Raw genomic sequence first — 114,340 nt, 5'->3', positions numbered from 1 at the left:
ATCTACCGGATCTGGCGCGGTTCTGACACTGGGATTGGTAACGTCCTGCTCCCTGCGCGATTTGTCGCGTTGAGAAAGTAAATGACATTCACTACTATTCAGCCGTCACTCAACCAATAAGAGGCTGATCCATGCAGGCAAGCAAAGGTTTACTCGCCGCTCTGGCGCTCGCGGCGCTGTCGAGTGCTGTACAAGCTGCCGATGAAGTAGTGGTTTACTCCTCCCGGATCGATGAGCTGATCAAGCCGGTTTTCGACGCCTATACGGCCAAGACCGGTGTCCAGGTCAAGTTCATTACCGACAAGGAAGCGCCTTTGATGGCCCGCATCAAGGCCGAAGGTGAAAACACGCCGGCGGATCTGCTCTTGACGGTGGATGGCGGCAACCTCTGGCAGGCCGAGCAGATGGGTATTCTCCAGCCGCTCAATTCCCAGGTAGTGAAAGACAATATCCCTGCCCAGTACCGCTCTTCTACCGATGCCTGGACGGGTCTATCCCTGCGCGCTCGGACCATCGTCTACTCGCCTGAGCGGGTCAAGGAAGGCGAGCTGACCACTTACGAAGCGCTGGCTGACAAGAACTGGGAAGGCCGTCTGTGCCTGCGCACCAGCAAGAAGGTTTATAACCAGTCACTGACCGCCACCATGATCGAAACCCACGGTGCCGAAAAGACTGAAGAGATCATCAAGGGCTGGGTGAACAACCTGGCAACCGATGTGTTTGCCGACGACACGGCGTTGGTTCAGGCGATCGATGCTGGCCAGTGCGACGTGGGTATCGTCAATACCTACTACTTCGGTCGTCTGCATGCGAAGAACCCTGAGCTGAAAGCCAAGCTGTTCTGGCCGAACCAGGACGGTCGCGGCGTTCACGTCAACCTGTCCGGCATCGGCCTGACCAAGCACGCACCGCATCCTGAGGCGGCGAAGAAGCTGGTGGAATGGATGACCACCCCCGAGGCACAGAGCGTCTTTGCCGACGTCAACATGGAGTTTCCGGCCAATCCGGAGGTGAAATCTTCGGAGGAAGTTGCGGCGTGGGGAGATTTCAAGGCCGACACCATTCCGGTAGAGGTGGCTGGCAAGCGTCAGGCTGAAGCCATCATGCTGATGGATCGTGCAGGCTGGAGATAAGCAGTCACTAAGCTTGAAGCGATAAGCTGGAATAAAGGGAAGGCTCGACAGTCCGGGCGAAACAGCTGGCTTCCAGCTTCCAGCCTCCCGCTGCGGTTATACTCAGCGCCCCCGAAGCCCCGGGGGCGTTGTCTTTTTTGCTTTTGAGGCTTGCGTGTCCCACCCCGTCGAGCGCCGCTGGTACCCCATCACTTTTGCAGTCGCCGCGCTGGTATTACTGCCGTTGAGTGTTCTGTTGTTCAGCTGGAACAACATCGACACCAGCATCTGGTCGCACCTCTGGCAAACCCAGATGCCGCGCTTGCTGGGCAATACGCTGACGCTGGTGCTAGGGGTTGGCGTCGGAGTGACGGTTCTCGGCGTCAGCCTGGCCTGGCTGACGTCATTATGTGAATTCCCAGGGCGGCGCTGGCTAGATTGGGCACTTATGCTGCCCTTCGCGATTCCTGCCTACGTACTGGCATTCGTCTTCATCGGCCTGCTGGACTTCGCCGGGCCTGTGCAAACGCTGGCCCGCGAGTGGTTCGGCAGCGGAGTGCGCTTTCCCGGGGTCCGCTCTACCGGCGGAGTGATCATCGTCCTGGTGCTGGTGTTCTATCCCTACGTTTATCTGCTCGCCCGCTCGGCGTTCATTGCTCAAGGCAAGGGCCTGATGGAAGCCGCACGAGTCCTCGGGCACTCTCCCTGGAAAGCGTTCTGGAGTGTCGCTCTGCCCATGGCGAGGCCGGCGATCGGCGCGGGCCTGGCTTTGGCGCTGATGGAAACGTTGGCTGATTTCGGTGCTGTCGCGGTATTCAACTTCGATACGTTCACTACCGCCATTTACAAAACCTGGTATGGCTTTTTCAGCCTCACCAGCGCGACTCAATTGGCCAGCCTGTTGTTGTTGGCAGTGATGCTGGTGCTATACGGCGAGCGGCGCGCGCGCGGTGCCGCCAGGCCTGCGAACGACCGGGCGCGGTCGGCTGTGCTTTATCGCCTTCGCGGCTTCAAGGCCCTAGCCGCCAGCGGTTGGTGTGGCCTGGTGTTTCTCTGTGCCTTCGTCATTCCGATGCTGCAGCTTCTGGTCTGGCTCTGGCAGCGTGGGCGCTTCGACCTCAATGAGCGTTATACCGGTCTGATTCTGCACACCCTCTATTTGGGCGGGCTGGCGGCATTCATTACGGTTGGGGTGGCGTTACTGCTCGCCTTCGCCCGGCGTCAGGCGCCGGTACGCCCGGTAAAAGCGGCGGTGGGGTTATCGAACCTCGGCTATGCGCTGCCGGGTTCGGTGTTGGCGGTGTCGATCATGCTCGCGTTCAGTTACCTGGACCGGCAACTGGTCATTCCGATGTCCGCGTGGCTTGGAGGCGCCGGCAAGCCGATTCTGCTCGGGAGCCTCGGGGCGTTGCTGCTGGCTTACCTGATTCGTTTCATGGCGGTTGCGTTCGGTCCGCTGGAAAGCGCGCTGGCGCGTATTCGGCCGTCGTTGCCGCAAGCTTCGCGCAGTCTTGGTGTCGGCGGGCCGGCACTTTTCTTCCGCGTCTATTTGCCGCTGTTGCTCCCCGGCACGCTGAGTGCCGCGTTGCTGGTATTCGTTGACGTATTGAAGGAGATGCCGGCTACGCTACTGATGCGACCGTTCGGTTGGGACACCTTGTCGGTACGGATCTTCGAGATGACGAGCGAAGGCGAATGGGCGCGTGCGGCGCTGCCGGCACTGACCCTGGTGCTGGTCGGGTTGTTGCCGGTCGTTCTGTTGATTCGCCGCTCGGCACGGCGGATCGGGTGAGCGCTCGCTCCATCGGCTCGCCGTGACCTGTCACAACCTTGGGGCTACAATGCGCGCCACCAAAATCGTCGGGCCATCCGCCCGGCTCTAAAGAAGCTTCACCCACGCCGCTTCGGCGACCTGCCCGGAAGGAGAAACCCATGGGTCAGCGTACTCCCCTCTACGATCAGCACCTCGCACTTGGCGCCAAGATGGTCGATTTCGGCGGCTGGGATATGCCGCTGCATTACGGCTCCCAGGTCGAAGAACACCATCAGGTGCGACGCGATTGTGGAGTGTTCGACGTCTCCCACATGACCGTCGTCGACGTCGCGGGCCCGGACGCCAAGCGCTATCTTCAGCACTTGCTGGCCAACGATGTGGATCGCCTCGGGCAGGTGGGCAAGGCGTTGTACTCGGCAATGCTCAATGAGCGTGGCGGCGTAATCGACGATCTGATCGTCTACCTCACCGACTGGGGTTATCGCTTGGTCGTCAATGCCAGCACCCGCGACAAGGATCTGGCCTGGATGCAGGCCCAGGCCGAAGGGTTCGCCGTCGAGGTGAACGAGCGCCCCGAGCTGGCGATGCTGGCCATCCAAGGGCCGCATGCGCGAGCCAAGACGGCCGAACTAGTCGATCAGCCTCGGGCCGCATTGATCCAAGAGCTCAAACCATTCCATGGTCGGGCTGCGGGCGACTGGTTCATCGGTCGCACCGGTTATACCGGCGAAGACGGTTTGGAAATTATCCTGCCAGCGGCGCAGGCGCCAGACTTTCTCAGCGAGCTGGTCGGCGCCGGTATATCGCCGATCGGGTTGGGCGCGCGTGACACGCTGCGTCTGGAGGCCGGTCTGAATCTATACGGGCAGGATATGAGCGAGGACATCTCACCGCTGCAGGCCAACATGGGCTGGACAGTGGCGTGGGAACCGGCCGAGCGCGACTTTATCGGCCGCCCGGCGCTTGAGCAGCAGAAGGCGCAGAGCGATCTGCAGAAACTGGTAGGCCTGGTGCTCGAAGAGCGCGGCGTGTTGCGCGCGCATCAGACCGTACGGGTCAATGGCATTGGTGAAGGCGAGATTACCAGCGGCAGTTTTTCGCCTACGCTTGGCAAAGCCATCGCGCTGGCGCGTGTGCCGGCCGGCGCAGGTGATCGTGCCGAGGTGGAAATCCGTGGTAAGTGGTATCCCGTACGCGTGGTGCAGCCGACTTTCGTGCGTCACGGCAAAGTACTGGTGTAAATTTGGCCGACTGCTTTTTTGCAGCGGGCCGCCTAGTCTGCTTCGTGCCCGCAAACCGACAGCTTTTTTGAGGACATACGAATGAGCGACATTCCCAGCGATCTGCGTTACGCCGCCAGCCACGAGTGGGCCCGCCTCGAAGCGGACGGCAGTGTAACCGTCGGCATCTCCGATCATGCCCAGGAAGCGCTGGGCGACGTGGTGTACGTAGAGCTGCCAGAGGTCGGCCAGCAACTCACCGCCGGCCAGCAGGCGGGCGTGGTGGAGTCGGTAAAAGCTGCTTCGGATATCTACGCACCGATTTCCGGGGAAGTGGTCGCCGTCAACGAGCAGCTCACCGATGCGCCCGAAGCGGTCAACAGCGAGCCCTATGGCAGCTGGTTCTTCCGGCTTCAGCCGAGCAATGTCTCGGAGCTGGACAAGCTGCTCGACGCAGAGGGTTACAAGGCCTCCTGCGACGCCGAAGCCTAAGCGTTCCCTATGAAAAAGCCCCGCGATGTCGGGGCTTTCCTTTTTCCGAGAGTAGCAGTCATGCCCCAAATGCCGCGCCTTTCCCAGCTTCAGCAATCTGACGCCTTTCTGCGTCGTCATCTCGGTCCCGATGCGGCTGAACAGCAGGCCATGCTCGATTCGCTCGGGCTGTCCAGCCGCGAAGAGCTGGTCGAGCAAACCGTGCCGCCGGCGATCCGCCTCAAGGGTGAGCTGGCATTGCCGCCGGCGCTGGATGAAGAGGGCGCACTGGCACGACTGCGCAGCTACGCCGAGCAGAACCAGCTCTGGACAAGCCTGATCGGCATGGGCTATCACGGCACCATCACACCGCCGGTGATCCTGCGCAACGTACTGGAGAATCCGGGCTGGTATACCGCCTACACCCCTTATCAGCCGGAGATAGCCCAGGGCCGCCTGGAGGCGTTGCTGAATTTCCAGCAGTTGACCATCGACCTTACCGGGCTGGATCTGGCCAACGCCTCGCTACTCGATGAGGCGACCGCGGCGGCCGAGGCCATGACCCTGGCGAGGCGCATGGCCAAGAGCAAGAGCAATCGCTTCTTCGTTGACGAGAATTGCCACCCGCAGACGCTCTCGGTGGTGCAGACCCGTGCTGAGGCCTTCGGCTTCGAACTGGTGGTCGGGGCGATCGAGGATATCGCGGCGCAGGAAGTGTTCGGGGCGCTGCTGCAATACCCCGACACCCATGGCGAGATTCGTGATCTTCGCCCGGCTATCGAGCAATTGCACGCGCAGCAGGCGCTGGCCTGTGTCGCCGCTGATCTGCTCAGCTTGTTGCTGCTGACCCCACCAGGTGAGCTCGGTGCCGACGTGGTGCTCGGCTCGACCCAGCGCTTCGGTGTGCCGATGGGTTACGGCGGTCCGCATGCGGCCTACTTCGCCACCCGTGATGCGTTCAAGCGGGCCATGCCGGGCCGCATCATCGGTGTCTCTAAAGACGCCCGCGGCAACACCGCGCTGCGCATGGCGCTGCAGACACGCGAGCAGCACATCCGTCGCGAGAAAGCCAATTCCAACATTTGCACCGCCCAGGTGCTGCTGGCCAATATTGCCAGCTGCTACGCCGTCTATCACGGTCCCGAGGGTCTCAAACGCATCGCTCAGCGCACCCACCGGCTGACCTCCATTCTGGCCGGCGCGCTGGAGCAGCACGGCATCAAGCGCGTCAACCGCCACTTCTTCGACACCCTCACGCTGGATGTGGGGGGCGCGCAAACCGCGATTGTCGAAAGCGCACAGGCCGCGCGGATCAATCTGCGTATTCTCGGCCGCGGCAAGTTGGGCGTCAGCCTTGACGAGACCTGCAGCGAAGAGACCGTAGAGCAGTTGCTGGCAGTGTTCCTCGGCGCGGATCACGGACTTGAAATAGCCAGGCTGGACGCGGGCGATGTCGCCAGCGGCATACCGGCCGAGCTGCAGCGTAGCAGCGGGTACTTGTCGCATCCGGTGTTCAATACCCATCACAGCGAAACCGAGATGCTGCGCTATCTCAAGCAGCTGGAAAACAAGGATCTGGCATTGAACCAGGCGATGATTCCGCTCGGTTCCTGCACCATGAAGCTGAACGCCACCAGCGAGATGATCCCCATCACCTGGCCGGAATTCGCCAACCTGCACCCCTTCGCGCCGCGCGAGCAGGCCCAGGGCTACAAACTGATGATCGAGGAACTGGAAGCCTGGCTCTGCGCCATCACCGGTTTTGATGCGATCTCGATGCAGCCGAACTCGGGCGCTCAGGGCGAGTACGCCGGGCTGGTGGCGATTCGCAAATATCACGAGAGCCGCGGCGAAGCGCAGCGTGACATCTGCCTGATTCCGTCATCTGCGCACGGCACCAACCCGGCGTCGGCGCAGATGGTCAGCATGCGAGTGGTCATCGTCGAGTGCGATAAGGCCGGCAATGTCGACCTGGAAGATCTCAAGCGCAAGGCCGCGGAGGCTGGTGACAAGCTGTCCTGCCTGATGATCACCTACCCGTCGACCCATGGTGTCTACGAGGAAGGGATTCGCGAGATCTGTGAGGCGATTCATGCCCAGGGCGGCCAGGTCTATATGGATGGTGCCAACCTCAACGCCCAGGTCGGCCTGGCGCGGCCGGCAGACATCGGTGCTGATGTCTCGCACATGAACCTGCACAAGACCTTCTGTATCCCTCACGGCGGTGGTGGTCCGGGCATGGGGCCGATCGGCATCAAGGCGCACCTGCAGCCCTTCGTTTCCAATCATCCGGTGATCGAGCTGCAAGGACCAAAACCAGAGAACGGCGCGGTCAGTGCGGCACCCTGGGGCAGCGCCAGCATTTTGCCGATCAGCTGGATGTACATCGCCATGATGGGACCGCAGTTGCGCGACGCCACCGAGGTGGCGATCCTCAGCGCGAATTATCTGGCGATGCGTCTGGGCGATGCTTTTCCGGTGCTCTACAGCGGCCGCAACGGGCGCGTGGCGCACGAATGCATCATCGACCTGCGGCCGCTCAAGGCACAGACCGGCATCACCGAAGAAGATGTCGCCAAGCGTCTGATCGACTACGGCTTCCATGCGCCCACCATGTCGTTCCCGGTACCAGGCACGCTGATGATCGAGCCTACCGAGAGCGAGTCGAAGGTGGAGTTGGATCGCTTCGTCGAGGCGATGCTGAGCATTCGCGCCGAGATCGCCAAGGTTCAGGATGGTGGCTGGCCGGCCGAGGACAACCCGCTGGTACGCGCGCCGCACACCCTGGCTGATGTGATCAACCCCTGGGATCGACCCTACAGTATCGCTGAGGGTGTGACGCCAAGCGCTCACACCCAGGCGCATAAGTATTGGCCGGCTGTGAATCGGGTCGATAACGTCTTCGGTGACCGCAACCTGTTCTGCGCATGCGTGCCGGTTGAAGATTATCGCGAGTAGTGGTGAGTGACTGCCCGCTCTGCGCTGATAGGCAGAGCGGGCGGTTTGGCGGTTATCGGCGGGTCAGGCTTTTGGCTGTTCGTCGTCGGTTTCGTCAGTGTATTCGTCAACCATCCCCAGCAGTTCGGCGAGCTTCAGCTGTGCCTCTTCCACACCCTGGCGTTTCGGCGCCGAAAACAACTGTACGCTGACACCGTCTCCCCAGCCCTTGCGAATGTCGCGCTGAATCGCCATCAGAGCGTTCTTCGCCGCACCGAAGGCGAGTTTGTCGGATTTGGTCAATAGGATGTGCAGCGGCATCTCACTGGCACTGGACCAGTCGAGCATCATCCGGTCGAACTCGGTCAGCGGGTGGCGGATATCCATCATCAGAAACACGCCGGCGAGGCTTTCTCGACTGCTCAGGTAGGCCTCGAGATGGCGCTGCCAGTGCTGCTTCAATGGGATCGGCACCTTCGCATAGCCGTAACCCGGAAGGTCGACCAGGCGATGATGATCGTCGAGACGGAAAAAATTGAGCAGCTGGGTACGCCCAGGCGTCTTCGACGTACGGGCGAGGCTGGCATGGGTGAGTGTGTTCAGCGCACTGGATTTGCCCGCATTCGAACGGCCGGCGAAAGCGACTTCAAGGCCCTCGTCAGCCGGGCATTGATCGACCTTGGCGGCGCTGGTCATGAACGTGGCTTGCTGGCAGAGGCCGAGAATCGGGTTTTTTGGGAGCATGGGTATTCCGGTGAGTGCGCAGGGGTGCGGCAATGGTTCATTTCCGTTTCAAGAGCGCCAGTATATAATGCCGCAGATTTTGTGTGCGCTTTGGTCTTAAACGAGCTGGTCAGCGGCTTGTCAGCTGCCGGCACCAAGCGGCCAATAGAGCCGTTCGATTGACGAACCAGACGCCACTTTTACGAGCAACGGCCATGGCCCGAGCGGCCCGTTGCCGAACAGGATTCTTTCTATAACCCCTTAGCCGTAGTTGGATGAGCTGATGAACAAAGTACTCGTGAGTCTGCTGTTGACCCTTGGCATCACCGGTATCGCCCATGCGGCTGGTAATGCCGAAGCCGGTCAGGAGAAGGTTGCAGTCTGTGGCGCCTGCCACGGTGCCGATGGCAACAGTGCCGCACCGAACTTCCCCAAACTTGCAGGTCAGGGCGAGAGCTATCTGTTCAAGCAGCTGCAGGATATCAAGGCCGGTAGCACGCCGGGCGCTCCGGAAGATGCCGGGCGCAAAGTGCTGGAAATGACCGGCATGCTCGATCCGTACAGCGACCAGGATCTCGCCGATATCGCAGCCTACTTCGCCAGCCAGGAGATGACGGTTGGCATGGCGGATCCGGCGCTGGTCGAGCAAGGTGAAAAGCTGTACCGCGGCGGCAAGCTGGATCTGGGAATGCCATCCTGCACTGGTTGCCATGCACCGGACGGCGTCGGCAATGACCTGGCGGGCTTCCCGCAGCTGGGTGGCCAACACGCCGCTTACACGGCCAAGCAGTTGACCGATTTCCGCGAAGGCAATCGCACCAATGATGGCGATACGGCGATTATGCGCACCATCGCGTCGAAGCTGAGCAACAAAGACATCGAAGCCCTGTCGAGCTACATTCAGGGTCTGCACTGACAGCATCGGCTGCGGCCGTCCGGGAAGGCGTTCAGGTTTCGAACCTGAACGCCTTTTTTGTTTTTTGTGCCGCTACAATGATTGTCAAGATATTGAAAAGTGGTGAAAAGCGCTGGCGAGTAAATATGATTTGCTGCAGCCTGACGCTATCGGTCAGCCGTTCAAAGCCAAGGGAGTCACCATGCGTAAACTCGTTCTCAGTGCCGTACTCGTCACCGCCAGCCTGTTCGGCTTGCCGGCTCACGCGGCGGAATTCCAGGCGGGCAAAGAGTATGTCGAACTCAAGAATCCGGTCCCGGTAGCCGAGCCGGCGAAGATCGAAGTCGTTGAGCTGTTCTGGTATGGCTGCCCGCACTGCTATCAGTTCGAGCCGATCATCAATCCTTGGGTCGAGCAGCTACCTGACGACGTGGATTTCAAGCGCATCCCGGCTATGTTCGGCGGCGTCTGGAATGTCCATGGTCAGATGTTCCTGGCGCTGGAGTCGATGAACGTCGACCAGAGCGTTCACGACGCGGTGTTCCACGCCTATCACCGCGATGGCAAGAAGCTGGACACGCCGGAAAAAATGGCCGAGTTCCTCGCCGAGCAGGGCGTCGATCATGAAGCATTCATCAAGGCCTACAACTCATTCGGAGTTAAGAGCCGTGCCGAGCAGGCCAAGAAACTGGCCATGGCCTACCAGATCACTGGCGTTCCGGTGATGATCGTCAACGGCAAGTACCGTTTTGACATCGGCTCTGCCGGTGGCCCGCAGCGCGCCCTTGAAGTGGCTGATTTCCTTATCGAAAAAGAACGCGCAGCTCGGTAAGCAGCCATGCTGCGCCGTTGGAGTTCACCGCGCCTGGCCGGCCCAGGCCAGGCGCGCGTCAATCCGCTCTGTCTGGACGCCATCGGACTACCCTGCGATGGCCGGTTGCGGCTGCTGAGCTTCAACATCCAAGTTGGCATCAGCACCGAGCGCTTCCATCATTATCTGACGCGTAGCTGGCAGCACCTGCTGCCGCATCCAGGGCGAGCCGGGAATTTGCAGCGCATTGGCGACTTGCTCGGTAACTACGATCTGGTTGCGCTGCAAGAAGCCGATGGCGGCAGCCTGCGCTCCGGCTATATCAATCAGGTAGAACATCTCGCGCAGCTTGGCGCCTTTCCGTATTGGTACCAACAGCTGAACCGAAATCTCGGCCGCTTCGCCCAGCACAGCAACGGCGTGCTCAGCCGTCTCGAACCACAGGGTCTGGAAGATCACCCACTGCCCGGTCCGTCCGGTCGCGGCGCCATCCTGCTGCGGTTTGGCGAGGGTGAGGACGCGTTGGTGGTGGTGGTGATGCACCTGGCGCTCGGCGGCGGCGCGAGAACGCGGCAACTGGCCTATATCCGCGATCTGATCGGCGGCTATCGTCATCAGGTCCTGATGGGCGACATGAACACCCATGCGAGTGATCTGCTGGAGTATTCACCGCTTCGCGACCTTGGACTGCAGGCTCCGCAGATCCAGGCGACCTTCCCCAGCTGGCGGCCGCAGCGCTGTCTCGATCACATCTTGTTGAGCCCCAGCCTGACGCTCGAACGGGTTGATGTACTGGCGCAGGCCAGTTCGGATCACCTACCGGTCGCTGTTGAAATCCGCTTGCCCGACTCGCTGCGAGGCGATGCCTTGCCAATACCGGCTGGCGCTGTGATATGAGCGACGAAGCGCAGCGCTGGAAGGAAAAGTATCTACACGCGCTGGAACAGCATGAGCAGCTCGAGGAGCGCTGGCGAGCGCATGTTGACCTGCTGCGGCGCAGTCTGGTGCGCAGCAGTTATGCCGCGGATGGTGCCGATCCGGCTGTCGAGCATTGCATGCGTGAGCTTCGCGAACTGCTACGCGACGACGTTCCTGATGACCGCTTGAGCGCGCTGGTCCCGCGGCTCGAGCGCGCCGTACTGGCTACCGAAAAGAGCAGGAAGGAACGTCTTGAGCGCTTGACTCGATCGCTGCACCGTTTCGTGGCGCAGCTGCAGGCCTTGCCGTTACCCAGCGAAGTCCGCAAGCCATTGAAAAAATTCTCCCGACAGCTCGACGAGCGCGCCGCTCAGCCGCTTGAATGGCCCGACCTGCTTGCGGAGCTGGGCGAGCTTCAGGATCGCGCATTGACCTTGCAGATGGCCGGCACGGGTAAATCGACGGGCTTGTTGAGCAAGCTGTTCGGACAGCGTGAACACAGTGTCGATGCGGCTTCTGAAGAAAGCGCGACGAGCCTGTCAGCGACTCTGGCGGAAACCGCGACGGATGGCGCGCGGGCGGAAGGTGAATGGCAAACGATGGTCGAGCAGCCAAGGCTTGTCGTCGCAGGCAGCGGTGAGTTGGCTGATGGTCAATGCGTGGAGGCAGGTACCGCATCCGTTACGTTTGCTGGCGAGGCCATGGGCAGCCACATTCTTCCCGTCTCGCCTGAGCACGCCTACAGCGTGATTGCCGAACGGGTGGAGGCTGCGCTGTATCATCTGCTCGATGGGCTGCAGCTGCCGGAGCATCAGCAGCCGAAGGTTCTGGCGCTTCGCGAGCGAATCGAGCGGGGCTTGAATTGGTATGAGCTGGTTCCGCTGCTGGATGATCTTGCGCAACTGATGGTCGCAGCGGCTGATCATGGGCAGAGCGAATTCGAGAGCTACCTGAAATTGCTCAACGAGCGTCTGGCGGCCATGCATGAAAGCCTGTGCGTCACACATCAAGGGCACGCCCAGAGTCAGGAAACCGCGCAAGCGCTGAATGAGGCGCTGCGTCATCAGTTCGATGGGCTGCAAAGCAGCATGCGTGATGTCACGGATCTGCCAGGCCTGAAACAGATCGTTCAGGCCCGCATCGATCGGCTGCTGGAAACCGTCGATAGCTATGAGCAGCAGCGCAGCGCACATGAGCTGCAGGTAAGCGAGCGGCTGAATACCCTGGTTGGGCGGGTCGCGAGCCTGGAGCAATCTGCTGCCGGGATGCGCGAGCATCTCGAGGAGCAGCGACAGAAGGCGCTGCGGGACCCGCTGACCGAACTCCCCAATCGCGCAGGCTGGGATGAACGCCTGACGCAGGAGGTAGCGCGCCAGCAACGCTACGGCGACCAGCTGCTTCTGGCCGTACTCGACGTGGACTATTTCAAGCAGATCAACGACCGGTTCGGTCATCTCGCCGGCGATCGCGTGCTGAAGATCATCGCCAGCGAGCTGCACAAGCGGCTGCGCAAGTCCGATTTCATTGCCCGTTTCGGTGGTGAAGAGTTCGCACTGCTGCTTCCTGAGACGCCTCTGGCGGCGGGCATGCAGCTGCTCGAAAGCCTGCGTTTGGGCATTCAGGACTGCCCGTTTCACTTCAAAGGGACACGCATCCAGGTCACGTTATCCGGCGGGCTCGCAAGCTTCGCCGATACCGACAGTGCTGCGCAGGTCTTCGAGCGCGCCGATCAGGCGCTCTATCGGGCCAAGGGCGCCGGGCGCAACCGTATCGAAGCGGGCTGACCAGTCGCGCTGGGAGCCTCCGGGTCACCTCGGTATAATCCCCTCCTTTGCTCCGGCGCCATTCTCTCGGCGCTATCTAGCGGGTGCCACATGCCCGACCCAATAGCCTAGTCTGCGTCATTTCGCTGTCGACCAGAGGTGCCGTATGAAAGCCTTGATCCTAGCTGCGTTCGCCCTGTTGCTTGTCGGCTGCGCCAGCGACCCGCGTATCGATACCAGTCATAGCTCGCTGGGCCACGATAGCCGAGTCCAGTTCATCGTCTTGCATTACACCTCCAGTGATCTGCAGCGCTCACTGGAAATCCTCAAGGGTGACGGCGTCAGCAGCCATTACCTGATCGGCGAGGCCCCCGCGACCATATACCGCCTAGTGGAGGAGGATCGCCGTGCCTGGCATGCCGGTGAGAGTCAATGGAACGGTCGGACCTGGCTCAATTCCAGTTCGATCGGCATTGAGCTAATCAACCGCGGCTATATCGAAAGCGAACGTGGGCGGCTCTGGTATCCCTATTCCGAGCAACAGATCGACGCGCTGATCGTGCTGCTCAAGGACATCATGCAGCGGCATGGCCTGAAACCGGGGGCCATTATCGGCCACAGTGACATCGCTCCGCAGCGCAAAGTCGACCCCGGTCCGCTGTTTCCCTGGAAACGCCTGGCCGACGCTGGCCTGGTGCCATGGCCCGACGCCGCCGTGGTGGCCCGCCAGCGTAGCCTGTTCACGCTGGAACTACCGGACGTGGCCTGGTTCCAGACGCAGCTCGTCAAGCAGGGCTACAACGTGCCGGAACACGGCCATCTGGATCTGGAAACCCGCAACGTGATCGCCGCCTTTCAGATGAAATACCGGCCCACACGCTTCGACGGCGAGCCGGATGCAGAAACCGCGGCGATTCTCGCGGCGCTTGCGATGGAGCCCTGATGCGCTCTCAGGCGCGAGGCGAACAGGCAACCAGTCGCGAGTCGGTCAGGGCGGCGCTGCGATGGAGCGTTGCTGCGCGATATTCCTCGTCCGCGAGCATCGCCAGAAAGGCTTCCGGTGAGGGGTATCGCACCAGTAGCATTTCGTCCCACTCTTCCTGCTCCGGTGCGATCAGCGCGACCTGAGCACTGGCCGCCACCTGCACATCGCCCCCGGCTTCTCGTACCTTGCGTAGCGCGGTGCGGCTATAGCGTGCGTACGCTTCCCTGCCGCTGCATGGCGCATGTCCGCTCTCGGTCGGATAGGCCGCTTGTTGATTGAAGCGCAGCAGATTGAGCATGAGGATCGGCTCGCCGGCCGGCATCTGCTCGGCGAAGTGTTCCAGTTGTTCGGCGCTCGGGTTGAGGCTGGGCATGACGGCTCCTTTCTTCTTGTTCGGCCCTGCCTGGGTCAGATCGGCAGGGCGATGTAGAAGATGGTGCCGTGCCCGATCCGTGAATGCACGCCGATCCGGCCACCATGCAGTTGCGCAATCTCCTTGCATAAGGCCAAGCCCAGTCCGGCGCCGCCTCGGCGACGGCCGATCTGCACGAACGGCTCGAAAATGCGCGCCTGCTGGCTGTAAGGAATGCCCTCGCCGTTGTCTTCGACGCTGAGGATGACCCGCTCGCCATGATGCCTGGCCAGCAGCCGAATCTCGCCGCCATCCGGCGTGTGTCGCAGCGCATTGCTGAGCAGATTGTCCAGCACTCGCTCCATCTGCTGCCGGTCCAGCAACAGGTTGGGCAGTGGTGTCTGCAGTTCCAGCTTGATCTCGATGTCGTTCTGCGCGGCGGCGGGCGCGAATCGCTGTTGTGCCTGCTGGAGAAGTTCGGCCGGGTCGCAAGGCACTCGTTCAAGCTTCTGCTGGCCGCTCTGGTAGCGCGAGAAATTAAGCAGATCGTTGATCAGCGTAACCAGTCGCTGCATTTCCTCGTACACCGTGCTGAACAGATCGGCCTCGCGGCTGCCGTCCGGGTAATGAGTCCGCTCACGCAGCAGGCTGAACGCCATCTGCATGCCGGTCACCGGGGTGCGCAGCTCATGCGACGCACGCAGGACGAACTCGTTGCGCACGCGTTCGAAGGTCCGCTGGTCGGTGACATCGTGTAGCACCATCACCGCTCCACTGATGCGCCCGTCGTGATGGTTCACCGGGCTCATGCGCCACGACAAGAGCCTGCGCTCGCCATCGGCCTCGATCACCAGATCTTCCGGCGGCCCAGACAATGGTTTGTCATCCAGGACTTGCTGGGCGGCCTCGTCCAGTTCCGGATAACCGAGGGCCTGGCCCAGGGTCGATCCGAGGTGTTCGCTCTCCCATGCCAGCTGTCGTTGCGCGACCGGGTTGGCATGCTCCAGCCGCCCCTGGCGGTCGACGATCAGCAGGCCGTCGTCGATGCTGTCCAGCAGTGCCTGCAGACGCTGCTGGCCATTGACCAGCGCTTCGATGTTGGTCTGCTTGAACTCATGCAGCGCCTGCGCCATCAAGCCGAAACGACGAATCAGCGAAGACAGCTCGGCGATGGGGGAGGCAGGCAGGCTGATATTGAAATCACCGCGGCCGATCTGGTCGGCGACGATGGACAATTGCTCGATGGGATCGCCGAAGCGCCGGGCGAAGCTATGTGCCGTGACAAACCCGATCAGCAGCACCGCAACGCCGGTCAGGCCGAGCAATCCGGCGAGCAGCTGCGCCCTTTCACGGCTGCGGATTTCGGTATCGCGGATCTGGTCGTAGGCGCTCTGCTGCATGTCGACCATCAGCTCGCGCACATGGTTGAAGGCCTGGCTGAGCGCGTTGTCTTCCAGCAGCGTCCAGTTCAGGCCTGAAGGGGCTTCGAGCTCATTGATGAAGTTGGCGTAGGCATCGCCGATGGCTTGGTAAGCCTGCTGGTCAGCCGGGCGCGACGCCTGGGACAGGCCGTGTGATAGCGCCGTCTGGAATACGCCACGCGATTCCGCCAGCGCGGCATTGTTGCGCTCTTCACGCACCAGCTGGAGCAGGTGATTGCCCAGTGCCTGACGTAACTGCTGGTTGACCTCGATGACGCCGAAATTGTCGCGGATGAGCTTTTCCTGGCTCTGGGCCATCTGCACCACGCTGACGAGGGCCAGCAGCAAGCCCAGCAATGCCACGGTCATCAGTGCCGAGAATCCCAGGAACAGCCGGGTTCTCAGCTTCATCTGGAGTTTCATAGGCCGTATTGCTTGCGCTTTCGGTAGAGTGTCGAGGCGTCGATGCCCAGGATTCGGGCGGCCTGCTCGAGGGTGTCGCTGGTGCTCAGTACCCCCGAAATATGCGCTTTCTCCAATTCTTCCAGGCTGAGTGCTTCACCGATACGCGGGGCGTTATTGATGCTCTGATCGGCCAGCCCGAGGTGGCTGACCTCGATCATCTCCTGCGGACAGATGATGCTGGCGCGCTCGACCACGTTGCGTAGCTCGCGCACGTTGCCGGGCCAGCGGTAGGACTTCAGCGCCGCGATGGCGCTGTCGCTGAAGCCTCGTGCTGGCCGGCCGTAGTTTTTCACGAACGACGCCAGGAAGCGTTCGGCAAGCGTCAGAACATCTTCCGGCCGCTCGCGCATCGGCGGCAGGTTCAGCGTGATGACGTTCAAGCGATAGAGCAGATCCTCGCGAAAACGGCCTTCGCGAACCATTTCCTCAAGGTTCAGGTTGGTTGCCGCGAGGATGCGCACGTCCGCGCGGCGAGTAACCGGATCACCGACGCGTTCGTATTCTTTGTCCTGGATGAATCGAAGCAGTTTTGGCTGCAACGCCAGCGGGAAGTCGCCGATCTCGTCGAGGAACAGCGTGCCGCCGTCCGCCTGATTGACGCGTCCCAGCGTACTCTCGGTGGCGCCGGTAAAGGCGCCACGGTTGTGTCCGAACAGCTCACTTTCCATCAGGTCCGCTGACAGGGACGGGCAGTTGATGGTGATGAAGGCCTTCTTGGCGCGCCGGCTCCAGTTGTGGATCGCGCGTGCCAGTTCGCCCTTGCCGGTGCCGGACTCACCAAGGATGAGAATGTTGGCATCGGTATCGGCTACCTGACGGGCTGTCTCCAGCACGCCCATCATCGCCGGGCTGTATGAACCCAGCGCGTCGCTGCGCTTCTGCACTTCACCTTCCAAGGCTTCCAGGCGCGCCGCCATCTGCCGGACTTCCAGCTGCTTGGCCGCCGATAGGCGCAGCTGTTCCGGGCTGCAGGGTTTGACCAGATAGTCCGCGGCGCCGGCCTGCATCGCATCGACTGCCGTGTCGACGGCTGAATGGGCGGTGACGATGACCACGCGCATCCAGGGTGCCAGCACGCGCATCTGTTGCAGCACATCAAGGCCGTTGTCTTCACCCAGGCGAAGATCGAGGAAGCACAGGTCGAACACCTGACGCTGAAGAACCGCTTCGGCCTGCGAAGCGCTGGCTGCCGTCACCACCGTGTAGCCGCGATCCTCCAGGCAGTAGCGGAAGGTCCGCAGAATCGCGGCCTCGTCATCCACGAGGAGAATGCGGCCACCGGCATCGGTCGTTTGGTCCATGAATGCTCCATCAGGCAAAGCTGTATGTGTCTGGCAAATCCGAGCGATAAGAGAAATCGGAATGCTCGAATTGCGCCGAGTAGGAATTGGCGCCTGCTTTAGTCTACGAAAAGTCTTGCAAGTTGCACGGTGCCATCGGGCCTTTCCTGCAGCATGCAATCAATGCCAAAGCGGAACGGTGTCGCAAGTGCCTGATTATAAAGGTACCGCGGTTGTCTTTGTGCTGGCACGAGGCTTGCGGCTATAGGCTGAACGCGCTCGCTCGGTCGCAGCCGACGGCGCCTCGCATCAGTGTCAGGAGGCCCCATGAACCAGAACATGACCCAACTCAACGAGCTGATCGAAATTACCCGTGACGGCCAGCATTTTTACCAGCACGCGCTCGAGGTGGTGAAAGACGTCGAACTGCAGCATCTGTTTCGCGACATGGCGCAGGCTAAGACCCACATCATTCAGGCGCTATCGGTGAAGGTGGCGGCCAACCAGGAGCAGCCGGCCCAAGGTGGCACCACGGCGGGCAAGCTACGCGAGAAGTACGCCGATACCAAGGCCCGGCTTGGGCATCCCGATGCCGTCTACATCGACCAGTTGGACCAGACGGAAGAACGCATCCTGGCGGCGTTCGAGGATGCGCTGAAGACGGCCGAGCCCGACGTTCGCGCTTTGCTGGCCATCGAACTTCCGAAACTTCGGGCTTGCCACGAGCGAATTCACGCACTCAACCACAGCGCAGCCAATTGAATCCGGACACAGGGATTAGCCCGTCGTGCAAATCGCACGGAGCCCGACGCGGGCATCGTGCAATTTAAGTTGACAGCTTGTTGATGAGACGAGTTAAGCCATTGAAGTTAAAAGAAAAATCGTATTTCTAAAGCCTGGCATGAGGTCTGCAACATTAACCGCAAAGACAGACATGCCCCGCATGCTTAGAAGGAGTTGAGGATGAATCGTCAAGCACGCTTCTCACTGGTAGGCAAAGGTTTCCTTACTGCTGCTGTGGTTACGCTGATCGTTGGTGCCGAGCGGCCGATGTCGCAACCGTTCAGCCAGGAGCAGCCCCAGTCAGCGGAACGAATCCGGATGTACGACGCTCAACCAGTAGGGATTGTGCAAACCGGCCCTGCACCGAAGACGATTGATTACATGCAGGTGCGGTCGGAGCAGCGCTGGGTTTTCTAGCCGCAGGCCCGCGGGTCCCGCTGAAGATGTCCTGAACCGAAGAGGAGTTACACCATGCTGAGTTGGGCTATTACCTTCCTGATCATCGCCATCATCGCTGCGGTCTTGGGCTTCGGTGGTATCGCTGGCACCGCAACAGGCATCGCCAAGATCCTGTTTGTGGTTTTCCTGGTGCTGTTCGTCGCTTCGCTGATCTTCGGTCGAGGCCGCGGACCGCGTGCATGATGATGCAATGACGCCGCCCGCAAGGGCGGCTGCAACACCGAGGGAGGCAGGACAGGCGGGACGCCGAGAATTGATACCTTCGTTGCCTGATTGCGAAGGCATGTAAAGAAGACGGGGTTAATCGTACAACGAACGCCCGCCAGCCCGTGTAACGGGGGAACCAAGGGGTCGGGACGCTCTGTTCGGAGCGACCTAGGGGTACACGGAGTGCCTCCTTTGAAGGGCCGGGTTCAGCGAAAGGCAACCGAAGGTGGCAATACCACCTTCGGCTTGCGATCTCTCCCTCCGTCCGGGCAATCGCCAGGGCCCTTGCGACGCCGTCGGGTCGGCATTTGACCCCACTACTTCCCCAGCTCACTGATCGTCTGAACAACGAGTCGCTGGTCTTTCCGACGCACCGGCTATTGCTGTTCATGGCCGTTCTCCAGCCGCACCGCTATCATCGCGCGCAGTCACTCGTTGGAGAATCACATGCTCAACGGCCTCTGGCTGGGCTTTTTTCTGATCGCCGCGATTGCCGCGCTTGGACGTTGGTTGCTGGGTGGCGATCCGGCCGTCTTTGCCGCGCTGGTCGAAAGCCTGTTCGCCATGGCCAAGCTGGCGGTGGAGATCATGATCGTGCTGTTTGGCACCTTGACGCTTTGGCTTGGCTTCCTGCGCATTGCCGAAAAGGCGGGCCTGATCGAGTTGCTGGCACGTCTGTTGGGGCCGCTGTTTCGCCGCCTGATGCCCGAGGTTCCGGCGGGCCATCCGGCGCTGGGGCTGATCACCCTCAACTTCGCTGCCAACGGTCTGGGGCTGGACAACGCTGCTACGCCCATCGGCCTGCGTGCCATGCGCGCGCTACAGGAGCTTAATCCCAGCAAAACGGTGGCGAGCAATGCGCAAATTCTGTTTCTCGTGCTCAACACGTCATCGCTGACGCTGCTGCCGGTATCGATCTTCATGTACCGCGTACAGCAGGGTGCCGAAGACCCGACCTTGGTTTTCCTGCCGATCCTGCTGGCGACTACCGCGTCGTCGCTGGCGGGGCTGTTGGCTGTAGCGCTGGTGCAGCGGCTGCGCATATGGGACCCGGTGGTGCTGGCCTATTTCATTCCCGGTGCGCTGCTACTCGGCGGATTCATGGCGCTGCTTGCCGGGTTATCGGCCACAGCCCTGGCTTCGCTGTCGTCGCTGCTTGGCAACCTGACCCTGTTCGGCTTGATCATCGCGTTCCTGATCGTTGGGGCGCTGCGCAAGGTGCCGGTCTATGAAAGCTTCGTCGAAGGTGCCCAGGAAGGCTTCGATGTCGCCAAGAGTCTGCTCCCTTATCTGATCGCCATGCTCTGTGCGATCGGAGTTCTGCGTGCTTCCGGCGCGTTGGATTTCGGGCTGGATGGCATTCGCTGGTTGGTCGAAGCGCTGGGCTGGGATACCCGCTTCGTCGACGCGTTGCCTACCGCGCTGGTCAAGCCATTCTCCGGCAGCGCCGCTCGCGCAATGTTGATCGAGACCATGCAAAGCCAAGGCGTGGACAGCTTCCCGGCACTGGTCGCGGCGACCGTGCAAGGCAGTACCGAGACGACCTTCTATGTGTTGGCGGTGTATTTCGGTGCAGTTGGCATCCAGCGAGCACGGCACGCGGTGGGATGCGCGCTGGCGGCGGATTTCGCCGGAATCGTGGCGGCGATTCTGGTTTGCTACTGGTTTTTTGGTTAAGCGTGCAACGATGCCGGATGATTAATCCGCGCATAGTCGCAGGCTAGTTCGCCATCCGTTGCCAAAGCCGAAACAGAGGCTCGGCGAGGAACATCACCAGGAACAATCGCAACACCTGCAGCGCGGTGACCAACGCCACTGACAGCTGCAGCGCCTCGGCCGTCAGGCACAGTTCCGTGATCCCCCCGGGCATCATGCCCAGCATCAGGGAGGTCCGGTTGAGGGTCGCCACCCACCCCAGCGCCTCGGCCAGCCCTGCCGCGGCGAGCATCGCCAGCACGGTGAACAGCAGGATGCGCAGCAGGAACGCCGGCGCGCTGCGGAAGAACGGTCGATCGAAATGACAGCCCAGCGAACAACCGATCAGCCATTGGCCGAGTTGGCCGACGCCTTCCGGCAGTCCCAGGTGCAGATCGAATGTCGCGCTCGCCACCGCGCAGACGGTCAGCGGGCCGAGCATCCAGGGGTTTGGCTGGCCGAGCTTCTTCCATAGCAGCGCCAGTACGGCGCCTGCCGGCAGCAAAATCGCCAGCCATGGCCAGCTGACCGGGGCGGGCAATGGCGCGTCGACGGGCGGTAGGCTCCAGGTAAACAGTGCGGGAACGACCAGCACCACCAGCAGCAACCGCAAGCTGTGAGCGGCCGCCACCATCGCCGGTTGCGCCGCGTGGCGCCCGGCCAGGTTAACCATCTCGCTGGCCCCGCCGGGCATGCTGGCGAAGAAAGCCGTGGCGCGGTCCGTACCGCTGCGCAGGAGGATGGAGATGCCGATCAGGCTCAGCAGCAGGGTGCACAGCGCACCGGCGAGAATCACGCCGAAATGCTCGATTACTTGCTGCATGACCTCATGGGTGAAATGCAGGCCGATGGCACTGGCAATCAACCATTGCCCGGTCTGTCGGCCGCGCGGCAGTTCCGTCAGCAGCCAGCCGCTGCAGCGTACGGCAATGACCGCCAGCAACGAGCCAACCATCCAGGGCAGCGGCCAGTTGGCCAGGCTGGCCAGCCAGCCACCGAGGGCGCCGACCAGCGGCGTCGCCCACCATCCCGGAAGCTGGCGCGGCATATCAGGCGTGCGCTGCGTTCAGCTTGGTGCGGCGGCGCTGACGCCACCAGCGCAGCCCCGGCATCGCCAGCATCAGCACGGCCATCAGCCAGAGGATGATCGTGATCGGGCTGCCCCAGAGAATGCCCAGATCGCCGGCTGAGATCGACAGCGCGCGGCGGAGATTGTCTTCCATCATCTCGCCAAGCACAAAGCCAAGGATCAGCGCGGACAACGGAAAGTCCAGCTTGCGCAACAGGTAGCCGAACACGCCCAGACCGATCATCAGCACCAGGTCAAACGTCGTGCTGTGGACCGAGTAGACGCCCACCACGCTGATCGCCGTAATGGCCGGGACCAGCACCCAGTTGGGCACGCTGAGCATTTTGGAGAACAGCCCGACCAGCGGGATGTTCATCACCAGCAGGATAACGTTACCGATGAACAGCGAGGCGATCAGGCCCCAAACCACGTCAGGCTGCTGTTCGAACAGCAATGGGCCGGGGGTGATGTTGTACAGCGTCAGCGCGCCGATCATCACCGCCGTGGTGCCAGAACCTGGAACGCCGAGGGTCAGCATCGGGATCAATGAGCCGCACGCGGAGGCGTTGTTGGCGGCTTCAGGTGCCGCCAGGCCCCGCAGGTCGCCCTCACCGAACTTGCCGCTGTCGCCCGCCATGCGCTTTTCGCTCATGTAAGTCATGGCGCTGGCAATGGTCGCGCCGGCGCCGGGCAGGGTGCCGATGACGAAGCCTGCCAGGGCGCTGCGGACCATGGTCCAGAAGGTGAAGCAGAACTCCTTGAAGTTGAACAGCAGGCGTCCGCTGGCCTTGACCGCCTTTTGCCCGCTATGGGTTTTTTCCAGCATGAGCAGCACCTCGCTGACGCTGAAGAAACCGATCACCACGATCACGAACTGGATGCCGTCCGACAGGCTGACGCTGCCAAAGGTGAAACGGTAAACGCCCGTAGTGGAGTCCACGCCCACGGTCGCCAGGCCCAGGCCGATCAAGGCCGCCATCAGGGTTTTCACCGGCTTGTCGCCAACCATGCCGCCGAGGCAGGCGATGGCGAAAATCATCAGCACGAAGTACTCGGCCGGACCGAAGGCCACCGCCCACTTCGCCAGCAGCGGAGCGAAGAGCACCACGCCGCAGGTGGCGATGATGCTGCCGATGAACGAGCTGACCGCCGACAGTGACAGCGCGATACCCGCCTTGCCCTGACGCGCCAGCGGGTAGCCGTCGAGCGTGGTCATCACCGCGGCGGCATCGCCCGGGACGTTGAGCAGAATCGCCGAAATGCGCCCGCCGTATTCACAGCCCAGATACACCGCAGCCAGCAGGATCAGCGCGGTTTCCGGCGGCAGACCCAAGGCGAATGCCAGCGGCAGCAGCAGCGCCACGCCGTTGATTGGGCCCAGCCCAGGCAGCAGGCCAACGATGGTGCCGACGAAGGCGCCGAACAGTGCCACGAGCAGGTTCGTCGGCCGCGTGGCGACATCGAAGCCCTGCATCAAAAAAATCAAGGTTTCCATTTTCAGCTCTCCAGCAAGCGCAGCACGCCGAGCGGCAGCGGCACATCAAGCAACAGATCGAACAGGCCGTAGAGCAGCACGCCCATCAGTACACCGCTGATCAGCGAGGACCACAGGCGGCCGTTGAACAGCAAGCCCAGGGCGAATGCGGCCAGAGCCGTGGTGATGACGAAACCGAGCTTCTCGAACAGCAGCGCGTAGGCCAGCAGCACCAGCACACAAAGCGCAGCGCGCCGGGCCATGGCCCAGTCGAATGGCGGCGTCGGCTCGCCATGGGGCTTGATCAGCAACCACAGCGCGCCGCAGCCCATCAGAAACAGCAACAACAGCGGATAGGCGCGCGGACCGACCGGGTCGTAGGCGAAGGGCGCCTCGAAACCCCAGGCGAGCAGCGCGAGACCGGCGCAGGCGAGTAGCCACACCGCGGCAAAGACACGAACGTACATGGTGGAATACCTCGGGAGGAGCGGTTAGCGGCTGCCTTGCAGAAGCCGCTAACCGCATGGGTGTTACTTGACCAGGCCGAACTCCGCGGCGAGCGCCTTGTAGTCGGCGACCTGCTTGTTGACGAAGGCCTTGAGTTCGTCGCCCGTCATCGACAGCGGGAAGAGGTCGCGCTGTTCACGCAGCTGGGCGAAATCTTCGTCGGCCAGCAGGGTGTCGAACTGCGTCTTCCACCAGTTGAAATCCTCGTCGCTGACTTCCGGGCCCATGTAAAAGCCGCGAATCACCGGCCAGCTGATGTCGTAGCCCTGCTCCTTGGCGGTCGGAATATCCGACATCTTGCCCGGCAGGCGTTCATCGGAAAGCACGGCGAGGATACGGATCTTGCCCGCATCGAGCTGTGGCGCGACTTCGCCCAGGCCGCTGCTGGTGACCTGCACGTGGCCGCCGAGCATGGCTGTCAGGGTCTCGCCGCCGCCTTCGAAGGCCACGTAGCGCAGCTTCTTCGGATCGACGCCGGCGGCGCGGGCGATCAGCGCGGTCTGCATCCAGTCCTGCCCCCCAATGGTGGCCCCGGCACCGAAGACGACGCTGCTGGGGTCTTTCTTCACGGCGGCGATGAGGTCGTCGAGGTCCTGGTAAGGCGCGTCCTCGCGGACCGAGATGGCGCCATAGTCGGTGCCGATACCGGCCAGCCAGCGCACGTCGGTTTCGTCGTAGCGGCCGAACTTGCCCTGCGCCAGATTCAGCAGCGAACCGCTGGAGAACGCAGTGATAGTTGCCGGATCGGCGGCGCGCTGGGCGATCACGGCGTTATAGGCCACCGCACCGACACCGCCGGGCATATAGGTGACACGCATGGGCGCCTCGAGCAGACCTTCGTCTTTCAGGCCGCTCTGGGCCAGTTTGCAGGTCAGGTCGAAGCCGCCGCCGGGCTTGGCCGGCGCAATGCATTCGGGACGTTTGGGCTCGGCCATCAGCTGGCTGGATAGCATCAGACAGGACGAGAGCAGGGCGAAACGGCGGATTGCGGTGTTCATGGTGTTCTCCTGGGTTCTTGTTATCGGCGGCTTACCAGATCGGCAGGCTGTAGCTGACGATCAAGCGGTTTTCATCGGCGTCACGGGCAAAATCGGAACGGAACATGGCGTTGCGCATGCGCACGGCGACGTTCTTCAGCGGGCCGGTCTGCACGACGTACTTGAGCTCGATGTCGCGCTCCCATTCGCTGCCATTGCTGCCGCCGTTGTATTCGGCGTTGTCGCCGGAAATGTAACGGGTCAGGAAGGTCAGTCCGGGTACCCCGATGGACGCGAAGTTATAGTCGTAACGGGCCTGCCAGGAGCGCTCGTCGGCGTTGGCGAAGTCATTGATCTGGACGAAGTTGACCAGGTAGGGGTCGCCACCGTCGATGTAGGCATAGCCGGTATCGCCGTTCATTTGCTGATAGGCCAGGCTGAGCTTGTGGCCGCCGAGGCTGTAACCCAGCATGCCATTCCAGGCCTGGTTGTCGATCTTGCCGGCATTCGCCGCGCCGGTGTCATCGCTGACCATCAGGCGCAGGTCGGCAGTCAGCGCCGAGTCTTCGCCCAGCGGCTGCACCGCCTGAAGGTTGAAGAAGTGCTGGCGATAGATGTCGTCGAGTTCGGCGGCGTAGTAGGTTCCGGTAAAGCGGTCGCTGAAATCGTACTTCGCGCCGACGAATGACAGGTGGTCGGCCTCGGCAGCGCTGGCGAAGCGGCCGTTCTTGTTGTTCAGCTGCAGGTCCTGGGAGTTGGTCGAGGCACGGTCGATGACCTTGTCCAGGCGGCCGCCGGTCAGGGTCAGACCGGTCAGGTCCTGGGACACCAGCATCGCGCCTTCGAACACCTGGGGCAGGGTGCGGCTGTCACTGGCTTTCACCACCGGGGTTTCCGGAATATGGCTGCCGTAGCGCAGTTCTGTCTCGGAAAACTTCGCCTTCGCCGTCAACCCGAGCCGGCTGAACTCATCTGGCGTGCTGCCATCGTCGCGTACCGGGAGCAGGTCGGTGCCGGTGCGGCCGCCGCCTGAGTCGAGCTTGATACCAAGCATGCCCATCGCATCCAGGCCAAAGCCGACCGTGCCTTCGGTGAAACCTGATTCGATATTGAGCAGAAAGCCCTGCGACCATTCTTCGCGTTTGGACTGGCCAGTGCCTTCGCGGAAATCGCGATTGAGATAAATGTTCTGGGTTTGCAGGGTCGCGCTGCTGTCTTCGATGAAATCGGCCTGAGCCAAGGGCGCCAGCGAGGCGGCTGCGATGGCGAGGGCAAGAGGAACGTGTGCGGGTTTGCTTCTGACGGCAGTCAGCATCCGGTATCTCCACTGTTGTTTTTGTTGTGACGGCGCTCGGCCGCTGTCGGTGGATCGAGCCACCTGAATGCGATCCTAGGCGGCGAAACTTTCGCCAGGCTTTCACCGGTGAAAGCAGCGTGTGGCGCGCCTTTATCGCTACACTGGCGGCTCGTTCCGTGGTGGCAGAGGACAGGCAATGCGGATTCTTCTGGTCGAGGATCATCCCCAGCTCGCTGAAAGCGTGGCGCAGGCGCTGCGCGCGGCAGGCTGGACGCTGGATCTGCTGGATGATGGGGTGGCGGCCGATCTGGCATTGGCTACCGAGGATTACGCGCTGGCGATCCTTGACGTCGGGCTGCCACGGCTCGACGGCTTTCAGGTGCTGGCGCGGCTGCGTGAACGCGGCAAGACCTTGCCGGTGCTGATGCTCACCGCGCGCGGCGAGGTGACCGATCGCGTGCATGGGCTTAATCTCGGCGCGGATGATTATCTGGCAAAGCCGTTCGAGCTGTCCGAGCTCGAAGCACGGGTCAAGGCGTTGCTGCGGCGCAGCGTGGCCGGCGGTGAGCGGCAGCAGAGTTGCGGGGCGCTGATCTACGACCTGGACGCCCGCCGCTTCAGCCTCGATGGGCAGCCGCTGAGCCTGACGTCTCGAGAGCAGGCGGTGCTCGAGGCGCTGATCGCCCGACCCGGGCGGGTCATGAGCAAGGATCAGTTGGCCGCGCAGGTGTTCGGCCTCGATGAAGATGCCAGCGCCGATGCCATCGAGATTTATATCCATCGCTTGCGCAAGAAACTCGAAGGCAATGCCGTGCGCATCGTCACCTTCCGCGGCCTGGGCTATCTGCTGGAGGCGGTAAGTGCCTGACGCGTCGCCAGCGCGCGTTGGAAGTTTGCGTGCCGGCCTGTTGCGCCGGCTAGCGGTGCTGCTGACCGTATTGCTGGTGTTCAGTGGCTGGAGCGCCTACTGGAACGGTCGTGCGGCGGCCGATTCCGCTTACGATCGTACCCTGCTGGCCTCGGCGCGCGCCATCGCCGAGGGGTTGGTGGCCAGCGACGGTAAGCTGCGCGCCAATGTGCCCTATATCGCCCTCGATACCTTTGCCTATGACAGCGCCGGGCGCATCTATTATCAGGTGCTGGATACGCAGGGACGCCTGGTCAGCGGCTACGAAGAGCTGCCGGCCCCGGGCGAGAACATCCGCCGCACCGATGACTATCCGGCCCTGGCGCGCTTCTACGATGGCGAGTTCAAGGGTGAGGGCGTGCGGCTGGTCAGCCTGCTACAGCCAGTCAGCGAACCGGAGCTCAACGGCATCGCTGAGATCCGCGTCGCTGAAACCCTCGGCGCGCGCGAGCGCATGGCGCGCAGCCTGTTGACTGACACCCTGTGGCGCGTCGGTGCGCTGGCGGTTACCGCGTTGCTGCTCGTCTGGCTGGCCGTAAGTGCTGCCCTGCGCCCGCTGGGCAAGCTCAGCGAGGCAGTCGAGTTGCGCCAGCCGGACGATTTGCGGCCGCTGCCGCTGGTCACCGTGCAGCGCGAGCTCAAGCCTCTGGTGGCGGCGCTCAATCACTTCACCGAGCGGCTGCGCGGACAGTTCGAACGCCAGGCGCAGTTCATCGCTGATGCCGCCCATGAGCTACGCACGCCGCTGGCCGCGCTCAAGGCGCGGATCGAGCTGGGTCTTCGTGAGCAGCAGCCGCAGCGCTGGCAGGAGACGCTGGAAGAAGCCGGGGCGCACACGGACCGGGTCATTCATCTGGCCAACCAGTTGCTCTCACTGGCGCGCATCGAAAGTGGCGCGCAGGCGATTGCCGAGGGCGGCGCACAGCAACTCGATCTTAGCCAGCTGGCCCGCGAACTGGGGCTGGCGATGGCCGCGCTGGCGCACAAACGTGGCGTTGCGATCGCCCTGGAGGCGGATCGCCCGGTGTGGATTCAGGGTGAGCCGACGCTGCTCAGTGAGTTGCTGAGCAACCTGCTGGACAACGCCCTGGCGCATACGCCGAGCGGCGGCAACGTGGTGCTGCGCGTGCGGGATGAGGGTGTGCTGGAGGTCGAGGATGATGGGCCGGGAATCGCCCCGGAAGAGCGCGAGAAGGTTTTCGCGCGCTTCTATCGGCTGCAGCAACAGGGACAAGGTGCCGGCCTCGGGCTGGCCATCGTCGGTGAGATCAGCCGCGCCCACCGCGCCACCATCGAACTGGGCCAGGGGGCTTTGGGTGGATTGCTGGTCAGGCTGCGCTTTCCACCGCAGATCGGCTGACTCAGGTCACCGCGCTCGTCTCGCTGACGGCCACCTGATTGCGGCCATTGCGCTTGGCCCGGTAAAGCGCGGCATCGGCGGCAGCGAGCAGTTGCGCTGCAGAGCGGGCCATGGGGGGCTGGAGCGTCGCCACGCCAATGCTGACAGACAGAGCCAGGTGAGTATCACCGCAGGCTGGGTGCAGTTTGGCGACGGCCGCGCGGATTCGTTCGGCCTGCTCATCGGCCTGGTGGCTGTCGATGCCCGGCAGCGCCATGACGAATTCCTCGCCGCCGTAGCGCGCCACTACATCGCCGGCACGCTGGCCGTGCTGCTTGAGCGTGGCGGCGACAAGCCGCAGACACTCATCGCCAAAGGCGTGCCCGTAGGTGTCATTGACCTGTTTGAAATGGTCGATATCAAGCAACAGCACCGAAAGGGGTTTCTCGATGCGCTGCGCGCGGCGAATCTCTTCGTCGATCATCAGATCGAAGTGACCCCGGTTGGACAGCTGCGTCAGGGCGTCGGTGATGCTCATGCGGGTCAGTTGTTCGTTGACCTGTTCCAGGCCGCGCTTGGCTTCCTCCAGCGCTTTGGTCCGTTCATGGACTCGTGCTTCCAGCATTTCGTTGGCGCGCTTCTGGACGTCCAGCGCCTGCTGCTGGGAGCGCAGGTGCGATTCACGCTCCTGGGCCAGCGCTTCGGAGGTTCGCAGCGCATTGTTCTGCGCCTGGATGCGAGACTCGCGCTCATGGTTGATGCGCTCGGCCAGCGCCATCGCCAGCAGAACGAACTCGCTGAACATGCCGACCAGCTGGCCGTTGAGGGTCCAGGCATTGAGCGGCAACAGCCCTTCCAAGGCCAGCAGGTGGGCAATCGTGAAGAACAGCAGGGTCGACCAGGCGATGGTGAACAGGCGGGCCGAGGGATTACCACGGACCCACAATGTAATGGTCACGGCCATCGTCAGCCCGCAGTGGACCAGCGCCATCGCCTCGATCGCCAGATAGCGCGTTAGCGTTGGCACGAACACTATCATCAGCACCACCACGCCCCAGTAGCACATGAGTGCCAGTGTCACCTGCCAGACCCAGCCGCCGTAGCGCCTGATGCCAAGGAAGCGACTGGCGAAGATCAGCGGGGTCAGGAAGCACAGCGCCGCCGACAGGCCGTAGAACCGATAGGAGAACCCCGGCATATCCGGCCACAGGAACAGCTGGCCGAAGCCGGTGATAGCCAGCACATAGAACAGCGCGCTGAGAAGATAGATGACATACAGCAGATAGCTGCTGTCGCGGGTGAACAGAAACAGGCTGAAGTTGTAGAGCAGAATGACCAGCATGCCGCCGAAGAACAGGCTGATCATCGCTACGTCGGCAATTTTCGTGGCGATGAAGCCCGTCTCGTCTGCGATCGTCAGGGGCAGGGCGAGCAGTTCACGTGACTGCACGTGCATGTAGACCACAGCCGTTTCTTCAGCGCGCAGTTCCAGCGGGTACACCAGATTATGGTCCGCCCGAGGCCGCTCGCGCATGGGGACGGTATCCCCGGCGCGCATCGGTGGGCCCCACTGGTTGCGAGCCGGATAGAACAAGCGCACGCGTACTTCATCCAGCACGGGCCATTTCAGACTGAGATGCCAGACGCCGGCTGGGGCAGTCGCATTGCGCAGCGTGAAACGCAGCCAGGCACCCTGCGTTTGCTTCTGCAGGTTGGGTCTTTCCAGTGGTTGCCACGCCCAGGCTGCAGCGTGAGCGGCTTCGAAGCTCGCCTCGCTGTGTCCAGGCACATACTCGATGGCGCCGGTTTGCAGGTCGCGGATGTTCTGGGCGGTGAGCGTCGGCTTCACGTCAGCCGCAGCCAATCCGCAGATACCAGCAAGCAGAACGAAAAGGGCAAAGACCGGCAAGGAATGACGCATTCGCTAGAGCCCTATGGCTGACGCCGGCGTGAGATCAAGCCGGGTCTGAAGGAGGTCATGAATCTGGCGTCAAAAACAATACGACCAATAATGGCCCGATGCCAGCAAAAAGGACGATATCAGACGAGCTGTCAGTCGGTGGATGGCAGTAGCGTTCGACTGCCATGCTGGCCTAACGGCGAAAGGCTGCAACGATAGGCGTGGCGGGGCGTGGCGGGGCGCGAGTCCATGCCGGAACATGCAAGGGGGCGATGAGTCAGATGCTCCGGTGCCGGCTGCCGGAAGATTCTTTTCGCACATGTCTGAGATGGCGTTCTCGCGAAATCCGATGGCCTGCTAGACTCCCACCTTCTCGCCGATGCTCACGAGGCAGCGCGAGACAATCCAAAACAAACCAATAAGGAGTGAATCCATGAAAGGCAAATCCTTGGCATGGATATTTTCCGCCGCGTTGGCGGGGACCGGTCTGAGCGGTGTGGCTCAGGCGCAAGAACAATTCGTGACCATCGGTACCGGTGGCCAGACGGGCGTCTACTACGTCGCCGGTCAGTCGATCTGCCGCTTCGTCAACCGTAACGCCGAAGACCTCAAGTGCAACGCACCTGCCAGTGGCGGTGGTGTGGCTAACGTCAACGGCCTGCGCAGCGGTGAATTCAATTTCGGCATCATGCAGTCGGACCATCAGTACAAGGCGATGGAAGGTCTGGAGCCGTTCAAGAACGAAGGCGCGATGGATGACATCCGTGCGGTCTTCTCGCTGCAGAGCGAAGTCTTCACCGTGCTGGCGCGTCGTGACGCCAACATCAAGGGTCTGGATGATCTCAAGGGCAAGCGCGTCAACATCGGCAACCCGGGTTCCGGTCAGCGCGACACCCTCGAAGAAATCATGAATGAGAAGGGCTGGGACAAGTCAGCCTTCAGCCTGGCCGCCGAACTCAAGCCGGCCGAGCAGGCCAGCGCTCTGGGCGACAACAACATCGATGCCATGACCTATTTCGTCGGTCACCCCAACGGCGCGATCCAGGAAGCGACTACCACTGTCGATGCCGTTCTGGTGCCGATCACTGGCCCGGAAATCGACAAGCTGCTGTCCGAGAAGTCCTACTACACCAAGGCCGAAATTCCGGGCGGCATGTACAAGGGTAACGACACTGCGACCCAGTCGATCGGTGGCAAGGCGGTCCTTTCGACCACCTCCAAGGTCGACGCGGATGTGGTCTACAAGCTGGTCAAGTCGGTGTTCGAGAACATCGAGCGCTTCCAGCGTCTGCACCCGGCATTCAAGGATCTCAAGCCGGAAGACATGATCAAGGTCGGCCTGTCCGCTCCGCTGCATGAAGGTGCCGAGCGCTACTACAAGGAACGTGGCTGGATGTAACGGCTGACAGACCTGCTGCGCCGTTGCGGCGGGTCTACCGTTCGCGGCTTTTGCCTGAAAACCCGTGTGCCTGGGCCGCGGGTTTTCGCGGTTTTCCGTTACCTGAAATAACAGGCCTCATTCATGCAAGACAAACAACTCTCCACCGAAGAGCTGATCGCCAAGGACGTCGGTGCGCGGCTGCCCGAAGGCGCCATGGCGAAACTGATCGCGGGCCTTGCGCTGCTCTGGTCGCTGTTTCAGCTGTGGATCGCTTCGCCGCTGCCGTTCATGCTGCGCGTCGGCGTTTTCAACAACACCGAAGCCCGGGCGATTCATCTGGCCTTTGCGCTGCTCCTGGCTTTTCTGGCCTACCCCGCTTTCAAACGGTCGCCGCGAGATCGCGTGCCATTGATCGATATCGCGCTTGCGCTGATTGCCGCCGCGAGTGCCGGATACCTCTTCGTTGCCTATGAGCAACTGGCACAGCGCCCCGGCAATCTCACCACCATGGATCTGGTTACCGCCTGTATCGGCATCCCCCTGCTGCTCGAGGCCACCCGCCGCGCGCTGGGCCCGGCACTGGCAATCATCGCGCTGATTTTTCTCGGCTACAGCCTGGCCGGGCCGTACATGCCAGGTCTACTGGCACACCGTGGCGTCAGCTTCACCGCCCTGGCCAACCACCAGTGGATCACCACCGAAGGCGTGTTCGGTATCGCGCTCGGCGTTTCCACCAGTTTCGTGTTCCTCTTCGTGCTGTTCGGTGCACTGCTCGAACGCGCTGGTGCGGGTCACTATTTCATCCAGCTGGCCTTCAGCATGCTCGGGCATTTCCGTGGTGGTCCGGCGAAGGCCGCGGTCGTAGCCTCAGGCATGACCGGCCTGATTTCCGGGTCCTCGATTGCCAACGTGGTCACCACCGGCACATTCACCATTCCGATGATGAAGCGCACCGGGTTTTCATCCGAGAAGGCCGGTGCCGTGGAAGTGGCTTCTTCGGTCAACGGCCAGATCATGCCGCCCGTCATGGGCGCGGCCGCCTTTCTGATGGTCGAGTATGTCGGGATCCCCTATGTCGAGGTGATCAAGCATGCCTTCCTGCCCGCGCTGATTTCCTACATTGCGCTGGTCTATATCGTTCATCTCGAGTCGCTCAAACTCGGCCTGACCGCCTTGCCGCGAGCAAATGTCGCCAAGCCGTGGATGCAGCGGTTGATCGGCTTCGTCTTTGGCGTTGCGCTGATTTCCGGTATCTCGCTGGGCGTCTATTACGGCCTCGGCTGGCTGAAGCCAGCGCTCGGTGACGCGGCGATCTGGGTCATTGGCGCCCTGCTGACGGTGGTCTACCTGGGGCTGTTGAAAATCGCTGCGAGCAATCCGCCGCTGCCGCCCGAGGACCCTGACGCGCCGCTGGAGAAGCTGCCACAGACTCGTCCGGTGCTGTTGTCCGGCCTGCATTTTCTGCTTCCGGTCGTGGTGCTGGTGTGGTGCCTGATGGTCGAACGGTTGTCGCCTGGCCTGTCGGCATTCTGGGGCTCGGTGATGCTGATCATTATCCTGCTGACCCAGCGGCCGCTGCTCAGCTGGATGCGTCGCGACGGTAGCCATCAGCACGGCACGTTCATGGATGGTCTGGTCGACCTGCGCGAAGGCCTGATTGCTGGCGCGCGCAACATGATCGGCATCGGTATCGCCACCGCGGCGGCAGGAATCATCGTCGGCGCGGTGTCCCAGACCGGTGTCGGTCTGGTGCTGGCCGACCTGGTCGAGCTGCTGTCGATGGGCAACCTGATGCTGATGTTATTGCTCACCGCCTTCCTCAGCCTGATCCTCGGTATGGGTCTGCCAACCACTGCCAACTACATCGTGGTATCGAGCCTGCTGGCACCCGTGGTCGTGGCGCTGGGGCAGCAGAGCGGACTGATCGTGCCGCTGATTGCCGTGCACCTGTTCGTCTTCTATTTCGGCATCATGGCGGACGTTACGCCACCCGTTGGCCTGGCCTCGTTCGCCGCGGCTGCGGTGTCCAAGGGCGATCCGATCAAGACCGGGGTGGTGGCGTTCTATTACAGCCTGCGCACGGCGGCGCTGCCCTTCCTGTTCATCTTCAATACCGACCTGTTGCTGATCGACGTGAATTTCTGGCACGGCGTCGTGATCTTCATCATCGCGACAGTGGCGATGCTGATTTTCGCGGCGGGTACCCAGGGTTACTTCCTGGTGCGTAGCCGCTGGTACGAAAACATCCTGCTGTTGTTGATCGCCTTCACGCTGTTCCGTCCCGGCTTCTGGATGGACATCGTGCACGATCCCTATCGCGACATTCCTCCGTCACAGCTGGTCCAGGCGATGGAAATGGTCGATGAGGACAGCCAGCTGCGCCTGCGCATCCGCGGCGAAGATGCGGTCGGTGATGTGCGTGAGTTCAGCCTGCTGGTCGCTATTCCGGACGGCGAAACGGGTGAAGAGAAGCTGGAAAAGCTCGGCCTGATGACTTACGAAGAAGACGGCAAGGTATTGATCGACAGCGTGACCTTCGGTAGCCAGGCTGCCGAACTGGGCTTGCAGTTCGACCAGGAGATCCTTGCGGTTCGTGCACCCACCGATCGCTGGGCCAAGGAATGGATGTGGCTGCCGGCGCTTTTGTTGTTTGGTCTGGTGGTGTGGATGCAACGGCGGCGCAAGCGGGACTGAGCCTCCCGCGCCGCTGAGCTAGCCCCGGCCATGCCAAGCATCGCCGGGGCTTTTTTCTGTGTGCTGATCGGTGCGGTCGGGTAATTGCGTGCGGTGGTGCGCACTGCGCGATCAGGCGGGCTTACCGGGAGGCAGTTGCTGCTTGGTAATTCGCTTATCGCGAGCATTCTGTGTGTCACCCGGTGCGCGGGCTTTACCGGTGCCAGGGCCTTCAAGCGCGGCATAAGCGGCGCTGCAGAACAATGAGTTCAGACGCTTCATATCGGCGATCAACTCCAGATGAGCAGCGCTGGTCTCGATGCTTTCGACTACCTGCTGATGCAGGCGGTGCACATGAGCATGAGCCAGCTCGCGCTCGCGCTTGCGGAACTGGCGCTTCTGCTGCAGCAACTGGCGCGCGCTGTGCGAGTCGCCGGACAGGAACACCGACAGGCCCAGCGCGAGGTTGGCGCTGAGCAATCCGTGCAGTTGGCTGAGCTCGTCCAGGCCGGTATCGGAAAAGGAGCGGCGCTTGGATGTCTTGATGTTCTGCACCTTGCCGAGCATGTGCTCGATGATGTCGCCGGCCTGCTCCAGATTGATCGCCAGTTCGATGATCTCCGCCCAGCGTCGGCTTTCCTGATCGGCCAGGTCTTCACGCGGCATGCGTGCCAGGTATAGCTTGACCCCGCTGTAGAGGGCATCGACATCGTCATCCAGGCGGCGGATCTCTTCGCCCGGTTCCGGCCGATCGTCGCGCAGCACCTCCAGCAACCGTGCCAGCATGGTTTCCACCAGATCGCCGATGCGCAGTGTCTCGCGTGTGGCATTGGCCAAGGCCAGCGTCGGCGTGTCTAGCGCAGTAGGATCGAGGTGGCGCGGTTGGGCGATGCCGTTATCGATCACACGCTCGGGCATCAGCCGCTCGCAGAGACGAGCCATCAGCCCGACGGTCGGCAACAGCAACAGGCAGCGCAGCGAGTTGTAGGCCAGGTGGAACGCGATTACCTGCGTCTGTGCGCTATAGCCAAGCGTGCCCATCCAGTTCACCAGCATCGGCAGGAAGGGCAATATCAGCAGCCCGGCGAGCTTGTAGAGCAGATTACCCAGCGCCACGCGCCGCGCCGACACGGGTTGCGCGGTGGCGTTGAGCCAGGCCAGCACGCCGCTGCCGACATTCGCGCCGATGACCACGCCCAGCGCCACCGGAAGGCTGATAAGGCCGGCGCTGGCCAGCGTCGCGATCAACAGCACGGCGGCCAGGCTGGAATAGGAGAGCACAGCGAAGACTGCTCCAACTACGACCGCCAGCAGGGTGTCGCCCGCGAGCGACGAGAACAGCACGCGCATGCCACGGGCTTCGGTGATCGGCTCGGCGGCCTGTACGATCAGCTGCAAGGCGAGAATGATCAGGCCCAGACCGATCAGCACGCGTCCGAGCTGGCCGGCGCGGGTCTGTTTGCGTGACAGGAACAGGCAGACGCCGAGCAGGGTGAGCAACGGCGAAAGCCAGGACAGATCCAGCGTCAGCACCCGTGCCATCAGCGCCGTGCCGACATCGGCACCCAGCATGATCGCCAGCGCGGTAGGCAGTGCCATCAGGCCCTGGGCGACGAAGGAAATCGCCAGCAATGCGGTCGCGTTGCTGCTTTGCACCAGGGCAGTCACACCGATACCGGCGCTGAATGCCAGCGGTGAATTGGCCATGCTGTGGCCCAGCAACCGCCGCAAGTGCGAGCCATAGACGCGCATGATGCCGGTTCGCACGATATGCGTGCCCCAGACCAGCAGGGCAATGGACGAAAGCAGGTGCAGCAGCGTCAACATCAGGCGGTTTTCTCCGGCGAGCGGCGAATGGCGAGCGCTTGCGCCGATCGGCGCGATACGGATCACGGGATATCCGGTTGACCTCCCCGCGGTTGCCCCGTTCACGATTCTGTCGCGAGCGGTCTGCGCGACACATCTTGTCGCGCGCTTGGCGCACGATGTCGCTGTCACTCGCTAGCCAGGCAGGTGGCCTGTAACCTATCCACTTCGTTTTTCAGCGGTCTGCCCATGCTCAGCCTTTACCACGCTCCCGACCTGGAAACCCTCGGCGAACTGGCCACGACGCTGCTCGCCCAGCCGCTCAGCGATCCTTTCGCCCCTGCGCGGGTGGTGGTGCCGAGTCAGGGCATGGGTCGCTGGTTGACGCTGGAGCTGGCGCGCAAGCAGGGCATTGCCATGCAGCTGGAAATGCAGTTGCCGGCCAAGTTCGTCTGGGATCTGAGCCGCGCGGTACTGGGCAGCCTGCCGGAGCAGTCGGCGTTTTCGCCGTCGACCCTGACCTGGCGCCTCTACGGCTGGCTATGTGACCCGCTCAACCTTGAACTGGCGCCTCGCCTGGCGCTGTATCTGGATGGTGGCGATGAGCGCAGGCGTCTGAGCCTGGCAGCGAAGATCGCTGACACCTTCGACCAATATTTGCTCTATCGAGACGACTGGCTGGCTGCCTGGGAACGCGGTGAGATGCTTGATCTCGGCCCCGACGAGGGCTGGCAGGCGCTGCTGTGGCGCGAGTTGACCAAGGACGGCCACCCGCACCGCGCGCGCCTGCTCGGCGATCTGCTTAAGCGTCTCTATGACGATCAGCCCCTGACCGACTTGCCCGAGCGTTTGCTGGTGTTCGGCATCAGCAGCCTGCCGCCGCATCATCTGCGCGTGCTCGAAGGGCTGGCGCGGCACATCGAGGTGGTGATCTGCGCGCTCAACCCCAGCCGCGAGGCCTGGGGTGAGATTCGTGATATCCGCGAGCTGGCCCGGCAGTCCTCCGGTCCGGCCATGCGGCCGGAGCGCGTTGCGAGCGAAGGGCAAGGTTCTAACGCAGCCCGTTCGAGCGCGGCAGCATTGCCCCAGCCGACCGGGCCGGATGACTGGTATCTCGATGTCGGCCACCCGCTGCTGGCCAGCCTCGGCAAGCAGGGTCGCGACTTCTTCGATTCGCTGTTCAGCCTCACCTCGAATGAAGGCAGCCAGGAGATCGGCCTGTATTCCGAAGACGAGGACCTGCGCGACGACAGCCTGCTGCATGCGCTGCAGAACGACATTCTGCGCCTGCGCACGCGACTTCCGGAGCAGCGTATGACACTGGCGCAGAGCGACCGCTCGCTGGAAGTGCACATCGCCCACTCGCCATTGCGTGAGGTGGAAATCCTTCACGACCAGCTGCTGGCGCGCTTCGCCGCCAACCCGACGCTGACCCCGGATCAGGTGGTGGTCCTGACCCCCGATATTGAGCGTTATGCACCCTTCATCGAAGCCGTATTCGCCAGCCGAGAAGGCGTCCCGCGGATTCCCTACAGCCTCGCTGACCGCAGTCTGCGCGCCGAAATGCCGCTGATCGAGGCGTTCCTCGAATTGCTGATGCTGGCCCAGAGCCGTTTCGCTGCCGAGGAGATTCTTGCCTGGCTGGAGCAGCCGGCCATCGCCCGTCGCGCCGGCATCGAAAACGAAGACCTGCCGCTGCTGCGCGACTGGCTGCGAGAGGCGGGAGTACGCTGGGGCCGCGACGGCAGCCAGCGCGTCCGTCTCGGCTTGCCGGACGAATCGGCCTTCACCTGGCGCCAGGGCCTGGATCGCCTGTTGCTTGGCTTTGCCGCACCGCCGCAGCTGGCCGGCGATTCTGCTCCGCTGCTCGGAGATCATTGGCCGCTGGATGCGCTGGAAGGCGCGCGCGGGCAACTGTTGGGACGGCTGGTCGAGTTCGTCGAGCGTCTCGGCAACCTCGCCGACCAGCTGGCGCGGCCTCGTCCGCTGGCCGAGTGGGCGGACGATCTGCAATCGCTGATTGATACCCTGTTCGATGAGCGCGAGGCCGGTGACACCCTGCTGTTGCTATCCCAGGCCAGTGCATCGCTGCGCGACCAGGCGCAGGCCGCGAACCTTGATCGGCCCATCGAGCTGGAACTGGTGCACCAGCAGCTCAGTGCTGCGCTGCAGCAGGGCGGCGGCGCCTCGGGATTTCTCACCGGCGCAGTGACCTTCTGCACCATGGTGCCGATGCGCAGTCTGCCGTTTCGCGTGGTTTGCCTGCTGGGCCTGGACGACGGCGCTTTTCCAAGACGCACGCCACCGTCCGGCTTCGACCTGATCGGACGCCACCCGCGGCGCGGTGATCGTGCGCGCCGGCTCGATGATCGCTATCTGCTATTGGAGACGTTGCTGTCTGCGCGGGAGGCGCTGTACCTGTCTTATGTCGGCCGCGACCCCCGCGACAATGCCGTGCTGCCGCCATCGGTGCTGCTCAGCGAAGTGCTCGAAGCCGTCGATATGACCGCCGTCTGCAGGAGCGAGCTTGCTCGCGATCCTGCCAGCACCGATGCCTTGCAGCCGAAAGAGCCAAAGGCTAGCGAGAAAATCCTCGTCGCCCACCCACTGCAGCCATTCGCGCCTGGCAACTTCGCCAATGCGACTTGTGCCGGTTTCTCGCTGCCCTGGTTTCGTGCCGCGCAGCGTCTGGCGCAGCCTCCGCAGCGGGAGCCGCAGCCCTTCTCCAGTCTGTTGGATGAGCCGGATGAAGCCTGGCTGACCATCGAACCGTCGCAGCTGCTGCAATGTTTCCGCCATCCGGCGCGCTTCCTGCTGGAGCAGCGCCTTGGTCTGCGCCTGGCCGATGCTCAGGAGGCGCTTGCCAGCGACGAGCCCTTCGATCTGGAAATGTCGGCCTGGAACGGCCTGCGGCGCCTCTCGCTGCAAGCTCTGGAACATGGCTGGAGCGACCTTGAGGAGCGCCGTATGGCCTGTGCGGCGGGCTGGCTGCCGGCCGGCGAGCTGGGCCAGGCGTTGTGGGGCAAGCTGCGCGGCCCGGTGCGTGCATTCGCGCCGCGCCTGTTCGAACTGCGCCCGGACGCAGTGCCCGAGCCGCTGCCGGTGGATATCACTCTGGCCGGCGTACGCGTGCACGGCTGGCTCGATGGCGTGACCCCGGCCGGGTTGTTCGGCTGGAAGCTCGGCCGTCTCGGCGAATGGGACCTGCCGCCGTTCTGGCTGCGCCACCTGTTACTCAATCTATCGGCCACGCCGGGCATTGAACGCAACAGCCTGATGCTTTCACCCGCGGGCGACTGGCAGCTGGGGCCGCTGCCGAATGCCGCCGCGCTGCTGGAGCCCTGGCTCGCGGCTTATCGCAGCGCCATCCGTGAGCCCTTGCCGCTGTTACCGCGCAGCAGTCATGCCTTCGCCAGGGGCTATCGCAATCCGACGCGCGGCAGCGAACCGCTGGAGTGCGCCCGCAGGCGCGCCCGCGAAGCCTGGCTCGGTGCCGAGTTCAGCCCCATCGCCGCCGAGGCGGAAGATCCCTGGAACGCGTTGGCGTTCCGTGATCGCGATCCGCTCGACGCGCGTTTCGAAACCCTGGCCGAACAGCTGATCGGTCCCGCATTGGATGCCCTGGCTGAAGAAGAGGAGCAAGCATGAAACTCGACCTGCTCGACTCGTCTTTCGACGGCCGCTCACTGATCGAGGCCAGTGCCGGCACCGGCAAGACCTGGACGCTCACGGCGCTCTACGCTCGCTTGCTGCTGGAGCGGCAACTGTCGGTGGGGCAGATTCTGGTGGTCACCTACACCACTGCCGCGACTGCCGAACTGCGTGAGCGCATTCGCGCGCGGCTGGCCGATCTGCTGGCGGTCTATGACGGCACGCCGAGCAGCGACGACTTTCTCAACCGCCTCCACGCCCGCTTTCCTGACGAGGCCGCGCGGCGCCGTTTGTTGCTCGCCGTGCATGGCTTCGATGAAGCAGCAATTTTCACTATTCACGGCTTCTGCCAGCGCGCGCTGCAGGACGCAGCCTTCGAAGCGGGCGGCGATTTCGACAGCGAGCTGACCGCCGACGACCGCGAGATCATCGATGCGCTGCTTGCCGACGCTTGGCGCGGCGAGCTGGCTGACGCCGATCCGGCCTGGGCACGCTTTCTCGCCAAGAGCCGCATCACCCCGGTGTGGCTGCGTCAACGGTTGCGCAGTCACCTGGGCAAGTCCTATTTGCGGGTCGAGCCGCAGGACGTGCCGGCCCCCGCCGATCTGAGAGCAACAGAAGCGGCCTGGCAACGCGCTGCGTCGCTCTGGACGACGGCGGGCACGGCTTGGGTGGCCGAGCTGTTCGCCCACGGCGGGCTCAGCCAGAGTACTCACAAGCGCATCAAGTTCGAGCCTTGGCGCAGCGAGCTCGATGCCTATTTCGCCGATCCGGCGGTCATGTTCGATCTGCCCGACGGCGTTACCAAATTCGGCGTGCGGGCGTTGAGCAAGGCCTGCAAGAAGGGCTTCGATGCACCGGTATGCGAACTGGCCCATGCGTTGGACGAGCTGGCCGACCGGGTGGCGGAGGCAGTGCCGGCGGGCAAGCGACGTTTGATTGCGCTGCAGGTGGCTTTGCTCGAACGACTCAACCGCGAGCTGCCCGAGCGCAAGGCGGCGCAGCGGCTGTTGGCCTTCGACGACCTGCTGAACCGTCTGGATCAGGCGCTGCAGGGGCCGGTCGGCGAGGGACTGGCGGCCTCGCTGCGAGCGACCTATCCGCTGGCGCTGATCGACGAATTCCAGGATACCGACCCGATCCAGTACGCCATCTTCAACCGCATCTACGCCAAGGGCGGTGATGCCTCGCTGTGCTTTGTCGGCGATCCCAAGCAGGCGATCTACGCCTTCCGTGGCGCGGACCTCGCGACCTACATGACGGCCAAGCAGCAGGCCGATCGTGAACCGTTCAACCTGCCGACCAACTACCGTTCCACGCCGGCGCTGATCGATGCGCTGAATCGCCTGTTCACGCACCCGCAGCCGTTTGCTCAAGGCGATCTTCAATACCCGCCGGTGGGCGCCGCCGAGAAGTCGCGCTCCAGCCTGCGCCTGGTGGAGGAGGACGAGGCGCGCCGCTGTCTCTGGTCTGGCTCGGTGACGATCCGCTGGGCAAGGGCGACGCCGCGCAACTGGCAGCGAGCGACACCGCACGACGCATCGCCCTGCAGTTGGCTGCAGCCGCCGAGGGTCAAGCCGGGTTCGATAGCGACGGCCAGTTCAGCGTGCTCAAAGGCGGCGATATCGCCGTGCTGGTGGCCAACCACCGGCAGGCCGGGATGATCGCCGACGAGCTGGCCGCGCGTGGCGTGCCCAGCGTGCGCCGTGGGCGCGACAGTGTCTGGCGCAGCGAGGAGGCCACCGAACTGGCCGCGGTGCTCGCCGCCTATGTCGAGCCAGGACGCGAAGGTCTGCTGCGCTACGCCTTGGCCACGCGATTGCTGGGCCGTAGCGCGGCCGATCTGGCGCGCTGCCAGAACGATCAACAGCAATGGGATGCCGAGCGTGAAGCGGCCGAACGCTATCACCAGCTCTGGCAGCAACAAGGCTTCATGCGTGTGTTCCGTGCCTGGCTCGACGAGCAGGCCGTGGCCGAGCGGTTGCTGGCACGCGTCGACGGCGAGCGCCGGCTGACCAACCTGTTGCACCTCAGCGAACTGCTGCAGGCCGAAAGCCTGCTGCGCCCTGGGCTCGAGCCCTTGCTCGCCTGGTTCAACGCCCAGCGTGGCAGCGAAGGTGCTGGTGAAGAGGCACTGCTGCGCCTGGAGAGCGATGCCGAACGGGTGCAAATCGTCACCATCCACACCAGCAAGGGCCTCGAATACCCGCTGGTGTTCTGTCCGTTTCTCTGGGACGGCAAGCTGCTGGGCAAGAATCGCGACAGCGCGCGCTGCCATGACGTTAATGGTCAACCGCTGCTGGATCTCGGCAGTGGGGAACTGGAGGAGAACCTCGAGCGCGCCCGTCAGGAGGTGTTCGCCGAGCAGCTGCGCCTGGCCTATGTCGCGCTGACTCGTGCCCGCGACCGCCTCTGGCTGCATTGGGGGCCGGTGAACCTGTGCAAGCCAAAGAAGGATGGCAGCCTGGCGGATGAAGGTCTGCACACCAGTGCGCTGGCCTGGCTGCTGCACGGCCGCGAGCTCACTGGAGCTCAGCCATTGACCGAGCTGGGTAACCACCTGGCCGATCTCAACGGCGGTAGCCTGCGCCTGGCTATCGAGCGGCTGGTCCAGCAGAGCGACGGCACCATGGCCTGCCTGCCGCTTGAGGCGCGCGAAGCCAACGCACAGGGCCCGGGCCGAGCGACCCCACCGCAGCAGTTGTCGCAGCTCAACCGCAACCTGCACAGTGCCTGGCGCATTGGCAGTTTCTCCGGTCTGGCGGCCGGCATGCATATGGAGGCGCCGGACCGCGATGCCCTGGCCATCCCCGATGCCGGCGAGCCGGGCAGCGGTTTCTTTGCTTTTCCCCGCGGCGCACGTGCGGGTACCTGCCTGCACGCGATTCTCGAAGACTGGGCGCGCGACAAGGGCGCATTGGCAGAGCTGATCGAGCCGGCGCTACAGGCGTTCGGCCTGCCGCTGGAGTGGAAAGAGATCGCCGGTCAGCATTTGCAACGGGTGCTGGATACCGATCTGAATGGCAACGGCCTGACGCTCACCGCGTTGCAATCCGCTAAACGCCTGCCGGAGCTGGGCTTCACCTTCCCGGTACAAGAGCTCGACGTGACGCGTCTGCGTGCTCTGCTGATGGACCCGGCCAGCGGCCTGGCCGCCCCGCTGCGTGAGGCGGCGGCGCGGTTGGAATTCGACAGCCTCAAGGGCTTTCTCAAAGGCTTTATCGACCTGACCTTCGAGCACGACGGGCGCTGGTATATCGCCGACTACAAATCCAACTGGCTCGGCCCGGATGTCGGTTACTACGGCGGCGAGCGGCTGCTGCAGGCTTTGGCGGGCGAACATTACTACCTTCAATACCTGATTTATCTCGTGGCGTTGCGTCGCTTCCTACGCCAGCGACTGGCCGATTTCCGCGACGAGCACCTAGGTGGTGCCTTCTACCTGTTTCTGCGCGGCATGCCGGAAGCGGGTGTGTATTTCGCGCGTCCGGACGATGCTTTGCTCGATGCGTTGGATCGATTGTTCGAGGAGGGACGATGATGCACTCCGCTTTCGCAGGGTGGGCCGGGTGGCGGTTCGCTTCGGTCCACCCGTTCTGCCGCGTCGCCATACTTGGTGGGCTGAAGCCCACCCTACGGTATGTGCGATCTCTGCTCCAGGGATGCGCTGCTCAGAGCGTAGAGCTGCCTGTTGAAAGAGGGCAATTGATTGCAACTGCCGCGGCGACTGTAGGGTGGGCTTCAGCCCACCGCTTTGGCTGCCCGACCCTGCCCGCGTGGAGGTATGCGCGATGAGAGTTCTGGCGGACCTGCCGCTCGGCCCGCTGGAACGTGCCTTTATCGCCAGCCTGCAACGCCTCGAACCCCAGGCGTCCGAGCCGGTCTTGATCGCCGCCGCGCTGTGCTGCGAGGCTCTGACCGCAGGTGACGTCTGTTTGCCGCTCGCGCGCATCGCCGGCAAGCGGCCATGGCCGGAACTTGATGTCAGTGTGCCGCCACTCGCCGCATGGCGTGCCCAACTTGAGGCATCGTCCCTGATCGGCACGCCCGGCGACTACACGCCGCTGATCCTCGACGGTGAGCGCCTTTATCTCGCCCGCTACCAGGCCTATGAACAGCAACTGGCTGAGCAGTTGCTCGCCCGCGCGGCGGACGCACCGGAGGTGGATGAGCGGCAGCTAAGCGAAAGCCTGACGCGACTGTTCGCGTTCAATCAGCAGAGCCCTGACTGGCAGCGTCTGGCGGCGGCGCAAGCGGTACGACGGCGGCTGACGGTGATCTCCGGTGGCCCCGGCACGGGCAAGACCACTACCGTCGTGCGCTTGCTGGCGGCGCTGCTGGAGCAGCCCGGGGGGGAACGTCTCGCCATCGGCCTGGCCGCCCCTACCGGCAAGGCCGCGGCACGCATGGCCGAGGCGATCCGTAATGCCAAGGCCGACCTGCCGGCCAGCGAAGCGGTCAAGGAAGCGCTGCCGGATGACGCTCGAACGCTGCATCGTCTGTTGGGTAGCCGCGGTGACAGTCCGAAGGTGCGTCACGATGCTGCCAATCCGCTGCCGCTGGACGTGCTGGTGGTGGACGAGGCGTCCATGGTCGACCTGGCACTGATGGCCAAACTGGTCGCCGCACTACCGCCCAAGGCGCGCTTGATCCTGCTCGGCGATAAGGATCAACTGGCTGCGGTCGAAGCCGGCGCGGTGTTCGCCGAGCTGTGCGAGGGGCGCGGTTTCGATGAGCAGGCGGCCAGCGATCTGCAGCGCATCACCGGCCAGAGCGTGCCGGTAGACAGGCCGCGTTCTCGCCTGGGTGACGCAGTGGTGTTGCTCACCCACAGTCATCGTTTTGCCGGTGACAGCGGCATCGGAGAGCTGGCGCGGAGGATCAATGGCGGCGACGCCAAGGGCACCGTGACGCTGCTGCAGGAGCAGCGCGCCGACCTCGCCTGGAACGCCACGCCGGCGCCGGCCGCGCTGATCGAGCGACTGGAACAGGGCTATGCGCCTTACCTGCAGGCCGCGCGGCAAGCGGATCCGGCGATGGCGTTCGACGCGTTCAACGGCTTCCGCGCGCTGACCGCGCAGCGCCAAGGCGCCTTCGGTGTCACTGGCATCAACGAGTCATTGGAAGCACGCCTCAAGCGTCGTCTCGGCGTGCCGGCTCGCGAACGCTGGTACCCAGGCCGCGCGGTTATGGTCCGGCAGAACGACTACGCCCTGGGCCTATTCAATGGCGATATCGGGTTGTGCCTGAAAACCGAGCAGGGCCTGCGGGTGTTTTTCGAGGGCGAAGAAGGTTTTCGCGGTTTCGCCCCGGCGCGGCTACCGAGCCATGACAGCGCCTTTGCCATGACCGTCCACAAGAGCCAGGGCTCGGAGTTCGCCGAGGTTCTGTTGGCGCTCCCTGAGCAGCCCAGCCCGCTGCTCACGCGCTCGCTGTTCTACACCGGCATCACCCGAGCCAAACAGAAGGTGGAAATCTGGGCGCTGCCGGCGCGGCTCGCCGAGGCGGTAAACACCCGTGCCGAGCGAGCGGCCGGCCTGGCCGAGCGGTTGGCGCTGAGAACCGATGATCTGTCCGATCTGGGCCAGGCGGCACCCGTCGCACAACCCAGCGATCAGCTCAGTCTGTTCTGACCTTCTGGCGGAACGCGGTCGTTCCGCGAAGCCCCGGCGGGCGTTCGTTTCCGTGAAGTCGTTGTGCGTATCGGCGGTTGAATTCTGTTCCGATGCACGGTCACCGCGAGGCAACGGATACGGGCATGAAAAAGACATTTTTTATCCTATGGGCACTGCTGAGCTCTTTGTGCGTCGTCGGCGCGCTCATCGCCTGCTGGCTGGAACCCTCCTGGATGGGCGCCGGGTTGGTGCTGCTGGCAGGCTATTACTCGCTCTGTTTCTTTCAGTTCATTCGCGCACTCTGCCAGCCCTGGGGGCTGCTCGGGCCCAGACGCCGGGCGGGTTACTGGTTCTGTCTGTTGCTGCTGCCACTGGCTCTACTGCCGCTTCACGCGGCGTTCGAAATCTGGCAGCAGGGGGGCTATAGCGCGGAGCGCATGGGCAACGTCGGCATCCTGATCGCCACGCCGCTGCTGGCCTGGCTACAGGACCTGATGGGTTACCTCGGGCCAATGTTGCTACTGGCCTCGCTCGGCCTGGCCTTTGCGGTGGGACTGCTGCGCCTGCTCAAAACCCAGGTGGTGCGCTGATCTGTCTTTGAACCCGTGACGTTTCGGCGCGGCTGCGAGCGAAACGTCAACAGGTCCTAGCCGTTCAGCAGGGTCAGCACCAGCGGCAGGCTGGCGGCGGCGAGCAAGGTCTGCAACGTGATGATGCCCGCCATGAGATGGCTGTCACCGCCGAGCTGGCGGGTCAGTACGTAGGCCGTCGGCGCCGTGGGCAATGCGAAGAACAGCACGAGGATGGTCGTCTCCATTGCCGGCAGGTCGAGCAGTCGAGCCACCGTGTACGCCAGCAGTGGCACGGCCAGCAGGCGGAGGCTGCTGTTCCAGCCGAGCGCGGGGATTTCACCGCCGAGTTCCCGCGGTTTTAGCGCGGCGCCGACGCATAGAAGACCTAGCGGCAGGCTTGCGGCGGCAAGCAGGCCCAGTAAGCGGTCGGTGCCACCAGGCAGGCCCAACCCCGATAGATTGATCAGCGCGCCAGCTACGCAGGCGAGGATCAGCGGGTTCTTCATGATCGGTAACAGCAGCGAACGCACGCTGACGCCACGCTCAGCGGTCAGCGCCCACACAGACATGACGTTCACCGTGGGCACCATCAGAGCCAGCATCAACGCCGCCAGCGCCAGGCCTTCCTTGCCGAACAGGCTGCCCACCGCCGCCAAGCCCAAGTAGGTGTTGAAGCGTAGCGCGCCCTGAGCAAATGCCCCGAACCGGGCGGCTGGCCAGCCGCGCATTCGTTTGAAAAGCAGCAATCCCGCCCACGCCATACCCAGCCCCAGCATGACTGCCCCGGCCAGACGCGGTAACTCGGGATTGTTCAGCGGCGCGGTAGCCAGACTGCTGAACAGTAGCGCCGGGAACAGCACGAAGTAGTTGATCCGTTCGGCACCGGGCCAGAAGGCCTCACTGGGAAATTCACGCAGTCGCAAGAAATAGCCGGCGACGATAAGGGCGAATAATGGCCAGAGAGCAAGCAGAAGGGCAGTCACGCGATACATCCATGAATGTAGGTCAACGGATAGTGGAGCGCCGCGCCAACGTCCGCAAGCCGGACGTTTATCTTGTTGCGATGTCGAAAGCAGGGTGTTCATCGGGAAAATGAGCGCAGTGATATCAAACTGATATTATCGCGGCGCCTGCATACGAGCCGCACCCATGCGAACGATAGAACAACAATCTGCCGAAGATTATCGGGACACACTCTACGGACAACAGCTGCTCAAGGGCTTCGGCCGCCTGCTGTTCGTTCCGGAGCTGGAGCGCGAGTTTCGCCGCTATCTCGATCGTCAGGCGCGACTGGCGCAACAGCTCGGCGCCTGCCTGCTGATTCTGGTTGTTGGTGGTTATCTCTATGTCGAACACAGGCTGTTCGGTCACCTTGACTCCGAGTGGCTGTACGAGCTGACTCTGCTGCGTCTGCTGCAAATCATTCCTGGGCTGGTGGTGCTGTCGATAACCCTGTTCTTCAAGCAGGTGCGGGACATTGCCAGCCGCATGCTTCCGCTGTTTGTCGTGATGATCGGAGTGATAGCGGCGCGGATCGATATGCACTATGAGGCCACCCAGCCGGAGATGGCATTTCGCTACGGTGCCGGCCTGCTGATCATCTGTTCGTTCTTCTTTCTCGGCGTGACCTTCTGGCGCGCGATGGCCAGCGCGGTGGCCATCGTTCTCTTGGATCTGCTCATTGCGTTCATGATCCTTTCCCCCAGCGAGCTGCAGGTCCACTGGTTCTCGGTCAGCTATTACCTGGTGCTGCTGGTGCTCGGTGCCATCAGCCGTTACGCCCATGAATACTCTGAGCGAGAGCAGTTCCTGATACGCAAGTTGCTCGGCTGGGTTGCCCAGCACGATGCCATGACCGGTCTGGCCAATCGCCGCAGTTTCGATACTTCGTTACAGCAAATGCTCCTGCAGGCACGGCGCGACCGCCAACCGCTGGCCCTGATGCTGTTCGATCTGGACAACTTCAAAAGTTACAACGACAGCCTTGGCCATCCCGCGGGCGACGTCTTGATCAAGGAATTCAGCATGCTGCTCGACCGCTTTGCGCGGCGCCCGCTGGACTTGGCGGCACGGGTAGGAGGCGAAGAGTTCGCGTTGTTGTTGTTTGACTGTGATGCGGATTCAGCCGAAGAGATTGCCGGGAAACTTCTCACGGCGCTTGCCGAGCGTGCATTGCCGCATCCGGCTGCCCGTGGCAGCCACGTTACTGTGAGCATCGGTGTGGCGATGCTGCAGCCGGAGCAGACCGCTGCACAGCTATACCAGGCTGCAGATGCCGCCTTGTATGAGGCCAAGCAGGCTGGCAAGAACCGCTACGAGCTGAGCCCGCGCAGTCAGCGAGGTGATGAGCGCTAAAGGATCAGCGCCGTGGCGTGACCGGGCGGGTGCGGCCACTGCCGTCGATGGCGACGAAGACGAACACGGCTTCGGTGACCTTGCGCCATTCGCTCGATAGCGGATCATCGCTCCAGACTTCTACCAGCATGCGGATCGAGCTGCGCCCGACATCCAGCGTCTGGGTATAGAAGGACAGTTGCGCGCCGACTGCCACAGGCACCATGAACGCCATGCGATCAATGGACACCGTCGCCACGCGCCCGCCAGCCGCCCGGCTTGCCATCGCGTGCCCGCCAGGTCCATCTGCGAGACCAGCCAGCCACCGAATATATCTCCGAAGCCGTTGGTGTCCCGTGGCAGGGCGGTTAGCTGCAGGGCAAGGTCGCCCTGCGGGATCGGGTCTTCCTGTTCGTACTCATTCATTGGGTCGGACTCACAGCGCGTTTGTTGTTCTGGCGCGAAACCCCACGGCAGTGCGGGCCGGGCCGAGTATAGCGGCTGTATGCGGCGGCAGCGACCGACACGCGAGAACTTCCCGGCCGTCACCAGATTGTCATATTCCCTTCATAGAGTATTCACACGGCCTGCAGACAATGGCCCCCGTTCCAACACCCTCGAGCACACCCCTGCTAGGAGCAAGGTATGACACTGAATCGTTTGATGGCGGCCCTAACCTTTGTTGCCGCTGGTGTAGGCGCTGCTAACGCAGTCGCCGCGGTTGATCCGGCACTGCCAAGCTATGAGAAGACTTCCGGCGTATCCGGCAACCTGTCCAGCGTCGGCTCCGACTCCCTGGCCAACCTGATGACCCTGTGGGCCGAAGACTTCAAGCGTAGCTACCCGAACGTCAACATTCAGATCCAGGCCGCCGGTTCTTCCACTGCACCGCCAGCCCTGACCGAAGGCACTTCCAACATGGGGCCGATGAGTCGCCCAATGAAGGACAACGAGATTCAGGCCTTCGAAGAGAAGTACGGCTACAAGCCGACTGCCGTACCGGTCGCCATCGACGCCCTGGCTGTGTTCGTACACAAGGACAACCCGATCGAGAGCCTGGACATCGAACAGGTCGACGCGATCTTCTCCAGCACCCGCCTGTGCGGTGGCGAGAAAGACATCACTACCTGGGGCGACGTGGGTCTGACCGGCGAGTGGGCGAACAAGCCGATTCAGCTGTTCGGTCGTAACTCGGTATCCGGCACCTACGGTTACTTCAAGGAAGAAGCGCTCTGCAAGGGTGACTTCAAGCCTAACGTGAACGAGCAGCCGGGTTCCGCCTCGGTCGTGCAGTCGATCTCCAGCACCCTGAGCGCCATCGGTTACTCGGGTATCGGCTACAAGACCTCCAGCGTCCGCGCCGTACCGCTGTCCAAGGGTGGCGAGGCCTTCGAAGCCAACGAAGAGAACGCTCTGGCTGGCAAGTTTCCGCTGGCTCGCTTCTTCTATGTCTACGTCAACAAGGCGCCGAACAAGCCGCTGAGCCCGATCGACGCCGAGTTCCTCAAGCTGGTGCTGTCGAAGCAGGGTCAGGAAGTCGTGGTCAAGGACGGCTACATCCCGCTGCCGAAGAAAGTCGTCGACAAGACGCTGAATGAGTTGGGTCTCAACTAAGACCTGATGCTGGCCTCGCGGCGCTCGCCGCGAGCTGAGCAGACGCCCGCCACGCCATGCGCGTTGGCGGGCGTTGTCGTGTCACGGTGATGTAATTTTTCTGTCACACAATTGCATTAAATTGGGCGCCCCACCGCCCCTCGCAGTCAGTGAAACGACTCGCGCCAGATGGCGCTGCAGTTTTGACGGCCTGAGTGGCCAGGATCCTTCGCATGAACGACATAGAGACCATGAGCGCGAATTCCGATGTGCAAAGGCTGGACTTCAATACCCCGGCTCTGCAACGCAAGCGCCGTATACGTGCGCTGAAAGACAACCTGGCGCGCTGGTACGTCTCCATTGGTGGCCTCGCTGTGCTTGGCGCGATCTGCCTGATCTTCTTTTACCTCGCCCAGGTCGTCACGCCCATGTTCCAGGGTGCCGAGCTGGAGGCGCGCGATGCGCAGCAGCCGGCTTGGCTGGCCGATGCTGGTGAGCCGCTGCTGCTGGCGATAGAAGAGCAGAACAAGGTCGCGATGCGCCTCGGGTCGGACGGCCAGGTGCGTTTCTTCAGTGTTCAGACCGGCGAGTCGCTGCGTAGCATCGCGCTGCCGTTGCCGGCCGACAGCCAGATTGTTTCGGTTGGCCAGGATACGCCTGGCAACCGCCGTATGGTGCTCGGTCTGAGCAACGGCCAGGTGCTGGTTGCCGAGCACAACTACAAGGTCAGTTATCCCGACGGCAAGAAGACCATCACACCCCAGCTTGACTATCCCTTCGGTGAAGAGCCGCTGGATTTGGATCCGCAGGGCCGCCCCATCGAGCACGCGGCGGTCAGCCTGAACGGCAAGACCTTGATGGTTGCCGGTGCCAGTGACGGCGCTCTGCATGCGTTGAGCATCTCGGCCACCGAGAACCTGCTGACCGGTGAGACCAGCCTGGAGCAGAGACGTCTGGACCTGCCGCAGCTCTCCGAACCGATCAAGGCGTTGCGGGTCGATCCTCGCCATATGTGGTTGTTCGCGGTGAGTGGTCGGGCCAGTGTCGACGTCTTCGACCTGCGCCGCAAACAACTCAACGGCCGCTACAAGCTGCTCGATGACAATGGCGAAATCACCACTGTCGCGTCGCTGCTTGGGGGCATTTCGCTGATGGTTGGCGATTCGACTGGCGGCATTGGTCAATGGTTCATGGTTCGGGGCAACGACGGCCAGGCCGAGCTGAAGAACGTGCGCAACTTCCAGCTGGACGATCAACCGGTCGCTCAGATCATTCCAGAGGAGCGCCGCAAAGGGTTCCTCGCCCTGGATACCGCCGGTACGCTGGGCATCTTCCACAGCACCGCGCACCGTACCCTGTTGACCGAACAGGTTGCCGAGGGCGTCGCCGTGGCGACCATGTCCCCGCGGGCCAGTCGCCTGCTGGTGGAATCCGGCGACCAGCTGCAGCGCTTCGTCATCGACAACCCGCACCCGGAGATTTCCTGGAGCGCGCTGTGGGGCAAGGTCTGGTATGAGAGCTATCCAGAGCCCGATTACGTCTGGCAGTCGACCTCGGCAACCGGCGACTTCGAACCCAAGCTGAGCCTCTCGCCACTGGCCTTCGGTACGCTCAAGGCGGCGTTCTACGCCATGCTGCTGGCGGCCCCGCTGGCTATCTGCGCAGCGTTCTATACCGCGTACTTCATGGCGCCCGCGCTACGTCGCAAGGTCAAGCCGGTGATCGAGCTGATGGAAGCGTTGCCGACGGTGATTCTCGGGTTTTTTGCCGGCCTGTTCCTCGCGCCCTATTTGGAAAATCACCTGCCCGGCATCTTCAGCCTGCTGCTGCTGATGCCTGTGGGCATTCTGCTAGCCGGTTGGTTCTGGAGCCGGTTGCCGGAAAATATCCGCCTGAGCGTGCCCGATGGCTGGGAAGCGGTGCTGCTGATTCCCGTGATTGTGGCCGTAGGCTGGGGCTCGCTGGCGGTCAGCGGTTATCTGGAGAACTGGTTCTTCGGCGGCGACATGCGTCTGTGGCTGTCGAACGAAATGGGCATTCCCTTCGACCAGCGCAACGCCCTGGTGATCGGTCTGGCAATGGGCTTCGCCGTGATCCCGACCATCTATTCGATCGCCGAAGATGCCGTGTTCAGTGTGCCGAAAAGCCTCACCCTGGGTTCCCTGGCGCTGGGTGCGACGCCCTGGCAGACGCTGACCCGCGTGGTTCTGCTGACCGCCAGCCCAGGCATCTTCTCGGCACTGATGATCGGAATGGGGCGTGCAGTCGGCGAAACCATGATCGTACTGATGGCCACCGGCAATACGCCGATCATGGAGGCCAACATCTTCGAAGGCATGCGCACCCTGGCGGCCAACGTCGCGGTGGAAATGCCCGAGTCGGAAGTAGGCAGTACCCATTATCGCGTGCTGTTCCTCGCCGCGATGGTGCTACTGATGTTCACCTTCGTGATGAACACCCTGGCCGAGCTGATTCGCCAGCGCCTGCGCCGCAAGTACGCCAGCCTGTAACAGAAACGACGCCTCTGGGCGCGCAAGGACGCAGCCGGTGACGGCTGCGACAAGATTTCGACAAAGGTATCGATCCGTGAAAAAGGATTCGCTGAAAACCTGGATCAAGAGCGGCACCCCTTGGGTCTGGATGAACGCTGGCGCCGTATCCATCGCCGTGATCATGACCCTCGGGCTGCTGGCGGTGATCGCCGTGCGCGGCCTGGAGCACTTCTGGCCGGCTGACGTTATCGTTGCCGACTACCAGATCCCCGGTGCCGAGCCGCGGGTGATGGCCGGCGAAGTAGTACAGGCCGAGGAAGTACCGCGTGCTCGTCTGGCGGCCAGTGGCCTGCCGGTGGACGTTGAGGGCGGCGAGTTCATGACCCGCGAACTGCTCAAGGTCGGCAACCGCGAGATATATGGCGCGGACTTCTCCTGGGTCGTTGGCGAGTGGCTGAGCAACCCGCGCACGCCCGCCAATCTGGTTGCGCTGGAACGCCGCGAGTGGGGCAACTTCTACGGCGAGCTGCTGAACGTCAAGGAGAGCGGCAACCTGGTGGCCGAGGGTGACGCCGCCTGGGACGAGTTGCAGCGTCGCATCGAGCGCATCGATGAGTTGCATGGTCAGATCTCGCGCCTGGAAAAGGTCGATATCGGCCGTATCAACCACGGCCTCGAACGCCTGCGCCTGAAGACCCGCAAGCTCGAACTCGACGGACAGCTCGACGAGGCCGCACAAGCGCAGCTCGATGCCGAGCGTGCCCAGTGGGACACCGAGTACAAGGCGCTCGAGGGCGAGCTGGTGGCGCTCTATCAGGGCTTCAACCGCGACAGCATCACCATGCGCACCATGGACGGTCAGGAGAAGGAGATCAGCCTGGGCAAGATAGTGCGCGCCTATCGTCCGAACGCCATGTCGACCCTCGACAAGCTGGGCTTCTACTTCGCCAAGCTCTGGGAGTTCGTCAGCGAAGAGCCCCGTGAAGCGAATACCGAAGGCGGCATCTTCCCGGCGATCTTCGGCACCGTGCTGATGACCATCATCATGGCCGTGATCGTGACACCGTTCGGCGTGATCGCCGCGGTATATCTGCGCGAATACGCCAAACAGGGCGTGTTGACCCGCATCATCCGCATCGCCGTGAACAACCTCGCGGGTGTTCCCTCGATCGTCTACGGGGTGTTCGGCCTGGGCTTCTTCGTTTATGTGCTGGGCGGCTCGCTCGACCGCATCTTCTACCCGGAAGCGGCGCCGCGCCGGTATTCGGTACGCCAGGCTTGATGTGGGCATCGTTGACCCTGGCGATCCTGACCTTGCCAGTGGTGATCGTCGCCACCGAGGAAGGCCTGGCGCGTATTCCGCGAATCCTTCGCGAAGGTTCGCTGGCACTGGGGGCAACCAAGTCCGAGACGCTGTGGAAAGTGGTACTGCCGATGGCCAGCCCGGCGATGATGACCGGCCTGATCCTCGCCGTGGCCCGTGCCGCCGGTGAAGTGGCGCCACTGATGCTGGTCGGTGTGGTCAAGCTGGCACCAAGCCTGCCGCTCAACGGCAACTATCCCTATTTGCACCTCGATCAGAAGATCATGCACCTGGGCTTCCACATCTACGACGTCGGTTTCCAAAGCCCCAACGTCGAGGCCGCACGGCCGCTGGTCTACGCGACGGCGCTGCTGCTGGTGCTGGTGATCGCGGTCCTGAACCTCTCTGCCGTCGTGATTCGTAACCATCTGCGCGAAAAATACAAAGCGCTCGACCACTAATAGCCGACAGACCCGCTGGAGGCCCGGCGCTGCAACGATCGCAGCCCGCGCTTCTAGCCTCCAGCGATACGGAGACATCCCATGTCACAAGCAAAGACGCATTCCATCGACATTTCGGCGCTGGGTCGTGACAAGCGCGCACTGGACCTGGCCAACGAAACCGTGGCCATCGAAGTGCCCGACCTGAGCCTCTACTACGGCGAAAAGCAGGCGCTGTACAACGTCAGCATGAACATTCCGCGCCAGCGCGTGACTGCCTTCATCGGCCCGTCCGGCTGCGGCAAGTCGACCCTGCTGCGCTGCTTCAATCGGATGAACGATCTGGTCGATGGCTGCCGCATCGACGGCGCGATCAATCTCGATGGGCACAACATCTACCGCAAGGGCGAGGACGTCGCCGACCTGCGCCGTCGCGTCGGCATGGTGTTCCAGAAGCCCAACCCGTTCCCCAAGAGCATCTACGAGAACGTGGTCTACGGCCTGCGCATCCAGGGCATCAAGCAGAAGCGTGTGCTCGACGAGACCGTCGAATGGGCGCTCAAGGGCGCGGCGCTCTGGGATGAAGTCAAGGATCGCCTGCACGAATCGGCACTGGGCCTTTCCGGCGGCCAGCAGCAGCGCCTGGTGATCGCACGGACCATCGCCGTGCAGCCCGAAGTGCTGCTTCTCGACGAACCCAGCTCGGCGCTCGACCCGATCTCCTCGCTGAAGGTCGAGGAACTGATCTACGAGCTCAAGGCCAAGTACACCATCGTCATCGTCACCCACAACATGCAGCAGGCCGCGCGCGTGTCGGATTACACCGCGTTCATGTATATGGGCAAGCTGATCGAGTATGGCGATACCGATACGCTGTTCACCAATCCGGCCAAGAAGCAGACAGAAGATTACATCACCGGCCGCTACGGTTGAGGCTATGGGCAATCTCCTCTGGCTTTGTCGGGCGCGCTTGCCGTACTACTCGTACTGTCAGCGCGCGCCCTCCGCGCCAGTGAAGATTTCCCAAGGGCCTCAACGTTAACTCGACTATTTCCAGGTGCGCTGCGCACCAGAGCCGCCTAGCGGTAGCCTCCTCGGAGCGAGAGCAATGATCAGCAAAGACAGCCACACCCAACACATCTCCCAGCAATTCAACGCCGAGTTGGAGGAGGTGCGCAGCCATCTCCTGGCCATGGGCGGCCTGGTGGAAAAGCAGGTCAATGACGCGGTCACCGCGCTGATCGAGGCCGATTCCGGGCTGGCACAGCAGGTGCGTGACGTGGATGATCAGATCAACCACATGGAGCGCGACATCGATGAAGAGTGCATTCGTATTCTTGCCCGTCGTCAGCCGGCGGCCTCCGACCTGCGCTTGATCATCAGCATCTCCAAGTCGGTGATCGACCTAGAGCGTATCGGTGACGAGGCGACCAAGATCGCTCGTCGCGCTATTGAGCTGTGCGAAGACGGCGAGGCTCCGCGCGGCTATGTCGAGGTTCGCCACATCGGTGACCAGGTGCGCCGAATGGTGCAGGAGGCGCTGGATGCCTTCGCGCGTTTTGATGCGGATCTGGCCCTGTCGGTGGCGCAGTACGACAAGACCGTCGACCGCGAGTACAAGACTGCACTGCGCGAACTCGTCACCTACATGATGGAAGACCCGCGTTCGATCTCGCGTGTGTTGAGCGTGATCTGGGTGCTGCGCTCGCTGGAGCGGATCGGCGACCACGCGCGCAACATCGCCGAGATGGTGATCTATCTGGTGCGTGGTACCGATGTCCGCCACCTAGGGCTGACGCGGATGGCCGAGGAAGTCGCCAACAAGCGCGACTGATTCGATTGCTCGACGGCCCTGGCCGGTGGGCTGAAGCCCACCCTACAGGGAGTTCGAGCCAGTGATGGTTGCGTATCGACTGCAGAAAGAAAGGTGGGGCGCGGCGCTCGGCTTCATCCGGTCCGTTAGTCGCCTCGCCGGTAGGGTGGGCTTCAGCCCACCAGAACCCATCGGAAACGGCGTCGCTCAGGCAGTTCGTCGGGCGGACCGGCGCGCACCAATGGTCAGGCGAAAGGGCTCAGCGCTGGTGCAGTTCGGCTCGTAGGGCTTCGAGTACTGTTTGGCGCTCGCCGTCTTGCAGCCTGGCATCGGGATTGAGCGACGACCATTCTGGATGCGCGCGGCAACGGTGCAGTGCCTCGGGTAGTTTGCCCTCGCGCCAGACTTTGTCATCTGGCGTATCGAGGCGAATGACGTCCACCGCGGCGTGTCCTCGGGCTGCGAGGGCGGCCAACAGCTGGCGCTGGCGCAGCGCGAGCAGGCGCAGCACGGCGTCGTCGACGGTCAGTTCGCGCTGGCCCTTGAGCTTGCCCAGCAGGCGGTTGCCATAGTGCCGTGCCGTCTGCGCGCTACCGCCGGCGATCGCGCCGAGCAGCGCCGCCGCACCCAGCGTGATACCACCAACCATCAGATCGACGCCGGCACCGGCTGCCGCCCCGGCGGCCATCCCGCCACCGATCTTCACGCCAAGCTCCTTGAGCGTTTCCGGGTTGAATAGATCGTCGCCCCAGCGGCCGTCGAGCAAGGGCAAATCGGCCGCCGCGGCATCCTGTGGGCGGAAACCGTAGAGGCGCAGCAGGGATTCGACGCAGCGCTGTTCGCGGGCGCGCACGGCGTCGTGCAGTTCACGAATGGCGCCGCGCTCCAGCTCCGGCTGGGCGGCGACGCTACGCCGACAGGCGGCGACATCCACCAGTAGCTCGGCGATCAACCGATTGCCCTCGCTCAGCCGCGCGGCGGCCTGGGCTTCATGGTCGTCGATCAGGCGCTGCAGCTTGGGGCGCGACTGTTCCAGTAGTAATGCGAGGCTTTCATAGAGTCGCCGCTCGCCGTCAATCGGCGGCGCCACGCTGTCGTAGCGCACCAGGGCGTGCAGCCCCAGCCGCGCCAGCGCCTCGCGCCATTCAGCTTCGCGATGGCCGGGTTGCGCGACGAAATTGAGCACCGGCAGCAGCGGCTTGCCGCAGCCGGCGAGTACCGCCAGCTCATCCTTGTACTTGGCCAGTACCGGCTCGCGGGCGTCGATGATGTAGAGGCCGGCATCGCTGGCCAGCAGCTGGCGCAGCACCTTGGCCTCCTGCTCGAAACGCTGGCGTGCCTCGCTGCCTTCGAGAAACCGGGCGGTGCGCGCCGGACCATCAAGGCGCTCGCCAGGGCGTTCGACGCGCTCCAGATGGTCGAGCAGCGCGATGGCATCTTCCAGCCCCGGCGTGTCGTACAGCTCCAGCAGCGGCTCGCCATCGACCGACAGCCGCGCGCCCTCGACGTGACGAGTGGTGCTCGGCCTATGCGACACCTCGCCGAAGCCGATATCGCGGGTGAGGGTGCGCATCAGCGAGGTTTTGCCAACGTTGGTGTGGCCGACCAGGGCGAGTTTCAGCGGCGCGCTCATGGCTTATGGCCCCGCTGCGTTCGCCGTTTTAGGAGCCAGCTTGCTGGCGATCCTTCGTACGAAGGTACCGTTTTGATCGCCAGCAAACTGGCTTCCAGTGAAATCATGCTGCGCTCATCAATCATGGCCGCTCTCCAGCCAGGTCAGTGGTGCGCTGGTGGAATGAGGCAAGGCGAGGCTGTCCAGCGCCTGTTTCCAGTCCTGCAAGCGGTCGCTGTCCAGCGCCTCGCCGGCCTGAGGCTGCAACAGCCAGACGCGGCTCTGCGCAGCGCAACGGCTGAGTTCGCCGATCAGCGCCAGGGTGCCACGATCCGGTGATCGACGCGGATCGCAGGCGATGGCGAGACGTTGCGGTGGGAAGCGTGTCAGCTGCTCCAGCAAGCGACGCCGCTGCTCGCGATCGTCCAGTACGCCTGCAGCAGCAACGGACTTGGGCAGTTTCGGGGGCCAGGGATGGCTCGGGTCCAGCTCGATGGCCACCAGCACCGCGCCCTCACTGCCGTCCAATTGTGCGCCGGTGCCTGGCGCGTGTAGTTGTTCCGGCGCGGCGTCGCTGACACCGAGGCGCTCGCTGGAGGGCTGCAGACGCTCACGGAGCAGGCGGTAGGCGGGCAACTGCAGATCGAGCTGTAGCTGTGCCTGCCCACGTCGCCAGCGCCACAGGCAGAACACCGCAAGTAGCAGGCGCGGCAGTAGACCGTAGATCAGCACCACGCCAACCAGCCAGCCGGCCCAGCTTTGACGGGCGGCTTCGGCGCCGCCGGCCAGGGCTCCGCTGGCGCGGATCTGGTCGATATCCGGCACGCTGAAGCCGAGCAGCGAAGGCAAGGTCCCGAGCGCCTGGGTCAGGCTGATGAATGCGCCTTCGCCAAGAATTGTGGTTTCCCAGACAAAGCCGTAGCGCCGCGTGGCCAACAGCGCGAGGAGGGCCAGCAGGGCGCTGCTCATCGCAACCAGCCATAAACCGTGCACCCCGAGCCCTAACAGCCAGCGCCCGAGGCGACGCTGTTCCAGTACGGCCAGCAGCGCTGGAGCCAGCTGCACGGCACGGGCATCCCGGGCCAGCTTTTCGCTGAGCCAGAGCCATAGCCGACCCAATGCGCCGCCCGTATCGCCAGCGAAAACGAAACCCAGCAGCCAACCCAGCAGCGTCAACAGATTCAGCCCGAGCAGGCTGCCCAACGCCCAGAAAACATTGACCGGCCGTACCCCATCACCAAGCGCCGCGAGTGCCAGCCCAGCGCCGGTGAAAAGCGCGAGTAGAACGAGTGCGAAACCGGCCAGCCGCGCGCCCTGGCGCCAGTGACGGAGTGCATCGATCAGACCGTCACGGCGTGCTAGCCACAGCGCACGATATTCGATCAGTTCCGGTAGTTGTCCGCCCTGCGCATGGGCTTGGCGATTGGCTTCGGCATCATCGAGCGGACCGGCATGCTCTTCGCGCAGGCGAACGGCTTCGGTCAGCCAGAGGCGGTCGAGTGTGTTCAAAGGCGGCAGGGGAGGTGGGGACACGCGGCTTCTCGTAGATGGGCTCGGTCCTGAGAATACCCGTTGCTAGTTGAAAGAGTGAAATCAGTCATGCCCTGCGGCCTAGGCATCATGTACGATCCGCCGCCGATCACTGATCGACCTGCGGCTTCGCCGCATCAACTGCCACGGATAGGCCGGTTCGCAAAGCACTGCTTGCATGCCTGCTTGTACAAAAGGACTTTGTTATGAAAGACATCTTTTTCTTCGACTCCATGCTGACGCCCAAGATCATCACGCTGCTCTACTGGGCAGGCCTGATCGGCGTGATCGTATGTGGAGTCGCCGCCATGTTCGGCGCATTCGGTATGGGCCTTTGGTCTGGCCTCGCTATTTTGATCGGCGGCTCGATCGGTATCCGGCTCTGGTGCGAACTACTGATCGTCATGTTCAAGATCAACGAAAATCTGAGAACTGTCGCCGCTCGACAGTGACTCGCCAGGGGCGACGTCCCAGTCGCCCCTGTTCCTGCCTAGACTATTCAGCCGACACACTTCACGTCCCCCCGTCCCGCCCTTTGTCGAAGCCCACGCCTAGCCCACCTTTATCCGCTCCTGCCAGTAGCGGCGAACCGCGAAGAACAGCGAAAGCGCGGTGAGGGTAAGGAAAATCCAGGTAATCGGGCCGCGGAAAAAGATCATCGGATCGCCGCGGCCGATCAGCAGTGTGCGCCGCAGGTTGTCCTCGAACATCGGCCCGAGGATGAAGCCGAGCAGGAAAGGTGCGGTGGCGAACCCGGTGCGGTTGAACACGTAGCCGACCACGCCGAACACCAGCATCAGGCCGATATCGAACACGCTGTTGTTTACCGCGAAGGCACCGTAGACGCAGAACATCAGCACGATCGGCAGCAGGATTTCCTTGGGGATGTCGGCGACCAGAGAGAAATACTTGATGACGCCCTGACCGACGAACAGCAGCACCGCCGAGCTCAGCATAATGCCGCAGAACAGTGCGTAAATCAGCGTGAGGTTTTCCTGGAACAGCACCGGGCCGGGCGTCAGCCCGTGGATCATGAAGGCGCCGAGAATGATTGCGGTGATCACATCGCCCGGAATACCCAGCGACAGCAGCGGGATCAGGGTTGCGCCGGCCACACCATTGTTGCCTGACTCCGCCGCAGCCACGCCTTCGAGCTCACCTTTGCCGAAATTCGCCGGATTCTTCGAGCGCCGCTTGGCCTCGCTGTAGGAGATGAAAGACGCCGCGGTGGCACCAGCGCCGGGAATGGTACCGATGATCACGCCGATTACCGAACCGCGGAAGATGGTTTTCAGGCTGCCCTTGAGCTCCCCGAGGGTAAGGCCTACGCCGCTGCTGGCGGCGCGGATGTGGGGGCCGGCCTTCTTCAGGTAGAAGTCGATCACCTCCGGCACGGCGAACAGCCCGATCAGCAACGGCACGAAGGAGACGCGATCCATCAGGTTGTAGTTGTCGAACGTCAGGCGCTGGCTGCCGTAGACCATATCCATGCCGATCGACGAGACGATGACCCCGAGGCACGCGGCAATCAGCCCCTTTACTGGCGATTCGCCGGCGATGGAGATGATGATGGTCAGCGAAAAGCAGATCAGCCAGAAGAATTCCGGAGGGCCGAAATTCAGCGCGACCTTGGCCAGGTAGGAGGCGAAGAGGATCAGCGCCAGATTCGACAGCACGTCGGCGATACACGACGAATAGAGTGCCATCTGCAGCGCCTTCTTGGCCTTGCCCTGCTGCGTCAGCGGATAGCCGTCGAGCAGTGTGCAGGCCGCCGCGGGCGAGCCGGGGGTGTGGATCAATATGGCAGTGATCGAACCGCCGTACATGCCACCCTTGTAGATGCCCACCAGCAGCAGGATCGCGGTCACCGGCTCGAGGCTGAAGGTGAAGGGCAACGCCAGCGCCACCGCCATGGTTGCCGTCAGCCCAGGTATCGCGCCGATGACCACGCCGATCAGCACACCGATGCCAATCGCGATGAAGTTGTCGACGCTCAGGAACAGGTCCAATACTTCGGAAAAGCCTTCCATTCGGTCACTCGCGGATGAGGGGCAGAGTCAATCCCAGAGCGTGCCGGAGGGCAGCGGGACGTTCAGTACATGGATGAATAAAAGGCTCACCAGCCATGGCAAGGCGACAGCCAGCAGGTACAGCCAGGGCTTGCGCACCGGATGCGCAGCAAACAGCAGGAGCGTTCCGAGAACGCCGGCAGCGATGGCGCCCAGCGGCTCGAACAGCAGCCAGTAAACGCCCAATCCGCTGAGCATGACCAGCCAGCGCCATGGCGGTGCGGCGCCTTCTTCGGTATCCGCCGCGGTGTGCTTCGGCGGGCGCAGGCAGCCTTCGATGATCAGCGCCAATGACAGCACGGCCACCAGCCAGCCGGCCGCGCTCGGGAGCCAACGTGGCGACTGCATCGGGTTCTCGACCATGGGCGCCTCGTCGATGTAGTTCGGCACCAGGTAGAACAGAAACACCAGCGCGGCCACCAGCCAGATCGCACCCAGCAGCGTGTTGATGTTGGCCCAGCGCGGCAGGCCGGCAGCGAGCGTCATGGTGAATCTCCTTACTGGAGTTCGGCCTGGCCGGCGACGTCCTGCCAACGCTCGACATCCTGGGCGACATAGTCGCGGAACTCGTCGCCTTCATGGCTCGCCGTCTCGCCGCCGATCTGCGCTACGAAGTCCCTGAAACTCTGGTCCTCCATGACGTTCTCCAACGCGCCTTGCAGGGTTTGCACGGCTTCATCGGGGAAGCTTTCATCGGCGATCAGGCCGAACCAGGCGGTGGTGACGAAATCGCCAAGGCCCAGGTCGCGCCGAGCTTGGACAGCGGCTCGACGCCCGGCAGGTACGGCGAAGGCTCTGCGGAGGTCACCGCCAGCGCCCTGAGCTTGCCGGACTTGATGTGCGACAGCACGGTCGGCATGTTCTCGAACGACACATCTACGTCACCGCCGAGCAGGGCGGGCAGGGCCTCGCCGCTCCCGCGAAAGGGTACGTGGGTCATCTTGGTGCCGGTCATGGTCTTGAACAGCTCGCCGGACATATGGATCGAGCTGCCGATGCCGGAAGAGCTGAAGGTCATTTCCTTGGTCTTGGCCGCCTCGACGAAGTCTTCCACGCTTTCGTAGGGGCTGTCGGCCGGGACCACCATGACGTTGGGAATTTCGATGACGTTGCGGATGAAGCGGAAGTCCTTCACCGGCTCGTAAGGCAGTTTCTTGTAGATCACCGGGCCGATGGTGTGGCCGGGCGAGGCCATCAGGATTGTGTGGTCGCTGCCGCGGCCGCCACGGGCCAGCTGCCCTGTTGCCATGGTGGAACCGGCGCCGGGACGGTTCTCGACGACCACGGTGCCGATTTCCTTCTGCAGCAGGTCGGCCACCTTGCGTGACAGCACGTCGGTGGTGCCGCCCGGAGCGTAAGGCACGACGAGACGAACGGTGTCGGTCGGCCAATCGGCGGCCTGCGCGGAGAGGGAGACAAGTGGCAACGCGGTGCTCAGCAGGAGCAGGCGCAGGGCGCGCGGGAGAGTCAGTGACATGGAGCTTCCTTTGTTCTAGTTGTTGTTGGTGTCCAATCAGCGAACGAAAGCGCAAACGATGGCTCAGTCAACTATGGCGCCGATACAAGACATCGCTACCTTATAGGATGATTTTTCTGACGAGCCTATGGGTATCCGGAAAGTGTTCGATAATCGCACGTTTGTGCTGTAGGCACTGCTTGTGGTTTCGGCACGCTTGGGTCAACTTCGATCCCCTTGGGCATCGATTGAAAGGAGGTGCGGGTGAGCGCTCTGCAAGGCATCAAAGTATTGGATCTGACCCGCATACTCGCCGGGCCCTGGTCGACCATGGCACTGGCCGATCTCGGGGCAGAGGTGTGGAAGATCGAGAGTCTGGCAGGCGGCGACGACACCCGCAGCTGGATGCCGCCAGCCACGGCGGGCATTTCGACCTATTACCTCAGCGCCAATCGCAACAAACAGAGCGTGGCCGTGGACCTGCGCAAACCGGAAGGCCGTCAACTGATCCTCGATCTGGCTGCGCAGGCCGACGTGGTGGTGGAGAATTTCCTGCCGGCGAGCCTCAAGCGCCTTGGCTTGGATTACCCGGCGTTGTCTGCGGTCAATCCGCGACTCATCCACTGCTCGATCACCGGCTATGGTCGCGACAATCCGCTGGAGAACCGTCCGGGCTACGATTTCATCATCCAGGCCGAGAGCGGCTTCATGTCGATCACCGGCGAGAAGGACGGCGAGCCGATGCGCCTGGGTGTCGCCTTCATTGATCTGGTCACCGGCATGAACGCCGTTCAAGGCATTCTCGCCGCGCTGTACGAGCGCGAGAAGTCCGGCCTCGGCCAGTCGGTGGACATCGCCTTGTCCGACAGCGCGCTGCACTTTCTTGCCAACATCGCCTCCGGCTACCTCAACACCGGCAAGGTGCCGCAGCGCTATGGCAATGCGCACGCCAGCATCGTCCCCTACCAGTTGTTCGACACCGCCGACGGTAGCATCGCCCTGGCCGTGGGCAACGACGAGCAGTACCGGCGACTGTGCCTGGATGTACTGAAGCGACCGGAGCTGCACAACGATTCGCGCTTCACCCAGAACAAGAGCCGCACCGAGAACCGCGAGCTGCTGATTCCGATGCTGCAGGAGGCGTTCGCGGACTGGAACAACGAGGGGCTGATCGCCGCGCTGCGTGCCCAGGGCATTCCGGTCGGTGAAGTGAAGGATGTGGCCCAGGCGTTCGAGTCGGAGACCGCTCGCCACCGTGAGCTGGTGATCAGCGCCGAGCATCCGGTTGCCGGAGAGGTGCGCATGGTCCGTAGCCCGTTGCGCCTGTCGCGGACGCCGACCGTCCCACCCGAGGCGCCGCCGTTGCACGGACAGCACACCGACAGCGTGCTCAGCCAGGTGCTCGGCAAGAGCGAAGCCGAGCTGGCAGCGTTGCGCGAGGCCGGTGTGATCGGTTGAGCGTAAGTGGCGCATTGGATGGGTAGCTCCACCGTAGACGGCACGATCGCTGGGCTGAAGCCCAGCCTACAGATTTGCCGTCGCGACGATGCCGCCGATTGCGCGCCGGATTGGTAGGGTGGGCTTCAGCCCACCAACGGCTACTTCAAGCGGCGGGCCGAAGTGGAGCGCAGCCCGGCCCACCCTAGGCTGACTGACGTTGCGACCTGCTATTGGCCGAGTTCTGCCTGACCAGCGACGCGCTGCCAGCGCTTGACATCGTCGGCGACGTAATCCCGGAAAGCATCGCCCTCTTCGGTCGCCAGCTCACCACCTAGCTGAGCGACGAAGTCCTTGAAGCTCTGATTGTCGAGCTGCTTGTCCAGCGCGTCCTGCAGTGCCTGCACGCCCTCGTCCGGCATGCTGTCGTCGGCGACCAGGCCGAACCAGGCGGTGGTGACGAAGTCTCCGAGACCCAGATCGGCGCCAAGCTTGGACAGCGGCTCGACGCCCGGCAGATGCGGCGAAGGCTCGGCGGAGGTCACCGCGAGCGCGCGGAGCTTGCCGGATTTGATATGCGAAAGCACCGCCGGCATGTTTTCGAACGACACGTCCACGTCGCCACTGAGCAGCGCCGGCAGGGCCTCGCCGCTGCCGCGGAACGGCACATGGGTCATGTTCGAGTTGGTCATGGCTTTGAATAGCTCGCCGGACATGTGGATGGAGCTGCCGACGCCTGCCGAGCTGAAGGTCATCTCCTTTTCCTTCGCGGCCTTGATGAATTCCTCGACGCTGTTGTAGGGGCTGCTAGCCGGAACCACCATGACATTGGGGATCTCGATGACGTTGCGGATGAATTTGAAATCCTTCACCGGATCGTAGGGCAGGTTCTTGTAGATCACCGGGCCGATGGTGTGGCCGGGCGAAGCCATGGCAATGGTGTGGTCGGCGCCTCGGCCTCCCCGGGCCAGCTGCCCTGTGGCCATGGTCGAGCCGGCGCCGGGGCGGTTTTCCACCACCACGGTGCCGATTTCCTTCTGCAGCAGGTCGGCGACCTTGCGCGAAAGCACATCGGTGGTGCCGCCCGGTGCGTAGGGCACCACCAGGCGAACGGTGTCGGTTGGCCATTCGGCGGCCTGTACTGCGAATGATGCGAGTGGGAGCGTAGCGCCCAGCAGGATGGGTATGAAACGTTTGGCGATGGGCTTCATGTTCGTTCCTTCTTGTGGTTGTTGTAGGAATCACCGCCGTCTGCATGACGAGCGGTCGCGGCCAGGCCACAAAGCTGATACCTAGCCAAGTGTAGGTGGGTTCCCCATCCCCGAAACCCTGAATACCGAACGATCACTCGATTCGAGGCCCGGCCGCACTGCACCGGGCTTCGACTGCCTTAATCGGCGCGCACGCGCACGGCGATGTCCGGCTGATCGATAAACAGCCCGTCGATGCCGGCGTCGAGGAAGGCGCGGATGTCGGCCTCGATATCACCGCGATCGGCCGGCGAATCGCCGTTGCGCAGATTGGTCGGCAGGAAGGCGTTTTCGGCACGGAAGGTGTAAGGGTGCACCTTGAGTCCGGCAGCGTGGGCGTTCGGCACGAAGTCGGTGGGCTGGCCGAGGTTGCCGTTGGCATCGCGTGGAATGATGTAGCCCTTCTCCGGGCCGACGCCCACTGCGTAGCCTGCGATTGCCCGGAGTCCCTCGGCCGTTGCCATCTGGGCGTAGGTCAGGTCGCTGCCGCGTACCTGCTGGTCGTACGGCTGCCCGCCGCCGAACAGCTGCACCAACCGCAGCTGTGTCAGCCGGCTGAGGGCTTTCAGGTTCTCCACTTCGAACGACTGGATGTACACCGGCGCATGGCGACCGGCGTAGCCGTTGCGGTGGAGCGTGCGCACCAGCGGTTTTTCCATTGCCAGGCCGAGCTTTTGGAAATGGGTCGGATGCTTGGTCTCCGGATACAGGCCGATGCGTCGGCGCTCGCTCAGCTGCATGGTTTTCACCAAGTCGATGATTTCCTGCAGCGTCGGGATTTCCAGGCTGCCGTCAAGACGCGCATTACCGGGGCGGATTTCCGGGATGCGCTCGATGGCTCGCAGGGTTTTCAATTCGGCCAGCGTGAAATCCTCGCTGAACCAGCCGGTCAAGCTGACGCCGTCGACCATCTGGGTGCGCTTGCGGTCAGCGAACTCAGGACGCTGTGACACGTCGGTGGTCAAACCCAGCTCATTGTCATGACGCGCCACCAATTCGCCGTCGCGGGTCATTACCAGGTCCGGTTCTATATAGTCGGCGCCCTGCAGTATCGCCAACGCATAGGCGCCAAGGGTGTGCTCGGGCACGTAGCCACTGGCGCCGCGGTGGGCGATCACCAGTGGCTTGGGTTCTTCTCGATGGCCGTGTAGCTTCGCCTCGCGGGTCGCGTCGGGCGAAGCGGCAAAGGCCGCGATTGGCAGCAGCAGGCTGCAAGCGGTTAGCCAGTGGCGCAAAAAGGTGGTGCGGGCAGGGCGGACCATGGGGACTCTCCTCGGGGATGGGAGCAACCAGCCTGGCGGGCAAGAATGACGCGCCGTTGACGCTTCGGTGGACTGAACATGACGGTTCGATGATGCTGGCGTTAATCTGACGCCGCTGACTGCCCAAGGGCCCTCTGCTATCCTCGCCGCCATGAATCAGACCCCCTTTCCCCTCGCTATGATCGCAGCCCTCGCGGAAAACCGCGTCATCGGGCTCGACAATCAGATGCCCTGGCATTTGCCCGCTGACCTCAAGCACTTCAAGGCGATGACGCTCGGCAAGCCGATCATCATGGGTCGCAAAACCTGGGATTCGCTCGGTCGTCCGCTGCCGGGCCGGTTGAATCTGGTGGTCAGCCGCCAGCCGGACCTGCGGCTCGACGGCGCCGAAGCCTTCACCAGCCTGGACGCTGCGCTGGTTCGTGCCGAGCAGTGGGCGCGCGAGCAGGGCGTCGACGAACTGATGCTGATTGGCGGCGCGCAGCTCTACGGCCAGGCGCTGAGCCAGGCACAACGCCTCTACCTCACCCGTATCGAATCCGATCCTGAAGGCGATGCCTTCTTTCCGGCCTTCGATGAAGCCGAATGGCAGCGCACCGACTGTCAGGCGCACCCGGCCCAAGGCGAGGCCCCTGCGTATCGCTTCGAGACCTGGCAGCGGCGCTGAACCGAACCATCTCGATGCTTCCTTGACCGACGCCAAGTTCCCGCTTGGCGTCAGGCTTTATGCTTGTCCATCCGCTCGCCACGAGACTTTCTTCATGCAGAACAAGCCGGACGCCGAGCAGGCCGAGACCATTGCGGCAATATTCGTGCGTCATCCGCTCTGGGAGGATGTGCTTGCGTTGCTGCTCGGGACCGCCATGGTGGCGTTGGGCATTGCCTTTTACAGCCACGCCGGGCTGCTCACCGGCGGCACGGTCGGCCTAGCCTTCCTGCTCAAGTATTTTGCCGGTTGGCCCTTCGGGCTGGTGTTCTTCACCCTGAACGTCCCGTTCTACGTGCTGGCCATCTGGCGCATGGGTTGGGGCTTCACGCTGCGAACCATCGTCGCGGTGGGGTTGGTGTCGCTGCTGGCCGAACTGACGCCCCATTGGGTCCGTTTCGTCGAACTCAACATCTATTACGCGGCGCTGTTCGGCGGTGTTGCCATGGGCGTCGGCTTGCTGATGCTGTTCCGCCATCGCGCCAGCCTTGGCGGCGTGAACATTCTTGCGCTGTATCTGCAGGAGCGTATCGGACTGCGCGCTGGCAGTTTCCAGATGGGAATCGATGCGCTGATCGTGCTGGCCGCGGTGTTCATCGTGCCGCCGGAAAAGGTGGCGCTCTCGGTGCTGGGCGCGGTGGCGCTGAATCTGGTGCTGGCGATCAATCACCGCGCCGATCGCTACATGGGCGTCAGTTAGGCCTTCAGCCCAGCGTGACCAGCTGCGCACGTGGCTGGCCGTCTTCGATGTCCAGCAGCGCCACACTGATGGGCAGCTTGAAGCGGCGGCGACCGGCACTTCCCGGGTTGAGGTAGAGCACGCCGTCGACCTGCTCGATCTTTGGCTGATGTGAGTGCCCGGCGATCACCACATCGACACGCCCGGCGAGGGGATCGATCCTCATCGTCTTGACGTCGTGTGTGATGTGGATGCGCAACCCGCCGATCCGCAGGTCGAGCTGCTCGGGTATCGCGGCGGCCCAGTCACCACTGTCGACGTTGCCGCGTATAACGTCCAATGGCGCGAGTTTTCGCAGGCCTTCGAGCACCTCCTGTTTGCCGATATCGCCGGCGTGAATGATGCGCTCGCAGCCTTGCAGGACTGCGACGGCTTCAGGCCGTAGCAGGCCGTGGGTATCGGAAATGACGCCGATGCGCATGCTGACTCCAGTCATTTCGAGGTGGTTAAAGGTTAGGGCAACCGAGACTTGGCCGCGGTTCGATGTTACGGCACTCTGGCGTCCGCCGAACGATGAGGAATGTGTGAATGGAGCGGGTCGATTGCGTCATCATTGGTGCTGGTGTGGTGGGGCTTGCGGTCGCGCGGGCACTGGCCCAGGCCGGACGCGAGGTGGTGATACTGGAAGCCGAAGCGGCTATCGGCACCGGCACCAGCTCGCGTAACAGCGAGGTCATTCATGCCGGTATCTATTATCCGCAGGGCTCGCTGAAAGCGCGGCTATGCGTGGCCGGCAGGGATGCGCTGTACGCGTTCTGCGAAAGCCGCGGGGTGCGTTATCAACGCTGCGGCAAGCTGATCGTCGCTACCGATGAATCGCAGCTGGCGGGACTCGATGCACTACAGGCGCACGCCCAGGCCAATGGCGTCGACGATCTGCAGCGGCTGGAGGCGGACGAGATAAAGGCCCTGGAGCCGCAGCTCAATGCGTTGCCGGATTGCTGTCGCCGAGCACCGGCATCGTTGACAGCCATGGGCTGATGCTGGCACTGCAAGGCGATGCCGAAGCGGCCGGCACGCTGCTGGCTGCGCATGCGCCGGTGGAGTCGATGGAGGTGACGGACGCGGGGCTACGGGTCGAGGTCGGCGGGGACGAGCCGATGACGCTGCTTGCGACGAGCGTGATCAACTGCGCCGGGCACGCGGCGCCAGTGGTCGCGGCGCGCACCCGCGGCCTGGCCGCCGATTCGGTGCCTACGCGGTACTTCGCCAAGGGTAGTTATTTCAGCCTGGCGGCGCCTACACCTTTCCGGCATCTGGTCTATCCGTTGCCCGAACCTGGCGGGCTCGGTGTGCACCTGACGCTGGATCTCGGTGGCCAGGCCCGTTTCGGCCCGGACGTGCAATGGGTCGATTCACTTGACTACCAGATGGATGCCCATCGCGCCGACAGTTTCTACGCCGCAATCCGCCGCTATTGGCCGGCATTGCCCGACGGCGCGCTGCAGCCGGCCTATACCGGAATCCGTCCGAAGATCAGCGGGCCTGGCGAGCCTGCAGCGGACTTTCGCATCGACGGGCCTGGCCAGCATGGAATCGCCGGACTGGTGAACCTGCTCGGCATCGAATCGCCCGGACTGACTGCTGCCCTGGCGATTGCCGATGAGGTCTGCCGCGCCTGGCCCAGGGGCCACGCGCCGGTTGATCAGATGGGATCCTGCTCAGCGCTAGCCGGCGACTCGGGCAAGAACCAGTTCATCACCAGGGCGCAGATGCCGCCGGTAGCTACACCAGATTCCAGCACGTTGCGCAGTGCCACCGGCAGGTTCGCGAGGAATTCCGGTACCTGGGAAAAGCCCAGACCCAGCGCCAGCGAAACTGAAATGATCAGCAGCGCCCGGCGATCAAGCTTGATACCTGCAAGGATGTTGATGCCGGCTGCCGCCACTGCACCGAACATCACCAGCGCGGCCCCACCCAGCACCGGCTCAGGCACGGCCTGCAGTACCCCGGCGACCACCGGAAACAGGCCGAGCACCACCAGCATCACCGCGATCCACATGCCGACGTAGCGGCTGGCGATTCCGGTCAGTTGGATGATGCCGTTGTTTTGCGCGAACACCGAACTGGGGAAGGTATTGAACACGCCCGCCAACAGCGAGTTGGCGCCGTTGACCAGCACGCCGCCCTTGATGCGCTGCATCCACACTGGGCCCTCGACGGGCTGCTGCGAGAGCTTGCTGGTAGCAGTGATATCACCGATCGCTTCCAGCGAGGTGACCAGGTAGATCACGACCATGGGAATGAACAGGCTCCACGAGAAGCCCAGGCCGAAGTGCAGCGGCATCGGCACTTCGAACAGCTCGGCTTCGCGCATGCCAGTGAAATCCAGGCGACCCAGGTAGGCGGCCAGTGCGTAGCCGATGGCCAGCGCGATGATGATTGCGCAGCTGCGCATCCACACCACCGGCAGCCGGTTGAGCACGACGATGGCGCCCAGCACGACGCCGGAAAGCAGCAGGTTCTCACGGCTGGCAAAGGTGCCGTCGCCCATGGCCGCGTAGCCGCCGCCCATGCTGATCAGGCCGACCTTGATCAGTGTCAGGCCGATCATCAGCACGACAATGCCGGTCACCAGCGGCGTGATCAGTCGCTTGATGAACGGCAGCACGCGCGAGACGCCCATTTCGATGAAGGACCCGGCGATGACGACCCCGAAGATCGCCGCCATCACCGTCTCCACCGGCGTGCCCTGCTTGACCATCAGCACGCCACCGGCGATCAGCGGTCCCACGAAGTTGAAGCTGGTGCCCTGCACGATCAGCAGCCCGGCACCCAGCGGGCCGAAGCGCTTGCACTGGACGAAGGTGGCGATGCCGGAAATCACCAGCGACATGGAAACGATGATATTGGTGTCGCGTGGCGACACGCCGATGGCCTGACAGATCAGCAACCCCGGCGTCACGATCGGCACGATGATCGCCAGCAGATGCTGCAGGGCGGCGAGAAAGGCGATCCAGGGACGGGGCCGGTCATCGAGTCCGTAGACCAGATCGTTACGAAGCTCATCGGGGGAAGACTTCAGCGCGCTCATGGCATGCTCCTGGAAAAAGAGCGCGATTCTACTTCGCTACGACCATTACCGCACCGCTCTGGCGAGTGCGCATTATTCAACCGACTGAGAGGACAGGTTCATGAAACACCTCATCACCTTATCTTTCCTGGCGCTGACTTGCGGCGCTGCCCAGGCTGCCGATAGCTGTGCGGCAAAGGAGCAGCAGATCCAGCGTCAGCTGGAGTTTGCCCGTGAAGAGGGCAACAGTGGGCGCATCCGTGGGCTGGAAACGGCGCTGAGCAAGGTTCGCGAGTATTGCACCGACGCCGGGCTGCGGGCCGAGCGGCGGGAGGATATCGCCGAGGCGCACGAGGAAATCCGCGAGCGCAAGGCCGACCTGCAGGAAGCGCTGCGTGACGGTGATCAGAAGAAGATCGAGAAGCGCCGACGCAAGCTGGCCGAGGCGCAGGAAGAATTGCGCGAAGTGTTGGCGGATTGATGTTTGACGTAACAGCGCCCACACCGCACGCCGCATAAAACGATGCCCGCCGGAGTGGGCGGGCATCGTCTTTTATCGGGCTTGCGGGTCCCTTAGCCGCTGCTAGGAACTGTTGTCGCCGTCTTTACCTTGGCGCGAGGCTCCGGTGCAGCGGCGCCGTGGTCGTCGGGGTGGATCACGGGAACTTCGTTGCCATCCGCGTCGTACAGCTTGCCGTTGTGGAAGTGATCACCGTCATGCAGCGCGGCAACGTCCTGGTAGCGCAGGGTGCGCTCACTGGCCGCAGCGAATACCGATTGCTGGTCCGAGTTGCCGGCGGTCAGGTGGTTGAAGAGCAGGTTCAGCAGGATGGCCATGATCGCCGCCGAGCTGATGCCCGAGTGGAAGATGGTTTCGAACCAGGACGGGAACTGGTGGTAGAAGCTCGGCGCGGCGATCGGGATCATGCCGAAGCCGATCGAGGTGGCGACAATGATCAGGTTCATGTTATTGCGGTAATCGACTTGCGCCAGGGTACGGATGCCCGCGGCGGCTACAGTGCCGAACAACACCACGCCGGCGCCGCCGAGTACGGCAGTGGGTACCGCGGCGATAACCCGGCCCATGATCGGCAACAGGCCGAGAGAGACCAGGATTAGGCCGGCACAGGCAACCACGTAGCGGCTCTTGACGCCGGTAACGGCCACCAGCCCCACGTTCTGGGCGAAGGCGCTTTGGGTGAAAGAGCCGAAGAGCGGCGCGAACAAGCTGGAAATCATGTCTGCACGCAGGCCGTTGCCCAGTCGCTTGGAGTCCACCTTGGTATCGATGATGTCACCGACGGCGAGAATATCGGCTGACGTCTCGACCAGGATCACGATGACCACGATCAGCATGGAGAAGATCGCTGCCGCCTCGAACACCGGCATGCCGAAATGCAGGGGCGTGGGGAAAGCCAACAGTGGACCTTCGCTGACCTTGGAGAAGTCGGCCATGCCGAACGCCCAGGCCACCAGCGTGCCGATCACCATCGCCAGGAGGATGGACAAGCGGGAGATGGCCGAGCTGCCAATCTTGCTCAGTAGCAGGACGCACGCCAGGGTGAAGGCCGCCAGACCGATATTGGCCATGCTGCCGAAATCAGCTGCCCGGCTGTTGCCGCCCATGGCCCAGCGTGCCGCGACAGGCATCAGGGTCAGGCCAATGGTGGTGATGACGATACCGGTCACCAGTGGCGGAAAGAACTTGGTGATCTTGGAGAATACCGGCGTGATCAACAGCCCTATCAGGGCTGCGCCGATCACCGCGCCAAATACCACCGGCAAGCCTCCTTCGCCGCCGTTGGCCCCGACTATCGCCACTATGGTGGCGACGCTTGCAAAGGATACCCCTTGCACCAGCGGCAACTGACAGCCGAAGAACGGAAGCCCTAGTGTTTGCAGCAGGGTCGCCGCGCCGCCGACGAAAAGTGAAGCAGCGATCAGCAAGCCGATATCAGCAGGCGACAGACCGGCTGCCTGACCGACGATAAGCGGCACCGCGACGATGCCGCCGTACATCGTCAGAACGTGCTGAAGGCCGTAGGCCATGCTGGCGCCGATTCCGAGATTTTCGTCCTCTGGACGTTTAACCGAAGCGCTTCCTGCTGATGAAACAGTCATGGTGAGAGCTCTCGCTGTTGTTATTGTGTCCAATTAATGTAGACAAAATGGAGGTTTATTGACAGCCTTTTGTATACATTGATTGCTTGCGAGGTCTTGCTTCGATCGTGCGGTCAAATGGCGGCAATAAGCAGAAGCCTGCGTCTATCACGCCAGTCGAACATGGCGTTGCCTGGGGCGTTCGACGAATGGCAGGGCCCGAGGTACATGCGTCGGGATGCAGGGGCGATCTTGCGCAACGGCTTCGGAAAATTGAGCGAGGTATAAGTGGCGGACGTCTAGCTGAAGGAGAACTCCTGATCGAAGTGGCGCGATCGAATCGGAATGATCATGGTCGCTTGGTTGCCTCGGAAAGCTTTTTCCCACTCCCCCGGAGTTCGGGGCAAGCGGATCAGCCGGCCTGGTTGCCGAGTGCGGCGGCGATCTTCTTGTCGGTCTTGTATTGGCTTAATGCATAGACCGACCAGATGGCTGCCGGCAGCCAGCCAATCAGGGTGACCTGCAGCAGCAGGCAGATGATTCCGGCGATCGGGCGGCCGATGGTGAAAAATTGCAGCCAGGGCAGCAGCAATGCGAGCAGTAGACGCATGGATTTCTCGTTGTTGGTTTAAAACGCCTCATGCAATGCCTGTCGCGTTGCATGAGGATTAGGGACGTCGTTGCGGATCAGTCCAGCATTGCCTTATTGCGCACCGCGCCCTTGTCGGCGCTGGTGGCGAGCAGGGCGTAGGCCTTGAGCGCGGTCGAGACCTTGCGCGCACGCGGCTGGGCCGGCTTCCAGCCTTTCTTGTCCTGCTCGTGGCGACGATGGGACAGCTCTTCGTCACTGACCAGCAGCTCGATGGTGCGGTTGTGGATGTCGATGTGGATCTTGTCGCCTTCCTGAACAAGGCCGATGGCACCGCCCGCGGCGGCTTCCGGCGAGGCGTGGCCGATGGACAGGCCTGAAGTACCGCCGGAGAAGCGGCCGTCAGTGAGCAGGGCGCATTCCTTGCCCAACCCTTTGGACTTCAGATACGAGGTCGGGTAGAGCATCTCCTGCATGCCCGGGCCGCCCTTCGGGCCTTCGTAACGGATGATGACGATGTCCCCGGCTTTCACTTCGTCATTGAGGATGCCCTTCACGGCGCTGTCCTGGCTTTCGAAGATCTTCGCGGTGCCCTCGAACACCAGAATGGACTCGTCCACGCCGGCGGTCTTCACCACGCAGCCATCCAGGGCGATGTTGCCGTAGAGCACGGCCAGACCACCTTCCTGAGAATAGGCGTGCTCGACGCTGCGGATGCAGCCTTCGGCGCGGTCCAGGTCAAGGGTGTCCCAACGGGTCGACTGGCTGAACGCCGTCTGCGTTGGGATGCCGGCCGGGCCTGCCTTGAAGAAGGTGTGTACCGCCTCGTCCTGGGTCTGGGTGATGTCCCACTGGGCGATGGCGTCGGCCATGCTCGGGCTGTGCACGGTCGGCACGTCGGTGTGCAGCAAACCGCCGCGGGCCAGTTCGCCAAGGATCGAAAAGATTCCGCCTGCGCGGTGCACGTCTTCCATGTGGTACTTCTGGATGTTCGGCGCAACCTTGCACAGCTGCGGCACCTTGCGCGACAGCGCGTCGATATCGCGCAGGTCGAAGTCGATCTCGGCTTCCTGGGCGGCTGCCAACAGATGCAGGATAGTGTTGGTCGAGCCACCCATGGCGATGTCCAGCGTCATGGCGTTTTCGAACGCCTTGAAGCTGGCCACGTTGCGTGGCAGCACCGATTCGTCGCCTTCACCGTAGTACCGCTGGCACAGCTCGACGACAGTGCGGCCGGCGCGCAGGAACAGCTGCTCGCGGTCGCTGTGGGTCGCCAGTGTCGAGCCATTACCGGGCAGCGCGAGGCCCAGGGCTTCGGCCAGGCAGTTCATCGAGTTGGCGGTGAACATGCCGGAGCAGCTGCCGCAGGTCGGGCAGGCGCTGCGCTCGTATTCGGCGACTTTCTCGTCCGAGGCGCTTTCATCGGCGGCGATGACCATCGCATCGACCAGGTCCAGGCCGTGGCTGGCCAGCTTGGTCTTGCCGGCTTCCATCGGGCCGCCGGAGACGAACACCACCGGGATGTTCAGGCGCAGGGCCGCCATCAGCATGCCGGGGGTGATCTTGTCGCAGTTGGAGATGCAGACGATGGCGTCGGCGCAGTGCGCGTTGACCATGTACTCCACCGAGTCGGCGATGATCTCGCGCGAGGGCAGCGAATAGAGCATGCCATCGTGCCCCATGGCGATGCCGTCGTCGACTGCGATGGTGTTGAATTCCTTGGCCACGCCGCCGTGCTTCTCGATCTCACGGGCGACCAGCTGGCCCAGGTCCTTCAGGTGCACGTGACCGGGCACGAATTGGGTGAAGGAGTTGGCGATGGCGATGATCGGCTTCTTGAAGTCTTCATCCTTCATGCCGGTGGCGCGCCACAGCGCGCGGGCACCAGCCATGTTGCGGCCGTGCGTGGAGGTTTTCGAGCGGTAATCGGGCATGACGGTTCCTGCGGCTAATCAGCGGTTCGAATAGTGCTTATGGTGAGCGTCACCAGTGCCGCGTGCAACGGTAGGTGACCGTGCTTGCGGTGGGGCCGGATCGAGGCGGGGTATCGCTCGGGCGGCCTGGGCTCATGGCCCGCCGGGGGGTGATGGCGAGGAATGGGGCCGATTCTACGCCCGTTCCCGCCCGCGAGCCAGGCGGCGTGATTACCGGCCTTTTTCACCGACTGCGCGCATCAACACCGTAACTGATGGCGAATTATTCATACCGCTCAGTTTCGGCCGTTCGTCCCTCCGTCGGCCCTCTCGAGTGGCATCCCGGTTTCGGCTGGCTAGGGTTGTCTCGGGCCGACTGGCCACTATGCCGTGCCGAACGCCGGGCAATGGCGCGATAGAGACCTGCAGTGCGCATTCGCATGTCAGCCGGGGCGAGCGTCATACCACCGATCAAAAACAACAAGAGGAATACCGATGCTAGACACCAAACTCAGCTGCCTTGTCGCAGCGCTGGGCGTGGCTCTTTGCGGGTCTGCCATGGCGGCGCCGCTGCCGGACACACCCGGCGCGCCGTTTCCAAGCGTATCGAACTTTGACCGCTCCGGTCCCTACGCCACGACCAGTCGCAGCGAAGGCCCGAACTGTCGCGTCTACCGACCCGCCACGCTCGGACAGAACGGCGTACGGCACCCGATAGTGCTGTGGGGCAACGGGACCGGGACAGGGCCGACGGCGTATTCCGGTCTGTTGTCGCACTGGGCCAGCCATGGGTTCGTTGTTGCTGCTGCAGAGACATCCAATGCCGGGACCGGGGAGCAGATGCTGGCGTGCCTGGATTATCTGGTGCAGGAAAGCAATCGCACCTACGGCACCTACGTTGGCGTGCTCAATACCGGCCGAGTCGGTACGTCCGGTCACTCCCAGGGCGGCGGCGGTTCGATCATGGCCGGACAGGACGAGCGCGTGAGCGTTACCGCGCCGATCCAGCCCTACACCATAGGTCTGGGCCACGATTCGGCGTCCCAGCGAAATCAGCAGGGCCCGATGTTTCTGATGTCAGGCGGCGGTGACACCATCGCATTTCCCTACCTCAACGCTCAGCCGGTCTACACGCGGGCCAACGTACCGGTGTTCTGGGGTGAACGGCGTTATGTCAGCCACTTCGAGCCGGTCGGTGATGGTGGGGCCTATCGCGGACCCTCGACCGCCTGGTTCCGCTATCACCTGATGGAAGATGAAACGGCCCGCAGCACCTTCTATGGTCGCTTCTGCGGGTTGTGCACCAGTGTTTTGTGGACCGAAGAGCGAAAAGACATCGAGTGAGGCGTCCGACGAAGCCCCCGCACAGGTTCTTGGTGCGAGGGTTTCGTTCGTCTGGCAGCAGGATCAGCTGTTGGGGAGGATGCGGCAGGTGATGCTCTTGATGTAGCGCGTTTCCGGGATTGCGGGGTGGACCGGGTGATCCGGGCCCTGGCCGCCGCGCTCGAGCAACTGGATGTTGCGATCCAGGTGACGTGCGCTGCCGAGCAGGATGTTCTGCAGATCATCCTCGGGCAAATGCATCGAGCAGGAGGCGCTGACCAGGATGCCGTCCTTGTTCAGCAGGCGCATGGCGGTTTCGTTGAGGCGGCGGTAGGCGGCCTCGCCGTTCTTCAGGTCTTTTTTGCGTTTGATGAAGGCTGGCGGGTCGGTGATGACCACATCGAAGCGCTCTTCGGCATTCTTCAGCTCTTTCATCGCTTCGAAGGCATCGCCCTCGACACAGGTCATCTTCTCCGCCACACCATTGAGCGCAGCGTTGCGCTCGACGCCATCAAGGGCGAATGCCGAGGCGTCCACGCAGAACACTTCGCTGGCGCCGAATGCCGCAGCCTGTACGCCCCAGCCGCCGATGTAGCTGAACAGGTCGAGTACCCGTTTGCCTTTGACGTAGGGCGCCAGACGCGCGCGATTCATACGGTGATCGTAGAACCAGCCGGTCTTCTGGCCTTGCAGGACCGGTGCTTCAAACTTCACGCCGTTCTCTTCCAGTTCGACCCATTCCGGGACGACGCCGAAAGCGGTGTCCACGTAGCGTTCGAGCCCTTCGGCGTCGCGCGCGCTGGAATCGTTCTTCCACAGCACACCACGGGGCTTGAGCACCTGCACCAGGGCTTCGAGCACGGCGTCCTTGTTGCGCTCCATGGTCGCCGAGGCCAGCTGCACCACGAGATGATCATGGAAACGGTCCACTACCAGGCCCGGCAGCAGGTCGGAATCGCCGTAGATCAGGCGGTAGCAGGGTTGATCGAACAAGCGGTCGCGCAGCGACAGGGCGACCTGGATGCGATGCACCAGCAGCGATTTGTCCAGGCTGTGCTTGAGGTCGCGCGACAGCAGGCGCGCGCAGATCAGGTTGTTCGGCGACACACCGACAATGCCCAGCGGCTTGCCGCCCGCCGCCTCGAGAATCGCCTGATCACCGGCGGCAAAACCGCTCAGCGGGGTAGCGGCCGTGTCTACCTCGTTGCTGTAGACCCACAGATGACCGGCGCGCAGGCGGCGATCGGCGTTGGCTTTGAGGCGCAGGCTGGGCAGGCTCATCGAGAGGGCTCCGGGAAAAGGGCGGGATTATAGGGATAAAAGCCGATAAAAGCGCTGGACGATAACAGCCTTGGACGATGGCCGAGGCTGGACGGAAGGGCGTTGAATGGGTTCCCGTTCAGAGGCTGGCCGGCGACTGGCTTTAGCAGGTCAACGAATCCGAGCTGCAGCGGTTCGGTGTTTACAATCCGTCCCATGACCGGTGTGTTGTGGCCCCGCTCGGGTTTAGATGTGACCAGACCCGCGTAACGGTGGATCGATGAAGCGCGATCCACCCTACGTCCAGCCTCCAGCGCTCCGTGCCGGTCAGGCCGCGAGCGCCTTGATCAGCGCTTCGCTGAATGCGGGAATGTCGTCCGGCTTGCGGCTGCTGATCAAATGCCCATCGACCACCACCTGTTCGTCTACCCAGTTGGCGCCAGCGTTTTTCAGGTCGTCGGTCAACGACGGCCAGCTGGTCATGCGCTTGCCCTTGACCAGATCGGCGGAGGCCAGCAGCCAGGCGCCGTGGCAGATGACGGCGATCGTCTTGTTCTCGCGTGCCGCGTCACGCACCAGCTCCTGGGCCATTTCATCGGTGCGGATGGTGTCGGAATTGACCACGCCACCAGGAAGCAGCAGGGCGTCGTAATCCTCCATTCGGATACTGTCGAAGGTATCGTCGACATGGAATTTGGTCGCGGGCGTCGTGTGGTTCCAGCCGGTCACCTCGCCATTCTTCGCGGAGATGATGTGCACGGTGGCGCCTTTCTTTTCCAGCGCCTCCTTGGGCCCGGTCAGCTCGACCTGCTCGAAGCCGTCGGTGACCAGAATCGCCACGCGTTTGCCATTGAGTAACTCGGCCATTTCGTTCCTCCTCGTCGGATTTGGTTGGGTATCCAGATTGGAGCTACTTGAAATCCGACCATGTTCTCGGCCAAAGTTCGCGCTCATTTCCATGATGGCCAAGTGCTATTCGCCGGGCCGGGTCACTTTCATGACAATCGAACTCTCCGATGAGCAGATCCGCAGCGTGCTGCAAGGCATCAGCGTGCCGCCGCAGCCGCAGATCATGGTTGACTTGCAGATGGAACAGGTCATGCCGGACCCGGATCTGCACGCTATCGCCCGGTTGATCAGCCAGGACCCGGGCCTCTCTGGCGCCCTGCTGAAGACCGTAAACTCTCCCTTCTTCGGCCTCGCCAACCGCATCGCCTCGATTCAGCAAGCGGTCAACCTGCTGGGTTGTCGCTCGGTGATCAACCTGATCAACGCGCAATCGATTCGGGGCGAGCTCAGCGATGCGGCCATCGTCACGCTCAATCGGTTCTGGGACACCGCACAGGATGTCGCCATGACCAGTCTGTCCCTGGCCAAGCGCATCGGACATCCGGCGCCTGATGAAGCCTACACCCTGGGGCTGTTCCACAACTGCGGCATCCCGTTGATGCTCACGCGCTTTCCCAGCTACATGGGTGTGCTGGAGGAAGCCTACGCCAGCGCCAGTGTTCAGACGCGGGTGACCGACATCGAAAACCGAGTGCTTAGTACCAACCACGCGGTTGTCGGCTATTTCGTGGCGCGTTCCTGGAAACTACCGGTGCATCTATGCGAAGCCATCGCTAATCATCACAACGCTTTGGCCTTGTTCGAAGACGAATGCAGCGATCCGCAGATCAAGACGCTGCTGGCGATTCTGAAAATGGCCGAGCACATCTGCGCCTGCCATCGGGTGCTCGGCGATCAGCCGGACGACCACGAATGGTCCGCTGTGGCGCAACACGTGCTCGAATATGTCGGGCTGTCCGAGTACGATTTCGACTACCTCAAGGGCAGCATTCGCGAGCTGGGCGTGGGCTGACCACGCGATGCAATAGCTGCTAAGGTCGCCTCCCGGTTCATTCTCGATAGTCTGTATGCCTGAACTTCCCGAAGTCGAAACCACCCGTCGCGGCATCGAACCGCACCTGGTCGGCCAGCATGTCAGCCGCGTGATCGTGCGCGAGCGACGGTTACGCTGGCCGATCCCGGACGACCTCGACGCTCGCCTGTCCGGCCAGCGCATCGAGGCGGTCGAGCGACGCGCCAAGTATCTGCTGATCAAGGCCGAAGTCGGCACGCTGATCGCCCATCTGGGCATGTCCGGCAGCTTGCGGCTGGTACCGGCGGACCTGCCAGTCGGCAAGCACGAGCACGTCGATATCGTCCTCGAAACGGGCATGGCGCTGCGCTACACCGATCCACGCCGCTTCGGTGCGCTGCTCTGGAGCGACGCACCGCTGAGTCATGTCCTGCTCGCCAGCCTCGGCCCGGAGCCGCTCAGCGATGACTTCGATGGCGACCGCCTGTTCCAGCTGTCGCGCGGGCGCAGCATGGCCATCAAGCCGTTCATCATGGACAACGCGGTGGTGGTGGGTGTCGGCAACATCTACGCGAGCGAGGCGTTATTCGCCGCCGGCATCGATCCGCGGCGGGCAGCCGGTACGGTCTCTCGGGCGCGTTATCTCAAGCTCGCCGCCGAGATCAAGCGGGTGCTCGCTTATGCCATCGAGCGCGGCGGGACGACCTTGCGCGACTTCGTCGGCGGCGACGGCAAGCCCGGTTATTTCCAGCAGGAGCTATTCGTCTACGGTCGTGGTGGGGATTTTTGCAAGAGCTGCGGTTCGACCCTGCGCGAAATCCGCCTTGGGCAGCGCGCCAGTGTCTATTGCGGACGTTGCCAGCGATAGTGCGATGGCTGCGCAGGCATTGACGCGTTCACGATCAACAACGGCTGGCCGCTGCTATAGTGACCGCCACAACAATCATCTGCCTCGTTTCGCCCAGCTGAAGGACCACACCATGAAACTGTTTCGCTCCACTGCTGTTGTCTTGGCCCTCACCACCGGCCTGCTGGCGATGCCCGTACAGGCGCAATCGGTGCAGCAGAACGCCAGCGGCGATCCGATGTACACCGTCGAAGCGCCCAAGGCATTCTCCATAGTCGGCGACCTGCTGATCGCCCGTCCGCTGCTGATTGCCGCCACCGCCATCGGCGCCGGTCTGTTCGTCGTGAGCCTGCCGTTCAGCGCCATGGGCGGCGGCATCAAGGAAACCGGCCAGGCGCTGGTGGTTGAGCCCGGTGCTGCTGCGTTCGCCCGGTGCCTAGGTTGCACCCGCGTCGGCTATAACCGCCAGGACTGACTCAGTCAGCGTCAGCAGGCCGGAACATCCAGCCTGCGTCCCACGCTTCGCCGCTTGAATGCGCGCGAAGCCGTGTCGTTTCTGAGCAATCGACTCTGCTTCTCCGCACACAGACTCACGCGATTTCACGCATGAGCTGTGTTGGGTCGCAAGCGGAGGTTTTCGGATCATCGGGGACTTGTCGATATGCCGCTCATGTCGGAGCGAAGGCTGCGCGGAGCGGGAGCGGCGCGGTGGGATCGGCCGACGGTTTGACCCCAGCCGAGTGAGAGCGGTCGCCAGTGTGTGCTGATCAGGCCTTGCCGGTAATGATCAAGTACTTCTGCATCAGTTCGTCCTTGCTCTCGACGTTGCTTTCGTCGAGTGGGATGCAGTCAACCGGGCAGACTTGCTGACACTGCGGTTCGTCGTAATGGCCAACGCACTCGGTGCAGAGATTGGGATCGATGACGTAGATTTCCTCGCCTTGAGAAATCGCGCTGTTCGGGCACTCGGGCTCGCATACATCGCAGTTGATGCAGTCATCGGTGATGATCAAGGACATCCAGCTAACTCCAGCTGCGGCATGAGCCGCAGCGCAGGTAAAAACGACGCGCCAATTTTGCCGCATCTGCTCGCCGGGTGCACGCGGCAGTGCTTCGGCCTGTGCCGGTCATCGCGCTCAGTGCCAGCGCCCAGGCGCTCTAGCGCGAGGCGTAGCGCTCGGTAAGCGCCTTCATTACTGACGGATGGACGAACTTGGTGACATCGCCGCCGAGCCTGGCGATTTCGCGCACCAGGGTCGAGGAAATGTAGGAAAACTTTTCCGACGGGGTCAGGAACAGGCTTTCGACGTCCGGTGCCAGTTGCCGGTTCATGTTGGCCAGCTGGAATTCATACTCGAAATCAGACACTGCACGCAGGCCTCGCAGCAGGACGTTGGCCTTTTGCTCGATGACGAAGTGTGCCAGCAACGTGGAGAAGCCCAGCACCTTCACATTCGGCAGGTGCGCCGTCACTTCCTGCGCAAGCGCCACGCGCTGTTCAAGCGGGAATAGCGGATTCTTGTTGGGGCTGGCAGCGACCGCAATGATCACCTCGTCGAACAGGCGAGAGGCGCGCTCGACCAGGTCGGTGTGGCCCATGGTGATCGGGTCGAAGGTTCCGGGATACAACACTCGATTCATCGCGGCGTCCTGACGCAGGCGTGGGGGTCTGGATGGTAGCGGCTCGGTAACGGCAGCGTAAAGCTTCAAGGCGGATGGCCTGTTCCTCGCGGTCAGGCGCGGTTCAATCGTTCGACGAGCTGGCTGGACAACTTCGCTGCCAGCGCATAGATCGATAATTGCGGGTTGGCGCCGATGCTGGTGGGAAACAGCGAACCGTCGTGGATCGACAGATTTTCCAGCTGGTGATGCCGACCGAGGCTGTCGGTGACCGCCTGACGCGGGTCTTCACCCATGGCGCAGCCGCCCATGACATGCGCACTGCCGAGGCGTGTGCGATAGATCTCCAGGCTCAGGCCGTCGATCATCTCCCGGGTCTGTTTCAGGTTGGCGGTGTACGTCGCGTCGCTGTGCAGCGGCAATACGGCCTTGGCGCCAGCGGCAAACTGAATCTCCGCCATGCTGTGATAGGCACGACGGATGCCATCCCAGGTATAACCGGTCATCCGATAATCGAGGGTGGGCGAGCCATCGCTGCGCAACTGTACCTGGCCTTCGGCGCTGTCGGGATGGAACCCGTCGCGCATCAGCGCCAGCATCGCGTTCGTGTGCGGCAGCTGTTCCATGCGCAGCGCGTTTTCGGTACCGAAGCGGCCCAGCAGCGTGGCGGCCAGGGCGGGATGTACTGGCGGCACTTCCAGCTTGTATGACATGTGCCCGCGGGTGCCGTCGTCCCACTGGAACTGATCGGAGTAGATCGTTTGTGGCGCGCCATAGAAGGGGTTGATGACGCCATCGAACTGCGCGGCGGAGAAGTTCACCAGGTGCAGGAAGGTACGCTTGCCAATGCGCTGGTGCGGATCCGGCGCATCCGAACGCAGCAGGATCGCGGGGGTGTTGATGCCGCCGCCCGCGAGTATGTAGTGACGTGCGTGAATGCGAATCTTGCTCTCGGTGGGCGCAATGGCACGCGGGTCCATGGCTGAACATTCCAGCGCCACGATGCGCTCGTTTTTCATGAGGAAACGCTTGGCGCGGGCGAGATAGAGCAGCTCTCCTCCGGCATCCAGAGTCGCGGGAATGGTCGTCACCAGCATCGATTGCTTGGCGTTGGTCGGGCAGCCCATGCCGCAATAGCCGAGGTTCCAGCAGCCCCTCACGTTTCGTGGAACTACCGCCCAGCTGTAGCCCAGGGCCTCGCAGCCATCACGGATCACTTGATTGTTGGCGTTGGCGGGCAGATGCCAGGGCTCGATCCCCAGACGATGCTCCATCTGCTCGAACCAGGGTGCCAGGGCCTCGGGAGAAAGTCCTTTGACGGCGTGTTCCCGGGCCCAGTGTTCGAGCGTCGGCGTCGGGGTGCGAAAGCTCGACGTCCAGTTCACCAACGTCGAGCCTCCGACCGCACGGCCCTGCAGGATCGTGATGGCGCCGTCCTGGCTGGTACGGCCAAGCGCCTCCTGATAGAGCGAGGCGTAGGCAGCAGGTTCCTGCATGTCGAAGTTGCGGCTGCTGCGCAGTGGCCCTTCTTCGATCAACAGCACCTTAAACCCGGCAGCGCTGAGCATTGCCGCACTGGTGGCGCCACCCGCGCCGCTGCCAACGATGGCGATGTCAGCCTCCAGGGTCATATCGTGCTCGAGCCGCGACCCATCATGGGTTCTCCAGCCCCGGGCCAGCCCATCGGCTATGGGATCTGAAACTGGCATTTTGTTCCTCGCTGTGGCGTGAGCGCGTTTGTGGTGCCGCTAGATCGATGGTGGCCCGGGATATCCGCAATGCGCCCAGGACTCGGGGCGGCCGTACCAGGCCATCAGAACCATTTGCTGAAGCGAAACATGGCCTTGTCGCAGCAAATCGATCGAGCTGTTCTCCCAACGCCGAAGAAACGCATGTATCTCGGCGTCCTGCGCCTGCTCCCAGCTGCCCCAGATACCGGTGAGAGGGCCGCGGGTCAGCGGAAGGCTGAGCAGGTCGAACATCTGCTGCACCTGTTTCGAGACAGCAGGCGACAGATGAGCGAGACCTAGGTCGAGGCTCTCCAGCGTGCCTTGAACAGCGCGCGGTATGCTCGTCGAAGGTAGCGCGCCTTCCAGCAGTACCGGTGTCAACCGACGGAGCATCGGCAGATCGCTGCTACGCAGGTATAGGAAACCTGCGGTGGGGCGTTCGGCGCTGCAGCCTGCGAGGGAGCCCAGCAGACCGGCTCCCGCCAGGGCAGCGCTGCCAAACAGGCCGACCCGAAGCAGGCTGCGCCGGCTGATGAAGTGTTCGGTGCGTGTCATTGTTGTTGTCACCGGTGCATGCTCAGCGCACGAAGAGTTTGTAGACTAGCTTCTGCAGTGCCTTGCCATAAGGCGGATAGATCAATCGCGCGGCATTGAAGCGCTGTTTGATAAACACGCCCTTGGCCTTGCTGAAGGTCAAGAATCCTTCGTGTCCGTGGTAATGGCCCATCCCAGAGGGGCCGATGCCGCCGAAGGGCAGGTCGTCCTGGGCGACGTGCAACAGGGTGTCGTTGAGACAGACGCCGCCGGAGTGGGTGTCACGCAGCACGCGGCGCTGCTCCGTCTTGTCGTAGCCGAAGAAGTAGAGCGCCAGCGGACGCGGGCGAGCATTGACGTACGCGAGCGCCTGATCGAGCTCCTCGTAGGGTACGACAGGTAGCAGCGGGCCGAAGATCTCGTCCTGCATCACCTGCATGTCGTCCGTGACGTCCAGCAACAAATGGTGCGGCATACGGCGCCCCTGGCCCTGTTCGAACAGCGGCACGAGGCGGGCGCCCTTGCTCTGGGCATCGTCGAGGTAGCCTTGCAGTCGGGTATGCTGGCGCGTATTGACGATGGCGGTGTAGTCCGGGTTGTCGGCCAGTTGTGGATAGAAGCGCCGCACCACCTGACGATACGCCTCGACGAAGCCATCAACGCGTGACCTCGGGATCAGTACATAGTCCGGCGCAACACAGGTCTGGCCCGCATTGAGCGTCTTGCCGAAGGCGATGCGCTCTGCCGCGTCTGCGAGCGGTACATCAGCCGAGACAATGGCCGGCGACTTACCACCCAGTTCCAGCGTTACCGGGGTCAGGCTTTCTGCCGCGGCGCGCATGACCTGCCGGCCGATACTGGTGCTGCCGGTAAACAGGAGGTGATCGAGAGGCAAGCGCGAAAAGGCGATGCCCACGTCGGCCTCGCCGAGTACCACCGCGACCTGATCTTCCGGAAAGATCTGCACGAGCAATTCCTTCAGCAGCCGCCCGGTGGCCGGAGTGGATTCGCTCATTTTCAGCAAGACCCGATTGCCCGCAGCGAGCGCGCCGATCAACGGGCCGATGGCAAGATAGAGCGGATAGTTCCAAGGGACGATGATGCCAACCACTCCGAGCGGCTGGTACACCACCTTCGCGCTGGCCGGCTGAAACGCCATGCCGACGCGTCTCCGTGATGGCTTCATCCATTGGCGCAGATGGCGCTTGGCGTGCTGGATGCCATGCAGGCTGGGCATGATCTCGGCCAAGCGCGTTTCGTCTGCCGCGCGATTGCCGAAGTCCTCGCTAATAGCCTCGATCAGCGTCTGCTGATGGCTGGCGAGCAGATCATGCAGCGCCTCCAGCGCTTGCAGGCGATCCTCTGCGGTTGGGCTCGGATTGGATTGGAAAGCGCTGCGCTGGCGCTCGAATAGCGACTGCAGGCGTTCGATCTCAACGTCGGATTGATTCATGTAACTGACATCGGCAAGCACGGGCGATGCTCCGGGGCAGCGGGCGGATGCTGTGGTTCTAGAGTAATTGCTCTAGTCTGTCAATCGGATGCATGGCTACGGTTGCCGGGTTACCTTTGCCTTCCGGTTTTAGCGAGACGGATGAACCCCTGCGCAATGTCCCCAAGAACGAAGACCCGTGACCGTATCCTTCAGGCCAGCCTGCAACTGTTCAATGCGCAGGGTGAGCGCAGCGTCACGACCAACCACATCGCTGCGCATCTGGAGATATCGCCGGGCAACCTCTATTACCACTTCCGTAACAAGCAGATGATCATTGCCGAGCTTTTCGGCCGCTATGAGGCGGAGGTGGACGCCTTTATGCAATTGCCGGAAGGCCGCTCGCTGACCACCGATGACAAGACCCGATACCTTGAGGCGCTGCTCTCCGCGATGTGGGACTACCGGTTCCTGCATCAGGATCTGGAGCATCTGCTGACCAGTGATGAAGGCCTGGCCGAGCGCTATCGGCGCTTCGCCAAACGCCACCTGCTGAGCGCGCAACGTATCTATCAGGGCTTCGTGGATGCCGGCATTCTCCAGATGACGCCGCCGCAGGTGGAGGCGCTGGCCGTCAACGCCTGGATCATCATGACGTCCTGGATTCGCTTCCTCTGCACATTGAATGGCGCGCCGGATGGGGCGCTGGACCGCGATACGTTGCGCCGAGGCATCTACCAGCTGGTGGCGCTCGAAGAGGGGTTCGTGACCGAGGCGGCACGCCCCGCTGTGTCCGGGTTGCTTTCCCAATTGGATGGGCCGTTTACGGCGGGTTGAGCGCCCTAGCTGAACTGGCGCCGATGGGGCACAGATTTTCTCGGTGGTGGCGAAACATTATCCAGGCCAACGCGCCATCAGCCACTGCGGGATACGCCGCTCCAGGTAATACCGCGGCTTGATCGGCGAGCCCTCGACGAAGCCGACGTGGCCGCCGCTGGGGTGCAGCTCCAAGGTTGTCGACGCCGAGAGTTCATCTGGCTCGGGCACGCTGTGGCGGAACACGAAGGGGTCATCTTCGGCCTGGATCAGCAATGTCGGGATTCGGATGTCGGGCAGGAAAAAACGGCTGGAGGCGCGCCGGTAGTAGTCACTGGCGTCGGTGTAGCCATGCAGCGGGGCGGTGAAGCGGCCGTCGAAATCCCAGAAAGTCCGCATGCCTTTCAGCGAGCCGAGGCGTTCGAGTGCCGACAGGTGCTCGGTGGCGCCCTGGCGGACGAACAGCCGCTGTTTGTCTTTTACATAGGCCACCATCTCGCGCATGAAGTGCGCTTGGTAAACCCGCGAAAAGCCCAGGCCGATACGATCGGCGCACTGATCCAGCCGATAGGGTACCGAAACCGCCACGGCTCGCTGCAGCGGTGCCGCCGCGCCGGTTTCGCCGAGGTACTTGAGCAGCACGTTGCCGCCTAGCGAATAGCCCACCGCATATAGCGGCGCCAGCGGTCGTGCAGCCTGGATATGCGCGATGACTTCGGCCAGATCGTCACTGGCGCCGGAGTGGTAGGCACGCGGTAGCAGATTCGGCTCGCCCGAACAGCCGCGCCAGTTGATGGCGGCACTGCTCCAGCCGCGCTCGGCCAGTTGGCGTTGTAGGCCGAGAACATAGTGGGAACGGGAAGAGCCGGTCAGTCCATGCAGCACCAACACCAGCGGCGCGTCCAGCTCGTGCGGGCCGTACCAGTCAAGGTCGATGAAGTCGCCGTCGGCCAGCCACAGCCGCTCGCGGCGCCGCCGCAGCGCAGGCGCACGACGGCAGAACGGGTTCCACAGCGTCTGCAAATGACCACCAGGCAGCCACCAGGCGGGCATGAACGTAGCGTCTGGCTCAGGTTCAACGCTGGTGTCGGGGATGGTTGCGGACACTGGATGGCCCTGTTGCGGGTTACGGTAGTTCCGTGCTGCCGGTGCGCGGCAGATTGAAGCCACGCGTCGGTGACGGCGTCACGAAGTGCTGTGACTGAGGGTCAGGCTTCGCCGCTGCGCTCCCACAAAGCGTAGTGCACCTTGCCGGCCTTCTTCTCGCGATGCAGCCGCCAGTTGCCGGGCAGGCCGAGGCTCGAGGGCACGGCTTCGCTCTCGGTATAGATCCACGCTTGTCTGGCCAGCCAGCCCTTGTGTTCCAGTAGTTCACAGGCGGGTTGCAGCAGGTTCTTGTTGAACGGCGGATCAAGAAAAACCAGATCGAATGGCGTTGGCGTCTGGGTTTCCAGATAGCGCAGCGCATCGCTCTGCAGCAACTGACCTTGCCCGCAATTCAGCGTATCCAGATGCTTGCGCAGGCTGGCGATGGCATTGGCGTTCAGGTCCAGCGCCAGCGCCATGCTGGCGCCGCGGGAAAGCGCCTCGAGATAGAGCGCGCCGCTACCGGTGAAAGGATCGAACACGCGGGCGCCGGATATATATGGCGCGAGCCAGTTGAACAGCGTTTCGCGTACTCGATCCGGCGTCGGTCGCAGACCTTCCGCATCGGGGAAACTGAAGCGCCGGCTGCGCCACTCGCCGCCGATGATGCGCAGCTGGCCCTGGCCACCATAGGCGGAAGGGCGAATGGGTGGGTTGGCCATCAATGCTCCGGAACGTTGCTGGGTTGTTCGAGGGGTTGTTCGCTCGGTGCCGGCAGCGGTTTTTGCTCGACTTGCGGGCCCGCCGTGACGATTACGAAGCCGTCCGGACTGAGGTGCTTGTTCATCGCCGCCTTGACCTCGTCGACCGACAGCGCCTGGACCTGCTGCATGAAGTCTTCGAGGTAGGTCAGCGGTAGGTCGTAAAAGCCGATGCTGCCCAGTTGCCCGACGATGTCGGAGTTGCTCGCCGTGGATAACGGGAAGCTGCCGGCGATCTCGCGCTTGCTGCGCTCCAGCTCGGCCTGTGTCGGGCCCTCTGCAAGGAATTCGGCGACCAGCCGTTGCACCAGGGCCAGGGTGGCCTCGGACAGGTCGGCGCGCGTCTGCAGATTGATCATGAACGGCCCGTTGGTCTGCATGGGGCTGAATCCGGAATAGATACCGTATGTCAGCCCCCGCTTCTCCCGCACCTCCTCCATCAGGCGCGTGCCGAAACCGCCGCCGCCGAGGATCTGGTTGCCTAGATAGAGCGCGGCGTAATCCGGGTGGCCACGCGGAATGCCGAGTTGTGCCAGCAGCAGGTGGGTCTGGTTGGAGGGAAAGTCAATGTGCTGCTGGCCGGCCACGGGCTCGCTCGGAGCCGGTGGTGCTGGCAGGGCGTTACCCTGCGGTAGTGCATCGGAGACCTGCTCGGCAATCGCCTCGGCCTGTGCGCGGTCGAGGTCGCCAACCAGGGCGATCACGGCATTGCCGGCGGTATAGCCCTTGGCGTGAAACGCGCGAAGCTGGTCGGCGTCGATACCGGGAATGGATTCCGGTGTGCCTTCGCTGGGGTGTGCGTAAGGATGGCTTTGGTAGAGGCGTTCGAACAGCTCGAGGCTGGCCAGCTTGCCCGGGTTCTGCTTCTGGAATTCGAATCCGGCCAACACCTGGTTCTTGATCCGCTGCAGCGAGTCCTCAGGAAAGGTCGGCTGGCCGACCACCTGGCTGAATAGCTGCAAGGCCGGCTCGCGCTTGTCCGGTGCGCTCAGGCTGCGCAGGCTGGCAACCGCCATGTCGCGGTAGGAGCCGTTGCCGAACTCGGCGCCAAGGCTTTCGAAGCCTTCGGCGATGGCGGTGACGTCCTTGCCCTCGACGCCTTCGTTGAGCATGGCATTGGTCAGCATGGCCAGACCTGGTACCCCAGCGTCCTGGCTGCTGCCTGCGGCAAAGGTCAGGCGCAGGTCGAACATCGGCAGCTGGTGGGCTTCGACGAACAGGACAGTGGCGCCGCCTTCGGTCTGCCAGTTCTGGATATCCAGTTCGCGCCGTGGCAACGGCTGATCGCCGAGCGCGTCGAGCGATTCCAGGCGGATGGTTTCGTCGCGCTTGGCGTTGGCGATGGCTTGCCCGGACTCGGCGGGGGTCGCGGCGGTTTCGGCCGGCGGAACCGGAATCGAGGCGGCCGTTTCGCCGGTGTCGTCACAGGCGCTCAACCCCAGGCAGGACACCAGCGCCAGGCCGAGCAGGCCGCGACGCCATAAACTGCGATCATTCATCGCCGGACTCCTCGGGCAGGACATGAGCAACGCTCAGGCGTGAGCGGGTGAAAAAGCTGCGTGCGGCCTGCTGGATGTCGTCCGGCGTGACCGCCTCGAGCGCGCTGAGCTCTTGATCCATCAGCCGCCAGGACAGACCGACGGTCTCCAGCTGGCCGATGGTGGTGGCCTGCTGAGTAATGGAGTCGCGCTCGTAGACCAGGCCGGCGATGACCTGCGCGCGCACCCGTTCCAGTTCTTCCGAAGAGGGTGCGGTCTGCTTGAGCCGTTCGAGTTGCTGCCAGAGACCGGCTTCGACTTCCTCCAGCGTGCGGCCCTTCTGCATATTGGGCGCGGCGCTGAGCACGAACAGGCTATCGCCGCGGGCGTAGGCGTTGTACCAGGCCGAGGCGCTGGTCACCAACTCCTCGCCGCGCTCCAGCTGCTGCGGAAGACGGGCGCTGTAGCCGCCGTCGAGTAAGGCGCTGATCAGCCGCAGGGCATGAATTTTCCGAGGGTCTTCCTCGGTGGCCAGCCCTGGCGCATTGAAGGCCATGATCAGGCTGGGCACCTGTGTCTTCACATGCAAGGTGAGCCGCCGCTCGCCCGGCTCGTCCAGCTCCAGCGGGCGCTTGGCGCTGGGTGTCGGGCGGCTTTCGATGGGGCCGAAATAACGTTCGGCGAGCGTGCGCACCTCGTCCGGCGTGACGTCGCCGACCACTACCAGGGTGGCATTGTTGGGCGCATACCAGGCCTCGTACCAAGCCCGCAAATCGTCGATGGTCATCCGCTTGAGGTCGGCCATCCAGCCGATCGTCGGGATGTGGTAACCGCTGGCGGGATAGGCCATGGCCTTGAAACGCTCATAGGCGAGCGCGCTCGGTTTGTCGTCTGTGCGCAGCCGGCGCTCCTCTTTGATTACCTCGATTTCTCGGGCGAACTCGTCCGCCGGCAGCTTGAGGCTGGCCAGGCGATCGGCTTCCAGTTCGAAGGCCACGGCCAGCCGATCACGCGCCAGCACCTGATAATAAGCGGTGTAATCGTCACTGGTGAACGCGTTCTCTTCGGCGCCGAGCTCACGAAGGATGCGCGAAGCTTCCCCGGCTTCAAGCTTGCGGCTGCCCTTGAACATCATGTGCTCGAGCGCGTGGGACAACCCGGTCTTTCCGGGCGACTCGTAGCTGGAACCCACCTTGTACCAGAGCTGGGATACCACGACCGGGGCTCGGTGATCCTCGCGCACGATCACCTTGAGGCCGTTGTCCAGAATGAATTCATGGGTGGGCTGGCCGTCGGCCGCGATGACCAGTGGCAGGTACAGGGCGCCGAGTAACAGGGCCGCGGCGCGGCGTAACATCAGAGGCATATTCTGGGCTCGTTCAGGAATGAATCCCGCCGCGACGGTGCCGGCAGGCGGGAACACGCAGGCATGGTACTGGGGCGTCGGGGCCAGGGCAAAGCGGCGGAACGCCGTATGTGTATCGCCTGGTGTGACGGCTCGATGCCCGCGCTTAGCGCAGGCGGTTGCGCAGTGCTAGGATAGCCCCCGTCTGGCCGGTGGCGTGGCCGCCGGCGTTTCGCCCTCTTGAGAAAATCTTCTCCATGTTTGGTTCCAACGACGATAAGAAGACGCCGGCCGCGGCTGGCGAGAAAAAAGGTCTGTTCGGCTGGTTGCGCAAGAAGCCGCAGAGCCCGGCCGCCGAGCCGCCGCCTGCCGAGCCGCTGGAAGACAGCCAGCCGTTCGCTGACGAACTCGATACCTCGCTGAACGAAGGGCATCCGGCCGAAGAGCCGTCGCGCGCCGAGCCCGCAGTTGATCAGCCCGAGCCTGTAGTAGAGCCGGACATCAAGCCGGAAGCAGTCCTGCATGCCGAGCCTGAACCGGAACCCACGCCAGAACTCGTTCAGCCCAAGGATGTCCCGGAAGCCCCGGCGCTTGCTGAGGTCGCGGTGGAACCGGCGCCCGCACCCGCGGTGGCCGAACCACCGGCCAAACTGGGCTTCTTCGCTCGCCTCAAGCAGGGGCTGTCGAAGACCAGCGCCAGCATCGGCGAAGGTATGGCCAGCCTGTTCCTGGGCAAGAAGGCCATCGACGATGATCTGCTGGACGAGCTCGAAACCCGTCTGCTCACCGCCGATGTCGGCGTCGAAGCCACCACATTGATCATGCAGAACCTCGCGCGGCGGGTTTCGCGCAAGGAGCTGGCCGACAGCGGTGCGTTGTACAAGGCCTTGCAGGAAGAGCTGGCCAGCCTGCTCAAGCCTGTCGAGCAGCCGTTGGTGATAGACAGCAGCAAACAGCCGTTCGTGATTCTAGTGGTCGGCGTCAATGGCGTCGGCAAGACCACCACCATCGGCAAACTGGCGAAGAAGCTGCAGCTGGAGGGTAAGAAGGTCATGTTGGCTGCTGGTGACACCTTCCGGGCAGCCGCTGTCGAGCAGTTGCAGATCTGGGGCGAGCGCAACAGCATCGCGGTTATCGCTCAGCACACTGGCGCCGATTCCGCTTCGGTGATCTTCGATGCAGTGCAGGCCGCCAAGGCCCGCGGCATTGATGTGCTGATCGCTGATACGGCGGGACGTCTGCACACCAAGGACAACCTGATGGAAGAGCTGAAAAAGGTCCGTCGGGTGATGGGCAAGCTCGACGACAGCGCACCGCATGAAGTCCTGCTGGTGCTCGATGCCGGTACCGGCCAGAACGCCATCAATCAGACCAAACAATTCAACCAGTCGGTGGAACTCACCGGGCTGGTGCTGACCAAGCTCGATGGCACCGCCAAGGGCGGGGTGATCTTCGCCCTGGCCAAGCAGTTCGGTACGCCGATTCGCTACATCGGCGTTGGTGAGGGCATTGACGACCTTCGCACCTTCGAGGCGGATGCCTTCGTTGATGCCTTGTTCGCCGAGAAAGGGACGGGCGGAGCGTCGTCATGATCCGATTCGAGCAGGTCGGCAAGCGCTATCCCAACGGCCATACCGGATTGCACGAACTCTCCTTTCATGTGCGCCGTGGCGAATTTCTCTTCGTCACTGGCCACTCCGGCGCCGGCAAGAGCACCTTGCTGCGCCTGCTGCTGGCAATGGAGCGGCCAACCAGCGGCAAACTGCTGCTGGCCGGGCAGGATCTGTCGCGGATCAGCAATGCGCAGATTCCCTTCCTGCGTCGGCAAATCGGTGTGGTATTCCAGAATCACCAGTTGCTGTTCGATCGCACCGTATTCGACAACGCCGCATTGCCGCTGCAGATTCTTGGCTTGAACAAGCGCGAGATCGGCCAGCGAGTGATGACCGCACTGGAGCGCGTCAGCCTCAAAGACAAGGCGCTGCAGTTCCCATCCGATCTTTCGACCGGGCAGCAGCAGCGCGTCGGCATCGCGCGCGCCGTGGTCCATCGCCCGGCATTGCTGCTTGCCGACGAACCGACCGGTAACCTCGATCCGCGCCTGGCAGCAGAAATCATGGGTGTATTCGAAGACATCAATCGTCTCGGCACCACCGTGCTGATCGCCAGCCACGACCTGGCGCTGATCGCCCGCATGCGCCATCGCATGCTCACGTTGCAGCGCGGCCGATTGATCGGTGACGGGGAGGCTGCCCGATGAGCGCACCCGAGCAGAATCCGAACCCGGCAGAGCGCGCCGGTGGTGTGCGCAACAAGCCCGAGCAGCCTCGAAGCGACGAGCCGGACTTCAAGACGCTGTTTCATGCGTGGCTAGAAAGCCATCGTGCCAGCGTGGTCGACAGCGTCGGCAGGCTGGTTAAACAGCCGATCGGCAGCTTCTTTACCTGCCTGGTCATGGCGGTTGCGTTAAGCCTGCCCATGGGCCTGGCGCTATTGCTGGATAACGTCGAGCGCCTCGGCGGGTCTTGGCAGCGGGCGGCGCAGATTTCCCTGTTTATGCAGCTGGACGTGGACGCTCAGCAGGGCCAGGCGCTGCGCGAGCAAATCCTTGAGATGCCAGATGTCGCTGAAGCCAGCTGGGTCAGCCGCGAACAGGCACTGGAGGAATTTCAGCAGCTTTCCGGTCTCGGCGAGGCGCTACGCGAGCTACCGGAAAATCCGTTGCCTGGGGTGATTGTGGTGACCCCCAGTGAAGTCGATCGTGACAATCTCGAAGCGTTGCGCCAGCGCTTGGCGGAGCTGTCAGGGGTCGAGCAGGCGCAGCTGGATCTACTCTGGGTCGAGCGGTTAACAGCGATTCTCAAGCTCGGAGACCGTTTCGTGTTTGGCCTCAGCCTGTTGCTCATCGCGACGTTGCTCCTGGTGATTGGCAACACCATCCGGCTGCACATCGAAAACCGCCGCACCGAGATCGAGGTGGTCAAGCTTGTTGGCGGAACCGACGGTTACGTGCGTCGCCCCTTCCTCTACATGGGTGCGCTGTATGGGTTGGGCGCTGGGCTGATCGCCTGGCTGCTGCTGGCGTATGGCCTTGGCTGGTTGAACGAGGCGGTCATCGGGCTTGCGGGCTTGTATGGCAGCGATTTCGGTTTGGCTGGTGTGCCGGCTGAGGATGGCCTGTCGCTGGTGTTGGGTGCCGTGTTGCTGGGGTACATTGGTGCCTGGCTGGCCGTAGCGAGGCATCTGAGCGAGCTTGCTCCTCGGTAAGTAGTTGATTTATAAGCTTTTTATTAGCTGTAAGGAAACTTTTCCACAGGCTTGCAGTCTCATTCGGCAGTGCTAAACTGCTGCAGCTTCAATTTTGGAGGATCTGCATGACTACAAATCTGCAACCTGTTCAAGCCCTGGTCCCGGGAGGCAATCTCGAGGCCTATGTGCAGACGGTCAACAGCATTCCGCTGCTTACGGTCGAGCAGGAACGCGACCTGGCTGAGCGTCTGTTCTACAAGCAGGACCTCGAGGCCGCACGTCAGATGGTGCTCGCCCACCTGCGATTCGTCGTGCATATCGCCCGGAGCTACTCGGGTTATGGTCTGGCCCAGTCCGATCTGATTCAGGAAGGCAACGTTGGCCTGATGAAGGCAGTCAAGCGCTTCAACCCGGAAATGGGTGTGCGCCTGGTGTCGTTCGCAGTTCATTGGATCAAGGCCGAGATTCACGAATTCATCCTGCGCAACTGGCGCATCGTCAAGGTTGCCACCACCAAAGCGCAGCGCAAACTGTTCTTCAATCTGCGCAGCCAAAAGAAACGCCTGGCTTGGCTGAACAATGACGAGGTCGAGCGAGTCGCCGACAGCCTCGGTGTTGAAGCCCGCGAAGTGCGTGAGATGGAAAGCCGTTTGACGGGGCATGACATGGCCTTCGATCCGTCAGCCGATGCCGATGATGACAGCGCCTATCAATCGCCTGCGCACTATCTCGAGGACCATCGCTACGATCCGGCACGGCAGCTCGAAGATGCTGATTGGAGCGATAACTCCAATTCCAGCTTGCACGAGGCGCTGGACACGCTGGATGAGCGGAGTCGAGACATTCTCCAGCAACGCTGGTTGAGTGAAAGCAAGGCGACCCTGCACGATCTTGCCGCCAAGTACGGTGTATCCGCAGAGCGCATTCGACAGCTTGAAAAGAATGCGATGAACAAGCTCAAGGGGTCCATCCAGGCCTGATATGGCCTGGTCGCTCAAAGGCGCTGCAGCTGCAGCGCCTTTTTTATGCCCGTCAGCTCGGGGTGTGGTCACCGCTGTATACGGTGTCAGTGGTCACGGCAGCGGCTGGGCGTCTTCCAGGGAATCGGTGAGTGCAATCAATAGCTGCGCTGCACTGATGGGCTTATGCAGCCAGGTGACGCCGGTGTCTTCATCGTTCTGCTCGAACTGGCTTGCCGCCGAAATCACGATGATCGGCAACGCCTGCGTAGCGGGGTTTCTGCGTATCTCGTCGATCAGCTCGCGCCCGCTACCGTCCGGTAAGTGCAGGTCGAGCGTGATCGCTTCGTAGCGGGTGCCGGCGAGCTTGTCCCGTGCAGCATGCAGGCTCTGCACCCGATCAACCGCGTAACCGGCATCACGCAGCATCAGATGCAGCAGTCGTCCGGTATCCGGCTCGTCCTCGACCACGAGCAGGCGTGGCTGGCCTTGATCCACTGCTAATGTGGCGGACTCGACGATGGGTAACTCGCACCAGAAGGTGGTCCCGCGCCCCTCCTCGGTATCGAAGCCGACCCGCCCGCCCATGCGCTCGATGAATTCCTTGGTAATGGCCAGGCCCAGACCGGTACCGCCTTTCTGGCGGTTATCAGAGGCATCCGCCTGGGCGAACTTTTCGAATACCCGCGTCTGAAAGCTCGGTGCAATGCCCGGCCCCTGATCGGTGATGTTGATCCGGACATGGCTGGCATCAGGCAGACTGCAGTGCAGGGTCACTTCACCGCCTTGCGGGGTGTACTTGATGGCATTCGAGAGAAAGTTGGCGAGCACCTGCTGCAAACGCAGGCCGTCGACCCAGACGTTGACCTGTGCAGGGTTGCGCAGCACGCAGCTCACGCCGAAATGGGCGGCGAAGGCCTGATTGCTCGCGAGTGCCTCGTCCAGCAACCGGCAGAGCGAGTGTTCACGCAGATCAAACGACATTTTGCCCGACGCGACCTTTTCCATATCCAGCAGGTCGTCGATCAGGTGGCCCAGACGCAGACTGTTGCGATGGGCGATATCAAGCATCTGCTGCATTGATGGCGGAATGTCGCCTACGGCACCGCCGGTGACCAGGGCCAGCGCGCCGCTGATGGAGGTCAGCGGGGTGCGCAGCTCATGACTGACGGTCGAGATGAACTGATCTTTCATCTGCTCGATGCGTTTGTGCTCGGTCAGGTCCATGCTGGTGCCGCTGATGCGCAGCGGCTGGCCGTCCCTGTCACGCTGGATATAACCGCGAATCAGGACTGGAACCACCGTGCCGCTTTTATGCTGAAAGCGTAGTTCGGTAGTGAAGTGGTCGACCGCCGAGAGCATGATCCGCGCGAGCTGTGTGCGGGCCTGGGGTAGATCCTCGGGCACCATGATCCGCTCCCAGAGCTTGAGATCCGAGTGCAATTCGCCGGGACGATACCCGAGCATGTGCCAGGCGCGTGGTGACGCATAAAACGTTCCCGCATTCAGGTTCAGATCCCAGAGGCCGTCATTGCTGCCCTTGAGCGCGAGGCTGAGGCGCTCCTCACTGAGCTGAAGGGCGCGTCTGTTCTCTCGGATGTGCTCGGTCATCTGCTGTGCCAGCGCTTCGGCGCGGCTGCGCCTGAGCGAAAGCGAGGAGATCAGAAAGAACAACAGCAAGCTAAGGCCAATGCCAAGGGCGAGTACCAGCTCGTTGTTGGCATGAAAAAACGCTTCGAACTCTGGCAGGCTCTCCAGGCGCAGGGTCCAGGTGCGTCCATAGATATCGAGATGCAGGACCCGGCTGTAGTGGGCCGGCTCGGTCCGTGGCACGTCCCGGCTGGTGAAAATAAGGGACTCGGGTTTCTCGTCATCGCCGGTATAGATGTGCAGGCTGAGATTCGGGTCGGCTGCACCGAGAATCCCGCGCATCAGATCGTCCATCCGATAGGGGCTGTAGACGAACCCCTTGAGCGCCTGAATACGTTGCTGTGGAGAGCGGATCGGCGCGCCTGGTTGATACAGCGGCACGTACATGAGGATGCCGGCCTGCTCTTTGCCATGGGTTTCCTGGCGCAACCTGACCTTGCTGGTGATGTGCGTCTGGCCTGATTCGGCCGCCTGGAGCATGGCCTGCCGCCGCACAGGCTCAGCGAACATGTCGTAGCCGAAGGCGGCTAGATTGCGGTCGCGGAACGGCTCAAGGTAGACGATTGGTGTGCGCAGCGAGGCGTCGGAGTTGCGTGGATGCACGGAGTAGGTAGCAAACCCTTCGCTGCGAACGCTCTGGACGTGCGTCTCCAGCTCATCGGAAAGCACGGCCTTGGCGAATCCCACCCCCTGAATGCCAGGGTAGCGTTCGGCCAGCTGAAGGCGATCGTTGTAGGCGTGCCACTGCTCGCGCGAAACCTCGCCGTTGACATCGAACAGGCCGGCGGCGCCGAGAAGCACCTGCTCATGATCGAGCATGCGTTTGCCGATGGCTTCGATGGTAGTTTTCACCAGGAAATCGAATTGCTGGCTCGCAGCGCGATCCTCTTTCAGCTTCAGATGCTGAACAATGGCCAGCTGCACCAATAAGGTAAAGACGAGGACAAGCCAGGCGATGCTGTTACGCCAGTGAAGAATTTGCCGCACCTTGTTCAAGGGCGCGTTGGTTGCGGTTTCGCTCATGCTATCGCTGCCGTGCGTTCCGTGGCGAATCGGTGAGAAGGTGATTGCCTCTGCCTCGATGACCTTCTGCATGCGGGCGTGGTTTGCATTTGGCAATGTGTTAAATGCAGCTTACGCGTTGCGATAGCGTACTGCCATAACGCTTGCTCAGGCAGCGCCGGCCATCTGGTTATCGTCCGCAGCGGGCGATCGTCTGTGTCGAAGCCTGAGCTGGCATCGCGTCGATCGGGCTAGTTCGGTGCGTTGGGCTCGGCCGGGTGACCCTCGCTGCGTGCTGGCGAGTCCGTTAACGCGTTTCGGCTCGGAGCCGATCTAGATAATGGCTTCCGCCCAGCTGGCGTATTTGCTGCCGGATCCAGCTGGCGCGTTGGCGGACATGCGGGCCCGGAGACCCGCGCTCCACTCGCGCGGGTTGGGCAGTACGGCTGCCAGCTGGCTGGCTTGCGCCGCCGAGAGATACGGGGCGCCAACGCCGAAATGGTGCTGCGCAGCCGCCTCTGCGCCGAACACGCCGCTGTCCCATTCGACACTGTTCAGATAGACCTCGAGGATGCGCTGCTTCGGCCAGAGAAGTTCGATCAAGCCGGTGAACCAGACTTCGAGTCCTTTGCGAATCCAGCTGCGCCCGGACCAGAGGAACAGGTTCTTTGCCACCTGCTGGCTGAGCGTGCTAGCGCCTCGCAGCGAGCCGCCGCGTTCATTATGTGCGAACGCCGCGCGGATGGCAGCAATGTCGAAGCCCCAATGATCGGCGAACTTCTGGTCTTCGGCGGCGATCACGGCCATCTTCAGGTTGTCCGGCAGCTCTTTCCAAGGTCGCCAGCTGCGTTGCAGGTCGATGCTTTGGCTGCTGCCAGTCCAAGATTCGATCTTGCGTTCGACCATGAGCGCCGTGAAGGGTGGCGGAATCCAGCGCAGCACCAATACCAGCAGCACGGACAACGCGGTCAGCCAAAGCAGCAGTTTAGTAAGGCGGCGCAGCAGGGCTCGGAGCATGGGGCGTGGTCGCGACCAGAGGGAACGGGCATTATAGCGGTGACATCCGAACCTGACTGGAAGCGCCCGAATGATTCGTCTCTTTCTTCTGCTGGCCGCGTTCTTCGGGCTGACCGGCGTGGCGCTGGGTGCGTTCGCCGCGCATGGTTTGAAAAACCGCCTCGGCGCCGATTACCTCGCGGTGTTTCAGACAGGCGTGCAGTATCAGCTGATCCATGCGCTGGCGCTGTTCGGAGTGGCGCTGCTCGCCTTGCATGCTCCGAGCCGCCTGCTGGCCGCCGCGGGTGGTCTGTTCACTCTGGGCGTACTGCTGTTTTCAGGCAGTCTCTATCTGCTGGCTCTGACGGGTTTGAGCAAGCTGGGCATCATCACGCCGATCGGCGGCACTGCGTTCCTGGCGGGATGGATCTGCCTGATGCTGGCGGCCTGGTACCTTCGCGCGTAAAAGGAACGTAGTGGCCCGTGAAAATGAATGGTGGCGCTCACCGCCTTGGTGCTCCGGGTCGATCGGGCTAGAATGCGGGCCCCTCGGCAATGGTGGCGATCACTATGCACATTCAGTTGAACGGCGAGCGCTACGAACTCCCTGATGGTCAATCGGTAGCCGACCTGCTGCAACGCCTGGAACTGACTGGGCGCCGGCTGGCGGTCGAACTCAATCGCGATATCGTGCCGCGCAGCCAGCATGGCGCGACGGTACTGGTCGAAGGCGATCAGGTCGAAGTCGTGCATGCCATTGGTGGTGGCTGACAAGCTCGCCACATCGATATTCCCGGACGCCGCCCGTGCAGCGGCGTATTTCTCGCTTCATTAAGGTCTGAACAGGATGGTCGCATGAGCCCAGTTCCGCACGACAAACCCTTCACGCTTGCCGGCCGCACCTATCAATCGCGCCTGCTGGTGGGCACCGGCAAATATAAGGATCTTGAGGAGACCCGCGCGGCCATCGAGGCCTCTGGCGCGGAGATCGTGACCGTTGCGGTGCGCCGTACCAATATCGGTCAGAACCCGGGCGAGCCCAATCTGCTCGACGTCATCTCGCCGGATCGCTACACCATTCTGCCGAACACTGCCGGCTGCTACGACGCCGAAGAAGCGGTGCGCACCTGCCGCCTGGCTCGCGAGCTGCTCGATGGCCACAAACTGGTCAAGCTGGAAGTGCTGGCTGACCAGAAGACCCTGTTCCCGAACGTCATCGAAACCCTCAAGGCCGCCGAAGTGCTGGTCAAGGATGGCTTCGACGTGATGGTCTATACCAGCGACGATCCGATTATTGCCCGCCAGCTCGCCGAGATGGGCTGCATCGCGGTAATGCCGCTGGCTGGCCTGATCGGCACGGGACTGGGCATCTGCAATCCTTACAACCTGCGCATCATCCTCGAAGAAGCCACTGTGCCCGTGCTTGTCGACGCCGGCGTAGGCACCGCATCCGACGCCACGATCGCCATGGAGCTGGGCTGTGAGGCGGTGCTGATGAACAGCGCCATCGCTCATGCGCAGAATCCGGTATTGATGGCCGAAGCCATGAAGTACGCGATCGATGCGGGGCGCCTGGCTTATCTCGCCGGGCGCATGCCGAAAAAACTCTATGCCAGTGCCTCTTCTCCTCTGGAAGGCCTGATCCGCTAATTTTCCTTGCTTCCAACCGCGCGCTCGCCCGATCGCGCGGTCGGTTCACGTTATCTGCAGGTTCGTTCATGAGTGACACTTCTCCCCCGGCCGAAGGCCAACGGCGCATGCGCACCGTCAAGAGCTTCGTGATGCGTGCCGGTCGTATGACCGAAGGCCAGCAGCGTGGTTTGGATCAGGGTTGGCCGCGCTTCGGCCTGGAGCTGGCCGACGGCCTGCGTGATTTCGATCAGGTCTTCGGTCGGCAAGCGCCGCGTACCTTCGAAATCGGCTTCGGCATGGGGCATTCCACCCTGGAAATGGCCGCCGCGGCACCTGAGCAGGATTTCATTGCAGTTGAGGTGCATTCGCCGGGTGTGGGGGCGCTACTAAGCGGGCTTCTGTCACAAAACCTGAACAATGTCCGGGTTTATAGTTGCGATGCGCTTGAAGTGCTGCGTGAATGCGTCGCCGACGCCAGCCTGGACCGGGTTCTGCTGTTTTTCCCCGATCCCTGGCATAAGAGTCGCCACCACAAGCGTCGCATCGTCCAGCCGGCATTCGCCGATCTGGTGCGGCAAAAGCTCAAAATTGGCGGCGTGCTGCACATGGCAACCGACTGGGAGGCCTATGCAGAGCACATGCTCGACGTCATGAGCGTCGCGCCTGGCTATCGCAATCAGGCGGCAAACGGACAGTACGTCGAACGCCCGCAAGAGCGCCCGACCACCAAGTTCGAACGCCGTGGTGAGCGTTTGGGCCACGGGGTCTGGGACCTCAAGTTCGAACGCATCGACTGAAACGAAAAAGGGCGTTATCGCGACGCCCATCAGAGCCGTACCAACGGCCCAAGGAAGATCTGACGAAGAACACCATGCCAGGACGGCACGATCCCCAACGCCTCATTAGCGCCCTGCCTGTTGGCAGAGGCCGTCAGCTGCCGCGCGCCGGTTGCGCAGCAAGGAGCAAAGAGATGTACAGGAAATTTGGAATTCTGCTACTGGCGGTGTGCGCCAGTCACGCTCAGGCCAAGGTGGATGACGCTCAGGCCGCGCGAATAGGGCAAGAGCTGACACCCCTGGGTGCCGAACGCGCGGCTAATGCCAGTGGCAGCATCCCGGCATGGACCGGTGGGGTTCAGCCGCCCGCCAGCTATTCCGTCGGGATGCATCACCCCGACCCCTTTGCAGCCGATCCAATGCTCTACCGGGTCGATAGCAGTAATGTCGCGGAATATGCCGCGCTTTTGCCTGAAGGGCTGCGGGCACTGGTCGAGCGCTATCCGGACTTTCATATGCGTGTGTTCCCGACACGTCGCAGCGCCGCGGCACCGCAGCGCATCTATGACGAGACGCGTGCCAACGCTGTCTCCGCCGAGCTGATTGCCAATGGCAACGGTATCAAGGGTGCGGTGGCTGGCATCCCGTTCCCGTTGCCGCAGGACGGTATGGAGGTGATCTGGAACCACATCCTGCACTACAAGGGTGAGCAGACCCACATGATCAACAACCAGGCCGTGATCATCAACGGCAGGGCCAACTTGATCAAGCGAGATCGGCACATCTACTACGTCTACAACCGCGAGGGCATGGACCAGGCGCAGCTGGATAACACGCTGCTCTATTACAAGTACCGTGTCACCGCGCCGGCGAAGTTATCCGGTACGTCGCTGGTGGTACAGGACCCGATGGATCAGGTATTGGCGATCCGTAAGGCCTGGCGCTACAGCCCGAGCGATCGCCGCGTACGGCGCCTGCCTTCGCTGGCTTACGACTCGCTGCAACCGGACACCAGCGGACTGGCCACCGCGGACGTCGTCGACTCCTTCAACGGCGCCCCGGATCGCTATGAGTGGAAACTGGTTGGCAAGCGGGAAATGCTGGTGCCGTATAACAGCTATGCCGTTCACCAGCAGGGCATCCCCTATGACTCGATCATCGGCGCGCGGACCTTGAATCCTGAACTGCTGCGCTACGAGCGGCATCGGGTATGGATCGTCGAGGCGACGCTGCGAAAGGGTTTCAGCCATCCTTACCATATGCGCCGGTTCTACATCGACGAAGACAGCTGGCAGATACTGGCGGTCGATCTGTTCGATGAGGACGCCGAGCTGATCGGCCTGCAGGAAAGCCACCCGATCAGTTACTACGAGGTGCCGATGTTCGGCAGCACTCTGGAAACCCTGTATCACCTGCAAGATGGCAATTATTTCGTCGACGGCCTGGACAACAACGAGCCGATGTACGACTTCGACGCCAAGATGGGGCCTCGTGACTTCTCTCCGGCAGCATTACGCCGCGGTGGTAACTGAATCACCGCGTTGAGGCGGCTTCGGGCGCTGCTAGAGCCCTGACCTTTCAGTCGGGGCTCTATTGACCGTTCGAGCGACGATCGAACGGTTTCTGGCCGACAGCGCCGGGACGCAATTGTCGACGCGCCACATTCCGGCAGGCGATATAGCTGTGCGCGGCAGCCTGGCTCTTCTGCATCATCTGCATCTCATGCCTCTAGCTTCGCAGCGCCGCGACCCGCATGCCGCCGGTGCCAGGGGTCTGTCGCGCAACTAATGAGCCTGCCTTTGCGATGCAACCGCCCATCGCTTCGCGAACCGCTCCTGCCGTTACGCTCCCCCCTACGTCGCGACGATGTCTGATCACGCCATTTCCAGCCTGGTTGTGCACCCAGGGCCGCACGCGCCGAGCACCGGCGTGCGCACTCTCGCCTGCTGCCACCCTTCCGAGCAGTAGCGCGTCATCCATCGATCAGAACTTTCCAGTCGCCTTGGACTGCGCGCATGGACGATCCGTGGGGCCGGCTGAGCATAGCTTATATATGTATATACAATTAAGTAATCTAGACTGGTCTTAGAGCGTCGTACGCGTTTGCGCACCACAAAGCTGGCTGTGAAGGGGTTGACGGCTCAGTGCGTCACTCCTATTGTATATACAACCTCATGCAAAGGTGATCGCCATGATGCCCGTTACCCCTAACAAGAGCTTGCTATGGCGCGACGTCACGGTGTTTGACGGTGTGCAAACGCTACCGCAGCCCATGGCGGTTCTGGTCGAGGCGGGTCGCATTGTGTTCATGGCGCCGATGTCGAAGCTCGACGAAGCTCGGGCGGAGGGGGTGATGGAAGCGGGCTGCGGAGGGGTGATGACGCCGGGGCTGATCGACTGCCACAGCCATCTGGTGTACGCCGGTAACCGCGCCGACGAATTCGAGCAGCGCCTGGAGGGTGTCAGCTACGCCGAAATCGCCAAGGCGGGCGGCGGCATCCTTAGCACGGTGCGCGCCACCCGTGCCGCCAGCGAGGAGCAGCTGCTGGCGCAGAGCCTGCCACGGTTACAGGCATTGCTAGCCGACGGCGTAACCACCGTGGAGATCAAGTCCGGATACGGTCTGAGCACCGCCGACGAGCTGAAGATGCTGCGTGTCGCGCGCAAGCTCGGGGAGCACCTCCCGGTGCGGGTGATCACCACCTTGCTCGCCGCGCACGCCTTGCCGCCGGAATACGCGGATGACAGCGACGGCTACATCGATCTGGTATGCAATGAGATCATCCCGGTGGCCGCGGCCGAAGGGCTGGCCGATGCGGTGGACGTGTTCTGCGAACACATCGGCTTCAGCGCGGCGCAGTGCGAGCGTGTATTCCGCGCCGCCCAGGCCCATGGCCTGCCGGTCAAGGCCCATGCCGAACAGCTCTCCAACCAGGGCGCCAGCGCGCTGACGGCCCGCTATCGGGGCTTGTCGGCGGACCATATCGAGTTCCTCGACGAGGACGGAGTGCAAGCGATGGCCACCGCCGGCACGGTCGCCACTTTGCTTCCCGGCGCCTATCACACCCTGCGCGAAACCCAGCTGCCGCCTGTTGCGCTGCTGCGCCAGTACGGCGTGCCGATGGCGGTGGCCGGTGACGCCAACCCCGGTACGGCGCCGATCTGCTTCCCCACCCTGAACCTGAACCTGGCCTGCACGCTGTTCCGCCTGACGCCGCGCGAGGCCCTGGCCGGCATGACCGCGCATGCCGCGCAAGCCTTGGGCGCGCCCGAGCTGGGACGTATCGCCGTTGGCGCCCCGGCCGATCTGTGCTTGTGGGACATCCGCTCGCCCGCCGAACTGGCTTATGCGGTACAACCCGGTCGCCTGCGCCAGCGCGTGTTTGGCGGCGTCGTCAGTCACGACAGAGAGCCCGTTCGCCATGCACGCTGATCGTCACTCGATGGAGTCATGGCAGGGTCGCGTCGACCCGGAAGCGGACAGCCCGCGCTGGCACCAGCGCATCCATCCGCTCACCGGAGAAAGCCAGCCGGGCCTGGTCTTGCTCGGCTTTGCCAGCGACGAAGGGGTACGCCGTAATCATGGCCGCGTCGGCGCGGTGAATGGCCCGCTGGCGATGCGCAAGGCGCTGGCCAACCTGGCCTGGCATCGTAGCGGACCGGCCTATGATGCCGGTGACATGGTCTGCGCCGATGGCGACCTGGACGCGGCCCAGGCCCGTCTGGGCGAGAGTGTCTGCGCATTGCTCGATGCCGGTCACCGGCCGATCGTCCTCGGTGGCGGGCACGAAGTGGCATTCGGCAGCTGGCAAGGGCTCGCCGCACATCTGGCCGGCGGCAAGTCGTCGATGGGCGCCCCACGGAAGGCCGCGCCACGCATAGGCATCATCAATTTCGATGCGCACTTCGACCTGCGCGACCCGGCCCAGGTGCATTCCTCCGGTACGCCTTTCGCGCAGATCGCCGAGCAGTGCGCGGCCCGTGATTGGCCCTTCGTCTACGCCTGCCTGGGCGTCAGCCGTGCGAGCAACACCCGGGCGTTGTTCCAGCGCGCCGCCGAGATGCAGGTGCTGGTGCGCGAAGATCGCGAAATCAGCGAGGCGAGCCTGGCGGCGCTGGGCACTGACCTCGAGCGTTTCATCGCCGGCTGCGATGCCATCTACCTGACCATCGACATCGACGTGTTCCCAGCCTGCGAGGCGCCCGGCGTCAGCGCACCGGCCGCTCGCGGGGTTTCCCTGGCGCTGCTCGAGCCCTTGCTCGAGCGCATTCGCGACAGCGGCAAGCTGCGCTTGGCCGACCTCGCCGAACTCAACCCGGAGCATGACATCGACCACCGCACCGCGCGGTTGGCGGCGCGCTTGATTCACCTGTTGTCCCTGACCGGCTGAGCCACTCAGCCATTTCTCTGACAAAAATCAATTACAGAGGAACGCACCGATGATGTACCCCAGCGCTCGTCCGTCGTGCCGGGAGCACGGGCATGGCTGAACCCAGCGCGCTGTTCCTGTCCGTGTCGATCCCCTGCGTCCTCGCCACGCGGATTCCCCTGCGCCTGCGCGACCTGTTGCTGGTCTGGCTGCAGCGCACCCTGTTGATCCTGGCGTTCAGCATCCCGCTGGCTTACCTGGCGCACCACCCGGGCTGGCTGTAGAGCGGCCGCCCACTGCTAAATGAACCGTTGACTGGAGCCTGTCATGAGCCTTTTCCGCGACACCGAAATCCGCGCCCCCCGCGGTACCACCCTGACCGCCAAGAGCTGGCTGACCGAAGCGCCGCTACGCATGCTGATGAACAACCTCGACCCGGAGGTCGCGGAAAACCCCAAGCAGCTGGTGGTGTACGGCGGTATCGGGCGCGCCGCACGCAACTGGGCGTGCTTCGACAAGATCGTTGAGGTATTGACCCGGCTGGAAGATGACCAGACCTTGCTGATCCAGTCCGGCAAGCCGGTCGGCGTGTTCGAGACCCACAAGGACGCGCCTCGCGTCTTGTTGGCCAACTCCAATCTGGTGCCGCACTGGGCCAACTGGGAGCACTTCAACGAACTGGATCGCAAGGGTCTGGCCATGTACGGGCAGATGACCGCTGGCAGCTGGATCTATATCGGCAGCCAGGGCATCGTCCAGGGCACTTACGAAACTTTCGTCGAAGCCGGTCGCCAGCACTATGGCGGCAGCCTCAAGGGCAAGTGGGTACTGACCGCCGGTTTGGGCGGCATGGGCGGCGCACAGCCGCTGGCCGCGACCCTGGCCGGCGCCTGCTCGCTGAATATCGAATGCCAGCAGAGCCGTATCGACTTCCGCCTGAAGACCCGCTACGTCGACGAGCAGGCCAGCGATCTTGACGACGCCCTGGCGCGTATCGACCAATACACCGGCGAAGGCAAGGCGGTGTCCATCGCCCTCTGTGGCAACGCCGCCGAGATACTTCCCGAGCTGGTCAAGCGCGGCGTGCGCCCGGACATGGTCACCGACCAGACCAGCGCCCACGACCCGCGCCACGGCTACCTGCCGGCCGGCTGGAGCTGGGACGAGTACGTCGCGCGCGGCAAGACCGAGGAGGTCGTGGTGGTCAAGGCCGCGCGCCAGTCCATGGCGGTGCACGTGCAGGCCATGCTGGCCTTCCAGAAGATGGGCGTGCCGACCTTCGACTACGGCAACAATATCCGCCAGATGGCCCTGGAGGAGGGCGTGAACGACGCCTTCGACTTCCCGGGGTTCGTTCCGGCCTACATCCGCCCGCTGTTCTGCCAGGGCATCGGCCCGTTCCGCTGGGTGGCGCTGTCCGGCGATCCCGAGGACATCTACAAGACCGATGCCAAGGTAAAGGAATTGATTCCCGACGACGCCCACCTGCACAACTGGCTGGACATGGCCCGCGAGCGCATCAGTTTCCAGGGCTTGCCGGCACGTATCTGCTGGGTCGGCCTGAAGGATCGTGCGCGCCTGGCCCAGGCATTCAACGACATGGTCGCCAGCGGCGAGCTGAAGGCGCCGATCGTGATTGGTCGCGATCACCTGGATTCCGGCTCGGTGGCCAGCCCCAACCGCGAAACCGAGGCGATGCAGGATGGCTCCGATGCGGTGTCCGACTGGCCGCTGCTCAATGCTCTGTTGAATACCGCCGGCGGCGCGACCTGGGTGTCGCTGCACCATGGCGGCGGTGTCGGGATAGGCTACTCGCAGCATGCCGGGGTGGTTATCGTCGCCGACGGTACCCCGGAAGCCCGCGCCCGTCTCGGCCGGGTATTGCGCAACGATCCGGGCACCGGAGTGATGCGTCACGCCGATGCCGGCTATGACATTGCTGTCGACTGCGCCCACGAGCAGGGCCTCGACCTGCCGATGATCGGTGCTAACCAAGGAGCCAAAGCATGAGCCTGTTCACCCTCAACCCCGGCACACTGAGCCTGGCCCAGCTGCGCGCAGCCTACCAGAACCCGCTCGAGCTGCGGTTGGACGAAAGCGCCCATGCCGCCATCCAAGCCAGTGTCGGCTGCGTCAACGCGATCATTGCCGAGGACCGCACCGCCTACGGCATCAACACCGGTTTCGGCCTGCTGGCCTCGACCCGCATCGCCAGCGAAGACTTGGAAAAGCTGCAGCGCTCGCTGGTGCTGTCGCACGCCGCCGGTATCGGCGAGCCGCTGGATGACGCCATGGTGCGGTTGATCATGTTGCTCAAGGTCAACAGCCTGGCGCGCGGCTTCTCTGGGATCCGCCTCAAGGTGATCGAGGCGCTGATCGCCTTGATCAACGCCGAGGTCTATCCGCATATCCCGCTCAAAGGCTCGGTCGGGGCCTCCGGTGATCTGGCGCCGCTGGCGCATATGTCGCTGGTGCTGCTGGGCGAAAGCCAGGCACGTCATAAAGGTCAGTGGTTGCCGGCCAGAGAGGCGCTGGCGATCGCCGGTCTCGAGCCCATGACTCTGGCTGCCAAGGAGGGCCTGGCTTTGCTCAACGGCACCCAGGTATCCACCGCCTACGCCCTGCGCGGGCTGTTCGAGGCCGAAGACCTGTTCGCCGCGGCCGCCGTCTGCGGCGGTCTGACCGTCGAGGCCGCCCTGGGCTCGCGGGCGCCCTTCGATGCACGTATCCATGCTGCCCGCGGCCAGCGCGGGCAGATCGATGCCGCCGCCGTCTATCGCCACCTGCTCGGCGAGAGCAGCGACGTGGGCCGTTCTCACGAAGCCTGCGACAAGGTCCAGGACCCGTACTCGCTGCGTTGCCAGCCCCAGGTCATGGGCGCTTGCCTGACCCAGTTGCGCCAGGCTGCCGAGGTGCTGGCGGTGGAAGCCAACGCGGTCTCGGACAATCCTCTGGTGTTCGCCGCCGAGGGCGACGTGATTTCCGGCGGCAACTTTCATGCGGAACCCGTGGCCATGGCTGCCGACAATATCGCCCTGGCTATCGCCGAAATCGGCGCGCTGAGCGAGCGGCGCACCTCGTTGATGATGGACAAGCACATGTCGCAACTGCCGCCGTTCCTGGTGGCCAACGGCGGGGTGAACTCCGGCTTCATGATCGCCCAGGTCACCGCTGCCGCCCTGGCCAGCGAGAACAAGGCCCTGGCCCATCCGCACAGCGTCGACAGCCTGCCGACCTCGGCGAATCAGGAAGACCACGTGTCCATGGCCCCGGCCGCCGGCAAACGCCTGTGGGAAATGGCCGCCAACACCCGCGGCGTACTGGCCATCGAATGGCTGGGTGCCTGCCAGGGGCTGGATTTCCGCGAGGGGCTGAAAAGCTCGCCGCTGCTCGAGCGGGCGCGCCAGGCATTGCGCGCAAAGGTGCCGTACTACGTGGAGGACCGCTTCTTCGCGCCAGACATCGCTGCGGCCGATGCCCTGCTCGCCGAGCGCGTGCTGAGCCCGCTGCTGCCGGCCGGGATACTGCCCTCGCTGAACTGAAGCGCCGAATCGCTAACGCTCCCCCGGCCTGCGTCTGGACACAGGTCACGGGGGACGCTGTGCGCGAAAAACAACAATAAAGATCCAAGAGCTCCAATGAATTCAATCGTATTGGCAGTACTGGCCATGGTTACCCTGTCGATGATGCGGGTCTCCGTGGTCTTTGCTCTGGTGTTGGCCGCCGTGATCGGGGGATTGACGGCGGGTATGCCGATCGAAGCGATCATCGAGGCCTTCAATGACGGCCTGGGCGGCGGGGCGTCTGTGGCTCTGGCCTATGCGACCCTGGGCGCCTTTGCCGTTGCGCTATCGCGTACCGGTATTGCGCAGCGCCTGTCGGCGCGGGTGGTCCAGCACCTGGGGGGCAGCCAGCACAAAGGCGGGCAACTGGCCCTGGTCAAGTGGGGCATGCTGACCTGCCTGGTGCTGGCCGGCTTTGCCGCCGAAACCGTCATTCCGGTGCATATCGCCTTCATCCCGATCCTGGTGCCGCCGCTGCTGCATGTGATGAACCGTCTGCAACTGGACCGGCGCCTGACGGCCTGCGCCATCACCTTCGCGATTACCGTCACCTACATGTCGCTGCCCATCGGCTTCGGCACCATCTTTCTCAACGACATCCTGATCGGCAACGTCAACCAGGCCGGTGTCGCTCAGGGGCTGGCGGTCAGCCGCGAGATGGCGCCCCAAGCGATGGCGATCCCTGCGTTGGGAATGGTTCTGGGGCTGGCCCTTGCCGCGTTCAGCTATCGACGCAAACGCGTCTATCAGGAGCTGCCGGTGGCCGGCGAACATCTGCGCAGCAGCACTGAGCCGCTGGGCGCCCGGCAGCTCGGTCTGATCGCCGCGGCCCTGCTGCTCGCGCTGGGGGTGCAACTGTGGAGTGGTTCCATGGTTTTCGGCGGGCTGGTGGGCTTTGCCGTGATTTCGGTGAGCGGCGTGATGCGCTGGGGCGAGCAGGACGATGTGTTCACCCAGGGCATGCGGTTGATGGCATTGGTGGGCTTTATCATGATCGCTGCCGCCGGTTTCGCCGCGGTGATGAAGGCCACCGGCGAGATCCCCAACCTCGTCAGCAGTTCGGCCGAACTGATAGGGAATAACCGCGGGCTGGCGGCGCTGGTCATGTTGCTGGTGGGGCTGCTGATCACCATCGGCATTGGTTCGTCGTTCTCCACCGTGCCCATCATCGCCTCCATCTACGTGCCGCTGGGGCTGGGCTTCGGTTTCTCGCCGCTGGCGATCATCGCCCTCGTGGGAACTGCCGGGGCCCTCGGCGATGCTGGCTCGCCTGCTTCGGACTCGACCCTGGGGCCAACCGCGGGCTTGAACGCCGATGGCCAGCATGACCATATCTGGGACACGGTGGTGCCGACCTTCCTGCATTTCAATCTGCCCTTGATCGCCGCGGGTTGGCTGGCCGCGATGGTGCTGTGAACCGGTAATACGCTCAGGTCGCTGCACCTCGGCCACGGCGGACGCTATTATCCGCGTATCGCGCGTCGACACTAGGGAGCCTGAGTGGCCAGTACTACACCACGCTATCGCGTCATCGAGGAGTATCTGCTCGAGCGCATCAGCGCCGGCGATTTTCCGGTCAATCATCAGATCCCCGCGGAGGAGCAGCTGGCACGGGACTTCGGCGTCAGCCGGATGACCGCCAACAAGGCCATCCGCGATTTGGTGCAGAAGGGCTATCTGATCCGCCAGGCCGGGCTCGGCACCTTCGTCACCGACCGCAAGGCCGAGTCGTCGTTGCATGAGGTACTGAATATCGCGTCCGAGGTCAGGGGCCGGGGCAACGACTACAGCAATCAGGTTTTGCGCTGCGAAGCGATCGAGGCGGATGACGAAGTGGCATTGCGGCTCGCTGTACGGGTGGGCACACCGACCTTCCACAGTATCCTGGTGCATCGCGAAAACGGCCTGCCGATCCAGTTGGAAGATCGTTACGTCAACCCGCGTTGGGTGCCGGACTACCTGAGTACCGATTTCACCCGGCATACGCCCAACGAAGTACTGGTGGCCGCCTGCCCGATCTCTGATGTCGAGCATGTAGTCGAGGCGGTGTTGGTCGACGCGCAATCGGCCGAGTGGCTGGCCATGGACCCCGCCACGCCTTGCCTGAGCATGATCCGCCGCACCTGGTCGGACGACCATCTGATCAGCTACGCGCGGCTGATCCATCCCGGGGATCGCTATAAGCTGCGATCGGCGCTAAAGCACAGGTAGATTGCCAACCGTCAGCCGCCTCGGGGCGCATACAGAGCGGCAAAGGGGCAGCCGGGCAGCGCTAGGTGCGGTCGGCCACGACACCGATGATAAACAGTACCAACAGCAGCACGGGTGCCAGGGTGTAATTGTTGAATTGCGCCAAGCCCTTGGCCAGCCAGGGGCTGAGATAGATGATGCCGAGGCCGTAGACCAGCGCGCAGAACACCACGAAGAGCAGGGTGCGCAGAACGAAATTCAGGCCGCCAATGTTCTTCTGCACCCAGGCGTTCAGCGCCGGCCCGAACAGCACGAAGAGGGTGGCCATGATGGCCAGAGAAATATCGAATAGATGATGACGGCTCCAGCGCGACAGTATGGCGATGAGGTCGAGTACGAGATCCATGCAAGGTCCTTAGGGCAGGAAAAGCTGTAGCAGGTCATTCAGGAACAGTTGTCCCTTGGGCGTGGCGACCAGCCGTTGCGGGTCGTTCGTCAGCAGGCCGCGGGCTTCGGCTTCGTGCCGTGCTTTGGCCAGCAACTCCAGCGGCAGGCCGGTGCGCTGAGTGAACAGCAAGGAGGGAACGCCGTCGGTGAGGCGCAGCACATTCATCAGGAATTCGAAGGGTAATTCGTCCGGCTGCAGGCGCTTGTTGCCCGCGCGAAAGGGCTTCGCTGGATCGAGGTAATCCTTGGGCAGGCGCGTCTTCCTATGACGCCGAATCTGCCCATCGGGGTCGCTCGACTTGCCATGTGCTCCGGCGCCGATACCGAGAAAATCGCCGAACATCCAGTAATTGAGATTGTGTCGTGCCTGGCGCCCAGGTTGCGCATAGGCGGAGGTCTCGTATTGACCGTAGCCATGCTCGGCGAGCAGCGCCTGGCCGGCTTCCTGGATATCCCATAGCGTCTCGTCCTCGGGCAGCTGAGGCGGCTTGCTCCAGAACTCGGTGTTGGGTTCGACGGTGAGCTGGTACCAGGACAGGTGCGTTGGCCGCTGGGCGATGGCGGTGCGCAAGTCGCTAAGGGCATCGTCCAGGCTCTGCTCGGGTAGGCCATGCATCAGATCGAGGTTGAAATTATCGAAGCCGGCCGCGCGCGCCATGTCGGCAGCACGCACGGCCTCGTCACCGTCATGGATGCGGCCCAGCGCCTTCAGCTTGGCGGCCTGGAAGCTCTGTACGCCGATCGACAGACGATTGATCCCCAGGCTGCGATAGTCGCGGAATTTCGCCTGTTCGAAGGTGCCCGGATTGGCTTCGAGGGTGATCTCGATGTCGTCGGCAAAGCCGACCCGCTGTTCCAGCCCGTCGAGAATCTGGCCCAGCGACCTGGCGGAAAACAGGCTTGGGGTTCCCCCGCCGAAGAATATCGAGGTGAGCGTGCGGCCCTGAACCTGATCTTGATCGCAATCCAGATCGGCAAGCAGCGCGGCGACATAGGCATCTTCTGGCAATGCCGGGCCCGCGGCGTGCGAGTTGAAGTCGCAGTAGGGGCATTTACGCACGCACCAAGGTATGTGGACGTAGGCTGCCAGCGGCGGTAGTTGGAAACATGAACCCTGACGCTCGATGCTATCGGTGGGCTTCGCGCGTCCAGTCTGCGGCTTCTGCCTCCCAGCTTCGCTCATGCGATTCCCAGGCGCTGCTTGAGCAAGGCCATGGCTCGTGCGCGGTGGCTGAGCTGATTCTTGTCCGCAGGCGCCATTTCGGCGCTGGAGCAGTTGCGCTCCGGGATCCAGAACAGCGGGTCATAACCGAAGCCATGCTCGCCTTGCGCCGCATGCAGAATGCGCCCGTGCCACAATCCTTCGCAGATGATGGGCAGCGGATCATTGGCGTGCCGAACAAGTGCCAGCGCGCAGACGAACTGCGCTCCACGCTCGGCATCCGGTACGTCTTTGAGCGCATGGAGCAGCTTGGCATTGTTCGCCGCGTCGCCTTGGCCGTCGGCGTAGCGCGCCGAGTAGATGCCCGGAGCGCCGCCGAGATGATCCACTGCCAGGCCCGAGTCATCGGCGAGCGCTGGGAGTCTGGATACCTTGGCCGCGTTGCGCGCTTTGAGGATAGCGTTCTCAACGAAGGACAGCCCGGTTTCTTCCGGCTCGACATCACTGAATTCACCAACCGAGCGGACGCGCACGGCGTCTCCCAGCATGGCTTGCAGTTCCTTGAGCTTGCCGGCGTTATGGCTGGCAAGCACTAGTTCATTGAAGGGCATCATTCGTCCGGAAAGAACTCTTGAGTGAAGTCGAAGTTGATCGGGGCCGCGCCCGTGGGTTGTACGTTCAGGTTGAAGCGCAGGTTTTCCCGGGAGTCGAAGGGAAACTGTGCGAGGTAATAGATGGCCTCGTCACCTTCCTTGAGCTGCTTGAAGGTCAGAGGATAATTCTGGCCGAGAAGGTTTCTCACCGTGCCACTGACTTGCGCCACAACCGGCTTACCGGCCTTGAGTACCGAGACGTTGACCACGCCTTGCGCCTTGCTGCGCACAAGGCCCGCGGCTGCCGCAATATCAGGCTGCAGGAAGCCGGAATTGAAGGCGATGTAATGCACATCGTATTCGCCAACACTGTGTTTGCGCTCGGCCACGGCAGGCATTGCCAATAGCAGAGCGAACAGACATATCAGGCTGCGTTTCATGGGGCGTTCCTCCTGTGATGAAGCGGATCACCGGCCCGGGCCGGTGACGCGATAGATACCGATCTCTCCGATCAGGTTGGGCCATAGCCGGCTCGCCACGCCGTGCCTGTGATGGCGATCCACTGCAA

At 62.9% G+C, this 114,340-nt stretch carries 94 protein-coding genes and 6 pseudogenes (2 of these 100 cut by a window edge); 56 read left to right on the top strand and 44 right to left on the bottom strand.

The features are described from left to right. The 6 genes from DQ405_RS03200 to gcvP all read left to right on the top strand — a co-directional run. Positions 1–26 carry the 3' end of a 2-octaprenyl-3-methyl-6-methoxy-1,4-benzoquinol hydroxylase gene (locus DQ405_RS03200; RefSeq protein ID WP_168422901.1) on the top strand. 1,195 nt of this gene lie to the left of the window's left edge, so the window shows 26 of its 1,221 coding nt (coding positions 1,196–1,221); the start codon falls outside the window, past its left edge; the stop codon is at positions 24–26. A gap of 105 nt (positions 27–131) precedes the next feature. Continuing rightward, a complete protein-coding gene (locus DQ405_RS03195) occupies positions 132–1,133 on the top strand; it encodes an extracellular solute-binding protein (protein WP_168422900.1) in 1,002 nt (333 codons plus the stop codon). 154 nt (positions 1,134–1,287) lie between these two features. Continuing rightward, entirely contained in the window at positions 1,288–2,904 is a 1,617-nt protein-coding gene (locus DQ405_RS03190) for an ABC transporter permease subunit (protein ID WP_168422899.1), read from the top strand. Between the two features lie 140 nt (positions 2,905–3,044). Then, a complete protein-coding gene (gene gcvT / locus DQ405_RS03185; protein ID WP_168422898.1) occupies positions 3,045–4,127 on the top strand; it encodes a glycine cleavage system aminomethyltransferase GcvT in 1,083 nt (360 codons plus the stop codon). 81 nt (positions 4,128–4,208) lie between these two features. Further along, entirely contained in the window at positions 4,209–4,598 is a 390-nt protein-coding gene (gcvH, locus tag DQ405_RS03180; protein ID WP_168422897.1) for a glycine cleavage system protein GcvH, read from the top strand. A 60-nt stretch (positions 4,599–4,658) separates the two neighbouring features. After that, on the top strand, positions 4,659–7,535 hold the full coding sequence (gene gcvP / locus DQ405_RS03175) for an aminomethyl-transferring glycine dehydrogenase (RefSeq protein ID WP_168422896.1): 2,877 nt from the start codon (positions 4,659–4,661) through the stop codon (positions 7,533–7,535). Between the two features lie 63 nt (positions 7,536–7,598). Here gcvP and yihA read toward each other — a convergent pair whose 3' ends face one another. After that, positions 7,599–8,258, bottom strand: a complete 660-nt coding sequence (yihA, locus tag DQ405_RS03170) for a ribosome biogenesis GTP-binding protein YihA/YsxC (protein ID WP_168422895.1) — start codon at positions 8,256–8,258, stop codon at positions 7,599–7,601. Positions 8,259–8,520: 262 nt separating this feature from the next. On the opposite strand from yihA, the gene DQ405_RS03165 reads away from it, so the two are divergent. The 5 genes from DQ405_RS03165 (at position 8,521) to DQ405_RS03145 (ending at position 13,567) form a co-directional block, all read left to right on the top strand. After that, positions 8,521–9,153, top strand: a complete 633-nt coding sequence (locus tag DQ405_RS03165) for a c-type cytochrome (protein ID WP_168422894.1) — start codon at positions 8,521–8,523, stop codon at positions 9,151–9,153. Positions 9,154–9,334: 181 nt separating this feature from the next. After that, complete coding sequence (locus DQ405_RS03160; RefSeq protein WP_168422893.1) at positions 9,335–9,964, top strand: thiol:disulfide interchange protein DsbA/DsbL; 630 nt, start codon at positions 9,335–9,337, stop codon at positions 9,962–9,964. A gap of 6 nt (positions 9,965–9,970) precedes the next feature. Continuing rightward, on the top strand, positions 9,971–10,840 hold the full coding sequence (locus DQ405_RS03155; RefSeq protein ID WP_168422892.1) for an endonuclease/exonuclease/phosphatase family protein: 870 nt from the start codon (positions 9,971–9,973) through the stop codon (positions 10,838–10,840). Then, a complete protein-coding gene (locus DQ405_RS03150) occupies positions 10,837–12,645 on the top strand; it encodes a diguanylate cyclase (RefSeq protein ID WP_168422891.1) in 1,809 nt (602 codons plus the stop codon). Before DQ405_RS03155 ends, DQ405_RS03150 begins: the two co-directional genes overlap by 4 nt. Before the next feature lie 145 nt (positions 12,646–12,790). Beyond that, positions 12,791–13,567 (top strand): N-acetylmuramoyl-L-alanine amidase, encoded by a 777-nt coding sequence (locus tag DQ405_RS03145; protein ID WP_168422890.1) that lies wholly within the window; start codon positions 12,791–12,793, stop codon positions 13,565–13,567. A gap of 7 nt (positions 13,568–13,574) precedes the next feature. Here DQ405_RS03145 and DQ405_RS03140 read toward each other — a convergent pair whose 3' ends face one another. Genes DQ405_RS03140 through algB form a run of 3 tightly spaced genes read right to left on the bottom strand, consistent with a single transcriptional unit; the run spans position 13,575 to position 17,148 of the window. Next, positions 13,575–13,982, bottom strand: coding sequence for a DUF1330 domain-containing protein (locus DQ405_RS03140; protein WP_168422889.1), 408 nt, complete (start codon positions 13,980–13,982; stop codon positions 13,575–13,577). 35 nt (positions 13,983–14,017) lie between these two features. Further along, on the bottom strand, positions 14,018–15,805 hold the full coding sequence (locus DQ405_RS03135) for a KinB sensor domain-containing domain (protein ID WP_168422888.1): 1,788 nt from the start codon (positions 15,803–15,805) through the stop codon (positions 14,018–14,020). Beyond that, positions 15,802–17,148, bottom strand: a complete 1,347-nt coding sequence (gene algB, locus DQ405_RS03130; RefSeq protein WP_168422887.1) for a sigma-54-dependent response regulator transcription factor AlgB — start codon at positions 17,146–17,148, stop codon at positions 15,802–15,804. The genes DQ405_RS03135 and algB overlap by 4 nt, the downstream gene beginning before the upstream one ends. A 306-nt stretch (positions 17,149–17,454) precedes the next feature. Here algB and DQ405_RS03125 point away from each other — a divergent pair, with 306 nt between their 5' ends. The 4 genes from DQ405_RS03125 to DQ405_RS03110 all read left to right on the top strand — a co-directional run bounded on the left by DQ405_RS03125 (position 17,455) and on the right by DQ405_RS03110 (position 20,253). Then, positions 17,455–17,889, top strand: a complete 435-nt coding sequence (locus DQ405_RS03125; RefSeq protein WP_168422886.1) for a PA2169 family four-helix-bundle protein — start codon at positions 17,455–17,457, stop codon at positions 17,887–17,889. A 201-nt stretch (positions 17,890–18,090) separates the two neighbouring features. After that, entirely contained in the window at positions 18,091–18,327 is a 237-nt protein-coding gene (locus DQ405_RS03120) for a hypothetical protein (RefSeq protein WP_168422885.1), read from the top strand. Positions 18,328–18,381: 54 nt separating this feature from the next. Continuing rightward, the gene (locus DQ405_RS03115) at positions 18,382–18,552 is read left to right on the top strand and encodes a DUF1328 domain-containing protein (protein ID WP_019341907.1); all 171 of its coding nucleotides are present in this window, start codon (positions 18,382–18,384) and stop codon (positions 18,550–18,552) included. Positions 18,553–19,023: 471 nt separating this feature from the next. Next, positions 19,024–20,253 (top strand): nucleoside recognition domain-containing protein, encoded by a 1,230-nt coding sequence (locus tag DQ405_RS03110; protein WP_168422884.1) that lies wholly within the window; start codon positions 19,024–19,026, stop codon positions 20,251–20,253. Positions 20,254–20,296: 43 nt separating this feature from the next. On the opposite strand, the gene DQ405_RS03105 is transcribed toward DQ405_RS03110, so the two are convergent. From DQ405_RS03105 to DQ405_RS03085, 5 genes are all read right to left on the bottom strand, one after another. Continuing rightward, positions 20,297–21,319, bottom strand: coding sequence for an AbrB family transcriptional regulator (locus tag DQ405_RS03105; RefSeq protein ID WP_168422883.1), 1,023 nt, complete (start codon positions 21,317–21,319; stop codon positions 20,297–20,299). A 1-nt stretch (position 21,320) separates the two neighbouring features. After that, positions 21,321–22,835 (bottom strand): tripartite tricarboxylate transporter permease, encoded by a 1,515-nt coding sequence (locus DQ405_RS03100; RefSeq protein ID WP_168422882.1) that lies wholly within the window; start codon positions 22,833–22,835, stop codon positions 21,321–21,323. 2 nt (positions 22,836–22,837) lie between these two features. Continuing rightward, positions 22,838–23,281 (bottom strand): tripartite tricarboxylate transporter TctB family protein, encoded by a 444-nt coding sequence (locus DQ405_RS03095; protein WP_168422881.1) that lies wholly within the window; start codon positions 23,279–23,281, stop codon positions 22,838–22,840. Positions 23,282–23,344: 63 nt separating this feature from the next. Continuing rightward, positions 23,345–24,319: a tripartite tricarboxylate transporter substrate binding protein gene (locus DQ405_RS03090; RefSeq protein WP_168422880.1), complete on the bottom strand. Its 975-nt coding sequence runs from the start codon at positions 24,317–24,319 to the stop codon at positions 23,345–23,347. A gap of 31 nt (positions 24,320–24,350) precedes the next feature. Then, positions 24,351–25,613, bottom strand: a complete 1,263-nt coding sequence (locus tag DQ405_RS03085; RefSeq protein WP_168422879.1) for an OprD family porin — start codon at positions 25,611–25,613, stop codon at positions 24,351–24,353. 178 nt (positions 25,614–25,791) lie between these two features. Here DQ405_RS03085 and DQ405_RS03080 point away from each other — a divergent pair, with 178 nt between their 5' ends. Together DQ405_RS03080 and DQ405_RS03075 are read left to right on the top strand one after the other, a co-directional pair. Then, positions 25,792–26,463: a response regulator gene (locus tag DQ405_RS03080; RefSeq protein ID WP_168422878.1), complete on the top strand. Its 672-nt coding sequence runs from the start codon at positions 25,792–25,794 to the stop codon at positions 26,461–26,463. Further along, entirely contained in the window at positions 26,456–27,862 is a 1,407-nt protein-coding gene (locus DQ405_RS03075; RefSeq protein ID WP_168422877.1) for a sensor histidine kinase N-terminal domain-containing protein, read from the top strand. Before DQ405_RS03080 ends, DQ405_RS03075 begins: the two co-directional genes overlap by 8 nt. 1 nt (position 27,863) lies before the next feature. On the opposite strand, the gene DQ405_RS03070 is transcribed toward DQ405_RS03075, so the two are convergent. Then, a complete protein-coding gene (locus tag DQ405_RS03070) occupies positions 27,864–29,762 on the bottom strand; it encodes a sensor domain-containing diguanylate cyclase (protein ID WP_168422876.1) in 1,899 nt (632 codons plus the stop codon). Between the two features lie 412 nt (positions 29,763–30,174). On the opposite strand from DQ405_RS03070, the gene DQ405_RS03065 reads away from it, so the two are divergent. After that, positions 30,175–31,140: a TAXI family TRAP transporter solute-binding subunit gene (locus tag DQ405_RS03065; protein ID WP_168422875.1), complete on the top strand. Its 966-nt coding sequence runs from the start codon at positions 30,175–30,177 to the stop codon at positions 31,138–31,140. Between the two features lie 123 nt (positions 31,141–31,263). Beyond that, positions 31,264–33,816, top strand: coding sequence for a TRAP transporter permease (locus DQ405_RS03060; RefSeq protein WP_168422874.1), 2,553 nt, complete (start codon positions 31,264–31,266; stop codon positions 33,814–33,816). Positions 33,817–33,927: 111 nt separating this feature from the next. Here the strand turns inward: DQ405_RS03060 and DQ405_RS03055 are convergent, their stop codons facing one another. Continuing rightward, entirely contained in the window at positions 33,928–35,622 is a 1,695-nt protein-coding gene (locus DQ405_RS03055) for a Na/Pi cotransporter family protein (RefSeq protein WP_168422975.1), read from the bottom strand. Between the two features lie 228 nt (positions 35,623–35,850). Between DQ405_RS03055 and recC the strand changes: the two genes are divergently transcribed. The 4 genes and pseudogenes from recC (at position 35,851) to DQ405_RS03035 (ending at position 45,457) form a co-directional block, all read left to right on the top strand. Then, complete coding sequence (recC, locus tag DQ405_RS03050) at positions 35,851–39,249, top strand: exodeoxyribonuclease V subunit gamma (RefSeq protein ID WP_168422873.1); 3,399 nt, start codon at positions 35,851–35,853, stop codon at positions 39,247–39,249. Continuing rightward, positions 39,246–42,793, top strand: a pseudogene (gene recB / locus DQ405_RS03045) (exodeoxyribonuclease V subunit beta). Before recC ends, recB begins: the two are co-directional and overlap by 4 nt. A gap of 250 nt (positions 42,794–43,043) precedes the next feature. Continuing rightward, complete coding sequence (gene recD / locus DQ405_RS03040) at positions 43,044–44,885, top strand: exodeoxyribonuclease V subunit alpha (protein WP_168422872.1); 1,842 nt, start codon at positions 43,044–43,046, stop codon at positions 44,883–44,885. 125 nt (positions 44,886–45,010) lie between these two features. Further along, positions 45,011–45,457: a hypothetical protein gene (locus DQ405_RS03035; RefSeq protein ID WP_168422871.1), complete on the top strand. Its 447-nt coding sequence runs from the start codon at positions 45,011–45,013 to the stop codon at positions 45,455–45,457. Between the two features lie 56 nt (positions 45,458–45,513). Here DQ405_RS03035 and DQ405_RS03030 read toward each other — a convergent pair whose 3' ends face one another. After that, the gene (locus tag DQ405_RS03030; RefSeq protein WP_168422870.1) at positions 45,514–46,431 is read right to left on the bottom strand and encodes an AEC family transporter; all 918 of its coding nucleotides are present in this window, start codon (positions 46,429–46,431) and stop codon (positions 45,514–45,516) included. Between the two features lie 157 nt (positions 46,432–46,588). Here DQ405_RS03030 and DQ405_RS03025 point away from each other — a divergent pair, with 157 nt between their 5' ends. Further along, positions 46,589–47,794, top strand: coding sequence for a GGDEF domain-containing protein (locus tag DQ405_RS03025; protein WP_168422869.1), 1,206 nt, complete (start codon positions 46,589–46,591; stop codon positions 47,792–47,794). A gap of 4 nt (positions 47,795–47,798) precedes the next feature. Here the strand turns inward: DQ405_RS03025 and DQ405_RS03020 are convergent. Next, positions 47,799–48,199, bottom strand: a pseudogene (locus DQ405_RS03020) (acyl-CoA thioesterase). Positions 48,200–48,418: 219 nt separating this feature from the next. Here DQ405_RS03020 and DQ405_RS03015 point away from each other — a divergent pair. The 5 genes and pseudogenes from DQ405_RS03015 (at position 48,419) to phoU (ending at position 55,435) form a co-directional block, all read left to right on the top strand. Continuing rightward, a complete protein-coding gene (locus DQ405_RS03015) occupies positions 48,419–49,387 on the top strand; it encodes a PstS family phosphate ABC transporter substrate-binding protein (protein ID WP_168422868.1) in 969 nt (322 codons plus the stop codon). A 212-nt stretch (positions 49,388–49,599) separates the two neighbouring features. Beyond that, positions 49,600–51,876 (top strand): ABC transporter permease subunit, encoded by a 2,277-nt coding sequence (locus DQ405_RS03010; protein ID WP_168422867.1) that lies wholly within the window; start codon positions 49,600–49,602, stop codon positions 51,874–51,876. Between the two features lie 130 nt (positions 51,877–52,006). After that, a pseudogene (gene pstA / locus DQ405_RS03005) lies at positions 52,007–53,622 on the top strand (phosphate ABC transporter permease PstA). Between the two features lie 81 nt (positions 53,623–53,703). Further along, positions 53,704–54,534, top strand: a complete 831-nt coding sequence (gene pstB, locus DQ405_RS03000) for a phosphate ABC transporter ATP-binding protein PstB (protein ID WP_168422866.1) — start codon at positions 53,704–53,706, stop codon at positions 54,532–54,534. A gap of 175 nt (positions 54,535–54,709) precedes the next feature. Beyond that, on the top strand, positions 54,710–55,435 hold the full coding sequence (phoU, locus tag DQ405_RS02995) for a phosphate signaling complex protein PhoU (RefSeq protein ID WP_019341881.1): 726 nt from the start codon (positions 54,710–54,712) through the stop codon (positions 55,433–55,435). 238 nt (positions 55,436–55,673) lie between these two features. Here phoU and DQ405_RS02990 read toward each other — a convergent pair whose 3' ends face one another. Together DQ405_RS02990 and DQ405_RS02985 are read right to left on the bottom strand one after the other, a co-directional pair. Then, entirely contained in the window at positions 55,674–57,047 is a 1,374-nt protein-coding gene (locus tag DQ405_RS02990) for a GTPase/DUF3482 domain-containing protein (RefSeq protein ID WP_168422865.1), read from the bottom strand. Positions 57,048–57,164: 117 nt separating this feature from the next. Next, a complete protein-coding gene (locus tag DQ405_RS02985; RefSeq protein ID WP_168422864.1) occupies positions 57,165–58,559 on the bottom strand; it encodes a DUF2868 domain-containing protein in 1,395 nt (464 codons plus the stop codon). Between the two features lie 203 nt (positions 58,560–58,762). Between DQ405_RS02985 and DQ405_RS02980 the strand changes: the two genes are divergently transcribed. Next, on the top strand, positions 58,763–59,008 hold the full coding sequence (locus tag DQ405_RS02980; protein WP_168422863.1) for a DUF4282 domain-containing protein: 246 nt from the start codon (positions 58,763–58,765) through the stop codon (positions 59,006–59,008). 99 nt (positions 59,009–59,107) lie between these two features. Here the strand turns inward: DQ405_RS02980 and DQ405_RS02975 are convergent, their stop codons facing one another. Genes DQ405_RS02975 through DQ405_RS02965 form a run of 4 tightly spaced genes read right to left on the bottom strand, consistent with a single transcriptional unit; the run spans position 59,108 to position 62,102 of the window. Beyond that, positions 59,108–60,586, bottom strand: coding sequence for a tripartite tricarboxylate transporter permease (locus DQ405_RS02975; protein ID WP_168422862.1), 1,479 nt, complete (start codon positions 60,584–60,586; stop codon positions 59,108–59,110). 27 nt (positions 60,587–60,613) lie between these two features. Then, positions 60,614–61,111 carry a tripartite tricarboxylate transporter TctB family protein gene (locus DQ405_RS02970; protein WP_168422861.1) on the bottom strand — a complete coding sequence of 166 codons (498 nt, stop codon included), beginning with the start codon at positions 61,109–61,111 and terminating at the stop codon, positions 60,614–60,616. An 11-nt stretch (positions 61,112–61,122) separates the two neighbouring features. Then, positions 61,123–61,368: a tripartite tricarboxylate transporter substrate-binding protein gene (locus DQ405_RS28060; RefSeq protein ID WP_446730858.1), complete on the bottom strand. Its 246-nt coding sequence runs from the start codon at positions 61,366–61,368 to the stop codon at positions 61,123–61,125. Then, positions 61,326–62,102: a Bug family tripartite tricarboxylate transporter substrate binding protein gene (locus tag DQ405_RS02965; RefSeq protein WP_274597400.1), complete on the bottom strand. Its 777-nt coding sequence runs from the start codon at positions 62,100–62,102 to the stop codon at positions 61,326–61,328. Before DQ405_RS02965 ends, DQ405_RS28060 begins: the two co-directional genes overlap by 43 nt. Before the next feature lie 243 nt (positions 62,103–62,345). On the opposite strand from DQ405_RS02965, the gene DQ405_RS02960 reads away from it, so the two are divergent. Next, on the top strand, positions 62,346–63,539 hold the full coding sequence (locus DQ405_RS02960) for a CoA transferase (protein ID WP_168422860.1): 1,194 nt from the start codon (positions 62,346–62,348) through the stop codon (positions 63,537–63,539). Between the two features lie 209 nt (positions 63,540–63,748). On the opposite strand, the gene DQ405_RS02955 is transcribed toward DQ405_RS02960, so the two are convergent. Then, positions 63,749–64,729 (bottom strand): Bug family tripartite tricarboxylate transporter substrate binding protein, encoded by a 981-nt coding sequence (locus DQ405_RS02955; protein ID WP_168422859.1) that lies wholly within the window; start codon positions 64,727–64,729, stop codon positions 63,749–63,751. Between the two features lie 179 nt (positions 64,730–64,908). Further along, positions 64,909–66,030, bottom strand: a complete 1,122-nt coding sequence (locus DQ405_RS02950; protein WP_168422858.1) for a glycerophosphodiester phosphodiesterase — start codon at positions 66,028–66,030, stop codon at positions 64,909–64,911. 151 nt (positions 66,031–66,181) lie between these two features. Between DQ405_RS02950 and DQ405_RS02945 the strand changes: the two genes are divergently transcribed. Together DQ405_RS02945 and DQ405_RS02940 are read left to right on the top strand one after the other, a co-directional pair. After that, the gene (locus DQ405_RS02945; RefSeq protein ID WP_168422857.1) at positions 66,182–66,697 is read left to right on the top strand and encodes a dihydrofolate reductase; all 516 of its coding nucleotides are present in this window, start codon (positions 66,182–66,184) and stop codon (positions 66,695–66,697) included. Positions 66,698–66,791: 94 nt separating this feature from the next. Next, on the top strand, positions 66,792–67,436 hold the full coding sequence (locus DQ405_RS02940) for a YitT family protein (RefSeq protein ID WP_168422974.1): 645 nt from the start codon (positions 66,792–66,794) through the stop codon (positions 67,434–67,436). Between the two features lie 4 nt (positions 67,437–67,440). Here the strand turns inward: DQ405_RS02940 and DQ405_RS02935 are convergent, their stop codons facing one another. Continuing rightward, entirely contained in the window at positions 67,441–67,896 is a 456-nt protein-coding gene (locus DQ405_RS02935) for a metallophosphoesterase family protein (RefSeq protein ID WP_168422856.1), read from the bottom strand. A gap of 107 nt (positions 67,897–68,003) precedes the next feature. On the opposite strand from DQ405_RS02935, the pseudogene DQ405_RS02930 reads away from it, so the two are divergent. After that, a pseudogene (locus tag DQ405_RS02930) lies at positions 68,004–69,085 on the top strand (NAD(P)/FAD-dependent oxidoreductase); the annotation flags it as partial. A gap of 35 nt (positions 69,086–69,120) precedes the next feature. On the opposite strand, the gene DQ405_RS02925 reads toward DQ405_RS02930, so the two are convergent. Beyond that, positions 69,121–70,509 carry a uracil-xanthine permease family protein gene (locus tag DQ405_RS02925; RefSeq protein WP_168422855.1) on the bottom strand — a complete coding sequence of 463 codons (1,389 nt, stop codon included), beginning with the start codon at positions 70,507–70,509 and terminating at the stop codon, positions 69,121–69,123. Between the two features lie 100 nt (positions 70,510–70,609). Between DQ405_RS02925 and DQ405_RS02920 the strand changes: the two genes are divergently transcribed. Further along, the gene (locus DQ405_RS02920) at positions 70,610–70,969 is read left to right on the top strand and encodes a DUF1090 domain-containing protein (protein ID WP_168422854.1); all 360 of its coding nucleotides are present in this window, start codon (positions 70,610–70,612) and stop codon (positions 70,967–70,969) included. Between the two features lie 92 nt (positions 70,970–71,061). Here the strand turns inward: DQ405_RS02920 and DQ405_RS02915 are convergent, their stop codons facing one another. The 3 genes from DQ405_RS02915 to ilvD form a co-directional block, all read right to left on the bottom strand. Next, positions 71,062–72,609, bottom strand: a complete 1,548-nt coding sequence (locus DQ405_RS02915) for a nucleobase:cation symporter-2 family protein (RefSeq protein ID WP_168422853.1) — start codon at positions 72,607–72,609, stop codon at positions 71,062–71,064. Between the two features lie 391 nt (positions 72,610–73,000). Then, the gene (locus DQ405_RS02910; RefSeq protein ID WP_168422852.1) at positions 73,001–73,198 is read right to left on the bottom strand and encodes a YqaE/Pmp3 family membrane protein; all 198 of its coding nucleotides are present in this window, start codon (positions 73,196–73,198) and stop codon (positions 73,001–73,003) included. Between the two features lie 77 nt (positions 73,199–73,275). Further along, complete coding sequence (gene ilvD, locus DQ405_RS02905) at positions 73,276–75,111, bottom strand: dihydroxy-acid dehydratase (RefSeq protein ID WP_168422851.1); 1,836 nt, start codon at positions 75,109–75,111, stop codon at positions 73,276–73,278. A gap of 474 nt (positions 75,112–75,585) precedes the next feature. On the opposite strand from ilvD, the gene DQ405_RS02900 reads away from it, so the two are divergent. After that, on the top strand, positions 75,586–76,434 hold the full coding sequence (locus DQ405_RS02900) for a poly(ethylene terephthalate) hydrolase family protein (protein WP_168422850.1): 849 nt from the start codon (positions 75,586–75,588) through the stop codon (positions 76,432–76,434). Between the two features lie 63 nt (positions 76,435–76,497). On the opposite strand, the gene DQ405_RS02895 is transcribed toward DQ405_RS02900, so the two are convergent. Beyond that, a complete protein-coding gene (locus DQ405_RS02895) occupies positions 76,498–77,694 on the bottom strand; it encodes a class I SAM-dependent rRNA methyltransferase (protein ID WP_168422849.1) in 1,197 nt (398 codons plus the stop codon). Positions 77,695–78,000: 306 nt separating this feature from the next. Further along, positions 78,001–78,540: a type 1 glutamine amidotransferase domain-containing protein gene (locus DQ405_RS02890; protein ID WP_168422848.1), complete on the bottom strand. Its 540-nt coding sequence runs from the start codon at positions 78,538–78,540 to the stop codon at positions 78,001–78,003. 184 nt (positions 78,541–78,724) lie between these two features. On the opposite strand from DQ405_RS02890, the gene DQ405_RS02885 reads away from it, so the two are divergent. From DQ405_RS02885 to DQ405_RS02875, 3 genes are all read left to right on the top strand, one after another. Beyond that, positions 78,725–79,534 carry an HDOD domain-containing protein gene (locus DQ405_RS02885; RefSeq protein WP_168422973.1) on the top strand — a complete coding sequence of 270 codons (810 nt, stop codon included), beginning with the start codon at positions 78,725–78,727 and terminating at the stop codon, positions 79,532–79,534. A gap of 55 nt (positions 79,535–79,589) precedes the next feature. Further along, complete coding sequence (mutM, locus tag DQ405_RS02880; protein WP_168422847.1) at positions 79,590–80,402, top strand: bifunctional DNA-formamidopyrimidine glycosylase/DNA-(apurinic or apyrimidinic site) lyase; 813 nt, start codon at positions 79,590–79,592, stop codon at positions 80,400–80,402. Between the two features lie 112 nt (positions 80,403–80,514). Continuing rightward, a complete protein-coding gene (locus tag DQ405_RS02875; RefSeq protein WP_168422846.1) occupies positions 80,515–80,856 on the top strand; it encodes a multidrug transporter in 342 nt (113 codons plus the stop codon). A gap of 292 nt (positions 80,857–81,148) precedes the next feature. Here DQ405_RS02875 and DQ405_RS02870 read toward each other — a convergent pair whose 3' ends face one another. The 5 genes and pseudogenes from DQ405_RS02870 to DQ405_RS02850 form a co-directional block, all read right to left on the bottom strand. Next, positions 81,149–81,400: a YfhL family 4Fe-4S dicluster ferredoxin gene (locus DQ405_RS02870; protein ID WP_025243441.1), complete on the bottom strand. Its 252-nt coding sequence runs from the start codon at positions 81,398–81,400 to the stop codon at positions 81,149–81,151. 139 nt (positions 81,401–81,539) lie between these two features. Beyond that, positions 81,540–82,022: a pantetheine-phosphate adenylyltransferase gene (coaD, locus tag DQ405_RS02865; RefSeq protein WP_168422845.1), complete on the bottom strand. Its 483-nt coding sequence runs from the start codon at positions 82,020–82,022 to the stop codon at positions 81,540–81,542. 92 nt (positions 82,023–82,114) lie between these two features. After that, positions 82,115–83,710, bottom strand: a complete 1,596-nt coding sequence (locus DQ405_RS02860) for a GMC family oxidoreductase (protein WP_168422844.1) — start codon at positions 83,708–83,710, stop codon at positions 82,115–82,117. A gap of 39 nt (positions 83,711–83,749) precedes the next feature. Continuing rightward, complete coding sequence (locus DQ405_RS02855; RefSeq protein ID WP_168422843.1) at positions 83,750–84,286, bottom strand: twin-arginine translocation pathway signal protein; 537 nt, start codon at positions 84,284–84,286, stop codon at positions 83,750–83,752. A gap of 22 nt (positions 84,287–84,308) precedes the next feature. Beyond that, positions 84,309–85,757: pseudogene (locus DQ405_RS02850) on the bottom strand (coniferyl aldehyde dehydrogenase); the annotation flags it as partial. 117 nt (positions 85,758–85,874) lie between these two features. On the opposite strand from DQ405_RS02850, the gene DQ405_RS02845 reads away from it, so the two are divergent. Continuing rightward, complete coding sequence (locus DQ405_RS02845) at positions 85,875–86,534, top strand: TetR/AcrR family transcriptional regulator (RefSeq protein WP_168422841.1); 660 nt, start codon at positions 85,875–85,877, stop codon at positions 86,532–86,534. 57 nt (positions 86,535–86,591) lie between these two features. On the opposite strand, the gene DQ405_RS02840 is transcribed toward DQ405_RS02845, so the two are convergent. The 4 genes from DQ405_RS02840 to DQ405_RS02825 all read right to left on the bottom strand — a co-directional run bounded on the left by DQ405_RS02840 (position 86,592) and on the right by DQ405_RS02825 (position 91,204). Further along, positions 86,592–87,566 (bottom strand): hydrolase, encoded by a 975-nt coding sequence (locus DQ405_RS02840; protein ID WP_168422972.1) that lies wholly within the window; start codon positions 87,564–87,566, stop codon positions 86,592–86,594. 155 nt (positions 87,567–87,721) lie between these two features. Further along, on the bottom strand, positions 87,722–88,321 hold the full coding sequence (gene rsmD, locus DQ405_RS02835) for a 16S rRNA (guanine(966)-N(2))-methyltransferase RsmD (protein WP_168422840.1): 600 nt from the start codon (positions 88,319–88,321) through the stop codon (positions 87,722–87,724). Further along, on the bottom strand, positions 88,321–89,859 hold the full coding sequence (locus DQ405_RS02830) for a M16 family metallopeptidase (RefSeq protein WP_168422839.1): 1,539 nt from the start codon (positions 89,857–89,859) through the stop codon (positions 88,321–88,323). Before DQ405_RS02830 ends, rsmD begins: the two co-directional genes overlap by 1 nt. After that, a complete protein-coding gene (locus tag DQ405_RS02825) occupies positions 89,852–91,204 on the bottom strand; it encodes a M16 family metallopeptidase (protein WP_168422838.1) in 1,353 nt (450 codons plus the stop codon). Before DQ405_RS02825 ends, DQ405_RS02830 begins: the two co-directional genes overlap by 8 nt. Before the next feature lie 236 nt (positions 91,205–91,440). On the opposite strand from DQ405_RS02825, the gene ftsY reads away from it, so the two are divergent. The 4 genes from ftsY (at position 91,441) to rpoH (ending at position 95,412) form a co-directional block, all read left to right on the top strand. Further along, positions 91,441–92,775, top strand: coding sequence for a signal recognition particle-docking protein FtsY (gene ftsY / locus DQ405_RS02820; protein ID WP_168422837.1), 1,335 nt, complete (start codon positions 91,441–91,443; stop codon positions 92,773–92,775). Next, entirely contained in the window at positions 92,772–93,443 is a 672-nt protein-coding gene (gene ftsE, locus DQ405_RS02815) for a cell division ATP-binding protein FtsE (protein ID WP_168422836.1), read from the top strand. The genes ftsY and ftsE overlap by 4 nt, the downstream gene beginning before the upstream one ends. Next, the gene (gene ftsX, locus DQ405_RS02810) at positions 93,440–94,450 is read left to right on the top strand and encodes a permease-like cell division protein FtsX (RefSeq protein ID WP_168422835.1); all 1,011 of its coding nucleotides are present in this window, start codon (positions 93,440–93,442) and stop codon (positions 94,448–94,450) included. Before ftsE ends, ftsX begins: the two co-directional genes overlap by 4 nt. Before the next feature lie 107 nt (positions 94,451–94,557). Next, complete coding sequence (rpoH, locus tag DQ405_RS02805; RefSeq protein ID WP_168422834.1) at positions 94,558–95,412, top strand: RNA polymerase sigma factor RpoH; 855 nt, start codon at positions 94,558–94,560, stop codon at positions 95,410–95,412. 93 nt (positions 95,413–95,505) lie between these two features. On the opposite strand, the gene DQ405_RS02800 is transcribed toward rpoH, so the two are convergent. Further along, on the bottom strand, positions 95,506–98,064 hold the full coding sequence (locus tag DQ405_RS02800) for a hybrid sensor histidine kinase/response regulator (RefSeq protein ID WP_168422971.1): 2,559 nt from the start codon (positions 98,062–98,064) through the stop codon (positions 95,506–95,508). A 286-nt stretch (positions 98,065–98,350) separates the two neighbouring features. Further along, positions 98,351–99,060 (bottom strand): annotated as a pseudogene (gene mtgA, locus DQ405_RS02795) (monofunctional biosynthetic peptidoglycan transglycosylase). A gap of 70 nt (positions 99,061–99,130) precedes the next feature. Here mtgA and DQ405_RS02790 point away from each other — a divergent pair. The 12 genes from DQ405_RS02790 to hutC all read left to right on the top strand — a co-directional run bounded on the left by DQ405_RS02790 (position 99,131) and on the right by hutC (position 111,591). Continuing rightward, positions 99,131–99,505 (top strand): DUF423 domain-containing protein, encoded by a 375-nt coding sequence (locus DQ405_RS02790; RefSeq protein ID WP_168422833.1) that lies wholly within the window; start codon positions 99,131–99,133, stop codon positions 99,503–99,505. A gap of 104 nt (positions 99,506–99,609) precedes the next feature. Then, positions 99,610–99,810, top strand: coding sequence for a sulfur carrier protein ThiS (gene thiS, locus DQ405_RS02785; RefSeq protein WP_168422832.1), 201 nt, complete (start codon positions 99,610–99,612; stop codon positions 99,808–99,810). An 84-nt stretch (positions 99,811–99,894) separates the two neighbouring features. Further along, positions 99,895–100,689, top strand: coding sequence for a thiazole synthase (locus DQ405_RS02780; protein WP_168422831.1), 795 nt, complete (start codon positions 99,895–99,897; stop codon positions 100,687–100,689). Between the two features lie 107 nt (positions 100,690–100,796). Then, positions 100,797–101,468 (top strand): tRNA (guanosine(46)-N7)-methyltransferase TrmB, encoded by a 672-nt coding sequence (gene trmB / locus DQ405_RS02775; protein ID WP_241729799.1) that lies wholly within the window; start codon positions 100,797–100,799, stop codon positions 101,466–101,468. Between the two features lie 173 nt (positions 101,469–101,641). Beyond that, positions 101,642–102,979 (top strand): DUF1329 domain-containing protein, encoded by a 1,338-nt coding sequence (locus DQ405_RS02770; protein WP_168422829.1) that lies wholly within the window; start codon positions 101,642–101,644, stop codon positions 102,977–102,979. A 662-nt stretch (positions 102,980–103,641) separates the two neighbouring features. Next, the gene (gene hutI, locus DQ405_RS02765; RefSeq protein ID WP_168422970.1) at positions 103,642–104,880 is read left to right on the top strand and encodes an imidazolonepropionase; all 1,239 of its coding nucleotides are present in this window, start codon (positions 103,642–103,644) and stop codon (positions 104,878–104,880) included. Continuing rightward, positions 104,870–105,838: a formimidoylglutamase gene (gene hutG, locus DQ405_RS02760; RefSeq protein ID WP_168422828.1), complete on the top strand. Its 969-nt coding sequence runs from the start codon at positions 104,870–104,872 to the stop codon at positions 105,836–105,838. The genes hutI and hutG overlap by 11 nt, the downstream gene beginning before the upstream one ends. A 92-nt stretch (positions 105,839–105,930) precedes the next feature. Next, on the top strand, positions 105,931–106,101 hold the full coding sequence (locus DQ405_RS02755; RefSeq protein WP_241729782.1) for a hypothetical protein: 171 nt from the start codon (positions 105,931–105,933) through the stop codon (positions 106,099–106,101). A 43-nt stretch (positions 106,102–106,144) separates the two neighbouring features. Beyond that, entirely contained in the window at positions 106,145–107,827 is a 1,683-nt protein-coding gene (gene hutU, locus DQ405_RS02750) for a urocanate hydratase (protein WP_168422827.1), read from the top strand. Beyond that, the gene (hutH, locus tag DQ405_RS02745) at positions 107,824–109,359 is read left to right on the top strand and encodes a histidine ammonia-lyase (protein ID WP_168422826.1); all 1,536 of its coding nucleotides are present in this window, start codon (positions 107,824–107,826) and stop codon (positions 109,357–109,359) included. The genes hutU and hutH overlap by 4 nt, the downstream gene beginning before the upstream one ends. A 96-nt stretch (positions 109,360–109,455) precedes the next feature. Next, on the top strand, positions 109,456–110,796 hold the full coding sequence (locus DQ405_RS02740; RefSeq protein ID WP_168422825.1) for a Na+/H+ antiporter family protein: 1,341 nt from the start codon (positions 109,456–109,458) through the stop codon (positions 110,794–110,796). 84 nt (positions 110,797–110,880) lie between these two features. Then, the gene (hutC, locus tag DQ405_RS02735; protein WP_168422824.1) at positions 110,881–111,591 is read left to right on the top strand and encodes a histidine utilization repressor; all 711 of its coding nucleotides are present in this window, start codon (positions 110,881–110,883) and stop codon (positions 111,589–111,591) included. Positions 111,592–111,652: 61 nt separating this feature from the next. On the opposite strand, the gene DQ405_RS02730 is transcribed toward hutC, so the two are convergent. The 5 genes in view from DQ405_RS02730 to metW are tightly spaced (at most 27 nt apart) and all read right to left on the bottom strand, a layout consistent with a single transcriptional unit that may run on beyond the window. Then, on the bottom strand, positions 111,653–111,976 hold the full coding sequence (locus tag DQ405_RS02730; RefSeq protein WP_168422823.1) for a DUF3392 domain-containing protein: 324 nt from the start codon (positions 111,974–111,976) through the stop codon (positions 111,653–111,655). A 9-nt stretch (positions 111,977–111,985) separates the two neighbouring features. Continuing rightward, a complete protein-coding gene (gene hemW, locus DQ405_RS02725; protein WP_168422822.1) occupies positions 111,986–113,200 on the bottom strand; it encodes a radical SAM family heme chaperone HemW in 1,215 nt (404 codons plus the stop codon). Then, entirely contained in the window at positions 113,197–113,793 is a 597-nt protein-coding gene (gene rdgB / locus DQ405_RS02720; protein ID WP_168422821.1) for an RdgB/HAM1 family non-canonical purine NTP pyrophosphatase, read from the bottom strand. The genes hemW and rdgB overlap by 4 nt, the downstream gene beginning before the upstream one ends. Next, complete coding sequence (locus DQ405_RS02715) at positions 113,790–114,212, bottom strand: DUF4426 domain-containing protein (RefSeq protein WP_168422820.1); 423 nt, start codon at positions 114,210–114,212, stop codon at positions 113,790–113,792. The genes rdgB and DQ405_RS02715 overlap by 4 nt, the downstream gene beginning before the upstream one ends. Positions 114,213–114,239: 27 nt before the next feature. Then, on the bottom strand, positions 114,240–114,340 hold the 3' portion of the coding sequence (gene metW / locus DQ405_RS02710; protein WP_168422819.1) for a methionine biosynthesis protein MetW. It continues 499 nt past the right edge of the window; 101 of the gene's 600 nt are visible here — the last part of the coding sequence; the start codon falls outside the window, past its right edge; its stop codon occupies positions 114,240–114,242.

It is taken from the genome of Pseudomonas sp. SST3, assembly GCF_003325755.1.
Note: the sequence above shows the minus strand (reverse complement) of the source record. Positions and strands in the feature narration are given on the sequence as shown.

Excerpts from the sequence above, each read along its gene's own strand:
- DQ405_RS02920 (WP_168422854.1), top strand. The coding sequence starts at position 70,610 with ATGAAACACCTCATCACCTTATCTTTCCTGGCGCTGACTTGCGGCGCT.
- thiS (WP_168422832.1), top strand. The coding sequence starts at position 99,610 with ATGCACATTCAGTTGAACGGCGAGCGCTACGAACTCCCTGATGGTCAA.
- DQ405_RS02895 (WP_168422849.1), bottom strand. The coding sequence starts at position 77,694 with ATGAGCCTGCCCAGCCTGCGCCTCAAAGCCAACGCCGATCGCCGCCTG.
- DQ405_RS02925 (WP_168422855.1), bottom strand. The coding sequence starts at position 70,509 with ATGAGCGCGCTGAAGTCTTCCCCCGATGAGCTTCGTAACGATCTGGTC.
- DQ405_RS02970 (WP_168422861.1), bottom strand. The coding sequence starts at position 61,111 with ATGACGCTCGCTGCCGGCCTGCCGCGCTGGGCCAACATCAACACGCTG.
- phoU (WP_019341881.1), top strand. The coding sequence starts at position 54,710 with ATGATCAGCAAAGACAGCCACACCCAACACATCTCCCAGCAATTCAAC.
- DQ405_RS03035 (WP_168422871.1), top strand. The coding sequence starts at position 45,011 with ATGAAAAAGACATTTTTTATCCTATGGGCACTGCTGAGCTCTTTGTGC.
- DQ405_RS02940 (WP_168422974.1), top strand. The coding sequence starts at position 66,792 with ATGCAGAACAAGCCGGACGCCGAGCAGGCCGAGACCATTGCGGCAATA.
- pstB (WP_168422866.1), top strand. The coding sequence starts at position 53,704 with ATGTCACAAGCAAAGACGCATTCCATCGACATTTCGGCGCTGGGTCGT.
- ftsY (WP_168422837.1), top strand. The coding sequence starts at position 91,441 with ATGTTTGGTTCCAACGACGATAAGAAGACGCCGGCCGCGGCTGGCGAG.
- DQ405_RS02890 (WP_168422848.1), bottom strand. The coding sequence starts at position 78,540 with ATGGCCGAGTTACTCAATGGCAAACGCGTGGCGATTCTGGTCACCGAC.
- DQ405_RS03110 (WP_168422884.1), top strand. The coding sequence starts at position 19,024 with ATGCTCAACGGCCTCTGGCTGGGCTTTTTTCTGATCGCCGCGATTGCC.
- rdgB (WP_168422821.1), bottom strand. The coding sequence starts at position 113,793 with ATGATGCCCTTCAATGAACTAGTGCTTGCCAGCCATAACGCCGGCAAG.
- DQ405_RS02860 (WP_168422844.1), bottom strand. The coding sequence starts at position 83,710 with ATGCCAGTTTCAGATCCCATAGCCGATGGGCTGGCCCGGGGCTGGAGA.
- DQ405_RS03160 (WP_168422893.1), top strand. The coding sequence starts at position 9,335 with ATGCGTAAACTCGTTCTCAGTGCCGTACTCGTCACCGCCAGCCTGTTC.
- recD (WP_168422872.1), top strand. The coding sequence starts at position 43,044 with ATGAGAGTTCTGGCGGACCTGCCGCTCGGCCCGCTGGAACGTGCCTTT.
- DQ405_RS02965 (WP_274597400.1), bottom strand. The coding sequence starts at position 62,102 with ATGTCACTGACTCTCCCGCGCGCCCTGCGCCTGCTCCTGCTGAGCACC.
- DQ405_RS03080 (WP_168422878.1), top strand. The coding sequence starts at position 25,792 with ATGCGGATTCTTCTGGTCGAGGATCATCCCCAGCTCGCTGAAAGCGTG.
- coaD (WP_168422845.1), bottom strand. The coding sequence starts at position 82,022 with ATGAATCGAGTGTTGTATCCCGGAACCTTCGACCCGATCACCATGGGC.
- DQ405_RS03060 (WP_168422874.1), top strand. The coding sequence starts at position 31,264 with ATGCAAGACAAACAACTCTCCACCGAAGAGCTGATCGCCAAGGACGTC.
- ftsE (WP_168422836.1), top strand. The coding sequence starts at position 92,772 with ATGATCCGATTCGAGCAGGTCGGCAAGCGCTATCCCAACGGCCATACC.
- DQ405_RS02715 (WP_168422820.1), bottom strand. The coding sequence starts at position 114,212 with ATGAAACGCAGCCTGATATGTCTGTTCGCTCTGCTATTGGCAATGCCT.
- rpoH (WP_168422834.1), top strand. The coding sequence starts at position 94,558 with ATGACTACAAATCTGCAACCTGTTCAAGCCCTGGTCCCGGGAGGCAAT.
- DQ405_RS03115 (WP_019341907.1), top strand. The coding sequence starts at position 18,382 with ATGCTGAGTTGGGCTATTACCTTCCTGATCATCGCCATCATCGCTGCG.
- DQ405_RS02800 (WP_168422971.1), bottom strand. The coding sequence starts at position 98,064 with ATGAGCGAAACCGCAACCAACGCGCCCTTGAACAAGGTGCGGCAAATT.
- DQ405_RS02950 (WP_168422858.1), bottom strand. The coding sequence starts at position 66,030 with ATGGTCCGCCCTGCCCGCACCACCTTTTTGCGCCACTGGCTAACCGCT.
- trmB (WP_241729799.1), top strand. The coding sequence starts at position 100,797 with ATGCGCACCGTCAAGAGCTTCGTGATGCGTGCCGGTCGTATGACCGAA.
- DQ405_RS03105 (WP_168422883.1), bottom strand. The coding sequence starts at position 21,319 with ATGCCGCGCCAGCTTCCGGGATGGTGGGCGACGCCGCTGGTCGGCGCC.
- DQ405_RS02975 (WP_168422862.1), bottom strand. The coding sequence starts at position 60,586 with ATGGAAGGCTTTTCCGAAGTATTGGACCTGTTCCTGAGCGTCGACAAC.
- ilvD (WP_168422851.1), bottom strand. The coding sequence starts at position 75,111 with ATGCCCGATTACCGCTCGAAAACCTCCACGCACGGCCGCAACATGGCT.
- DQ405_RS03165 (WP_168422894.1), top strand. The coding sequence starts at position 8,521 with ATGAACAAAGTACTCGTGAGTCTGCTGTTGACCCTTGGCATCACCGGT.
- DQ405_RS03030 (WP_168422870.1), bottom strand. The coding sequence starts at position 46,431 with ATGTATCGCGTGACTGCCCTTCTGCTTGCTCTCTGGCCATTATTCGCC.
- hutU (WP_168422827.1), top strand. The coding sequence starts at position 106,145 with ATGAGCCTTTTCCGCGACACCGAAATCCGCGCCCCCCGCGGTACCACC.
- ftsX (WP_168422835.1), top strand. The coding sequence starts at position 93,440 with ATGAGCGCACCCGAGCAGAATCCGAACCCGGCAGAGCGCGCCGGTGGT.
- DQ405_RS02980 (WP_168422863.1), top strand. The coding sequence starts at position 58,763 with ATGAAAGACATCTTTTTCTTCGACTCCATGCTGACGCCCAAGATCATC.
- DQ405_RS03125 (WP_168422886.1), top strand. The coding sequence starts at position 17,455 with ATGAACCAGAACATGACCCAACTCAACGAGCTGATCGAAATTACCCGT.
- DQ405_RS03085 (WP_168422879.1), bottom strand. The coding sequence starts at position 25,613 with ATGCTGACTGCCGTCAGAAGCAAACCCGCACACGTTCCTCTTGCCCTC.
- DQ405_RS03150 (WP_168422891.1), top strand. The coding sequence starts at position 10,837 with ATGAGCGACGAAGCGCAGCGCTGGAAGGAAAAGTATCTACACGCGCTG.
- DQ405_RS02740 (WP_168422825.1), top strand. The coding sequence starts at position 109,456 with ATGAATTCAATCGTATTGGCAGTACTGGCCATGGTTACCCTGTCGATG.
- DQ405_RS02915 (WP_168422853.1), bottom strand. The coding sequence starts at position 72,609 with ATGACTGTTTCATCAGCAGGAAGCGCTTCGGTTAAACGTCCAGAGGAC.
- DQ405_RS03015 (WP_168422868.1), top strand. The coding sequence starts at position 48,419 with ATGACACTGAATCGTTTGATGGCGGCCCTAACCTTTGTTGCCGCTGGT.
- DQ405_RS02845 (WP_168422841.1), top strand. The coding sequence starts at position 85,875 with ATGTCCCCAAGAACGAAGACCCGTGACCGTATCCTTCAGGCCAGCCTG.
- DQ405_RS03090 (WP_168422880.1), bottom strand. The coding sequence starts at position 24,319 with ATGAACACCGCAATCCGCCGTTTCGCCCTGCTCTCGTCCTGTCTGATG.
- hutG (WP_168422828.1), top strand. The coding sequence starts at position 104,870 with ATGCACGCTGATCGTCACTCGATGGAGTCATGGCAGGGTCGCGTCGAC.
- gcvP (WP_168422896.1), top strand. The coding sequence starts at position 4,659 with ATGCCCCAAATGCCGCGCCTTTCCCAGCTTCAGCAATCTGACGCCTTT.
- DQ405_RS03135 (WP_168422888.1), bottom strand. The coding sequence starts at position 15,805 with ATGAAACTCCAGATGAAGCTGAGAACCCGGCTGTTCCTGGGATTCTCG.
- DQ405_RS02830 (WP_168422839.1), bottom strand. The coding sequence starts at position 89,859 with ATGAATGATCGCAGTTTATGGCGTCGCGGCCTGCTCGGCCTGGCGCTG.
- DQ405_RS03025 (WP_168422869.1), top strand. The coding sequence starts at position 46,589 with ATGCGAACGATAGAACAACAATCTGCCGAAGATTATCGGGACACACTC.
- algB (WP_168422887.1), bottom strand. The coding sequence starts at position 17,148 with ATGGACCAAACGACCGATGCCGGTGGCCGCATTCTCCTCGTGGATGAC.
- DQ405_RS02945 (WP_168422857.1), top strand. The coding sequence starts at position 66,182 with ATGAATCAGACCCCCTTTCCCCTCGCTATGATCGCAGCCCTCGCGGAA.
- gcvH (WP_168422897.1), top strand. The coding sequence starts at position 4,209 with ATGAGCGACATTCCCAGCGATCTGCGTTACGCCGCCAGCCACGAGTGG.
- DQ405_RS03195 (WP_168422900.1), top strand. The coding sequence starts at position 132 with ATGCAGGCAAGCAAAGGTTTACTCGCCGCTCTGGCGCTCGCGGCGCTG.
- DQ405_RS03100 (WP_168422882.1), bottom strand. The coding sequence starts at position 22,835 with ATGGAAACCTTGATTTTTTTGATGCAGGGCTTCGATGTCGCCACGCGG.
- DQ405_RS02825 (WP_168422838.1), bottom strand. The coding sequence starts at position 91,204 with ATGCCTCTGATGTTACGCCGCGCCGCGGCCCTGTTACTCGGCGCCCTG.
- hutH (WP_168422826.1), top strand. The coding sequence starts at position 107,824 with ATGAGCCTGTTCACCCTCAACCCCGGCACACTGAGCCTGGCCCAGCTG.
- DQ405_RS02780 (WP_168422831.1), top strand. The coding sequence starts at position 99,895 with ATGAGCCCAGTTCCGCACGACAAACCCTTCACGCTTGCCGGCCGCACC.
- DQ405_RS02875 (WP_168422846.1), top strand. The coding sequence starts at position 80,515 with ATGAAACTGTTTCGCTCCACTGCTGTTGTCTTGGCCCTCACCACCGGC.
- DQ405_RS03155 (WP_168422892.1), top strand. The coding sequence starts at position 9,971 with ATGCTGCGCCGTTGGAGTTCACCGCGCCTGGCCGGCCCAGGCCAGGCG.
- recC (WP_168422873.1), top strand. The coding sequence starts at position 35,851 with ATGCTCAGCCTTTACCACGCTCCCGACCTGGAAACCCTCGGCGAACTG.
- DQ405_RS03120 (WP_168422885.1), top strand. The coding sequence starts at position 18,091 with ATGAATCGTCAAGCACGCTTCTCACTGGTAGGCAAAGGTTTCCTTACT.
- DQ405_RS02855 (WP_168422843.1), bottom strand. The coding sequence starts at position 84,286 with ATGACACGCACCGAACACTTCATCAGCCGGCGCAGCCTGCTTCGGGTC.
- DQ405_RS02730 (WP_168422823.1), bottom strand. The coding sequence starts at position 111,976 with ATGGATCTCGTACTCGACCTCATCGCCATACTGTCGCGCTGGAGCCGT.
- DQ405_RS03010 (WP_168422867.1), top strand. The coding sequence starts at position 49,600 with ATGAACGACATAGAGACCATGAGCGCGAATTCCGATGTGCAAAGGCTG.
- DQ405_RS03070 (WP_168422876.1), bottom strand. The coding sequence starts at position 29,762 with ATGCGTCATTCCTTGCCGGTCTTTGCCCTTTTCGTTCTGCTTGCTGGT.
- DQ405_RS02770 (WP_168422829.1), top strand. The coding sequence starts at position 101,642 with ATGTACAGGAAATTTGGAATTCTGCTACTGGCGGTGTGCGCCAGTCAC.
- hemW (WP_168422822.1), bottom strand. The coding sequence starts at position 113,200 with ATGAGCGAAGCTGGGAGGCAGAAGCCGCAGACTGGACGCGCGAAGCCC.
- mutM (WP_168422847.1), top strand. The coding sequence starts at position 79,590 with ATGCCTGAACTTCCCGAAGTCGAAACCACCCGTCGCGGCATCGAACCG.
- DQ405_RS02790 (WP_168422833.1), top strand. The coding sequence starts at position 99,131 with ATGATTCGTCTCTTTCTTCTGCTGGCCGCGTTCTTCGGGCTGACCGGC.
- DQ405_RS02840 (WP_168422972.1), bottom strand. The coding sequence starts at position 87,566 with ATGCCCGCCTGGTGGCTGCCTGGTGGTCATTTGCAGACGCTGTGGAAC.
- rsmD (WP_168422840.1), bottom strand. The coding sequence starts at position 88,321 with ATGGCCAACCCACCCATTCGCCCTTCCGCCTATGGTGGCCAGGGCCAG.
- DQ405_RS02990 (WP_168422865.1), bottom strand. The coding sequence starts at position 57,047 with ATGAGCGCGCCGCTGAAACTCGCCCTGGTCGGCCACACCAACGTTGGC.
- DQ405_RS03055 (WP_168422975.1), bottom strand. The coding sequence starts at position 35,622 with ATGTTGACGCTGCTGCACCTGCTTTCGTCCATTGCCCTGCTGGTCTGG.
- DQ405_RS03140 (WP_168422889.1), bottom strand. The coding sequence starts at position 13,982 with ATGCCCAGCCTCAACCCGAGCGCCGAACAACTGGAACACTTCGCCGAG.
- yihA (WP_168422895.1), bottom strand. The coding sequence starts at position 8,258 with ATGCTCCCAAAAAACCCGATTCTCGGCCTCTGCCAGCAAGCCACGTTC.
- DQ405_RS03145 (WP_168422890.1), top strand. The coding sequence starts at position 12,791 with ATGAAAGCCTTGATCCTAGCTGCGTTCGCCCTGTTGCTTGTCGGCTGC.
- DQ405_RS03095 (WP_168422881.1), bottom strand. The coding sequence starts at position 23,281 with ATGTACGTTCGTGTCTTTGCCGCGGTGTGGCTACTCGCCTGCGCCGGT.
- DQ405_RS02955 (WP_168422859.1), bottom strand. The coding sequence starts at position 64,729 with ATGAAGCCCATCGCCAAACGTTTCATACCCATCCTGCTGGGCGCTACG.
- DQ405_RS02900 (WP_168422850.1), top strand. The coding sequence starts at position 75,586 with ATGCTAGACACCAAACTCAGCTGCCTTGTCGCAGCGCTGGGCGTGGCT.
- DQ405_RS02935 (WP_168422856.1), bottom strand. The coding sequence starts at position 67,896 with ATGCGCATCGGCGTCATTTCCGATACCCACGGCCTGCTACGGCCTGAA.
- hutI (WP_168422970.1), top strand. The coding sequence starts at position 103,642 with ATGCCCGTTACCCCTAACAAGAGCTTGCTATGGCGCGACGTCACGGTG.
- DQ405_RS03065 (WP_168422875.1), top strand. The coding sequence starts at position 30,175 with ATGAAAGGCAAATCCTTGGCATGGATATTTTCCGCCGCGTTGGCGGGG.
- DQ405_RS02870 (WP_025243441.1), bottom strand. The coding sequence starts at position 81,400 with ATGTCCTTGATCATCACCGATGACTGCATCAACTGCGATGTATGCGAG.
- DQ405_RS02755 (WP_241729782.1), top strand. The coding sequence starts at position 105,931 with ATGGCTGAACCCAGCGCGCTGTTCCTGTCCGTGTCGATCCCCTGCGTC.
- gcvT (WP_168422898.1), top strand. The coding sequence starts at position 3,045 with ATGGGTCAGCGTACTCCCCTCTACGATCAGCACCTCGCACTTGGCGCC.
- DQ405_RS02910 (WP_168422852.1), bottom strand. The coding sequence starts at position 73,198 with ATGCGTCTACTGCTCGCATTGCTGCTGCCCTGGCTGCAATTTTTCACC.